Origin of the sequence: Duganella fentianensis, from assembly GCF_964031615.1 — a bacterium.
Lineage (GTDB): Bacteria > Pseudomonadota > Gammaproteobacteria > Burkholderiales > Burkholderiaceae_D > Rugamonas > Rugamonas fentianensis_A.
The window spans coordinates 1-115,343 of sequence record NZ_CAXIQN010000008.1 but is presented as its reverse complement, the minus strand read 5'-3'; the positions used below and the strand labels follow the sequence as shown (position 1 = coordinate 115,343).

91 protein-coding genes and 2 tRNA genes are annotated in these 115,343 nt (G+C 59.6%); 41 read left to right on the top strand and 52 right to left on the bottom strand.

Annotated elements, in window-relative coordinates; translation table 11 throughout:
• Nucleotides 1-5 precede the first annotated feature (5 nt).
• Complete coding sequence (locus ABNT42_RS05080; protein WP_348694878.1) at nt 6-878, top strand: DUF2807 domain-containing protein; 873 nt, start codon at nt 6-8, stop codon at nt 876-878.
• Here ABNT42_RS05080 and ABNT42_RS05075 read toward each other — a convergent pair.
• The 10 genes from ABNT42_RS05075 to ABNT42_RS05030 form a co-directional block, all read right to left on the bottom strand.
• A complete protein-coding gene (locus ABNT42_RS05075) occupies nt 862-1,839 on the bottom strand; it encodes an alpha/beta hydrolase (RefSeq protein WP_348694875.1) in 978 nt (325 codons plus the stop codon). The two genes, ABNT42_RS05080 and ABNT42_RS05075, sit on opposite strands and share 17 nt — an antisense overlap.
• 62 nt (nt 1,840-1,901) lie before the next feature.
• Nucleotides 1,902-4,184, bottom strand: coding sequence for an EAL domain-containing protein (locus ABNT42_RS05070; RefSeq protein ID WP_348694873.1), 2,283 nt, complete (start codon nt 4,182-4,184; stop codon nt 1,902-1,904).
• Between the two features lie 75 nt (nt 4,185-4,259).
• Complete coding sequence (locus ABNT42_RS05065; RefSeq protein ID WP_348694870.1) at nt 4,260-4,880, bottom strand: DUF2807 domain-containing protein; 621 nt, start codon at nt 4,878-4,880, stop codon at nt 4,260-4,262.
• Between the two features lie 128 nt (nt 4,881-5,008).
• Nucleotides 5,009-5,296, bottom strand: a complete 288-nt coding sequence (locus ABNT42_RS05060; protein WP_348694867.1) for a PsiF family protein — start codon at nt 5,294-5,296, stop codon at nt 5,009-5,011.
• 116 nt (nt 5,297-5,412) lie between these two features.
• Nucleotides 5,413-6,942, bottom strand: coding sequence for a tryptophan halogenase family protein (locus ABNT42_RS05055; protein ID WP_348694864.1), 1,530 nt, complete (start codon nt 6,940-6,942; stop codon nt 5,413-5,415).
• A gap of 11 nt (nt 6,943-6,953) precedes the next feature.
• Nucleotides 6,954-7,958 carry a cupin-like domain-containing protein gene (locus tag ABNT42_RS05050; RefSeq protein WP_348694861.1) on the bottom strand — a complete coding sequence of 335 codons (1,005 nt, stop codon included), beginning with the start codon at nt 7,956-7,958 and terminating at the stop codon, nt 6,954-6,956.
• Nucleotides 7,951-8,652, bottom strand: coding sequence for a SapC family protein (locus ABNT42_RS05045; RefSeq protein ID WP_348694858.1), 702 nt, complete (start codon nt 8,650-8,652; stop codon nt 7,951-7,953). The genes ABNT42_RS05050 and ABNT42_RS05045 overlap by 8 nt, the downstream gene beginning before the upstream one ends.
• Before the next feature lie 45 nt (nt 8,653-8,697).
• The gene (locus ABNT42_RS05040; RefSeq protein WP_348694855.1) at nt 8,698-10,221 is read right to left on the bottom strand and encodes a tryptophan halogenase family protein; all 1,524 of its coding nucleotides are present in this window, start codon (nt 10,219-10,221) and stop codon (nt 8,698-8,700) included.
• Between the two features lie 111 nt (nt 10,222-10,332).
• Nucleotides 10,333-13,281, bottom strand: coding sequence for a TonB-dependent receptor (locus ABNT42_RS05035; RefSeq protein ID WP_348694853.1), 2,949 nt, complete (start codon nt 13,279-13,281; stop codon nt 10,333-10,335).
• A 185-nt stretch (nt 13,282-13,466) separates the two neighbouring features.
• A complete protein-coding gene (locus ABNT42_RS05030; RefSeq protein ID WP_348694850.1) occupies nt 13,467-14,336 on the bottom strand; it encodes a glycoside hydrolase family 16 protein in 870 nt (289 codons plus the stop codon).
• A gap of 207 nt (nt 14,337-14,543) precedes the next feature.
• Between ABNT42_RS05030 and ABNT42_RS05025 the strand changes: the two genes are divergently transcribed.
• The 4 genes from ABNT42_RS05025 (at nt 14,544) to ABNT42_RS05010 (ending at nt 19,764) form a co-directional block, all read left to right on the top strand.
• Nucleotides 14,544-15,359 carry a polysaccharide deacetylase family protein gene (locus ABNT42_RS05025; protein WP_348694848.1) on the top strand — a complete coding sequence of 272 codons (816 nt, stop codon included), beginning with the start codon at nt 14,544-14,546 and terminating at the stop codon, nt 15,357-15,359.
• On the top strand, nt 15,346-16,350 hold the full coding sequence (locus tag ABNT42_RS05020; protein WP_348694845.1) for a LacI family DNA-binding transcriptional regulator: 1,005 nt from the start codon (nt 15,346-15,348) through the stop codon (nt 16,348-16,350). The genes ABNT42_RS05025 and ABNT42_RS05020 overlap by 14 nt, the downstream gene beginning before the upstream one ends.
• 245 nt (nt 16,351-16,595) lie before the next feature.
• Nucleotides 16,596-19,163: a TonB-dependent receptor gene (locus ABNT42_RS05015; RefSeq protein ID WP_348694843.1), complete on the top strand. Its 2,568-nt coding sequence runs from the start codon at nt 16,596-16,598 to the stop codon at nt 19,161-19,163.
• A 64-nt stretch (nt 19,164-19,227) separates the two neighbouring features.
• Entirely contained in the window at nt 19,228-19,764 is a 537-nt protein-coding gene (locus ABNT42_RS05010) for a DUF2058 domain-containing protein (RefSeq protein WP_348694840.1), read from the top strand.
• A gap of 5 nt (nt 19,765-19,769) precedes the next feature.
• Here ABNT42_RS05010 and ABNT42_RS05005 read toward each other — a convergent pair whose 3' ends face one another.
• Nucleotides 19,770-21,731: an EAL domain-containing protein gene (locus ABNT42_RS05005; protein WP_348694837.1), complete on the bottom strand. Its 1,962-nt coding sequence runs from the start codon at nt 21,729-21,731 to the stop codon at nt 19,770-19,772.
• Nucleotides 21,732-22,120: 389 nt separating this feature from the next.
• On the opposite strand from ABNT42_RS05005, the gene ABNT42_RS05000 reads away from it, so the two are divergent.
• The 5 genes from ABNT42_RS05000 to ABNT42_RS04980 all read left to right on the top strand — a co-directional run bounded on the left by ABNT42_RS05000 (nt 22,121) and on the right by ABNT42_RS04980 (nt 27,645).
• Nucleotides 22,121-23,740, top strand: coding sequence for a methyl-accepting chemotaxis protein (locus tag ABNT42_RS05000; protein WP_348694835.1), 1,620 nt, complete (start codon nt 22,121-22,123; stop codon nt 23,738-23,740).
• A gap of 75 nt (nt 23,741-23,815) precedes the next feature.
• Nucleotides 23,816-24,766: a glycosyltransferase family 2 protein gene (locus ABNT42_RS04995; RefSeq protein WP_348694832.1), complete on the top strand. Its 951-nt coding sequence runs from the start codon at nt 23,816-23,818 to the stop codon at nt 24,764-24,766.
• Nucleotides 24,759-25,160, top strand: coding sequence for a GtrA family protein (locus ABNT42_RS04990; RefSeq protein ID WP_348694829.1), 402 nt, complete (start codon nt 24,759-24,761; stop codon nt 25,158-25,160). Before ABNT42_RS04995 ends, ABNT42_RS04990 begins: the two co-directional genes overlap by 8 nt.
• 3 nt (nt 25,161-25,163) lie before the next feature.
• The gene (locus tag ABNT42_RS04985; RefSeq protein ID WP_348694826.1) at nt 25,164-27,047 is read left to right on the top strand and encodes a hypothetical protein; all 1,884 of its coding nucleotides are present in this window, start codon (nt 25,164-25,166) and stop codon (nt 27,045-27,047) included.
• Between the two features lie 124 nt (nt 27,048-27,171).
• Nucleotides 27,172-27,645, top strand: coding sequence for a heme-binding protein (locus tag ABNT42_RS04980; protein ID WP_348694824.1), 474 nt, complete (start codon nt 27,172-27,174; stop codon nt 27,643-27,645).
• A 33-nt stretch (nt 27,646-27,678) separates the two neighbouring features.
• On the opposite strand, the gene ABNT42_RS04975 is transcribed toward ABNT42_RS04980, so the two are convergent.
• From ABNT42_RS04975 to ABNT42_RS04960, 4 genes are all read right to left on the bottom strand, one after another.
• Nucleotides 27,679-27,945 carry a HigA family addiction module antitoxin gene (locus tag ABNT42_RS04975; protein WP_348695246.1) on the bottom strand — a complete coding sequence of 89 codons (267 nt, stop codon included), beginning with the start codon at nt 27,943-27,945 and terminating at the stop codon, nt 27,679-27,681.
• Nucleotides 27,946-27,968: 23 nt separating this feature from the next.
• Complete coding sequence (locus ABNT42_RS04970) at nt 27,969-28,247, bottom strand: type II toxin-antitoxin system RelE/ParE family toxin (protein ID WP_348695243.1); 279 nt, start codon at nt 28,245-28,247, stop codon at nt 27,969-27,971.
• A gap of 163 nt (nt 28,248-28,410) precedes the next feature.
• A complete protein-coding gene (locus tag ABNT42_RS04965; protein ID WP_348694821.1) occupies nt 28,411-28,797 on the bottom strand; it encodes a MerR family transcriptional regulator in 387 nt (128 codons plus the stop codon).
• A gap of 41 nt (nt 28,798-28,838) precedes the next feature.
• On the bottom strand, nt 28,839-29,474 hold the full coding sequence (locus tag ABNT42_RS04960; RefSeq protein ID WP_348694818.1) for a hypothetical protein: 636 nt from the start codon (nt 29,472-29,474) through the stop codon (nt 28,839-28,841).
• 181 nt (nt 29,475-29,655) lie between these two features.
• On the opposite strand from ABNT42_RS04960, the gene ABNT42_RS04955 reads away from it, so the two are divergent.
• Nucleotides 29,656-32,493: a pitrilysin family protein gene (locus tag ABNT42_RS04955; RefSeq protein WP_348694816.1), complete on the top strand. Its 2,838-nt coding sequence runs from the start codon at nt 29,656-29,658 to the stop codon at nt 32,491-32,493.
• Nucleotides 32,494-32,526: 33 nt separating this feature from the next.
• On the opposite strand, the gene menC is transcribed toward ABNT42_RS04955, so the two are convergent.
• The 3 genes from menC to ABNT42_RS04940 form a co-directional block, all read right to left on the bottom strand.
• Nucleotides 32,527-33,687, bottom strand: a complete 1,161-nt coding sequence (gene menC, locus ABNT42_RS04950; protein WP_348694813.1) for an o-succinylbenzoate synthase — start codon at nt 33,685-33,687, stop codon at nt 32,527-32,529.
• Nucleotides 33,688-33,699: 12 nt separating this feature from the next.
• Nucleotides 33,700-35,130: a hypothetical protein gene (locus tag ABNT42_RS04945; RefSeq protein WP_348694810.1), complete on the bottom strand. Its 1,431-nt coding sequence runs from the start codon at nt 35,128-35,130 to the stop codon at nt 33,700-33,702.
• A gap of 106 nt (nt 35,131-35,236) precedes the next feature.
• Nucleotides 35,237-37,990 carry a TonB-dependent receptor gene (locus ABNT42_RS04940; protein WP_348694807.1) on the bottom strand — a complete coding sequence of 918 codons (2,754 nt, stop codon included), beginning with the start codon at nt 37,988-37,990 and terminating at the stop codon, nt 35,237-35,239.
• A 308-nt stretch (nt 37,991-38,298) separates the two neighbouring features.
• Between ABNT42_RS04940 and ABNT42_RS04935 the strand changes: the two genes are divergently transcribed.
• From ABNT42_RS04935 to ABNT42_RS04915, 5 genes are read left to right on the top strand one after another with little or no spacing between them, the layout of a single operon-like run.
• Nucleotides 38,299-39,591, top strand: coding sequence for a cyanophycinase (locus ABNT42_RS04935; protein ID WP_348694805.1), 1,293 nt, complete (start codon nt 38,299-38,301; stop codon nt 39,589-39,591).
• Nucleotides 39,588-40,931, top strand: coding sequence for an amidohydrolase (locus tag ABNT42_RS04930; protein ID WP_348694802.1), 1,344 nt, complete (start codon nt 39,588-39,590; stop codon nt 40,929-40,931). The genes ABNT42_RS04935 and ABNT42_RS04930 overlap by 4 nt, the downstream gene beginning before the upstream one ends.
• 7 nt (nt 40,932-40,938) lie before the next feature.
• Nucleotides 40,939-42,069, top strand: a complete 1,131-nt coding sequence (locus ABNT42_RS04925; protein WP_348694799.1) for a succinylglutamate desuccinylase/aspartoacylase family protein — start codon at nt 40,939-40,941, stop codon at nt 42,067-42,069.
• Nucleotides 42,070-42,097: 28 nt separating this feature from the next.
• The gene (locus ABNT42_RS04920; RefSeq protein ID WP_348694797.1) at nt 42,098-43,108 is read left to right on the top strand and encodes a helix-turn-helix domain-containing protein; all 1,011 of its coding nucleotides are present in this window, start codon (nt 42,098-42,100) and stop codon (nt 43,106-43,108) included.
• Entirely contained in the window at nt 43,105-44,130 is a 1,026-nt protein-coding gene (locus ABNT42_RS04915) for an arginine N-succinyltransferase (protein WP_348694794.1), read from the top strand. The genes ABNT42_RS04920 and ABNT42_RS04915 overlap by 4 nt, the downstream gene beginning before the upstream one ends.
• A gap of 66 nt (nt 44,131-44,196) precedes the next feature.
• Here ABNT42_RS04915 and ABNT42_RS04910 read toward each other — a convergent pair whose 3' ends face one another.
• The 4 genes from ABNT42_RS04910 to ABNT42_RS04895 form a co-directional block, all read right to left on the bottom strand.
• The gene (locus ABNT42_RS04910; RefSeq protein ID WP_348694791.1) at nt 44,197-44,748 is read right to left on the bottom strand and encodes a hypothetical protein; all 552 of its coding nucleotides are present in this window, start codon (nt 44,746-44,748) and stop codon (nt 44,197-44,199) included.
• Nucleotides 44,745-45,347, bottom strand: coding sequence for a paar repeat-containing protein (locus ABNT42_RS04905; RefSeq protein ID WP_348694789.1), 603 nt, complete (start codon nt 45,345-45,347; stop codon nt 44,745-44,747). Before ABNT42_RS04905 ends, ABNT42_RS04910 begins: the two co-directional genes overlap by 4 nt.
• A gap of 7 nt (nt 45,348-45,354) precedes the next feature.
• Nucleotides 45,355-45,879, bottom strand: a complete 525-nt coding sequence (locus tag ABNT42_RS04900; RefSeq protein WP_348694786.1) for a PAAR domain-containing protein — start codon at nt 45,877-45,879, stop codon at nt 45,355-45,357.
• Between the two features lie 206 nt (nt 45,880-46,085).
• A tRNA-Phe gene (locus ABNT42_RS04895) sits at nt 46,086-46,161 on the bottom strand.
• Nucleotides 46,162-46,282: 121 nt separating this feature from the next.
• Between ABNT42_RS04895 and ABNT42_RS04890 the strand changes: the two genes are divergently transcribed.
• Nucleotides 46,283-47,683 carry a M20/M25/M40 family metallo-hydrolase gene (locus ABNT42_RS04890; RefSeq protein WP_348694784.1) on the top strand — a complete coding sequence of 467 codons (1,401 nt, stop codon included), beginning with the start codon at nt 46,283-46,285 and terminating at the stop codon, nt 47,681-47,683.
• Nucleotides 47,684-47,732: 49 nt separating this feature from the next.
• Here the strand turns inward: ABNT42_RS04890 and ABNT42_RS04885 are convergent, their stop codons facing one another.
• The 3 genes from ABNT42_RS04885 to ABNT42_RS04875 all read right to left on the bottom strand — a co-directional run bounded on the left by ABNT42_RS04885 (nt 47,733) and on the right by ABNT42_RS04875 (nt 52,179).
• On the bottom strand, nt 47,733-49,049 hold the full coding sequence (locus tag ABNT42_RS04885; RefSeq protein WP_348694781.1) for an alpha-amylase family glycosyl hydrolase: 1,317 nt from the start codon (nt 49,047-49,049) through the stop codon (nt 47,733-47,735).
• Nucleotides 49,050-49,057: 8 nt separating this feature from the next.
• Nucleotides 49,058-51,427, bottom strand: a complete 2,370-nt coding sequence (locus ABNT42_RS04880) for a S9 family peptidase (RefSeq protein WP_348694779.1) — start codon at nt 51,425-51,427, stop codon at nt 49,058-49,060.
• A 182-nt stretch (nt 51,428-51,609) separates the two neighbouring features.
• Nucleotides 51,610-52,179 (bottom strand): hypothetical protein, encoded by a 570-nt coding sequence (locus tag ABNT42_RS04875; RefSeq protein WP_348694776.1) that lies wholly within the window; start codon nt 52,177-52,179, stop codon nt 51,610-51,612.
• A 362-nt stretch (nt 52,180-52,541) separates the two neighbouring features.
• Between ABNT42_RS04875 and ABNT42_RS04870 the strand changes: the two genes are divergently transcribed.
• The 6 genes from ABNT42_RS04870 (at nt 52,542) to ABNT42_RS04845 (ending at nt 63,283) form a co-directional block, all read left to right on the top strand.
• A complete protein-coding gene (locus ABNT42_RS04870) occupies nt 52,542-53,366 on the top strand; it encodes a transporter substrate-binding domain-containing protein (RefSeq protein WP_348694773.1) in 825 nt (274 codons plus the stop codon).
• 308 nt (nt 53,367-53,674) lie between these two features.
• A complete protein-coding gene (locus tag ABNT42_RS04865; RefSeq protein WP_348694770.1) occupies nt 53,675-53,992 on the top strand; it encodes a CcdB family protein in 318 nt (105 codons plus the stop codon).
• A gap of 118 nt (nt 53,993-54,110) precedes the next feature.
• Nucleotides 54,111-56,168, top strand: coding sequence for a S9 family peptidase (locus ABNT42_RS04860; RefSeq protein ID WP_348694767.1), 2,058 nt, complete (start codon nt 54,111-54,113; stop codon nt 56,166-56,168).
• Nucleotides 56,169-56,257: 89 nt separating this feature from the next.
• Nucleotides 56,258-58,918, top strand: a complete 2,661-nt coding sequence (gene pepN, locus ABNT42_RS04855; protein ID WP_348694764.1) for an aminopeptidase N — start codon at nt 56,258-56,260, stop codon at nt 58,916-58,918.
• A 420-nt stretch (nt 58,919-59,338) separates the two neighbouring features.
• On the top strand, nt 59,339-60,109 hold the full coding sequence (locus ABNT42_RS04850) for an NF038120 family PEP-CTERM protein (protein WP_348694762.1): 771 nt from the start codon (nt 59,339-59,341) through the stop codon (nt 60,107-60,109).
• Between the two features lie 18 nt (nt 60,110-60,127).
• Nucleotides 60,128-63,283 (top strand): S8 family serine peptidase, encoded by a 3,156-nt coding sequence (locus tag ABNT42_RS04845; protein ID WP_348694759.1) that lies wholly within the window; start codon nt 60,128-60,130, stop codon nt 63,281-63,283.
• Between the two features lie 53 nt (nt 63,284-63,336).
• Here ABNT42_RS04845 and ABNT42_RS04840 read toward each other — a convergent pair whose 3' ends face one another.
• Together ABNT42_RS04840 and ABNT42_RS04835 are read right to left on the bottom strand one after the other, a co-directional pair.
• Complete coding sequence (locus ABNT42_RS04840; RefSeq protein WP_348694756.1) at nt 63,337-63,744, bottom strand: hypothetical protein; 408 nt, start codon at nt 63,742-63,744, stop codon at nt 63,337-63,339.
• A 94-nt stretch (nt 63,745-63,838) separates the two neighbouring features.
• Nucleotides 63,839-64,990 carry a TIGR04552 family protein gene (locus ABNT42_RS04835; RefSeq protein WP_348694753.1) on the bottom strand — a complete coding sequence of 384 codons (1,152 nt, stop codon included), beginning with the start codon at nt 64,988-64,990 and terminating at the stop codon, nt 63,839-63,841.
• Nucleotides 64,991-65,170: 180 nt separating this feature from the next.
• Between ABNT42_RS04835 and ABNT42_RS04830 the strand changes: the two genes are divergently transcribed.
• Nucleotides 65,171-66,817, top strand: a complete 1,647-nt coding sequence (locus ABNT42_RS04830) for a M28 family metallopeptidase (RefSeq protein ID WP_348694750.1) — start codon at nt 65,171-65,173, stop codon at nt 66,815-66,817.
• A 71-nt stretch (nt 66,818-66,888) separates the two neighbouring features.
• On the opposite strand, the gene ABNT42_RS04825 is transcribed toward ABNT42_RS04830, so the two are convergent.
• The 6 genes from ABNT42_RS04825 to ABNT42_RS04800 all read right to left on the bottom strand — a co-directional run bounded on the left by ABNT42_RS04825 (nt 66,889) and on the right by ABNT42_RS04800 (nt 76,734).
• Entirely contained in the window at nt 66,889-68,742 is a 1,854-nt protein-coding gene (locus ABNT42_RS04825) for a prolyl oligopeptidase family serine peptidase (protein ID WP_348694748.1), read from the bottom strand.
• A 147-nt stretch (nt 68,743-68,889) separates the two neighbouring features.
• On the bottom strand, nt 68,890-70,251 hold the full coding sequence (yegQ, locus tag ABNT42_RS04820) for a tRNA 5-hydroxyuridine modification protein YegQ (protein WP_348694745.1): 1,362 nt from the start codon (nt 70,249-70,251) through the stop codon (nt 68,890-68,892).
• A 207-nt stretch (nt 70,252-70,458) separates the two neighbouring features.
• Nucleotides 70,459-71,163, bottom strand: coding sequence for a glutathione S-transferase N-terminal domain-containing protein (locus ABNT42_RS04815; RefSeq protein ID WP_348694743.1), 705 nt, complete (start codon nt 71,161-71,163; stop codon nt 70,459-70,461).
• A 95-nt stretch (nt 71,164-71,258) separates the two neighbouring features.
• Nucleotides 71,259-73,937, bottom strand: coding sequence for a bifunctional acetate--CoA ligase family protein/GNAT family N-acetyltransferase (locus tag ABNT42_RS04810; protein ID WP_348694740.1), 2,679 nt, complete (start codon nt 73,935-73,937; stop codon nt 71,259-71,261).
• Nucleotides 73,938-74,007: 70 nt separating this feature from the next.
• Nucleotides 74,008-74,937: a histone deacetylase family protein gene (locus ABNT42_RS04805; protein WP_348694738.1), complete on the bottom strand. Its 930-nt coding sequence runs from the start codon at nt 74,935-74,937 to the stop codon at nt 74,008-74,010.
• 216 nt (nt 74,938-75,153) lie between these two features.
• On the bottom strand, nt 75,154-76,734 hold the full coding sequence (locus ABNT42_RS04800) for an isocitrate lyase (protein ID WP_348694735.1): 1,581 nt from the start codon (nt 76,732-76,734) through the stop codon (nt 75,154-75,156).
• 434 nt (nt 76,735-77,168) lie between these two features.
• Here ABNT42_RS04800 and ABNT42_RS04795 point away from each other — a divergent pair, with 434 nt between their 5' ends.
• Both ABNT42_RS04795 and ABNT42_RS04790 read left to right on the top strand, forming a co-directional pair.
• Nucleotides 77,169-77,642, top strand: coding sequence for a cache domain-containing protein (locus ABNT42_RS04795; protein ID WP_348694732.1), 474 nt, complete (start codon nt 77,169-77,171; stop codon nt 77,640-77,642).
• Between the two features lie 99 nt (nt 77,643-77,741).
• Nucleotides 77,742-78,623 carry a hypothetical protein gene (locus ABNT42_RS04790; protein ID WP_348694729.1) on the top strand — a complete coding sequence of 294 codons (882 nt, stop codon included), beginning with the start codon at nt 77,742-77,744 and terminating at the stop codon, nt 78,621-78,623.
• Between the two features lie 14 nt (nt 78,624-78,637).
• Here ABNT42_RS04790 and ABNT42_RS04785 read toward each other — a convergent pair whose 3' ends face one another.
• On the bottom strand, nt 78,638-79,171 hold the full coding sequence (locus ABNT42_RS04785) for a hypothetical protein (protein WP_348694727.1): 534 nt from the start codon (nt 79,169-79,171) through the stop codon (nt 78,638-78,640).
• 212 nt (nt 79,172-79,383) lie between these two features.
• Between ABNT42_RS04785 and ABNT42_RS04780 the strand changes: the two genes are divergently transcribed.
• Nucleotides 79,384-80,277, top strand: a complete 894-nt coding sequence (locus tag ABNT42_RS04780) for a PHB depolymerase family esterase (protein ID WP_348694724.1) — start codon at nt 79,384-79,386, stop codon at nt 80,275-80,277.
• Here the strand turns inward: ABNT42_RS04780 and ABNT42_RS04775 are convergent.
• The gene (locus tag ABNT42_RS04775) at nt 80,274-82,052 is read right to left on the bottom strand and encodes a DUF885 domain-containing protein (protein WP_348694723.1); all 1,779 of its coding nucleotides are present in this window, start codon (nt 82,050-82,052) and stop codon (nt 80,274-80,276) included. The two genes, ABNT42_RS04780 and ABNT42_RS04775, sit on opposite strands and share 4 nt — an antisense overlap.
• Before the next feature lie 212 nt (nt 82,053-82,264).
• Between ABNT42_RS04775 and ABNT42_RS04770 the strand changes: the two genes are divergently transcribed.
• Nucleotides 82,265-83,989: a hypothetical protein gene (locus ABNT42_RS04770; RefSeq protein WP_348694721.1), complete on the top strand. Its 1,725-nt coding sequence runs from the start codon at nt 82,265-82,267 to the stop codon at nt 83,987-83,989.
• 547 nt (nt 83,990-84,536) lie between these two features.
• Here ABNT42_RS04770 and ABNT42_RS04765 read toward each other — a convergent pair.
• The 5 genes from ABNT42_RS04765 to ABNT42_RS04745 form a co-directional block, all read right to left on the bottom strand.
• A complete protein-coding gene (locus tag ABNT42_RS04765; RefSeq protein ID WP_348694720.1) occupies nt 84,537-85,487 on the bottom strand; it encodes an FRG domain-containing protein in 951 nt (316 codons plus the stop codon).
• 175 nt (nt 85,488-85,662) lie between these two features.
• Nucleotides 85,663-86,817, bottom strand: coding sequence for a tyrosine-type recombinase/integrase (locus tag ABNT42_RS04760; protein WP_348694717.1), 1,155 nt, complete (start codon nt 86,815-86,817; stop codon nt 85,663-85,665).
• A 1-nt stretch (nt 86,818) separates the two neighbouring features.
• Nucleotides 86,819-87,082, bottom strand: a complete 264-nt coding sequence (locus ABNT42_RS04755; RefSeq protein WP_348694715.1) for a hypothetical protein — start codon at nt 87,080-87,082, stop codon at nt 86,819-86,821.
• Between the two features lie 633 nt (nt 87,083-87,715).
• The gene (locus tag ABNT42_RS04750; protein WP_348694713.1) at nt 87,716-88,015 is read right to left on the bottom strand and encodes a hypothetical protein; all 300 of its coding nucleotides are present in this window, start codon (nt 88,013-88,015) and stop codon (nt 87,716-87,718) included.
• Nucleotides 88,016-88,400: 385 nt separating this feature from the next.
• Nucleotides 88,401-90,071 carry a DUF3987 domain-containing protein gene (locus tag ABNT42_RS04745; RefSeq protein ID WP_348694712.1) on the bottom strand — a complete coding sequence of 557 codons (1,671 nt, stop codon included), beginning with the start codon at nt 90,069-90,071 and terminating at the stop codon, nt 88,401-88,403.
• 187 nt (nt 90,072-90,258) lie between these two features.
• Between ABNT42_RS04745 and ABNT42_RS04740 the strand changes: the two genes are divergently transcribed.
• Nucleotides 90,259-91,260: a hypothetical protein gene (locus ABNT42_RS04740; protein ID WP_348694709.1), complete on the top strand. Its 1,002-nt coding sequence runs from the start codon at nt 90,259-90,261 to the stop codon at nt 91,258-91,260.
• An 865-nt stretch (nt 91,261-92,125) separates the two neighbouring features.
• Here ABNT42_RS04740 and ABNT42_RS04735 read toward each other — a convergent pair.
• From ABNT42_RS04735 to ABNT42_RS04725, 3 genes are read right to left on the bottom strand one after another with little or no spacing between them, the layout of a single operon-like run.
• Nucleotides 92,126-92,863, bottom strand: a complete 738-nt coding sequence (locus ABNT42_RS04735; RefSeq protein WP_348694708.1) for a hypothetical protein — start codon at nt 92,861-92,863, stop codon at nt 92,126-92,128.
• 12 nt (nt 92,864-92,875) lie between these two features.
• Complete coding sequence (locus tag ABNT42_RS04730; RefSeq protein ID WP_348694705.1) at nt 92,876-94,042, bottom strand: radical SAM protein; 1,167 nt, start codon at nt 94,040-94,042, stop codon at nt 92,876-92,878.
• Nucleotides 94,043-94,075: 33 nt separating this feature from the next.
• Entirely contained in the window at nt 94,076-94,657 is a 582-nt protein-coding gene (locus ABNT42_RS04725) for a hypothetical protein (RefSeq protein WP_348694702.1), read from the bottom strand.
• Between the two features lie 493 nt (nt 94,658-95,150).
• On the opposite strand from ABNT42_RS04725, the gene ABNT42_RS04720 reads away from it, so the two are divergent.
• Together ABNT42_RS04720 and ABNT42_RS04715 are read left to right on the top strand one after the other, a co-directional pair.
• Nucleotides 95,151-95,864, top strand: a complete 714-nt coding sequence (locus ABNT42_RS04720) for a hypothetical protein (RefSeq protein ID WP_348694699.1) — start codon at nt 95,151-95,153, stop codon at nt 95,862-95,864.
• 12 nt (nt 95,865-95,876) lie between these two features.
• Nucleotides 95,877-96,632: a DUF2971 domain-containing protein gene (locus ABNT42_RS04715; RefSeq protein WP_348694696.1), complete on the top strand. Its 756-nt coding sequence runs from the start codon at nt 95,877-95,879 to the stop codon at nt 96,630-96,632.
• A 98-nt stretch (nt 96,633-96,730) separates the two neighbouring features.
• On the opposite strand, the gene ABNT42_RS04710 is transcribed toward ABNT42_RS04715, so the two are convergent.
• Nucleotides 96,731-96,806 (bottom strand) — tRNA-Phe (locus tag ABNT42_RS04710).
• 78 nt (nt 96,807-96,884) lie between these two features.
• Between ABNT42_RS04710 and ABNT42_RS04705 the strand changes: the two genes are divergently transcribed.
• The 7 genes from ABNT42_RS04705 (at nt 96,885) to ABNT42_RS04675 (ending at nt 105,321) form a co-directional block, all read left to right on the top strand.
• On the top strand, nt 96,885-98,105 hold the full coding sequence (locus ABNT42_RS04705; RefSeq protein ID WP_348694694.1) for an FAD-dependent monooxygenase: 1,221 nt from the start codon (nt 96,885-96,887) through the stop codon (nt 98,103-98,105).
• A 48-nt stretch (nt 98,106-98,153) separates the two neighbouring features.
• Nucleotides 98,154-98,879 carry a DsbC family protein gene (locus ABNT42_RS04700; RefSeq protein WP_348694692.1) on the top strand — a complete coding sequence of 242 codons (726 nt, stop codon included), beginning with the start codon at nt 98,154-98,156 and terminating at the stop codon, nt 98,877-98,879.
• Between the two features lie 109 nt (nt 98,880-98,988).
• On the top strand, nt 98,989-99,447 hold the full coding sequence (locus ABNT42_RS04695; RefSeq protein ID WP_155436148.1) for a (2Fe-2S)-binding protein: 459 nt from the start codon (nt 98,989-98,991) through the stop codon (nt 99,445-99,447).
• Nucleotides 99,448-99,458: 11 nt separating this feature from the next.
• Entirely contained in the window at nt 99,459-101,690 is a 2,232-nt protein-coding gene (locus tag ABNT42_RS04690; protein ID WP_348694688.1) for a xanthine dehydrogenase family protein molybdopterin-binding subunit, read from the top strand.
• Nucleotides 101,691-101,694: 4 nt separating this feature from the next.
• Nucleotides 101,695-102,261, top strand: a complete 567-nt coding sequence (locus tag ABNT42_RS04685) for a nucleotidyltransferase family protein (RefSeq protein WP_348695240.1) — start codon at nt 101,695-101,697, stop codon at nt 102,259-102,261.
• A gap of 12 nt (nt 102,262-102,273) precedes the next feature.
• Nucleotides 102,274-104,094: a PDZ domain-containing protein gene (locus tag ABNT42_RS04680; protein ID WP_348694685.1), complete on the top strand. Its 1,821-nt coding sequence runs from the start codon at nt 102,274-102,276 to the stop codon at nt 104,092-104,094.
• Nucleotides 104,095-104,100: 6 nt separating this feature from the next.
• A complete protein-coding gene (locus ABNT42_RS04675) occupies nt 104,101-105,321 on the top strand; it encodes a GGDEF domain-containing protein (RefSeq protein ID WP_348694683.1) in 1,221 nt (406 codons plus the stop codon).
• On the opposite strand, the gene trpC is transcribed toward ABNT42_RS04675, so the two are convergent.
• The 6 genes from trpC to rpe all read right to left on the bottom strand — a co-directional run bounded on the left by trpC (nt 105,318) and on the right by rpe (nt 110,918).
• Nucleotides 105,318-106,118: an indole-3-glycerol phosphate synthase TrpC gene (gene trpC, locus ABNT42_RS04670; protein ID WP_348694680.1), complete on the bottom strand. Its 801-nt coding sequence runs from the start codon at nt 106,116-106,118 to the stop codon at nt 105,318-105,320. The two genes, ABNT42_RS04675 and trpC, sit on opposite strands and share 4 nt — an antisense overlap.
• A gap of 41 nt (nt 106,119-106,159) precedes the next feature.
• The gene (gene trpD, locus ABNT42_RS04665; RefSeq protein WP_348694678.1) at nt 106,160-107,197 is read right to left on the bottom strand and encodes an anthranilate phosphoribosyltransferase; all 1,038 of its coding nucleotides are present in this window, start codon (nt 107,195-107,197) and stop codon (nt 106,160-106,162) included.
• 96 nt (nt 107,198-107,293) lie between these two features.
• Nucleotides 107,294-107,857 carry an aminodeoxychorismate/anthranilate synthase component II gene (locus tag ABNT42_RS04660; protein ID WP_155436143.1) on the bottom strand — a complete coding sequence of 188 codons (564 nt, stop codon included), beginning with the start codon at nt 107,855-107,857 and terminating at the stop codon, nt 107,294-107,296.
• A 1-nt stretch (nt 107,858) separates the two neighbouring features.
• A complete protein-coding gene (trpE, locus tag ABNT42_RS04655) occupies nt 107,859-109,355 on the bottom strand; it encodes an anthranilate synthase component I (protein ID WP_348694676.1) in 1,497 nt (498 codons plus the stop codon).
• Nucleotides 109,356-109,566: 211 nt separating this feature from the next.
• A complete protein-coding gene (locus ABNT42_RS04650) occupies nt 109,567-110,250 on the bottom strand; it encodes a phosphoglycolate phosphatase (protein ID WP_348694674.1) in 684 nt (227 codons plus the stop codon).
• Nucleotides 110,251-110,252: 2 nt separating this feature from the next.
• Nucleotides 110,253-110,918: a ribulose-phosphate 3-epimerase gene (gene rpe, locus ABNT42_RS04645; protein WP_161040987.1), complete on the bottom strand. Its 666-nt coding sequence runs from the start codon at nt 110,916-110,918 to the stop codon at nt 110,253-110,255.
• A gap of 181 nt (nt 110,919-111,099) precedes the next feature.
• On the opposite strand from rpe, the gene apaG reads away from it, so the two are divergent.
• On the top strand, nt 111,100-111,474 hold the full coding sequence (gene apaG / locus ABNT42_RS04640; protein WP_348694670.1) for a Co2+/Mg2+ efflux protein ApaG: 375 nt from the start codon (nt 111,100-111,102) through the stop codon (nt 111,472-111,474).
• 16 nt (nt 111,475-111,490) lie between these two features.
• Here the strand turns inward: apaG and ABNT42_RS04635 are convergent, their stop codons facing one another.
• On the bottom strand, nt 111,491-111,616 hold the full coding sequence (locus tag ABNT42_RS04635; RefSeq protein WP_348694668.1) for a hypothetical protein: 126 nt from the start codon (nt 111,614-111,616) through the stop codon (nt 111,491-111,493).
• 22 nt (nt 111,617-111,638) lie between these two features.
• On the opposite strand from ABNT42_RS04635, the gene ABNT42_RS04630 reads away from it, so the two are divergent.
• A complete protein-coding gene (locus ABNT42_RS04630) occupies nt 111,639-112,862 on the top strand; it encodes a murein transglycosylase A (protein WP_348694665.1) in 1,224 nt (407 codons plus the stop codon).
• 9 nt (nt 112,863-112,871) lie between these two features.
• On the opposite strand, the gene ABNT42_RS04625 is transcribed toward ABNT42_RS04630, so the two are convergent.
• Nucleotides 112,872-114,113, bottom strand: a complete 1,242-nt coding sequence (locus ABNT42_RS04625) for an MFS transporter (RefSeq protein WP_348694662.1) — start codon at nt 114,111-114,113, stop codon at nt 112,872-112,874.
• Nucleotides 114,114-114,262: 149 nt separating this feature from the next.
• Here ABNT42_RS04625 and ABNT42_RS04620 point away from each other — a divergent pair, with 149 nt between their 5' ends.
• On the top strand, nt 114,263-115,039 hold the full coding sequence (locus tag ABNT42_RS04620; protein ID WP_348694660.1) for an enoyl-CoA hydratase: 777 nt from the start codon (nt 114,263-114,265) through the stop codon (nt 115,037-115,039).
• The last annotated feature ends 304 nt before the right edge of the window (nt 115,040-115,343 follow it).

The following is a 115,343-nucleotide window of genomic DNA, read 5'->3' as shown; positions in this document are numbered from 1 at the left end:
TCATCATGCGTAAAGCTATTTCTCTGGCCGTACTGGCCGCCTGTGCTTCGCTGGCCGGCTGCGCCATCGTCGTGATCCCGGATGACGGTGGCAACGCCCGCGTCACCAGCGTGTTCGGCAGCTCCGGCGTACAGGGCAACGGCCAGACGGTAGTGGAGCAGCGTCCTGCGGTGGATGCCGACAGTATCGATATCAACGGCCCGCTGCAGGTGGAGATCAAAGTGGGCAATGCCACCGGCCTGCAGGTGGAAGGCGATAGCAATCTGCTGCCGATGGTGCGTACTGATGCCAGCGGCGGGCTGCTGCGCGTCTGGGTCGATGGCAAGGTCAATAGCAGCAATGCGCTGCGCGTGACCTACACCACGCCGGCGCTGCGCCAGATCCAGAGCAATGGCTCCGGACGCCTGATCGTGACGGGCCTGAACGGCGGTGCGCTGACCCTGAGCCAGAACGGCTCGCGTCAGGTGCAGCTGGCTGGCCATGTCAGCCGTCTGGAAGCCCGTCTGAACGGCTCCGGCAGCGTCACGGCGGCCGGTCTGCAAAGCGGCAGCACCACGGCCAGTCTGCACGGTTCGGGCAAGCTGGATCTGGGGCGGGTGGATGGCGAGCGGCTGGAACTCGATGTGCGCGGTTCCGGCGGCGTGCATGCCAGCGGCATGGTGCGCAATATGAATGTGCGCGTATATGGATCCGGCAGCGCCAGTCTGGCCGGTCTGCAGAGCCAGAACGCCGAGCTGGTGACCTATGGTTCGGGCAGTATCACGGCCGCCGTCAGCCAGTCGCTGGTGGCTACTTCCAACGGCTCCGGTTATGTCACCGTATATGGCAATCCGGTGCAGCGTAACGTCAGCGGCCGCAATATCACGCTGATGCAGTAAGCTTTATGTTCGCCTTTGCTGCCGTGCGCTGTGCCAGTTGCTGGCGGAACGCGCGGTAGTCGGCCGCGCACTGGCGCGGCGCTTCCAGCATGGGCAGGTGGCCGATGTCGGCCATCATGATGCATTGATGGTCAGCGTACAGCGCTGCCAGCGCGGCTGCACCGGCCGGATGCAGAATGCGGTCGCGCTCACCCCACACGATCAGGGCTGGCGTATCCAGCCCCGTGTACTGCTGCTCCAGCAGCGGCGAGGCTGCCACCTGCTGCATGATTTTTTCATGCAGCGCAAAGTCGGCGGCGGCACGCCGTGCCAGCGCCGTGCGCACCGCATATGGCAGGAAGAAACGGCGGTGACGCGAATACGCCAGCATTTCGCTGAAATCCCCTTCCGTGCGCACCAGCAGGGGCAGGGCGCCGCTATCGCGGTAGCCACGTAGCGCCTGCGAATCCTGCGCCGCTGCCGTGCCGGCAGCATCCAGCAGCCACAGGCTTGCCACCCGTTCGGGATAGCGCGCAGCAAACTGGGCGACGATGAAGCCGCCCATGGAATTCCCGCCCAGATGCACCTTGCCCTGTCCTGCATGACGATCGAGGAAGGCGCGCAGGTGCTCGACCTGATCGCAGATGCTGTACTTTCCCTGCGGGTCGCGTCCCGCTGCGCCGAAGCCGGGCAGGTCGGGCATGAGCACGCGGTAGTGCGGCGTCAGATAGGGGGCGATGCGGGTGAAATTATCCTTGTCGGCGCCGAAGCCGTGTACCAGCACCAGTACTTCGCCACTACCGCCTTGCAGGAAGGGCATGGCTTCGTCCTCCCCATGCAGGCGCAGGCCGCAGCGCGTCCGTTCCAGCGCCATGGCGATACGCGCTACAGGCAGCGGGGCGATACGTTCGGCGGCCAGCACGATCAGTAGCACTAGCAGGGCGATCACGGGCAGCAGGACGGCAAGCGGCAGATACAGCATGATTCAATCAACCTCGGGATGGAAGCCGCGCAGGCGCGGGCGGTGACGACGGCGTGGCAGCATTATGCCAGTTCGCCATTCTGCAGTTTCTGGATCAGGGCAGGCAGCGGCATCGGCTTGGCATACAGATAGCCCTGCATGCAGGCACATTTATTGGAGATCAGGAATTCGGCCTGTGCCAGCGTCTCTACGCCTTCTGCGACGACGCGCAGGCCGAGATGGCTGGCCATGGCCAGTATCGACTGCACTAGCGCGGCGCTGCTGCTATCGTCCGGAGTATCGATGATGAAGCTGCGGTCTATCTTCAGTTCGTACAGCGGCATTTTCTTCAGGTAGGCCAGACTCGAATAGCCGGTGCCGAAATCGTCGATGGAGAAGCGCAGGCCCATGGCCGCCAGCTGGTGCATGCGGGCGATGGTTTCTTCCATCTTGTCGATCAGCAGACCTTCTGTCACTTCCAGTACCAGCAGGTGGGCCGGTGCACCCGTCTCGGCCAGCGTACGCGCTACCAGATCGACGAAATTGGCTTGCCGGAACTGGGTCGGGCTGACGTTGACGGACAGCGGCAGCGTATGTCCGGCTTCCTGCAGACGCAGCACGGCGTAGCAGGCCTGTCGCAGTGCCCAGGTGCCCAGCGCCACGATCAGGCCGGATTCTTCTGCCACGGGGATGAAGATATGCGGCGGCACCATGTCGCCGTTTTCAACCGGCCAGCGCATCAGCAGCTCGCCGCCAATGGCGCGGCCATTGGTATCTACCTGCGCCTGCACATACATCTGCAAGGCACCGCTATTCAAGGCCGCACCCAGTTCATGTTCGATGTTGAGGCGGCGCTCCACGTCGGCCTGCATGGCTGCTTCGAAGAAGGCCACACCATTGCGGCCCGCGGCCTTGGCGCGGTACATGGCGGTATCGGCTTCGCGCAGCAGGTCGTGCGCCGTCTTGCCCGTACGGGGCAGCATGGTCACGCCTATGCTGGCGGTGGAGTTGTAGACCTGACCTTCGATTTCCAGTTCTTCGCTCAGGGCCAGCCGCACCTTTTCCGCCACTGTCAGCGCGGCATGGGTGGCCACCGTCAGATCGTGCGCCAGATGGCCCAGCAGCACGACGAATTCATCGCCGCCGATGCGGGCCACGGTATCGGCCTTGCGCATCAGCTGGCTCAGGCGCTCGGCGGCATTGCGCAGCACCGTGTCGCCGATGGTGTGGCCGCGCGCGTCGTTGATGGTCTTGAAGCGGTCCAGATCGATGAACATCACGGCGCTGTAAGTGCCGCCACGGCGCGACGAGGCCAGCAGCTTTTCCAGATTGTCCATCAGCATGCGGCGGTTCGGCAGTCCCGTCAGTACATCGTAGTAGGCCAGCTGGTGGATGTCGTCCTGCGATTTTTTGCGCTCGGTGATATCGCGCTCCACCGCTACCCAGTGGGTATTCACGCCCGCTTCGTCGGTGAACGGCACCAGATCCGTCTCCACCCAGTAGGCTTCGCCCGACTTCGTGTAGTTCAGCAGTTCTGCCCGCACCGGTTCGTTGTGCGCCATGGCTTCGCTGATCTTGGTCAGCACGGCTTCTTCCGTCTCCGGACCGCGCAGCAGACGCAGGCTGCGTCCTATCACTTCGTGGCGACGGTAGCCATTGCGCCGCTCGAAGGCTTCGTTGACGAAGATGATGTGCTGGGTAGCGTCGGTTGCATCGCCCGGTTTATCCACTTCGGCGATCAGAATCATGTCGTTCAGGCGCGAGACGGCCACCGCCGTCAGGCGCAGTTCGGCGTTCAGTACGGACAGTTCGTTCTGGCGTTGCTGCAGCTGCTCGAAGGACTTGGCCAGATGGCGCAGCAGCACGGCGCAGGACAGCGTCAGCACGGCTGTCATGAACATGAAGTTGATGGAAATGATGGCGGCCTTGAGGAAGGCGTGATTGGGGATGCCCTCGATCTGCAGCTTGGAATTGGCGTCGAAGCCCAGCACCATCACCACCGCGCCGGCCAGCGCCAGAGTGGCTAGTGCCGGACGCAGGCCCAGCAGCAGCGCCGCTAGCACGGGAATGGCCATCAGGTAGATCTGGCTGACGGGGCCGACCTTGAGCAACAGGGCGATACCGACGATGAAGGCGATCGCCAGAAAATTCAGTACGCGGACGGTGTAGGCCAGACTATGCCAGCGCCAGATGATGGCTAGCCAGACGATGGCGCCGACATCGGTGACCACAATAGACCACATGCCTTCGCTGACGGCCAGCAGCGCGCTGGGGATGGCGGTAATCGCTCCCAGCACTAGTACCACCAGCAGCAATCTGGAAAAAACCTGTGCGCGCCAGTGCGCAATATCGTTCGGTACAGCCACCTATGCAGCCTCCGGAAGTTGTCGCGGTTCCTATAGAAGATAGTACCCGCAAACTCCTAGGCTGTCAGTAAAGCATTAATCCTTGGCGGAAACACTACCGATGCCGCTGACCGATTTGTTGACGGTCTTGGGATGGCCGTAGTAGCCCAGATCGCCCATGCCTTTGGCAATCACGTTGAGGGTATCGCTGGCGTAGACGTTGACGGCGCCTATGCCTTCGAAATTCACATCGACACGTTTGGCTAGCAGGGCTTTGGTATCGAGTTCGCCCACGCCTTTGGCGTTGATGCGCAGATAGTCGATTTTGCCCTTGGCCACCAGGTGGCCGGCGCCTTGGAAACCGATGTCGAGCCGGTCGCCCTTGATGTTGTTGAGGATGGTTTCACCGGCGCCCTGTACCTTCAGGCGGCTCAGTGCTGGCAGGGAAACCTTGATCAGGGGACTATTTTTGCTGGCCTTGAATTCGCCATCGGGCGCGGTAATGCGCAATTCCTTTTCCACGACCTCGGTACGCAGGCCGGCGATGAATTTATCGTCGCCGCTGATCTGCAGCGACTGGCTGGCCCCCACTTCCACCGTCATGGAAAAGCCGCCATGGGTGCTGATGGCGATAAATGGTGGCAGGTTGCGGCTTTCCTGCGCCGCTACGGCATTCAGACTCAGCAGCGTAGCTGCTATAGCAATCACACGACGCATACACCCTCCTGACGAAATTACAAATTGTACAATGTTGCACATCATTCAGGTGTTGCGCCGTCACGACGGTCGGGTTACGCCGAAGGGCGTAACCCAAGGGCATAACCCAAGGGTGTGACCCATCCCGCTTATTTGTTGCTCAGGCATTCCTTCATGAAGGCTTTGCGCTCGTCGCCTTTTTTGCCGGTGGCATCGGCGTTACATTTCTTCATCTTGTCCTGCTGGGTCATTTTTGGGGCTTCGGCAGCAGGCTTGGCGCTCAGGCATTCTTTCATGAAAGCTTTGCGCTCGTCGCCTTTTTTGTCGCCTGCATCGGCGTTACAGGTTTTCATCTTGTTTTGCTGGGCGGTAGGCTCGGCCGCATACACGGCGCCGCTCAGGGACAGGATCAGGCTGGCAACGAACAATTTTTTCATCATCTCTTCCTCGGTGTCGGATCGTGGTGGACGGGTCGCAGCTGCAACCACAGCTTTACTATAACGGAGTTGCTGCGCTGCGAACAACCACCTTTTCATCCCCTTTCATGCACAGACTACGCGGCGGCCTGATCGGGCCGGCCGCAATAGCGTTCCACATACAGCTGATGGGGCGGCAACTGCTGCACCGTGCGGTCGACCGAGGCCTTAATGCTGCCGAGGAAGTGCGAGAGTTCTTCGTCGCCCATCAGATCGGCCGTCTGGTGGTGCGCGGCCGGCATGATGCCCTGCCCCAGCATGACCTGTATCCACGAGTTCTCGGCAAACAGTTCGTTGGGAATGCGGAACACCCGTCCCGTGGCGCGGAACAGTTCGATGCGGTGGCGCAGGCCGGCCGGAATGTCCATCTCGCGCGCATCGCGCCAGAACGGCGAGTCGTGACGCTGGTTGACGTGGTAGTGCAGGATGATGAAATCGCGGATATGTTCGATCTCGCTATTGCACTGGGCGTTGTACTCGGCCACGTCGTAAGGGCTGATACCGTCGGCGGGGAAGTTCTGCATCAGGCGGATCACGGCGCGCTGGATCAGGTGGATCGAGGTCGACTCGATCGGCTCGAGGAAGCCGCTGGACAGGCCGATGGCCACCACATTGCCCACCCACGTATTACGGCGCTGGCAGGGCATGAACGGGATCACGCGCGGCGTGGTCAGTACTTCGCCCTGCACATTGCCCAGTAGCTGGCGCATGGCTGCATCGTCGTCCAGATAGCGGCTTGAATACACCAGACCATTGCCGACGCGGTGCTGCAGCGGTATGCGCCACTGCCACCCGGCCTGATGGGCCATGGAGCGGGTTAGGGGGATGGCGGGGCCTACCGAGGCCGTCTGCACGGCAATGGCGCGGTCGCAGAACAGCCATTGCGACCAGTCCTGCATGGGTTCCTGTAGCGCTTCGCCGATCAGCAGGCCGCGGAAACCCGTGCAGTCGATAAACAGATCGCCTTCGATTTCCTGCCCCGATTCCAGCACGATGGAGCGGATATCGCCGTTATCGTCGTGGCGCGTGTAGCGCACGATTTTGCCTTCGATGCGCTGTACGCCGCGCGGCTCGGAGAGGCGGCGCAGATAGCGTGCATAGCGGCCAGCGTCGAGGTGGTAGGCGTAGTTCATGCCCTGATTGGGCAGGTGGGCAAAGCGGTTTTCCTTGGACGCCTTGAGTTCGAGGCAGTAGTCGCCGTAGTCGCCGGCCAGCCCGCGCTCCACACCTTTGTGCCAGAAGTGCTGGAAGCCGGCCGTCCAGTGGTCGGTGCCTGTCATGCCGAACGAGTGGATGTAGTCTTCTTTGACATTGCGCCAGCTTTCGAAGCCGATGCCCAGCTTGAAGGTGGCCTGCGTCTCGGCCATGAATTCCTGCTCGTTGATCTCCAGCAGATTGTGGAAATTGATCAGGGTAGGGATGGTGGCTTCGCCCACACCCACCGTGCCGATATCGTCCGACTCGACCAGTTTGATATCGAGTCGCTTGCCCAGTACTTTGGCCAGACCAGCGGCCGCCATCCAGCCCGAAGTACCGCCGCCGCAGATGACAACGCGGCGCACCGGACGGCGCGCAGCCTGAGGAGATTCAGAAGTAGATGCTTGCACGATGGGATTCCTTAACGGTTCATTTTTTTCAGGATCTGTGCACGCAGCATGCGTGCACCTTCGTCGTCGAGCGGTGCCAGCACATTGCGCGCATGCTCGGGTATGTGGGCGGCGGTCTGCTCGTCGGCCTCGAAGATGTAGTGGCGGAAGATCTCCTGCCATGCCCTGCGCTGCTCCAGCGGCAGGTCGCGCAGGGTGAGGAAGGCCATCATCAGCGCATTGGTGGGCGTATCCATGTAGTCGGGCGACTGGCGCCACCAGTAGTTGACCAGCACGTTGAAGGCGGCCAGCCCCTCCACGTGGTGCCACCACATGCTGGGGATGAAGATGGCGTCGCCCGCCTCCATTTCCGCTACCTGCGCATGTTCGAGCGCAGTGGCGAATCTGGGGTAGCGTTCGAAATCGGGCTGGTGGAAATCGACCAACGAAATGGCCTGTCCGGCCGGCGTGAAATCGAGCGGGCCGATATACAGGTTCTGCAGCTGATCGGGCGGGAACAGCGTGAAGCGGCGGCGGCCGGCCGCCACCACGGCGATATTGTCCGGCACATCGTAGTGGGCGGCGATGCGGGTGCGGTTGCCGATCCAGATGCTGACCAGCGGATCGCGCTGGCCCAGCGCCAGATCGTTGTGTTCGCGGAAGCCGGGCAAACAGGTGTCCACCGTGGTGGAACCCACATACACGGTGGGCGCCGGATCCAGATGGCGCTTGGCTTCGATTTCGTCCAGCACGTTATTCAGCTTGGCGTGCACGGGATAGAAGTTAAAGCCGCTGGCATCGGCGTTGTAGAAGAAGCGGCCGGCCGCTTCCGGTGGTCCCAGCATGGCGCCCACCGTGGCACCACGGTAGAAGCTGCGTAGATAGGCATCGGCTTCCTGTTCCGAACGGCGCGCCGCCTGCACCATCGGCCAGCTAGCTGCCAGCCCGCGCAGCAGCAGCGGTTCGGTCGAGGTCAGCAGGGCGTCATTCAGATCATTGACGCCCAGACCGTGGATTTCGCGGATGGCTTTAGCCATGGCGGTAGTTCATGCGGTCGATCAGGCTGCGCAGATTGGACAGCGACGCCAGCACCATGTAGATCGATTTCAGGTGACCGCCTGCATGCAGCGTGGCCAGTGCGGCGGCATCGAGTGCTGCCAGCTTGTCTTCGTTGATGGTGTAGAAGCCCACCAGCCGGTTCTGCGAGCCGTTATTAAGTTCGATATCGAGCACGAAGCTTTCCAGCAGTTCGTACTGCAGCAGGGCGGCGAGGAAGGCTGGGGTCTCCTGCAGGCCCTGATGGATGGCGGCCAGCAGGGAATTGGTCTGTTCAAGGAAAGGCGTGGAGCCGCCGTGCGGCTTGAACACGGCTTCGCCCACGCTGCGGCTGATGCGCGGACTATCCAGATCGATATTGATCATCAGCTCGTCGCCATTCACGCCGATCAGGAAAGGCTGGCGCTCCACCATCATGGGCAGATACATGGCCTGCCACTGATCGCCTTCGAGGAACAGGTTCTCGCCTTCTGTGAAGCCGAACAGGGCGACCGGCTCGAAACCCAGACCATCGGTAGTCTTGCGGAACACGATGGGGTAGCAGGCCTGCACGTCGCGGAATTCGGCCGGAAAGGTCACGGCCAGCATCTGGTTGTCGCCGTATTCGGCGCCGCGCTGCGTGATGATGTGCAGATCCTTGTGATCGATGTTGTTGAGTAGTGCGTGGTTGGCCATGGTGTCTGTCTCGTTGTGGTTGTTGTGCTGATGATGTGTTCAGGTTCAGATGTTCTGCAAGCCGTGCTGGCGGATGTGATCGAGCAGACTGCGTACGTCCGGCAAGGCGGGCAACATGCGCCGCGTCAGGCTGGCCGCTTCGCGGAAATAGCCGTCGGCCATGGCCGCTTCCTGTGCTGGCGCTGGCCGGAACTCGCTACGGAAGCCCATGCCATACAGGATGTACTGGTAGCTGGCAGTGGGGAACACTTCCTCGATGCGGGGGAAGTCGTTGCGGCTGGGCGCGCGGTGCTGCCACAGCGTGAGCAGATCCTGCAGGCGCTGCGGCACGGTGCTTTGCTGGTCGCGCCAGTAGGCCGTGTCGCGCCGCTGGCTCAGCACATAGTGCAGCTTGAGGAAATCGATCACGCGTTCCCAGCGATAGCTGAAAGTTTCGTTATAGCGTGCTGCCACGATATCCATGGCGGCGCGGCTGGCCGGCAGTTCGTCTGCCACCATGGTGGCGCCCATTTCCACCAGCGCCAGTGCCGACGCTTCCAGCGGTTCGATGAAGCCGGCCGACAGGCCGATGGCCACGCAGTTGCGTTGCCAGAAGCGGGCGCGGTAGCCCGGTTCGTATTTGATCTGGCGCACGGCACCGGCATTGGCCGGGCCGCCCGTGGCGCGGATGTAGGCGCGTAACTGCGCTTCTGCCTCGTCGTCGCTGATGTAAGCGCGCGCATACACGTGGCCCACGCCGCGCCGCGTAGGCAGGCCGATGTCCCAGATCCAGCCCGCGTTTTGCGCAGTGGACGTGGTCTGTGCGGCAATCGGTGCGTCGCTGCTGGCATATGGCACCTGTATCGCCAGCGCCGTATCGTTGAACAGCACATGCTGCTGCGAGATTAGCGGCACCTGATAGTGCTTACCCAGTAGCAGCGACTGCATGCCCGTGCAGTCGATGAACAGATCGCCTTCCAGCGTGCCGTTGCGCGCTGTCTGCAGGCTGGCGATATCGCCATCGGGCGCGCTGTTAATGGCCAGTACATGGTCGGCCAGATAGCGCACACCCAGTTTGCGCGTGCAGTGCTCGCGCAGGAACAGGCCGAATTTGCCCGCATCGAGGTGGTAGCCGTAGTTGGCCACGGCCGCATATTCGGGTGTGACGGCCTGCTTGGGAGCGCGCCCCTGTACGCACAGGTGCGGCTGGTAGCTGACCAGATCGGCAAACGGAATATCGGGATGCTGTTGCTGCCACGCGCGCGGCAGATCCACTTCGCCCCAGCCCTGCGGCATCACGAAGGGATGGAAATACACGTCATCGGCGCTGCCGTTGACCCAGCCATTGAAACGCGAGCCCTGTTTGAAGGAGGCGTCGCACTGGCGGAAAAATTCGGTTTCACTGACACCGATGCGGCGCAGCGTGTCGCGCATGCTGGGCCAGGTGCCTTCGCCCACGCCGATGGCAGGGACGTCCGGCGATTCGATTAGGGTGATCTCGACCGGCGTGCCTTGCTGCGCCGCCGCGATCAGACCGGCCGTGAGCCAGCCAGCGGAACCGCCGCCCACAATCACGATACGTCGGATCATGTTGTTCGCCTTGTGTGGATGTGATGGTCTGAAAGTCTAACCGAAAAGGGCCGCTGATACGTAGTGACTCAGCGGCCCTGTCCGGTCGGGAACTACAGGTTCAAAGCAGGCTTAGAACTTGTAGCGTACGCCGACCATGTAGCGTGCACCTTGTTGCGTCACGCCTTCCAGCTGTTGCTGGGTACGGCTGTGGGTGCGGGTGATGCTGTTGGTCAGGTTGATGCCTTCAAACTGGAGGCTGAGCTTCTCGTTGAAGGCGTAACCGACACTCAGGTCCACCTGGCCGTATGGCTCGACGTATTGCGGGTTAGGACCGGAACCGTCGAAGGTCGAGGACAGGAATTCGCCGCGCCAGTTGTAGGCCAGACGCACGTTGAATTTCTTGTCTTCGTAGATACCCACCACGTTGGCCGAATTCGACAGACCCACCAGTGCGAACTGTTCGCCTACCGAAGCATTGTTGTACTTCAGGCCCGAGTGTACATAGGTGTAGTTGGTCGAAACGCCGAAGCCGCTGTTGCCGAACATGTGCTGCAGATTCACTTCCAGACCGTTCAGGCTAGCAGCCTTCTGGTTGGAGAAGGAAGTGATCTGGAAGTTCGCCACCGGATCGCTAGGCTGGCCGGTGATGGTGCCGGTAGCGTTCTTGGTGATCGGATCATCCGCACCGCGTACTACGCCGGGCTGGCCGGCGAAGTTACGGAAGATGTAGTTACGGATACAGGTGGTATCGGCCGTGGCGCAACCGTTAGCCAGCGCAGCATTCCAGTACTTGCCGCCCACCGGAGTGTGCAGGTTGAACGGGGTGGCGTTGACCATCGACTGGCCTGCGTAGTTTTCCAGATTCTTGCGGAAGTAGCCCATCGAGAAGAAGTTCTGCTGACCGTAGTACCACTCGTAGGACAGGTCCAGATTCTTCGACTTGACCGGTTTCAGCGCAGGGTTACCCGCATTGCCGGTACCGCCGTTAGCACGGGCCAGCGAATTTAAGGTGGTGCCGCCCTGGATCTGATCCCAGCGCGGACGGCCGATGGTTTCGCCCATGCTGAAGCGTACCTTCTGATCCTTGGTCAGTTCGATGTCGGAATCGAAGCTAGGCAGCAGGTGGTGATACTTGCCGGTCAGGGTAGTGAAGGTCGGATCGCCGAAGGTGATCGGGAATTCGTTCTGCGATACCCAGGTAATCGCGGTGGCAGCCGGTACCAGTGCGGTCGAGACCACGTCGGTGGTTTCGTAGCGTACGCCCACTGCAGTACGGATCGGGAACTTGGTATCCCAGTCGGTGTTGAACTGCAGATAGCCACTGTTGGACTTCTCTTCGGTACGGGCGTCGTTGTCGAAGGTGGTCTTCGGCAGGTACAGCGCTGGCAGGCCGGAAGCGGTAGCAGCCAGTTGACGTACCTGAGCGAAGTTGAAGGTGTAGAACTGGTTGAACAGGTTAGGGCTGCCGCTACCATCGATCTTGTCGAAGTACTGGCGTACCGATTCCGGATGCCATACGCTGCTTGGATAGTCGGATGGCTTGGTAGCACCGCCCCAGGTGTCGCGCTGCTGGTTGGAGAAGGCAGAACGGTTGGAGACTTTGGTGGCGCCGGCGCCGAATTTCAGCTCCGAAGCTTCCAGCACTTTCCACTGGCCTTTGACCTGAGTCTGATCGACGATGCCCTTCATGTACTGGTTGGTGAAGACCGAACCGGTGACCTGCTGGCCGTACTTGGTGAAGTCGGCACCTTCGATGCTCAGCACAGGGAAGTCGTGGCTGAAGTCCACCGTGGTGTTGCCGCGGCTGAAGCTGGCCGAACCCAGCGTGTTGCTGGAGCCGAACGGGCTATCGGCGCCCGATTCTGCCGTCGAGTGGTGGGTATCGAGTTCCAGACGCAGGGTGTTGGTCGGTTTCCAAACCGCGTTGAAGCCCAGCGATTTGTTTTTGGTTTTGGTGGCAAAGTCAGCCGCACCCATGGCGATGTCGCTATTGGCCACGAACTCTTTGTACATCAGCGGGCTGGAGACGGGACCTTTGGTCCACGAGCTGGCCGAGTCGCCGAAGTTGAACCAGGCCGAGACGTCGTTACGCTTGGTCTGGATCTTGTTTTCCGAGTAGGTATAGTCGAGCGTGGTGACCAGCGTATCGACCGGCTTGTATTGCAGGGTCAGCTGGGCGTTGGTGCGCTGACGCTTGACGCCGTTGAAGTTGTAGTTCAGATTCTGCGGCACCGAGTACAGGTCGGTAGGACCGGGGCGGTTGGTGATGTTGGCCGCACCGGGCGTGCCCGGCTGGGCGATGGTGCCCCAGTTGTTTTCGTCGCCACGGAAAGGACCGCGCCAGCCGTTCGATACGGCGGCCGTGTTGTAGCCCAGATTACGTTCCTGATAGCTACCGGTCAGTGCCACACCGAACTTGCCGTCGGCCGTGGTGTTGGAATAGATGCCCGAGACTTCAGGGGTGGTGCTGCGCTTGGCTTTGATATCGCCCGGCAGATTGCCGTTGGTGCTGTCGTACACACCTTTGGCGCCGATGCTGGCGTGCAGGCCCGGACGCTCGAACGGACGTGCCGTCATCACGTTGACAGTAGCGCCGATACCGCCGGTAGGCGAATCGGCACGGCCGGTTTTGTACACTTGCAGCTGGGCGATGGCTTCCGATGCCAGATTGGCGAAGTCGTAGGCGCGGCCGTTCAGGTCACCCAGATTCGAGGTCGGCATCTGGCGGCCGTTCAGCAGCACCAGATTGAAGTCGGGGCCTACGCCGCGCACGGTGATTTTCGAACCTTCACCGATCGAACGGTCGATCGAGACGCCGGAGATACGCTGCAGCGATTCGGCCAGATTGGTGTCGGGGAATTTACCGATGTCTTCGGCCACGATGCCGTCGACGATACCGTCCGAGTTACGCTTCAGGTTCATCGACGATTGCAGACTCTGGCGCAAGCCAGTAACGACCACGCTCTGTGGCTCGTCGGCCGCTCTCACGGCATCCTGCGCGAAAGCCGGAACGGCGCCCGCGCAAGCGCTGGCCACCGCCAGCGTCATTAATTTCAGTCGTGCCTTTGGATAATGCATGTTATCTCCTGTGTTTTTATGAACAGCTCGCTTCCCACTTCCCCGAACGGCACTGGAAACCTTTCCATTCTCTGCCGTCGAATAGTATGATTGACGTACTTTTTTGTCAATCGCCGTGCCGCCAACTAGGCCTTACAGCCCGGACTAGCGGGGGTTTTGCTCCGGTTGTGTTGTAAAAAAATCGCTTAGGGCTGGTACACCCGCACGTACTCCACTTCCATCTGCTGCGGCAGGGCAGTGTCATCGACCTTGCCCCCCAAGTCGCCGCCGATGGCCAGATTCAGCAGCAGATATTGCGGGTTGCTGAACGGCCATTTCCGGTAATCCCCGTCATTGGGGTTAATCAGTTGTATGTAATTGCGGTTGTCCACGCCGATCACCACGCGCTCGGCATTCCACGTCAGCTGGTAGTTGTGAAAGGCGCTGCAGGTGTCGGCCACGGTGGTGCTGGTGGTGTTGGGCGTACCGGCTGGCCAGTTCTGTGCCGCCGTGTAGATGCTGCCCAGTATCTGGCCGGGTTTCTGGCCCACGTGTTCCATGATGTCGATCTCGCCATCGTCGGGCCAGCGGCCCTTGCTGCCCAGCATCCAGATGGCGGGCCAGGTGCCAACGCCGCACGGCAGCTTGGCGCGCACTTCGATGTAGCCGTAGGTCCAGCTGGCCAGACCGCGGGTAATCAGGCGCGCCGAGCTGTATTGCTGGCCGCCGTAGTCGGCCATGGTGCTCAGGGCTTCCTTGCGTGCTGCGATGATCAGCTTGCCGTTTTCGACCCGGCTGTTTTCCCGCCGGCCGGCGGCGTAATACTGCAGTTCGTGGTTGAACCAGCCGTTGCGGTTGAACTCGGTGTCGTAAGCCCATTTCGTTGCATCGGGCAGACCATCCTTGTCGAATTCGTCGGCCCAGACCAGTTTCCAGCCGTCCGGCTTGCCACCTGCTGGCAGGGCGGACGATGGCGGGGCAGGAGGGGCGGGCGGCGTGACGACGGGCACCGTGGCGGCTACGCCGGCAGCGTTACCGCCACCACCGCAGGCACATAGCGCTACCAGAGCTGTCATCGTCGCTAGCCGTTTCATGTCTCCGCTTTCTGATATTCTTTCGGTGATTTGGAAAGGTTTCCAATCGATGTGGCAAATATAGCACCGAAAGAATTTCAAAGTCAATTTGCAACGCCGCAAAGCTGGCCCGCTTAGGCGTTGACAGGCTAAATTAAGGCGTGCAACATGTGGGAACGTTTCCAAAATGAGACACTTGGCGATCCGGCGATGCGTAAATTTTTCTTTTTCCTGTTGTGCGGCCTGCTGACAGGCAGCGCCATGGCACAGCTGCCACCTGCGGCCACGGCATGGCTCCATGGCGCCCGCGTGGCCGTCAGTCTGGGTTATGACGATACGCTGGACTCCCAGCTCGATGTGGCGTTGCCGGCGCTGCAGCGGCACGGCCTGAAAGCCAGTTTCTATCTGCAGCTATCCAGTCCCGTGCTGCAGGGGCGGCTGGCGGAGTGGCGTCAGGCCGCGCGGCAGGGGCATGAACTGGGCAACCACAGCCTGTTTCACCAGTGTGCCGGCAGCCTGCCCGGCCATCAGTGGGTGAGTGCGGCGCGCGATCTGGATAGCACGATGGCGGCGCAGATGGCCGATCAGGTGCTGCTGGGGAATGCCATGCTGCACGCCATCGATGGCGAAAGCGAGCGCAGCTATACCGTGCCGTGCGGTGACCACATGGCACGTGACGGCGATTATCTGGCCCGCATTGCGCCCGCCTTTGTCGGCATGAAAGTGGGCGGCGGCAGCGGCGTGACGGCGCGCGCAGCACTGCAGCGGCGTGCCGTGGCCGTACATGCACCCGTCGGCCTGAACGGCAGCGAACTGATCGCGCTGGTGCGTGCTGCTGCCGCGCAGGGCGATATGGTCAACCTGACTTTCCATGGCGTGGGCGGCGACTACCTGAGCACGTCGGCGGCTGCGCACGAAGAACTGCTGGCCTATCTGGCCAGTCACCGCGACGAATACTGGACCGATACTTTCCGCAACATCATGCGCTACGTGCGCGCACAGGAGGATGCAGATGGCCACCATTAAGGATGTGGCAAAGCTGGCCGGCGTGGGACTGGGCACGGCCTCGCGCGTGGTCAGCGGCAAAGGCTCGGTGTCGCCGGCCACGCTGGCACGGGTGCGCGCCGCCATCGAAGAACTGGGCTTCCGGCCTTCCCATGCCGCGCGTACGCTGCTGTCCGGCTCCAGCCAGATGATAGGGGTGTATATCCCCGTGCTGAGCGGCACGTTCTATACGCCGATCTTGCAGATCATCGATAACGAATTGCGCGCAGCGGGGCTGCACATGGTGGTGGCCTTCGGTGCCGGTCTGGGCGATGCGCGCCAGCAGGCAGTGGAAGGCATCAGCTTTCTGGTCGAACGGGGGTGCGATGGCCTGATCCTGATGACCAATCTGCTGCAGGAGGAAGATGTGGCGGCACTGGAAACCATGCACAAGCGCATGGTGGTGCTCAACCATAGTTTCGCCAGCATCGCCAGCCAGTGCTTCACGGTCGACCATGCGCAGGGCGGGGCGCTGGCGGCCCGTACCCTGCTCGATCTCGGCCATCGCGAGATCGCCATCGTGGCCGGTCCCTCGCGCCTGCCCGATAGCGTGCAGCGGGTGCAGGCTTTCTGCGCCACGCTGGCCGAAGCGGGCATCGACACGGCCAGCCTGTGGCAGACCGAACGCGATTTTTCACCGGCCGGCGGCTGGTCGGCCGCGCGTGAACTGGTGGCGTCCGGCCACGTTTGCACGGCACTGTTCTGCGCCAATGATGAAATGGCGGTGGGCGCGTTATCGTATTTTCAGGAAGCGGGTATCCGCGTGCCACAGCAACTCTCGGTGCTCGGTTACGACGATACGCCTAGCGCGGAGTTTTCCGCGCCGCGCCTGAGTACGGTGCACATGCCATGGCGCGAAATGACGCAGAACGGACTCAATGCGCTGCTTAACAGTTGCTACGATTTGCAGCGTCCCGTGACACGCGACTACCCGGTCAGCATGACCTTGCGCGCCTCGCTGGCAGCACGCTGAAGTACCGTATAGACCGCTTACATACCAGTGCTTTTAGGACTTATTTCATCACTAAAAAACGTGTGAAATTTGTACGGGAAATACTTACTCTAGTTGTTTATTTGCCGCATGTTCAACAGATTCCGGACTGCGTATGCGAGAAACGATAGACGTGTGGAAACCATGTCTATACATTCAGCTCTAGCCACTCACAAAGTTGGCATTGCCGCAGGCGCATATAACCACAAATCCGGAAGAGTCTAGACATGAAAAAAAATTTCCCATTCGCAGCGTTGCTGTTGTCGGCCAGTCCCTATGTGTTAGCCCAAGCCACTGCTGTGGCACAAACTGCGGCAGTGCAACCGGCGGCTGATGCCACGCCGGACGATATCCAGAAGGTGGTGATTGTCTCGACCGGTAGCCGTGGCGCGCAGCGCACCATGGTCGATACGCCAGTACCGATCGACATCATCGGTGCCCGTGATCTGAGTAAGACCGGCCAGGCCACGCTGGATAAATCGCTGCAGTTCCGCGTGCCCTCGTTTAACACCGTGCAGACCCCGGTCAATGATGCCACCTCGCTGCTCGACCCTTACGAAATCCGTAACATGGGGCCTAGCCGTGTGCTGATTCTGATTAACGGCAAGCGCAAAAATTCCAGCTCGCTGATCTACACCCAGACTTCGCCCGGTCGTGGCGAAAGCGGTGCCGATATTTCGGCGATTCCACCGGATGCCATCAAGCGTATCGAAGTGCTGCGTGACGGTGCATCGGCCCAGTACGGTTCCGACGCGATTGCCGGCGTGGTCAACATCATTCTGAAGGATAGCGCCCAGGGCGGTTCCGTCACGGCCCGCACCGGCATCACCCACGAGAGCGATGGCAAGATGGGCGGTCTGAGCCTGAATCAGGGCTTGCCGCTCGGCGGCGATCGTGGCTTCCTCAACTACACGCTGGATGTTTCGAAAATCAATCTGTCAAATCGCCCCGGTGTGGTCAATGCCAAAGGTGAAGCGGGTGACTTCGGCGCCGATCTGAATACTCAGGTACTGCCTTTCCTGGCCACCCATCCGGACGCCGGCAACATCAACGGCTCGCCCGCCACACGCGCCATGAAGGCGGAAGTCAATACCAGCTATGACCTCAGCGACACCACCAAGCTGTATGGTAACGCCGCCTACGTCAATAAGCGCATCAACTCCTTCGCTAACTACCGTACCCCGTACTGGCGCCCGACCGACTACGGCCTGCTGCATGCGAGCGGCACACCCTATGTCGGCTATGTGCCAACCTTCATCGGTACGCTGGACGACTACAACGCCACTGGCGGCACCAAGTTCATGCTGGGCGACTGGAATGCCGATGTCAGCCTGACCTACGGCGGTAACAAGCAGAACTACGAAGTGATCAACTCGGTCAACCGCGGCATGCAGGAAGACTATCTGGCGAAGAAGATCAGCACGCCATCGCCAACCCGCTTCGATGCCGGTGGCGTACAGTTCAGCCACTGGGTACTGAATGGCGATGTATCGCAGCAGATGAGCAAGGATGTCAGTGTCTACGCCGGTACCGAGCTGCGTCATGAAAACTATGAAACCCTCGCCGGTGATGTCGGCTCGACCTATGGCAGCGGGGCCGATTCCTACGCCGGCAACTCGGTGCAGAATTCCTTCCCTTCGTCGCGCTCCAACTACGGCGCATATGCCGGTGCCACCTGGGATATCAGCCCTGCCTTCCTGGTCGATGCCACCGGTCGCTACGAAAAGTACACCGACTTCGGTAGCGCCTTCGTGTGGAAGACTTCGACCCGTTATAAAGTTAGCGATGAGCTGACCCTGCGTGCGTCGGCATCGACCGGCTTCCGCGCACCGTCGCTGGCGCAGATCTACACCCAGAAAGCCCAGTACTCGTTCGTGGCTGGTGGCGGTATTCAGGTGTCCGGTCTGGTCAACAACGTTTCGTCGGCAGCGGCGGCACTGCAAGTGCCTAAGCTGAAAGCGGAAAAATCGAACAACATCACGCTGGGTCTGGGCTTCAAGCCCGATAGCAACACCAGCATCACGCTGGACTACTACAACATCAAGGTCAAAGACCGCATCGTGCTGAGCACGGAGATCACGCCGACCGGTGTGGCCACCAATCCGCTCGACGTGCAACTGGGCAAAGCCGGCATCGTTTCCGCCAGCTTCTTCGTGAATGCCCTGACCAGCCGCACCGAAGGTATCGACTACGTGGCATCGCGTAAGAACATTCCTTTGGCTGACGGTAAGCTGACCCTGAACCTGTCCGGTAACTACTCGCTGAAAAACGAGCGTGAAGGCGCGGTCAACAACCCTGCACTGATCGCTTCGGCCGGCCAGTCGGTATTGAACGCTACCACGGAAGCGCTGATGTTCACTTCGCGTCCGAAGTTCAAGACCATTCTGGGCGCGGACTGGGACTACAAGGCGTTCAACTTCTCGCTGAACAACACCGTGTTCGGTCCTACCCACTTCCGCAATGCCGGTATGGATAACAATCTGGAAGTGGCGTTCAAGACCAAGACCGTGACCGACTTTGCGCTGAACTATGCGCTGACCCAGAACACCACGCTGTCGTTCAACGTCAACAATATGTTCAACGTCACGCCTAGCTGGCACTTCAATGCCCGCAATGCGCAAGGTCAGGCTCTGCTCGACAGCAAAGCCATCGATCCGGCCTATGGCCTGACGCCGGTAGAAGTGCAGCGCAATCTGGTGACCTTCAATGGCCGCTACTCGATGGTGACCTACGATGGCTCGCAGTTCAGCCAGCTGGGCCGTACCTTTGCCGCGTCGCTGAACTACCGCTTCTAAGCGTTCGCTATAATGAGAGCCGCCGGCTGGTAGCAGCCGGCGGTTTTTTTTATGGAGTGGTGCGATGGTTTCCCTACAAGATCAATTGCTGAAAGCCGGACTGGTCAACAAGACCAAGGTCAAACTGGCCAATCAGGACAAGAGCAAGCAGCAGAAAGAACAGCGCCGCAGCGGCGTGCAGAGCGTGGACGAAGGCAAGCTGGCAGCGCAGGAAGCCCAGCGGCAGCAGGCCGAACGGGCCCGTGCCCTGAATGCCGAGCGCGATGCAGCGGCCCGGCAGAAAGCCATCCATGCCCAGATCGTGCAGATGGTGCAGCAGAACCGCCAGCCGCTAGGCAAGGGCGATATCGCCTATAACTATACCTTCCAGAACAAGATCGAAAGGCTGTATGTATCGGCCGAGGTGCAGGGCCACCTGATCGCGGGCCGGCTGGTGATCGTGGTGCTCGATGGCGGGACCGAACTGGTGCCGCGCGTGATCGCCGACAAGATCGCCGAACGCGATGCGGGGCTGGTGGTGCGCGTCAAGCAGAGCAGCAAGGAAGTCGATGAGGACGATCCGTATGCGGCCTTCCAGATTCCCGACGATCTGATGTGGTAAAGCCCTTACGGCGCCGGTAGCGGCGCCGGCCGGCCCAGATGATAGCCCTGCAGTTCGTCCACCCCCATGCGGCACAGGATGCTGCTCTGCTGGGCTGTCTCGACGCCTTCGGCCACCACGCGCAGGCCGTATTTACGGGCAATCAGTAACGCCGCCTCGATCACCGTCTGCGACTTCTCATCCATATCGATGACGAAGCTCCGGTCGATCTTGAGCGCGTCGAATGGCAGCTGGCGCAGGCGCGATAGCGAGGAATAGCCGGTACCGAAATCGTCCAGATGGATTTCCACCCCCAGCCCATGCAGCGCGCTCAGGGTGGCGCTGGCGCGGTCCATATTGCGCTCGTCCAGTACGCTTTCCGTGACTTCGATGATCAGGCGCTGCGGCGCCAGTCCGCTGGCTAGCAGGGAAGCACGTACCAGTTCGCAGTAATCCGCTTCGACTAGCTGGCGGATCGAGGTGTTGATGGCGATGCGGGGCGGTTGCTGCTGGCCGGGCAGCACGGGCCAGCTAGCCGCCTGACGGCAAGCCTGTTCCAGTACCCAGCGGCCTATGGTCTGAATGGCGTTCGAGGTTTCTGCCAGTGGAATGAACTCATCCGGTCCGATGCTGCCATATTCGGCGTGCTGCCAGCGTAGCAGTGCTTCGTAGCTGGCGATGTGCCGGGTGTCGGCGCTGTAGATGGGCTGGTAGAGCAGGTGCAGGCTGCCATCCTGATGGGCCTGCGCCAGTGCCAGCGCCAGTTTCAGACGGCGCCGCTGCAGCGTGTAGGAGGCATCGGAATAGAAGGAGATCTGGCCGCGGCCGTTTTTCTTGGCCTCGCTGGTGGCAATGTCGGCACAGGTCAGGGCTTCCTGCATCTGCGGCAGCGTGGCCGTGATGCTTTCGAAAATGCCTATGCTCAGACCCAGATGCACCTGATGGGGGCCGATGCGGTAACTGGCCGAAAGTGCATCGTGCAGCTGGCGGTAGTGGGCTTTGCCGTCATCCTGCTGATCCACCGGGCGCAGCAGGCAGACCACGAATTCGTCGCCACCCCAGCGGCACACGGGATGGTCGCTGGCGCCGATGTAGTGGGCCAGCTTGGCCACTTCGTGGCTGAGGCGCTGGGAAAACGCCTGCAGCAACTGGTCGCCATGCTCGTGCCCCATGCCTTCGTTGATATCTTTGAAGTGATCCAGATCGATGAAAATCAGGGTCTGCTGGCGCTCGCCCGTGCCGCTGGCATAGCTGTGGGACAGGAAGCCACGCCGGTTCAGCAGGCTGGTGAGGGGATCGTGGTTGGCGAGGAATTCCAGTGCCTGGGTACGTTCCTGGATGCGCTGTTCGAGGTGGGCGTTGACGTCGGAAATATGGCGGTTCTTTTCCGATAGCTGGCGGATCAGGGCTTCCTTGTCATCCGTCAGGCTGAGCGTATTGGATAGCAGGCTGAAGTTGTTGGCATGGCTGTTGAACATGATGAAGGCGAAGATCACGCCCAGCACGGCCAGGATGGCCAGCTGGTCGTCGCCGCTGTACCACATGGCCAGACAGGTCGGCAGCAGCAGGGCGGCGATATACAGCTTGCCGACGATGCGCATGCTGGCCAGCGTACCGGTGGCGCCGCCCGCCAGTGCGGAAATGATGATCATTACGGAGAACTTTTCGTTGGCGCTGTAGTGGGGCAGGCCGATCACGGCATTGAGTGACCACATCAGCGCAGAGCTGACCAGACCCGTGGCCAGCAGAATCCGCTGCCAGCGCGGTACGCTGCGCTGGGGATGCTGCTGCAGGTCGCGCAGGCAGTAGCGCTCCAGTGCATAGCGCAGCACGCATAGCAGCAAGGCGGCGCCGACCCAGCTAGTCTGCCACGCGACCGAGCGGCGATCGATGATAAAGCCGAGGCCGATAATGGCCGCGGCATTGACCACGATGCCCTGAGTGTGATTGGTCAGATTTTCGCGCCAGAGTTTTAAGCTGTAAGGCAAATTCTGCTCCCTGTAGGCTAGCCATACCGGCATTCTGCGGCAGTCTGGCGACAGAAAAGCGGGGGCTTGATGCTGCGCCGTGGCCACCTTTGCGGCGGTGCGCAGCTTGCTGGAGCGACAGGGATGAGGTCGCCTGTGGAAATCTTAGCACACATTGTTTGTGACTGGATGTTGCAATTGCTGCTTGGAAACTACACACATTCTCACTATAATTATGATAGTTGAAAGCAGCTTCCGCCCCCACCCCCGCCGTGCTGCCGGCTGACCGTTAAATCAGGTGCCCGTACTCGCCGGTACCGCTGTCAGCTCCGCTTATTGTGTGCTCTGCCAACCCGGACCTTTGCTGTCCGGCTACTGGCGCTATCGCTATGTCTACATTGGGAGTTGTTATGTTGAGTCGGTTTACTATCCGCCAGCGCTTGATCGCCGTCATGGTGTTGCTGGGCTTGCTGATCGTGTTGCTGGGGGGGATGGGGGTAGCAGGGCTACATTCAGTCAATAGTGATCTGCGCGAGGTCAATACCAACGCATTGCCATCGGCGCTGAACATCGACAAGTCGCAAATGACAATGTTGCGTGCCCGCCTGTCGCTGGATCGTGTCGTCATGCACCCTGAAGCGGCTGATGCTGCCAAGATGCTGCTGCGGGCCGAGGATTATCTGAAGCAGTCCGATGCGGCGTGGGCCGAGTATCTGGCCCTGCCTGCCAACGCGGAAGAACAGGCACTCGCTGCCGAAATGACGCGGCGCCGTCAGGCCTTCCTGAACGAGGCAGTGCAGCCCTTGCTGAATGCATTGCGGGCCGGCGACAAGGACAAGGCCGATTATCTGGTGATGCAGGTGATGGCTGGAGCGTTTGTCAAACTGCAGGAGAGTGCCACCGCGCTGACGGATTTCCAGGAGCGTAGTAGTCAGCAGAATTTTCTCGCCAGCCAGAAGAACTTCAGCACCCAGCTATGGCTGACGGGCGGTATCGGCGTGCTGGTGCTGCTGATGATGGTGGCGGGTACGCTCTCGCTGCTGCATTCCATTCTGGGGCCGGTGCAAAGCCTGATGCAGCACTTCCGCCAGATTGCGGCCGGTGATCTGTCGGCCCGCATCGACGTCGCAGGGCAGGATGAAATGAGCCAGCTGCTGCACGGGCTGCAGGATATGCAGGAGAAGCTGGCCGGCACGGTGCGCGAAGTGCGCGATGGTGCCGGCGCCATTTCGGTGGCATCGAGCGAAATCGCGGCCGGCAATCTGGATCTGTCGCGTCGCACGGAAAATCAGGCGGCCAATATCGAAGAAACTGCGTCGTCGCTGGAGGAGCTGACGGCCACTGTCAAACACAATGCGGAAAACGCTTTGCAGTCCAGCCAGCTGGCGCATGAAGCCGCTGCCGTGGCCGAGCGGGGCGGCCTGCTGGTGGGGCAGGTAGTCAGCACCATGGACGAGATCCGCTCGTCCTCGACCCGTATCGCCGATATCATCGGTGTGATCGATGGCATCGCCTTCCAGACCAATATTCTGGCCCTGAACGCGGCCGTCGAAGCGGCCCGCGCGGGCGAGCAGGGGCGCGGCTTTGCTGTGGTGGCGACGGAAGTACGTAGTCTGGCCCACCGTAGCGCCGACGCCGCCAAGGATATCAAAGCGCTGATCAGTGCATCGGTGCAGCGAGTGGATGCCGGTAGCGCGCTGGTGGGTGAAGCCGGTAGCACCATGGTGGAAATCGTGCGCAGCATCCAGCAGGTGGCCGTGAATATGCAAGAAATCAGTAGCGCCGGACGCGAACAGGAAGCCGGCATAGACCAGATCAACCATGCGGTGGGTGACCTCGATGCACTGACCCAGCAGAATGCCGCGCTGGTAGAGCAGGCTGCTGCCGCTTCGCAGTCGCTGCACGAACAGGCCGACCGCCTGTCCGCTGCCGTGGCGGCCTTCCGTCTGGATGCTGCCAGCGAACGGCTGGCGCCGCGTAGCCAGCCTAAGTCGCCAGCCCGCTCGGGCCGCATGCTGATAGCGGCCTGACGGCCGGCGCGGCGGTGGTTGAGCCGTCGCACTTAATCGAAATATAATGGGGGCCGATTCCATCCCGACTCCCCTATGACTTCCTTGCCTGTGCGCCGCATCGCGGTGCTGATCCCCTGCTATAACGAAGCGGCCACTATTGCGGCCACGGTGCAGGCTTTCCGTGCCAGTCTGCCGCAGGCACAGGTATATGTGTTCGATAACAATTCACGCGATGATACGGCGGCCATTGCCCGTGCTGCCGGTGCGCTGGTGCGCCACGTCTCCGAGCAGGGCAAGGGCAGTGTGGTGCGGCGCATGTTTGCCGACGTCGAGGCCGATGCCTATGTGATGGTCGATGGCGATCATACCTATGATGCGCAGGTGGCGCCGCAACTGGTGCAGCGCCTGCTCGATGAAGGGCTGGATATGCTGGTGGGCAGCCGCGTCAGCGAGGAGCAGGCGGCCTACCGCTTTGGCCACCGCTTCGGCAATGCGCTGCTGACAGGCGTGGTGACGGCCCTGTTCGGGCGCAGCTTTACCGATATCCTGTCCGGCTACCGGGTGTTCTCGCGCCGCTATGTGAAGTCGTTTGCGGCCCATTCCACCGGCTTTGAGATCGAAACGGAGCTGACCGTGCACGCGCTGGAACTGCGCATGCCGGTGGCCGAAGTCGCCACCCGTTATGGCGCCCGGCCGGAAGGCTCGGTCAGCAAGCTCAATACCTACCGCGACGGCTGGCGCATCCTCGGCACCATTGCCCGTCTGTTCAAATCGGAGAAGCCGCTGGCCTTCTATACGCTGGCAGCCAGCGCCTGTGCCTTGCTGTCGCTGGGACTGGCGTGGCCGCTGGTGCTGACTTATCTGCACACAGGGCTGGTACCGCGCCTGCCTACTGCCGTGCTGTGCTCGGCCATCATGCTGTTCGGCGTGATGCTGCTGGTGTGCGGCATCGTGCTCGATGCCGTGACCAAGGCGCGCATCGAGCAGAAGCGCTTTGCCTATCTGGCGGTGGCGCTGGCACCGCCGGCCCCGTCCCATGCGTAGCAGTCTGCAGCAACTGCTGCGCTTTGCCTTCAATGGCGTGCTGGGTTGCGCGGTCGATGTGGCGGTGCTGTATCTGGCCATGCTGGCCGGTAGCGGTTTCTATGCAGGGCGCGTGCTGTCCTTTCTGTCTGCCGTGTGGCTGACGTGGCGCCTGAACCGGCGCTATACCTTCGCTGCCAGTGGTAGTAGTGCATGGCAGGAGTGGTGGCGCTATCTGAGCGTAATGCTGGGCGGTGGTGCCGTCAACTACGCCGTCTCCAGTCTGATCGTGCATAGCCTGCCACCGCACTTCTGGCTGCCGGCGCTGGCCGTAGCGGTAGGCTCGCTGGCCGGCATGTCGGTGAATTTCATCGCCGCGCGCTATTTCGTCTTCACCCAGAATAAACAGGAGTAGTCTGTGCTGACACTGTTCCCGCGGCTGGAAGCGTGGTTCCTGCGCCGCAGCGCTAGCCTTAACCATCCGCGCGCACCTTTCTATGCGGCGCTGATCGTGCCGCTGCTGCTGGCCCTGCAAGCGCTGCTGCTGGGGCAGGATGATGGCTGGGATATGCGCAACTACCATCTGTACAACCCGTATGCGTTGCTGAATGGCCGGCTGGACATCGATTTTTCGCCAGCCGGTTTCCAGAGCTATTTCAATCCGCTGCTCGATCTGCCGTATTACCTGCTGACGCGCTATGCACCGGCACCGCTGGCCGGTTTCGTGTTCGGCTGGCTGCATGGATTGAACTTCATTCCCCTCTCGATGATCGCGCGCCAGTTGCTGCCGCAGCGGCAGCGCGTGGCCTTGCTGCTGGCGCTGGCCGGCTGTCTGGGCGCGGGCTTCCTGTCCGAGCTGGGCAACAGCATGGGCGATAATCTGACGGCGCTGCTGGTGCTGTCGGCACTGGCGCTGCTGCTGCGCCACGGCGTCACGGCCGGTGTGGGCATGCTGTTGCTGGCGGGTCTGCTGATGGGCGCAGCAGCGGGACTGAAGCTCACCAATATCAACTATGCGGTGGCACTGTGTCTGGCCTTGCTGGTCTGGCCGCAGGCGTTCTGGCGCCGCATCGGGCAGGCGTGGTGGTTCGGCCTCGGTGTGCTGGCTGGGCTGGCTGCTACGGCGGGCTACTGGTGGGCCACCATGTGGCGGCTGTATGGCAATCCCGTGTTCCCCCAGTTTAACGACATCTTCCGCAGCCCGCTGGCGGCACCGCTGGGCGTGCTCGATACGGATCATTTACCGCGTACGCTGGGCGAAGCACTGTTGTGGCCTTTTGTCTTCACGCGCGATATGGCACGTATCGCCGAAGTGCCGCTGCGCCAGCTGATCTGGCCGCTGCTGATGGTGCTGCTGGTGGCGTATGCCGTGTGCCTGCTGTCGCGCTACGCTCGCCATCGCAGCAACAGCAGTAGCGTCGCTAGTGTTAGCGCGGTGGCGGCGCACCATGCGGCATCCGAACTGGCAGGCCAGCCGCTGGCACCTGCCGCGCGGGTGCTGCTGGTATTTATGCTGCTGGCGTATGTCATCTGGCTCAAGCTGTTCAGCATCTACCGCTATCTGGTGCCGCTCGAACTACTGGCGCCGCTGCTGGTCTGGTTGCTGTGCCACGTCCTGATGGCGGCAGCACGTGCGCAGCGCGTGGCTGGCTGGGCGCTGGCGATCTGCGCACTCTACACGCTGCCGTTCGTCACGTGGGGGCATAGCGGCTGGACAGCCGAGGCCTTCCGCGCCGAAGCGCCGCAACTGGCCCAGCCGCAGGCCAGCGTGGTGTATATGGTGCGCACGCCGATGGCATGGCTGACCCGTTTCTTCCAGCCGGAAGTAGCTTTCATGGCGATCGGCAGCGGCTTTCCTGAATCGCCCGCCTATCTGCAGCGCCTGCAGGCGCAGGCAGCTGCCCGCACAGGCCAGCACTACGTGATGCTGCCGGCCGCCGTGAATATCCGCCAAAGTGGCGCCGAGCGCAAGCTGGCGCTGGCTCGTGCACTGGGCCTGACGGCCAGTGCGGCTGACTGCGCGCGGCTGGATGGCTGGCTGCGTAAAGTACGTTTTCAGGTCGAGGTGCAGGCGCTAACGGCGCTGGATGCCGCCGCGACGGGGCAGGCCTGCACGCTGGTGCTGCAAGCCCAGTACCGCACTGATCTGGCAGCGGAAGATGCGGCATTGCAGTCTGAGGTGCAGGGGCATCTGGCGCACTACGGACTGGCCTTGCAGCCGGCCGGCTGCCGTACCTATCCGGCCTATGTGGGAACGGAAGCCCACCCCTATCGCCTGTGTCCGGTGCAGCGCCTGCCTTGATCGTGGGTGGATCGCAGCGCCTATTTTTCTCGCATGGCATCTGAAAGCACGCTATAGTCTGGCTGGCAAAAGATGCCAATTTGGCAGTTCTTCTTTCTACCCCATCCTGTTCTGGAGGTGTGAGATGTTCTCGCTTCGCCCTTGCCTAGCCCTGATTTCTGCGTTGCTGTTCAGCTTGCCCGTTGCCGCCCAGCAGCCCAGTTATGGCGCGCCGATAGCGCTGGAGCAGGCCAAGAAAGCGGCCGCCGGTGCCATCGCGGAGGCGCGCAAACTCAAGCTCAACGTGGCGGTGGCGGTGGTCGATACCCATGGCACGCCCGTGTATCTGGAAGTGCTGGATGACACCATGACGGCCAGCCCCAACTTCGCCTTTCAGAAAGCCCGCACGGCAGCGATGATGCGCCGCCCTAGCAAGGCGCTGGAAGACGGCATTGCCGGCGGCCGCAATGCGCTACTCAGTCTGCCCGATCTGCTGATGATAGAAGGTGGTGAGCCGATACTGCTGAACGGCAAGCTGGTGGGGGCCATCGGCGTTTCCGGCGGCGCCAGCGCACAGGACGGACAGATCGCCCGCGCCGGTATCGAAGCTAGCCGCTAAGGCTTGCAAGTATTCAGAGTGGTAGCGTATTGCTTAGCCCGCCTTGTGCTGATTGTGTGGATGCGTCGCTGGATCGGTCGCAGGTCGATTGTATTGCTGTTGCAGGCCGCTCCAGAATTGTACGTGGGTGCCTAACCCTGCAGCGAGGCGGGCAGCGATTTCTGGCGAGACATCTGACTGGCCATCAATTAGACGCTGTAAGGTCTGTTGCTCTAGGCCTAGCTTAAGAGCTGCCTCGATGAGCGACATATTTCCCAGATACTCCCTAAGCACCTGACCGGGATGGGGCGGATTGTGCATGCGCTTCATAAGTCTGGTTTCTATCAGTGATAATCGAGGTAGTCCACGAGCTCAACATCCGTGCCTTGGAAACGGAAGACTAGCCGCCAGTGACCGCTGACGGTCAACGCCCAGTGACCAGCATATTTTCCCTTTAGCGGATGCAACTTCCATGCAGGTGCAGAAAGGTCTTCTGGTCCTCGAGCCTGATCGAGCGCTGCAAGTTGCAAGCGCAGCTTGGAAGCATGTGACGGCTGTATGCCTGCCCGACTACCCTGAAAGAAAAAGCGTCTCAGACCTTGGTGGCGAAAACTTCTGATCATGGTCAGTATAGGGTATCGCCTTATTGTGTGCCGACTGAATTTAGGCGTATGTGTGGGCTTGCATTGCAGCAGATTCTCCCTGACGTAGTAGCTCAGGTTTTGCGTTGAGGCAAATCTGAGCTTGTGTTGATGCAAGCGACTCTATTACTTGAACTGCGTCCAATTAAGCGGGTTCCTCCGGCCCGCCTTGACGGCGTTGTTCGACCAGTTCGTCCAATCGTAGGCGAGCGCGGTCGCGCACTTCTGCCAGTTCAGCGATGCGCTGGTCGAGTTCTGCGAGCTTGCCTTCATAGAGCCGGATCACATCGCCGCAGATCAGCTTGCGGGCGCGCAGGCCGGCATCGAGCATCGATGCGACGGGACGGATTTCTTCCAGATTGAAGCCATTGCGCAGCAGTACGCGAATGCGGGCCACGTGTTCGACTGCGCTGTCGTCGAACTGGCGGTAGCCATTGGCGCCGCGGCGCGATACCAGCAGGCCGTTATGTTCGTAATGGCGTATCAGGCGCACGCTGCATTGGCTACGTTCGGCCAGTTCTCCTATCAGCATAGGCGGGGTTCCTTGGGTATCAGTTAGTGGCTATGGTCCCGCTATTTTAACGATTCCAGCGGACGGGCTTCTATGACGGGATGCTCGGCGGTCGCACTATCCCACGTTGCCGACAGCACGCACCAGCGCTGGCCGTCATGTAGTAGCTGGAAACTGTTGATGCCGCGTGCTGCCACCGGACCATGCGCGGTACGACGGGTCTCGTAGGCACTCCACACATGGGCGATATGGCCGAAACGCTGCACTTGCTGGGCAATTTCCTGTTCATAGAAACCCTGTGCGGCAAACAGACGCTGATTGAGCGCGATAAATTGCGTCAGTGTCTGTGGTGCTGCCGAGAAGTTCTGCGGCTGGTGCTGGGTCGGCGTGATCAGGGCGCCGGGCGCATGCAGACGTTCCAGCCGGGCCCAGTCGTGCGGCTGATGAGCCGGGCCGGAAACGATGTCGTACAGGGTGCGGACCAGCGTTTCCGGCTGCGCGGCAGCGGGATCTGCCGGAGCGCTGCCGCAGGCTGGCTGGGTGGCACGGCTAGTGTCGGCGTGCGCCAGATCCGATAACAGGGTAAGCCAGCTGGCCAGCAGCAGCGCAGGCCAGTTGGCCTTGCTGGCGCTGGTCTGCTTGCGATGGCTTGCTAATGCGAGGTCAGACTGCGGTGGGTTGAGACGAGCTTGATGCATGGAGAACTCCCGATGATTATCAGGCCGGAATGACCTGACTGCGCGAGCAGCGTAAAGCCTCACACTAGTGTCACAGTCAAGCGCTCTTGTTGCGCTCCCGCAGCATGAAAGAATTTTCATTAGGGTACGATTTGCAGTTATATAATCATTAACCTTAACTTTCTTATAGGGGCTATCAAGAGTGAAGCTAATTACTGCCATCATGCTCAGCGCCGGCATACTGTCGCCCGCGTTTGCCGCCACCACGGCTGCACCGGTCGCTGCCGCTGCTACTGCCGTTGCTGCGACCAAAGCCGCACCCGTGAAAGTCACTTCTGTTGAAGGCATCACCGAATACCGTCTGGCCAATGGCCTGCGCGTGCTGCTGTTCCCTGACGCCAGCAAGCCTACCCTGACCACCAACATCGTCTACATGGTGGGTTCGCGCCACGAGAACTATGGCGAGACGGGCATGGCCCACTTGCTGGAGCACCTGCTGTTCAAGCCGACCGCCAACTTCGGCATCAAGAAAGGTACTAAAACGCCGGTAGAAGTGCTGAACCAGATCGGTGGGCGTTTCAACGGCACCACGTGGTATGACCGCACCAACTACTTCGCCACTTTCCCTGCCAATGACGACAATCTGAAGCAGATGCTGGCACTGGAAGCCGATCGCATGGTGAATTCGCCTATCAGTCAGGACGACCTGTGGAATAACAAGTCCCAGAAGGGCGAGATGACGGTGGTGCGCAATGAGTTCGAGCAGGGCGAGAGCGATCCGCTCGACGTCACGCTGGAGCGCACCATGGCGGTAGCGTTCGATTGGCACAATTACGGCAAGTCCACCATCGGTGCGCGCTCCGATATCGAAGGCGTGAGCGTCGATCGCCTGCGCGCTTTTTACCAGCGCTACTACCAGCCTGACAATGCGATTCTGATGGTGGCGGGCCGCTTCGATGAAGGCAAGGTACTGTCCCAGATTAACCAATTATTCGGCAAGATCGCCAAGCCTAGCCGCGTACTGACACCTACCTACACCAGCGAGCCGACGCAGGATGGCGAACGTTCCGTCAACATTCGCCGCAGCGGCGGTACCCAGTTGCTGGCAACCGGCTACCACGTAGCACCGGCCAGCCACGTTGATGCGGCCGCGCTGCAGGTGCTGGGCAAGATACTGACCGATGCTCCTAGCGGTCGTCTGCACAAGGCGCTGGTCGATAGCAAGCTGGCCTCGAATGTGCTCCAGATGGATCTCAACCAGATGGAACCTGGCTACCACCTGTTTGGCGCCGTTGTGCCGAAAGAAGTGTCGCTGGCAGCGGTGGAAGAAACCATGCTGAAGACGCTGGAAGACATCAAGGCAAATCCGATTACGGACGCCGAGGTGGCGCGCGCTAAAGTGGCTATCGCCAAGGAAATCGACCAGATCGTCAATGACACGGCACGCTTCACTATCGCCCTGACGACGGCGCAGGCAGCCGGTGACTGGCGTCTGTTCCACCAGCGTCGCGATCAGGTGGAAGCCATCGACGCTGCTGCCGTGCAGGCCGCCGCCGTCAAGTATCTGAAGTCCTCCAACCGCACGCTGGCGCGTTTTATTCCGACCGATAGCGCTGACCGCACGGAAGTGCCGAAGATGCCGGATATCGCGGCACTGGTCAAGGACTACAAGGGCCGCGCCGTGATCGCGCAAGGCGAAGTGTTCGACCCTAGTCCGGACAATATCGAGCAGCGTGTGCAGCGTTCCGCGCTGGCCAATGGCATGAAGCTGGCGCTGCTGTCCAAGAGCACCAAGGGTAATACTGTCAGCGCCACCGTGCATCTGCGCATGGGTACTGCCGATAGCCTGCAAGGTAAAGCTGCCATCGGTGAAATGACGGCAGCGCTGCTGATAGACGGCACCGCCCGTCTGTCGCGGCAGGAAGTCAAGGATAGCTTCGATAAGCTCAAAGCCAATGTGAATATCTCCGGCGGCGCGGAAGGCATCACGGCCAGCGTCACCACGACGCGCGAGAATCTGGCGGCAGCGCTGGATCTGCTGGGGGAATCGCTGATGCATCCGGCTCTCAGCGAGAAGGATTTTTCCGAACGCCAGCGCGAAGCCATTTCCGAGACTGAGCAGCAACTGACGGAACCGCAGCCGCTGGCCAGCGTGGCGATGCGCCGTCTGACCAACCCCTTCCCGGAGGGCCATGTGCGCTATGTGAGAACGCTGCCGGAACAACTGGCGGATCAAAAAGCCGTGACGCTGGAGCAGGTCAAGGCATTCCACAAGGCGTACTACGGTGCTGGTTCCGGCAGTATGTCGGTGGTGGGCGACTTCGATGTGGCCGCAGTGAAGGCACAGGTTGCCAAGTTGTTCGGTGGCTGGAAAGCCGAGCAGGCCTATGTGCGCGTTCCGGCGCAAATGAAGCCGGTGGCTGGCCAGCAGCTGACACTGGAGACGCCGGACAAAGCCAACTCGGTGCTGCTGGCGATCCAGCCGGTGCCGCTGAAGGATGATGCAGCCGTTTATCCCGCTCTGCTGATGGGTAACTACATGCTCGGTGGCGGGGCTTTGCGCAGCCGTCTGGCCGACCGTATCCGCCAGAAGGAAGGCCTGTCCTACGGTATCGGTTCGCAGTTGTCCGTGCCTTCGCGCGATCCTGCCGGTTTGTGGCTGGCCTTTGCGATCAGCGCGCCGCAGAACACCGCCAAGGTGGAAGCGGCGCTGCGCGAAGAAATCGACAAGGTACTCAAGGAAGGCTTTACCGAGGCTGAACTGGTCGACGCCAAGAAGGCATGGCTGCAATCGCAGCAGGTCAGCCGCACCAGCGATAACGGGCTGGCGAACCGCCTGTCGAACTATCTGAGCTTTGACCGTACCATGGCCTTCGAGAAGAATCTGGAAGCCAAGGTAAGCGGGCTGACGCTGGCACAGGTCAATGAAGCGCTGCGTGCCCATCTGAAACCGGAAGCCATTTCGGTGGTCAAGGCGGGCGACTTCGCCAAAGCTGCTGCCGCCGCACCGGCTGCTGCAGCACCGGCCAGCAAGCCCTAAGCGGTAGCCGCACCCGCTACCGCAGCGCGCCGCCTAGCGGATGCGCTCGCGGTGCAGGGTGTAGCGCGTCACCCGTTCTTCCAGCACGTTGACGCCTATGCCCGGCCCCGTCGGCATGGCGATATAGCCATCGTCGGCCAGCACCACTGGCTGGTCGACGATGTCTTCCTTGAAGTAGCTGGCTGTTTCCGCTGTGTCACCCGCCAGCGTAAAGCCCGTGGCAGCCTGCAGCTGGATATTGAAGGCGCGGCCTATGCCCGTTTCATCCATCCCGCCCGACCACACGCCCACACCGGCCTGTTCGCACAGCGCAGCGATGCGCAGCGATTCGATCATGCCGCCTACCCGTCCCTGTTTGATGTTGATGATGCGCGCTGCATCGAGCGCCAGCGCCGAGCGGGCATCGTCGAGGTCATGGATGGATTCGTCCAGACAGAGCGGCGTGCGCAGTTCCTGCTGCAGGGCGGCGTGCTGCACGATGTCGCTATAGGACAGCGGCTGTTCTATCATGGTCAGGTTGAAGGCATCGAGCTGGCGCAGGATGGGCGCGTGTTCCAGTCCGTAGTCGCCATTGGCATCGGCCATCAGGGCGATATCGGGATAGGCGGCGCGCACGGCAGCTACCCACTCCACATCCTTGCCCTGCATGATCTTCAGTTTGACTCGGTGATAAGGCCGGCGTAGCGCATCGCTGACCGCTTCCAGCAGCGCCGCGATGGACGGCTGTATGCCCAGCGCCACGCCGGACTGGATCAGGCGCGGGCTCAGTCCCAGCAACCGGTGCAGCGGCACACCCTGTTGACGGGCGATCAGGTCGAGCAGGGCGTTTTCCAGCATGGCTTTGGCCATGCCGTGGCCGCGCACCGGGCTCCAGCTAGCCAGCAATTCAGCCAGCGTCTGGCCCGGCGTCAGCAGGGGCAGCAGGAAATCTTTGAAGATATGCCGCACCGTCCGGGTGGTTTCGCTGGCGTAGAACGGGTCGGGATCGGCCACGCATTCGCCCCAGCCCACCACGCCGCCCGATTCCAGCCGCAGCAGTAGCGCTTCTTTGGCTGCCCACGTATGCACGCTGGTGGAGAAGGGCCGCAGATAGGGGATGCGCACCGTGATCAGGTCGATCCGGTCGATCGCCGGCACGCGTGCCTGTGCGGCAGGAGAAACGGGAACAGGGCAGTGCAGATAATGTGGATTCATAGTCGTCCGGATTCAGTTATAACCATAGAGTACGGCAAAAGCCACCATCCCCATAGACATCAGCAGGATCAGTAGCTGGAAGCGCCAGATGATGCCGAACCAGCGCGTCCAAGGCACGCCGGCCACACCCAGCGTGGCCATCAGGATGGCGCCGGTGGGCACGCTCATATTGGCCATGGCGTTGCCTAGCTGGTAGGCCAGCACGGCGGTCTGGCGCGAGACGCCCACTAGATCGGACAAGCCAGCCATCAGTGGCATATTGATGGCCGCCTGAGCGCTGCCGGAGTGGATTACGAAGGTGAACGCCGTCTGTACCGCCAGCATGCCCTGCGCAGCCAGTATCGGCGGCCACGTCTCCAGCATGGTGCCCATGCTGTGCAGGAAGGTGTTAAGTACGGACGGTGCGTGCGGATTGGAGCCGCCCAGCAGATACTCGATGCCTTTGGCCATGGAGATCACCAGCACGGCGGGCATCAGTTGCTGGGCACCGTTGATGAAGGCTTCGGCTGCGCCGTCGGCTGTCAGGCGTTTGGCGACGATGGCGATCAGCGCCGTGTAGCAGCACAGGGTGACGAACTGGGTGGCGATTTCCGGTATGAAGTAGCCCGCTGCCACCACCCCCCAGACGATCCAGATGATGGTGGCAACGATGCCGGCCAGGATCAGGCGGTCGGCCATGGTCATGCTGGCGCTGGCCGTGGCGGCTGGCTGGCCTGCGTTAGCGTCGGCGTCATCTGGCAGTGGCTGCTGTTTGCGGTGACGTTCTGCGTACCACAGTGTAAAGGTGATGCCGGTGCTGACGAAGATGAGGAACATGACGATGCGCAGCGGTGCCCCCGACAGCAGCGGCACATTGGCAATGCCCTGCGCCAGCGCCACGCCGAAAGGATTCATCCACGAAGTGCCGAAGCCGATCTGGCTGGCCACATAGGTCATCATCACGCCCACTTCGGGCGGGTAGCCCATGCGCCGGATCAGCGGCAGCAGCAGGGCCAGAAAGGCGATGGTTTCTTCGCCCATGCCGAACACGGCGCCGCCGGCGGCGAAGGCCGCGAACAGGCTGCCTAGCAGCAGGCGCGGGTGGTCGCCCGTGATGGCGATCAGGCGCAGCAGGCCGCGGTCGACCGCACCGCTGGCATTGATCACGCCGAACGCGCCGCCCACCAGCAGAATGAAGGCGATCACGCCGATGGCCGAACCGGTGCGACTGCCCGAAGTCATGCCTTCGAATGGCGCATTGAACAGGCCGACCTCTTTGCCGCTGGCGAACCACGCGATATGGATGTTGTGCTCGGCCACGCGATACGAATCGAGCGAGATGGCCACGCCTTTTTCGAAATAGCCGGCCGGCACCCATGGCACCAGCAGCGCGACGAACAGGGCGATGAACAGCAGAATGATCAGGGTGTTGGGAACTTTGAAGCGGCTAGCGGGGCTGCTCATGGCAAGGGTCTCGGTGGAAGTCTAGCTAGAAATCTAGGCAGAATAAGGTGGCGCCCTGCCTGCCATGCATACAGCTGCATGACAGGACAGGGCGCCGGAGGGGGACTTAGAACTTGTACTGCAGGTTAGCGAAGAACGAGCGGCCGCGTGGATCGCCGTAGGTCGGGTCCCAGGTCACCTCGAAGTAGCGCGACTGGTTGGTGAACGGCGGCGCCGTATCGAACATGTTGATCACGCCGGCGCGCAGCTTGAGGTTTTTGCTGAACGCATAGCTGCCCGTCAGATCCCACAGCGAGTAGGCTTTCACGTCACGGTCATTCCAGCCCGGATCGGCCAGACCGGGAATGTTCTGATCGCGATAGCTGGAGAAGAAGGTGTTACCCAGCGTCATACTGATCGGACCCTGAGTCCAGTCAATATTCAGCTTGTGACGCCAGCGCTGCACGGCCTTATCGTCGCGGAACACGCCCAGACCATCGGTCATCGGCGAGTTAGGATCGGACTGGAATTTGTACTCGGTGATCAGCGTACCATTCAGGCTGGCGCTGAAGCGGCCCATGGAGGTGGCGTCGCCATGCCAGTTCAGGCCGATGTCCAGACCGGAGGTGTTGAGCTTACCGCGGTTCTCTTTCTTGAACTGCAGGTAGGACACGGCACCGTCGCTATCCCGTACTACGATCTTCGGATCGTTGTAGTAGACCGGATTGTCGAATACGGTCTGTTCGCCGATTTCCGAAATGATGTCGGTCTTGCGGATGATCCAGTAATCCAGACTGGCGTTCCAGTTCTTGTTCGGTTCCAGTACCAGACCGGCCGAGAACTGCTTGGATTTTTCCGGTTTCAGGTTCGGATTGCCGTAGCGGTCCAGATCGAACTGGGCGATTTCGCCGGAAATCGGATCTTTCACGAAGCTGGCGGTGGTACCCGAACGCACTGGCAGGAACAGTTCCGCGATCGATGGAGCACGGAAGCCCGTACCATACGAAGCGCGGCCCAGTACTTCCTTGCTCGGACGGTAGCTGACGGCCACTTTAGGATTGGTGGTCTTGAGTTCCGGTGCGGTCAGTTTGGTGATCGGGTCATATACGGCTTTGTAGCGGTCGTGACGGACGGCGAACTGGCCTTCCCACTCTTTGCTGAACGGCGCATTGATCTCGGTGTAGAAACCGGCGATATCGCGCGAGTTGGAGGAATCGGCCAGCAGCTCGTCCGAGCTGGAGCGGTCGCCCTGCACGTCGTTGGTGCGCAGCGCTTCGGTCGAGGTGAAGGAAGTTTTTTCACGCCGCAGTTCGCCGCCGATCGCGATCATGGCATCGCCGCCGCCCAGTGCCATCAGCGAGTGGGTCAGCTTGCCGTCCACGCTGTCGCTAGTGCCTTTGGAGATACGGGCAGCGCCATTGATCTTGATCGAATCCATGAACTTGCGGCCCGAGTCGTCGGTGGCTGGCACGAACGGGTTGTACTTGCCGCTGGCGATACCGGCCAGCAGTTTGCTGCGCGATACCCAGCCGTCGATATCTAGATCGGTGGCCTTGTTCTCGCTGTGGTTGTAAGCCGTGTCGTATTCCCAGCCTGCCACTTTGCCGGTGGCACCGATGACGAAGCGGGAAGCTTTGCTGGTCACCTCTGAGGTGCGGCGGCCCGCATCGGTCAGACGGAAGCGGAAGTTGACTGGGGTGGTGATGCCGGTCTGGGCCTGCAGCGCGGCCGGCAGATAGATGCCGTAGGTGGCACCGGTGATGCTGCCCGAAGTGGCTGGCGAAGCGGCATACTGGGTTTTGGCTTCGCTGACCAGCGCTTCGGCAAACAGTTGATGGTCTTCGGCCAGCTGGAAGGTGGCGCGGCCGATGAAGCTCTGCTTCTTCGACTCCGGATAGACTTCCGAATCGCCCATGTAGTTGAACGAGCAGCCTTCGGTGCCGCCCGGTCCGAGTGGACGCACCACGTTAGGGCTGCCGTCGACGCAGGAGGATTTGCCGAAGTTGACGCGACGGCCAGGCGAAGGCAGCCACGTGCCGCCCGGGCCGGAGCCTTTCAGGTAGCTGGATTTGTTCAGCAGGGCCAGCTGGGCTGCCGTCAGATCGACGTTGGCCGGGAAGGTGGTGCTGGACAGCTGTGGCGACAGACGGTCCGGCAGGCTGTACTCCTGCATGAATTTACGCTGCGAGCTGGCCAGACGGTCGGTCTGCTGCAGATCGAGTGCGCCGAAGATGTTGAAGCGGTCGGTGCTCAGATTGCCGTAGCCGCCAGACAGCGAGGCCGACTGCTTGCCGCCGCCGCCTTCGCCCGTGCGCAGTGCATAGGCGCTGATGTCGCCGCCCTGATAGTCTTTGCGGGTGATGAAGTTGATCACGCCGCCCATGGCGTCGGTACCGTAGATCGCCGATGCACCATCTTTGAGCACTTCCACGCGCTGGATGGCACCGGCCGGAATGTTATTCAGGTCGACACCGGAGTTGTCGCCGGGGCTGGCAAAGTTGGCCATGCGGCGGCCGTTCAGCAATACCAGTGTGCTGGAGACACCCAGACCGCGCAGGTTGGCGCCGTTGAAGCCACGCTGGCCACCCATCACGTCGGAGACGCTGGCGCCGTCGGTCAGGCCACCTACGTTGGAGGAGATCTTCTGCAGCAGTTCGGCCGCAGTGGTGACGCCGGACTTGTCGATGTCTTCGCGCTTGATGATTTCTACCGGCAGCGCGGCTTCGCCTTCGATGCGCTTGATGCTGGAGCCGGTGATTTCCACGCGTTGCATGGTTTGCGCCTGCGCGTTCAGGCTCATGATGCCCAGCGCGATCAGTACGGCATGGGTACAGCGGGAGCGGCGGAATGCAGACGCCTCGTGCTTGCTAGGTGTTTTCATGCGATCAGTCCTCTGAAGTGGGTTTTTATACGCAAGCGAGATGCCTGCGCCGCCCTGGTTGGTGTGCTTATGGAACGGTTTCAGTGTATGCAGAGCCGATCGGCTTGCGCGCATCGGACCTTGCACGAGTCGCTCTGTGTAAAAGCCGTGTCGCATTGTTGCAATGTGGTCAGCAATCATCTGTTGCGGACTTCCGACAGTGCGACATGCAATTGCCAATGTGCGCAATTGGCGGCTTGATGCGGTCTATCGCTACAGGATCGGTGGCAACATAGGCGCCAATTCCATTGTTGTGAAAGGCTGTCGCTGTGAAATCTGTGTCGCTACTGCTGCTATGTGCAGCCCAACTGACGGCGCAATTGCTGGCCGGTTCTGCGCAGGCTGCCGAGACGCCCGAGGCGCTGGCTTTCCAGCCCGTGGTAGGCACCGTAATCCCCATGGGCGGCGCCGTGCGTGACGATAATGAAGCCGTGCGCCAGCGGCTGGTACAACTGGCCGGTGGGACAGCGGCGCGTTTCGTGGTGATTCCTACCTCTTCCTCGCTGCCTGAACGTTCAGGGAATAATGCCGTGGAGCAATTGCGTCGTCGTGGTGCGCAGGCGGAGCTGCTGAAGATTTCGCCCATGTGGAAAGGCGAGACGCTGGAATCGGCCCGTCGTGCTGCAGCCGATCCGGCCAATATCGAGAAGATCCGCAATGCCACGGCGGTGTTCTTCACGGGGGGGGCGCAGGAACGCACGGCCGATGTGCTCAATCCGGGCGGCGTGGCTTCGCCCGTGCTGCAGGCCGTGCGCGAGCTGCAGGCGCGCGGCGGCGTGATCGCCGGTAGCAGTGCCGGTGCGGCCATCATGAGTAGCGTGATGTTCCGCGATGCGCTCAATCCTGTGCAGGTGATGAAGGGGGTGATGCGCGATGGTAAAGAGATCGAACGGGGGCTGGGCTTTGTCGGTGACCAGCTGTTCATCGACCAGCACTTCCTCAAACGCGGGCGGGTAGGGCGCATGCTGGCGCTGATGCTGGCCAAGGGTTACAAGGTCGGGCTGGGGGTGGATGAAGATACGGCTGCCATCATCCACGGTAGCGAAATCGAGATCGTCGGTTCTAGCGGCGCGCTGCTGGTGGATCTGCGTCAGGCCAAGCGCGAACCGGGGCCGGTGCATGTGAAGAATGTGCGGATTTCCTATCTGGATAATGGCGACCGTTACGATCTGGCCAAGCTGCAGGGCAAAGTGCTGGCGGCCAAGCAGGCGCACGGCGAGATCAAGTTCCGCCAGCCGGGCTTCGTATCGGAACTGGAAAATATCCGTCCGGCCTATACCGATATGCTGGGCGAAAATACCATACTGCGCGCACTGACCCAGCTGGTGGATGGCCCGCGTGACCATATCCGCGGCATCGCCTTCGATCTGGAACAGCTGCCCGATGCGCCCGTGGCTGATCCTGCGCCGGAGCTGGGCTTCGAGTTTATCCTGCGGCGCGATGAACACACCCATGGCTGGGATAGTGCAGGGCTGGACAATAACGAGTACTCTATCTTCGATGCGCGGCTCGATGTGCGGCCGATCCGCATCAAAGTACCCTTCTATCAGGCGTGGAAATGAAATCAGTCTTCAGTCTAGCGGCGCTGCTGCTGTGCGCTCAGGCGCTGGCGCAGGCACCCGCACCCGCGCTGCCTGCAACTGCCGCCCAGTCGCTGACGCTGCATGCAGCACTTGATGCCGGTGCGGCCAAGGTGCTGCCGCAAGTGGTGAGCTGGCGGCGCGATCTGCATGCCCACCCAGAACTGGCTTTTCATGAGCGCCGCACGGCGGATCTGGTGGCCGGCGAGTTGCAGCGCATGGGCTATAAGGTCACGCGCGGGCTGGCTGAAACGGGCGTGATCGGTCTGCTGGAAACAGGACGGCCCGGTCCCGTCGTGGCGCTGCGCGCCGATATGGACGGCCTGCCGGTGACGGAAGAAACCGGCCTGCCATTCGCCTCGCGCGACAAGGCGCAGACCGGTGGCAAGGAAGTGGGCCTGATGCACGCTTGTGGCCACGATATGCATGTCGCCATGCTACTGGGCGCTGCCCGTGTACTGGCCGATATGCGCGGTCAGCTGTCGGGTTCTATCAAACTGGTGTTCCAGCCGGCCGAGGAAGGCGTGGCGAACGAGCCGAATGGGGCCGAGCGGCTGGTCAGGGCGGGTGTGCTGGATAACCCCAAGGTGTCGGCCATGTTCGGTCTGCATGTGGGGATTACGCCGCAGCCTACCGGCACCATCTCGACCCGTGCGCGCGGCCTGATGGCCAGCAGCGATACCTTTGAAATCACCGTGCAGGGCCGCCAGACCCATGGCGCCCTGCCGTGGAATGGCGTCGATCCGGTGGTGGTGGCCGCGCAGATTGTGCTGGGCCTGCAGACCATCGTCAGCCGCCAGACCAATCTCACGGTGGCACCGGCCGTGATCACGGTGGGAACGCTGCACGGCGGCCAGCGCGCCAACATCGTACCGGGTGAAGTGAAAATGAGCGGCACCATCCGCAGCTTCGATCCGGCAGTGCGCGAGCAACTGCTGGTGCAGATCAAGCGCACGGCCGAGCATCTGGCTACATCGGCCGGTGCTACGGCGCAGGTGAGCTTCGATGCCGGCTATCCCGTGACATGGAATGATCCGGCACTGACGGCGCAGATGCTGCCTAGCTTGCAGCGCGTGGCCGGTGCCAAGCTGCTCAGCGATGTCGCGCCCAGCACCACCTCGGAAGATTTTTCGTATTATGGCCAGCAGGTTCCGGCCATGCTGTTCTTCCTCGGCGTGAATCCGGCTGGCAGCGATCCTGCACTGTGGGCTGCCAACCATTCGCCCCGTTTCAATCCTGACGAAGCGGCTTTGCTGACGGGCGTGCGTGCGCTCGCCAGTCTGGCTGCCGACTATCTGACTGTACAACCGACTGCACACTGAGAATCCCATGGAACAGATCACTATTGCGCTGCCATCCCCTGCTGCCGGCACTACCCGCAGCCTGAGCTATCTGCGTTTTGGCCAGCAGGGACAAGGCCCCAAGGCTTATATACAGGCGTCGCTGCATGCTGACGAATTGCCCGGCATGCTGGTAGCGCACCACCTGCGCACGGCGCTGACCCAGTTGGAGCAGCAAGGACAACTGCTGGGCGAGGTGGTGCTGGTGCCGGCCGCCAATCCCGTCGGGCTGGCGCAGACGCTGCTGGGTACCAGTCAGGGGCGCTTCGATCTGCGCACGGGACAGAACTTCAACCGCATGTTCCACAATCTGTCGCAGGATGTGTGGCAGCGCGTGCAGGGACAACTGGGACAGGATGCCCAGACCAACCAGCAGCTGATCCGCGCTGCCATCCGTGCCAGTCTGGCGGATAGCCAGCGCGATCTGGCGGCAGCCGACGAACTTGCTGCCCAGCGCTTGGCACTGATGCGGCTGGCCGCCGATGCCGACGTGGTGCTGGATCTGCATTGCGATTGCGAGTCGCTGCTGCACATGTACGCCGGCACACCTTTGTGGGATCGGGTAGCGCCGCTGGCCGGCCTGCTGGGTGCCCACGTGGCCTTGCTGGAAACCGAGTCGGGCGATGATCCGTTCGACGAAGCCTGCTCGCGCATCTGGTGGGATATCGCCGCGCTGGCGGGCGAACAGTTCCCGATACCGCTAGCCTGTGTGGCCGTCACCATCGAACTGCGCGGCTTCATCGACGTGGACCATGCCACGGCAGCCAAAGATGCCGCTGCTATCCTTGACTACTTGCGCCTACAGGGCATGCTGGCGGGCGAGCTGTCGCAGCCCGTACCACCAGCCTGCGAACCGACGCCGCTGGCCGGCTGCATGCCGGTGGCCGCGCCGGCAGCGGGGCTGGTGGTGTATCTGCGCGAACTGGGTAGCACCGTGCGTGCCGGTGAACCGATTATCGATCTGATCGATCCTGTCAGCGGCAGCGTGCAGCAGTTGCTGGCGCCCGTGGACGGCTATTACTTTGCCCGCGAAAACCGCCGTTACGTCGGACCGGGCACGCGTCTGAGCAAAGTAGCAGGCAAGGTGGCGCTGCGTAGCGGGCCGCTGCTGTCGGCTTAACAGGGCAGGGCGTATTAGGATAAACAGTATGGGAACACCCTGTTCGATTGCACTGATACTGCTACCCGGCTGCTCGCTGTTCACGCTGGGCGCAGTGCGCTCCGTGTTCGCGCTGGCCAACGAGGTGGAGGGCGAAGCGCTGTACCGCCTGCGCCAGTTCAGCGTGGAAGGCGACACGGTCAGCACCCAATGTGGTCTGACGCTGGCAGCCGAACCACTCGAACAACTCCATGGCGAAGCGGGCGGGCTGCTATTGCTGCTGGCGGACGAACGTCCCGATGAACGTCTGAGTACGGCGGCCAGCCAGCGGCTGGCGCAACTGCTGCAGCGCTGCGGGCAGGAGATCGCGTGGACCGTGGGTGCCAGCGGCACCGGTGCGCAACTGCTGGCTCAGCACGGCCTGCTGGATGGCTATCGCGCTGCCGTCGACTGGCAGATACAGGCCGAAGCGGCCAGACATCATCCGGATACGCAGTTCTCGACGGGGCTGTTCGAGATCGACCGTAACCGCATCAGTGCTGGCGCCGGTGCTGCCGTGACGGATATGCTGCTGCACTGGCTGGGCAAGCGCCATGGCAGCATGTTTGCGGCCGAAGTGGCGGTGGCGCTTGGACTGGAACGCATGCGCGGTGGCGACGAGCGTCAGCCCGTGCCAGCATCGTCGCAACCGGCAGTAGGGTCGGCGCGGCTCAAGGATGCGCTGGAACTGATGGCCGCCAATCTGGCCGAACCGCTACCGGCAGAAGATATCGCCCAGCTGGTGGGCGTATCGCGCCGCCAGCTGGAACGGCTGTTCCGACAGCATCTCGATACGCTGCCATCGCGCTACTACCTCGAACTGCGGCTCAAACATGCGCGCCGCCAGCTGAAGCAGACCACGCTGTCCATCCTGCAGGTGGGGCTGGTGTGCGGCTTTACTTCGGGATCGCATTTTTCTACCACCTACCGCAATTATTTTGGTTACACTCCGCGGGAAGAACGGGCGCGTCATACTATGCCGCTGGTCGAGACTGATAATGCGGGAGAGGACATCGAATGAACCACATGGATTACCTGCTGCGTCCGGCCACTCTGGATGATTTGGATGTCATCGAAGAATTTTCCCGTGCGGCGACCTTCAGTATCCGCACGCTCAAGCCTGACCGTGCGCGGCTGGCAGCGCGGGTGGAACGTTCGCTTAAGGCTTTTGCCGGCAGCGAACCGCTGAACGGCGACGAGATCTATCACTTCGTGCTGGAAGATCTGCGTGCGGGGCGGGTGGTCGGCACTAGCGGCATCGTCGCCAGCGCTGCGTCGAATGGCCGCTTCTATTGCTATCGCAACGAGTTCCTCGTGCATGGCAGCGAGGAACTCGGCATCACCAACCGCGAGCACACGCTGCGGCTGTGCGAAGATCTGTCGGGTCACACGCTGCTGAGTTCCTTCTACATCGAACCGGAATACAGCGATACGCTGGCGCCGCAACTGCTGTCGCGTGGGCGTTTGCTGTTCATCCGTAACTATCCACATCTGTTCGCCGAGCGCATCGGCGCGGAGAATCCCGGTCTGTGCGACGACGAGGGAAACAGCCCGGTGTGGGACGCACTCGGTCACCGCTTCTTCAAGATGCCTTTCCCCGAAGCAGAGCAGCGTACGGGCGGCCGTTCCAAGAGCTATATCGCCGAACTAATGCCGCGTAATCCTGTGTACGTCTCGCTGCTGACCAAGGATGCCCAGTGGGCCATGGGCCAGCTGCATCCCGATGGCGAGCTGCCGTTCGGCATACTGGTGGCCGAGGGCTTCGATGTGGATTCCTACGTCGACATCTTCGATGGCGGACCGATTGCAGAGGCGCGCGTCGCCATGTTGCGCAGCGTGGTGTCGGCGCAGGACGTGGCGCTGCACAGTGCCGCCGGTGCGACGGGTGAAGCCTGTATGGTGGCGAATCTGGAACGTGCCGGCTTCCGCGCCACACTGGCGCGCGGCGAGCTTCTCGACGAGAGTCTACAACTGGCGGATAGCGCTATCGCGCGCCTAGGCCTGCGGGATGGTGCCGCTGCCTGTGCAGTGCGGATGGACTAAGTGTTTGCTGTTATAGCTGTATTCGCCAATGGTGAATAGGATGAGACATTGTTGCCTGCGCCGGTGTCATTTCATCTTTGATTCGGCCTGATCGGGTAACTTCTCGGCATTGAGAATCGTCATTATTTCGTGATCTCGTCGATACTTTTTCTTCAGTTTAAGAAAGTAGGCATTGATGCCTCGACATTGCCCGTAGTTCTCGCAGTCGTTTTTCCATTGGGCGAGATAGCGTACATCCGCTGGCGGTTTCTGGCCCTGTTCATCTGCGCCGCGATCACGACAGTCATTCGACCACATTTCGATTTTCATCGATCGGATTTCCTCGCCCTGGGTGTGGATTCGTATGCACTGGTCACCTTTGATGTATTGCAAAACACAAAGAGACTTGTCAACACTGCAGTAATCGATCTCCGGATAACCATTCTGGACCAGTATGCGATCCAAGCCCATATACTCGCCGGATGCTAAATGGGCGTTGGGATCCGCGTGCCAGCCCGCAGCGATGAGCCGAACCCTAGCCTTAACGAACGATTCTCTGACTTGTAACACCGTGGAATTGGCAAGAGCGATGGAGGGGAAGCCGACTAGCATCGCGATTACGATTGGAATAGTCTTCATTTGGTCGTTCCGCCAGCATTTTTGTACGTCGCTGCGAAGCGCGTGAACTCCACGTAGGGCTGGTTATGGCGACCGGCTTTTCCTGGTCCTTCCGGGAGCGCTGCCCAAAGTTTTGATGCCTGAGAAACGCCGGCCGCAATGTCGCCGTCCTTTATTTTGTCAGTGATGCCGAGGCCGCTAAGCATCGAAACCGCAATGAGGTCTTGAGTTTCCGGCGTGAAGTCCTTTAGACCCATACGACGTTCTCCATGATCCTGCCATGTGGTCTTGTTGATTTGGTACATACCAGAAGCTGTTGTGACGCCATCTCTTTCTGGGCCTGGATGTGTTGAATAGTCTGTGAAACGCCAAGGATCATTTTTCTTTCCCTTGACTGCGCCATATTTGAAATCATAGCCGCCGCCTTCCGCGTCGGCGATTGCTTTGAGAAAAGCTTGAATATTTGTGTTCTTTAGGTGTGCCCTGTTTTCCGCCAAGCGCTGTTCCTTTTGCCGCTTGATACGTACCTGTTTTGCGTCGTCATCTTCACGAGGAGTAGTCTGTCGGGTCGCGCGAAGATGGAGGATACGGCCAGAGGGGGAGGTAATTGCTGTAGTCATTTGATCTTCACGCGTAAATGTCAACAGACTCGGTCGCGACAGTGGCAGCTAACAGGTGGGTCTGTCCTCTTTGGTCCGTTACGCCGTACTCAAGGTTTCCGTTCTCCCGCCTAATCGCATACTCAGTGTTCGGTATGGGCTGATCGGTTTCTTCATCGAATAGGACAAATTTGTCGTCAAATGTCGAATATGGGCCGGGCTTTGCCAATGTGGCTGGAAATACTGCGGCCTCATCTTCGCTGAAGTCGCTGAGATTCTGGTATCTGAGTGTTTGATTCGACACGAGCCGTGGGGGCGATGGACATCCGCAGAGGCAAAGGTCGTTTTCCAGAGCTACCGTCTTTCCATTCCATAGCTCCGGAATGCGAGGCCCAACACACTTTATCTTTCCTTGGGACTTGCAGGCGGGACAGATAATTAGGTCGCCTTCGAGAGCTATCGGGGCGCGGTTAATGCTGCCATTGCTCGATGCGAAAACCACCTTCCCGCCTGCGGTAGTGGTTGCTCCTAGCGTAATGGTGTATCGCTTCATTAGTGGTTTTATCCACGGGGAAAATGGAGCTTCGAAAATAGGGGATTCCGTAAGACCGTGATTTGTGCAAACGCAGTTGATACGCGGATAGCGGCGAAATCGTTGCGAGTCGGGCGCTAGGGCTGGCCGAAAAGGGGAGTGGGAATGAGAGCTTTGGGCGTTGAAAACAAAAACGCCACCCGAAGGTGGCGTTTTTGTTTAATTCTTGGTGGCCCGGGGCGGAATCGAACCACCGACACAAGGATTTTCAATCCTCTGCTCTACCAACTGAGCTACCAGGCCAAGGAGCAAGATTATAGCAGACCTCCCCCGGGGTTTGGCAAGCCCCCTATGCCTATTTTATTGACAGCAATATTTACGGGGTTTAAATTTGATCTTTTCGCTATTTCTTGATGGGGTTGCAATGAAAAAGACACTCTGCGCGCTGGTCGCGTGCGTAGCGGCAGGCTGGGCTCACGGGGCGGCGCTGTCGCCGGTACAGGCGCAGATGCGCGAGATCTATCAGGAACTGGTGGAGACCAATACCACCAACTCTAGTGGTTCGTGCACCGTGGCGGCGCAGAAAATGGCCAAACGGCTCAAGCAGGGCGGTTTCAAAGATAGCGAAATGCAGATCATCGTGCCACCCGGCGGCCCGACCAAGGGCAATCTGGTCGCACGCCTGAAAGGCGACGGTAGCCGCAAGCCCTTGCTGCTGCTGGCCCACATCGACGTGGTGGAAGCCAACCGCGCGGACTGGGTACGTGACCCGTTCAAGCTGATCGAGGAAGACGGCGTGTTCTATGCCCGTGGCGCGTCCGACGACAAGGCCATGGCGGCGTCCTTCGTGGCGAATATGCTGCGCTACAAGAAAGAAAAGCTGGCGCCCAAGCGCGACATCATCATGGCGCTGACCTGCGACGAAGAGATGGTGCCGACCGAATTCGATGGCGCGGAATATCTGTTCAAGCATCACCGCAAGCTGATTGATGCGGAAATCGCGCTCAACGAAGGCGGCAGCGGCCTGCTCGACAAGAACGAGAAGCCGGTGCGTCACGGCATACAGGCCGGTGAAAAAATTTACCAGTCGTTCCAGTTCGAGGTGACCAATCCCGGTGGCCACAGTTCGGTGCCACGGCGCGATAATGCCATCTACCGCCTGTCGGAGGGCCTGAGCCGTCTGGGTAAGTTCGATTTCCCGTTCCGCCTTTCCGAAGTAACGCGCGCCTTCTATGAGCGCATGTCCACCATCGAGCAGGGGCAAGTGGCGGCTGATATGAAGGCGATCCTGCAGGACCCGCCTGACATGGCTGCACTCGAACGTCTGTATGCGGTGAGCCCCGCGCATAACGCCACGGTGCGCACTACCTGTGTGGCCACCAAGGTGGACGCCGGCCATGCCGATAACGCCCAGCCGCAACGCGCCCGTGCCAATGTGAATTGCCGCATCCTGCCGCAGGAAACCGTGGCCGAAGTGGAAGCCACGCTGAAGCGCGTGGTGGCCGACGAGCAGATCCGCATTACCCGCATCGGCGATGGTCAGGGAGCACCGATCCCGCCGCTGACGCCGGAACTGATGAAAGCGATCGAGGAAACCAGTAACCAGATGTGGCCCGGCGTGCCGGTGATTCCTACCATGTCCACTGGCGGCACGGATGGCCGCTTCCTGAATGCGGGCGGAATCTGGACCTATGGCGTGAGCGGCATGTTTGCCGGCCCTGAAGGCAGTGGCGCACACGGTCTGAATGAACATATCCGTGTGAAATCGCTGTACGACGGGCAGGAGTTCCTGTACCGCCTCGGCAAGCGACTGGCGACGGAATAAAAAAACGGCTCGGGATGAAAACCGAGCCGTTTTTTATGGTACCTGCCTTTTATTCGGAGACCAGAATACGCCAGCGCCATGGTTTGAGCTGGGCCGGACCTTCATCACCGGCCAGCTTGTACTTCTGCGGCGTGCCGGTCAGGTTGACGATTACGCGCACGCTGTTTTTGCCCTGTTCGCGTTTGAAGGCAAACAGCTGTTCGTTGCCCACGTCGAGCATTTGCAGTGCGCCGCCAGCGGCACCGCTCCACAGCGCCGGATTGGCTTTGCGCAGCTGGTTCAGGCCAGCATAGAAGCCTTCCAGTTCATAGGTCTTCCATTCGATCGGATCTTTCTCGAAGAATTCCAGTCGCTTTTCAAGGCGCGATTCCTGACCGTTGTAGATCATCGGGATGCCGGGCAGGGTGTAGCTCAGCACGGCCATGGCGCCATAGGCGGGGCCATACAGATCCTTGTCGGTACCCTGCCACGAGTTGACGTCGTGGTTGGCGGTGAACTCCAGACGGTAGGCGTCGCGGCCATAGGTCTTGGGCGGCTTGGCAAGGATGTTGCGCAGATCGGCAGCATTGGCTTCGCCTTTGCCGATCTTGATCATCATGTTACTGAGCGGCCAGTCGTAGGTGGCATCGAAAGCATGTTCGTGCAGGTCAGGCTGATCCCACTCTGCCAGCAGGAACATCGGCTTGATTTTGTTCAGCTCCGTGCGCACCTGATTCCAGAACGGGGTAGGAATCAGACCAGCCGCATCGCAGCGATAGCCGTCGATGTCAGTCGCGCGTACCCAGTAGGCCATGGCATCGGTCATGCCCTTCCAAAGTGCCTTGTTGCTGAAATCGAGGCCGATCACGTCGGTCCATTCTTCGATTTCGCCCGCTTCGTTCTTGAAGGTGACGGAGTAGATTTCACCTTTGTCGTTCTTCTTGAACCAGTCCGGATGTTCGGTCGCCCACTTGTTATCCCATGCCGTGTGGTTGGCCACCCAGTCCAGCATCACGCGCATGCCCAGCGCGTGCGCCTGTTTGACCAGCTTGCGCAGATCGTCCAGCGTGCCGTAGTCGGGGTTCACGCTCAGGTAATCCTTCACGGCGTAGTGGCTACCCAGACTGCCTTTGCGGTTCTTTTCGCCCAGTGGGTGTATCGGCATCAGCCAGACGGTGTCCACGCCCATGGCTTTCAGGCGCGGCAGCTGGGCCGTCACGGCATTCAGCGTACCTTCCTTGCTGAACTGGCGCACGTTGACCTGATAGATGTTGGCGCTGCGGGTCCAGGCCGGATGCTTGACGGTGCTGGTTTCGGCATGACTGATGGCCGGCACGGGGCCAAGTAGCAGGGCCGCCAGCGGCAGCAGGGTAGCAAGCTTTTTCATGGGTCTCCTTAGTTTTTCAGCGTGCGTTCGAACAGCTGGTAGATGCGGCGGTATTCATCGTACCAGCTTTCGGGGTGAACGAAGCCGTGCCGTTCCAGCGGATACGACGCCAGCTCCCAGTTATCTTTTTTCAGTTCGATGAAGCGTTGCGCCATGCGCACCGAGTCCTGATAGAACACGTTATCGTCGATCATGCCGTGGGCGATCAGCAGATGGCCCTGCAGTTTGTCGGCGTACTCGATAGGCGAGGAAACCTTGTAGGCCTGCGGATCGAGTTCCGGCGTGTTCAGGATATTGGCCGTGTATTCGTGGTTGTAGGTGGTCCAGTCGGTCACGGGACGTAGCGCTGCGCCAGCCTTGAACTGTTCCGGTGCGCGCAGCAGCGCCATGAAGGTCATGAAGCCGCCATAGCTGCCGCCGTAGATGCCGACTTTGCCGGCGTCACCCTGATGGTTGGCTACCAGCCAGTTCAGACCGTCAATGTAGTCTTCCAGTTCCGGATGACCCATCTGGCGGTAGATGGCGGTGCGCCAGTTGCGACCATAGCCGAGCGAAGCGCGGTAGTCCATGTCCAGCACGATGTAGCCTTTTTCCACCAGCAGGTTATGGAACATCTGCTCGCGGAAGTAGACGGGATAACGCTGGCTGGTGTTCTGCAGATAGCCGGCGCCGTGCACGAACATCACGATAGGATATTTTTTACCGGCTTCCAGCGTGGCAGGGCGATACAGCTTGGCCCAGACGGGATCGGCGCCATGGGTGGACGGCACGGCCACGATCTGCGGCATGACCCACTCGCGCGCCTTGTAGTCCGGCGTGCGCACGTCGTTCAGGGTGGTGACGCTGCCGCCATTGCTGGATACGGTAGCGAGGCGGGTCGGAATGTAGGCGCTGGAATGACGCAGCAGCAGCTTGCGGCCATCGGGCGACAGGGTGAAACCTTCGACGCCGCCCAGCGCGGTCAGTTCACGCAGGGCGCCATCGCGCACGCCGCTGGCGCAGACTTCGTAAGTACCGGGCAGTTTAGGGTTGCACAGGAAGTAGGCAGTGCTGCCGTCTGCATTCCATTCGATATTGCTGGCTTCCCATTTGCCGCTGGTGAGTGCGCGGGTTTTGCCATCGGCGCTGCGCAGGTAGATGTGGGCGTAGCCGCTTTCTTCCGACTGGTACCACAGGGTGCTGTGGTCGGGCAGCCAGCCGAAATCGTTGTAGCGGTTGTTAACCCAGGCCTTATCGCTCAGGCGGTGCAGCGGTTCCAGTTTGGCGTTGGCCAGATCGACGCTGGCAATCCAGCGGTCCTTGTTGTCGATGGCTTGCGCCATCACGGCCACGCGGGCACCGTTGGCACTCCACTGGATGGCATGTTCGCCTGCTTCGAAGCGCACTTTGCGGTTGCCTTTGAGGGCGTCCAGATGCTGGGCGCTGCGCAGTTCGGCCAGCGGATCGATGGCGATGCCGGGCAGGTCGGCCAGCGACAGCTCGGTAACTTTGCGCGTGGCCAGTTCGACCAGTTTCAGTTGTTGTTCCAGCGGGCCCGCTTCGCTGACGCGCTTGCGCTCGTCGTCGGTTTCCTCGTAGCCCGATTCGGTCACGTATTTCGGCATCTTGCCGACGCGGCGCTTGTCGCCATCTTTGGCGCTGGTGACCACCAGCAGGTAGCGCCCGTCCGGCGACAGCGCGCTAGCGTCGACCACCACTTTCTCGCCCAGATACAAGGGCAGCGGGGCACGCGTGGCATCGGCGTTGCGTTCGGCATTGCGCTGTTCGCGCAGCGCATCGCGTTCGTCTTTCAGACGGCTCAGGGTGGAGCTCAGGCGCAGCTGCAGGTCGCGGCGGAAATCCGCCTCCGGTGCAGCATCGGGATCTTTGGCGGTGCGCAGCAGTGCCAGCGGCGCAATCAGGCGCTCGCTGCGGCTCCAGCTGAACCAGTCCTGACCCACGCGGAATTGCACATGGTTGCCATCAGCTGAATACTGCGCCGCAGCAGCGGGCGCGTTGCCGCGCACGATCTGCGTGAGAGCGCCCGTCTTCAGGTCGCGCTCGAACAGGTCGCCATTGCGCTGCACGATGGCACGCGTGTGCTCGCGGTTGTAGACAGGATTAGCGCTATCCAGACTGGCCAGCTGGGGCGCGGCGATGGCTTTGGCATTGCCGTTGGCATCCAGCGTCAGCGTATCGCGCACGGGCGAGCCGCTGCGTTTCTGCTTGAAGTAGATCTGGCGGCTGTCCCAGCCCCACCATGCAGCTTCGACGGGGTTGCCGATCCAGTCCGGATTGGCCATGGCCTGTTCCAGCGTGATCGGGGTAGGGGCGGCGCCCGCGGTCGGGGCGAAGGTGGCGCTAATTGTGGCGGCCAGGAAAGTTAGAACAAAACGCATCGTTAGCTTTGCTGTGAGGTTGGTCCAAGGGACGTGCCGGATCACGGCACGGTCTGGATTCTAGCCCAAGCGCGTTAGCGAAGCTATATTGTCTTTACGACTACGAAAAGCCGGGACATCCGCCGTTAGCTACGGCAGATAGATACGGTATAAATCGTTTATATTGATATTGTCCGATTTTTTCAGGCCGGCGAGTAGAAGCCCGTATAGGCGGCCACGGGTGGCTGTGCTTCCGGCGTATCGTGCTGGCCGGCGGCATGGCCTTCCTGCGCCAGAAACTGGCTGCCGATTTCAAACCATTCTTCGCTAGAGATGACTTTCTGCGCCAGCGGGAGTAATTCCTGTTCTTCCTTGTCTAGTCGCGTCAGCAGATTCTGGCAGTACAGATCGATAGTGCGGCACAGGAACTTGCCGTGGATAGCGCTACGCCGCATGGCACGGCGTAGGCATTTGTTGACGGCATTGAGCATGGCGCGGCCAATGCGGCTCAGGGTTTCCAGATCCTTCACCAGTGCTGCGCTGCTGGCATCGGCAGCTTTAACAGCCGGTAGCAAACAGGCTTCCACCTTGCGCTGGTGGCGCGTCTCGGCGAAGGTGATGAGTTCCTGCAACTGGTTCTGCATGTGCACAGGATCGATTTCCTGTGGGCGGCGGGCAATGTTCTGCACATAGTGCAGCAGGCGCGCAATGAAGTGGCGCTCTTTCTTCTGTTCGATCGATAGTGTCAGTAAGACATAGGTAGCAGTAAGCATGGCAATCCCGTATTTCGTCAGACTTCGGCAGCGCGGTAGGTGTCGCGCCCGAGGTGTAGCCCGTTACCTTAGCGGTGGTCCGGACTGGTACAACGTCGATTTACAATTGCTCACAAGTAGTCGTGAAGCAATATTTACCTAGCAATACGCTAGCGTTACGTTAATAACCGGCGGGGGGATGCGTACTGCGCTGTTCTTGCCGGCGAGAAGCAGGCGCAGAAGTTTGCTCCGAGTCGATAATTATGCACCCGTGAGCCGCAGCCGTGGCGGATTTGCCAGCATTGATACAATTTATTTTTGCCGGTCATGCTTGCAGGAAATCACGATAAAATAGCTCCCTGCAAGTTAATTCCGGAGCCTGTTTGTCCTGCCTGACCCATCCTGTTCGCTATCTGCGGGGCGGGCTACCAGCCGTGCTGCTGGTGGCCGGGATGGCGCACGCCGCTTGCAGCCGGCCCATCGTGGCGCCGGTAGCGCCCACCGGCTATAGCGTGATCGTCAAGGACAATCAGGTGAGCGGTGCTTTCCCCGATGCGTTGCGCGAACTAGGCAAGCAGTATGGCTGCGAGTTCGTGTTTCCTGTCATGCCGCGCGCGCGCAGCACGTATATGTTCCTCAACTCGGGTGAATCAGATCTGTTGCTGCCCGCCTCGCGCAGCGAGGAGCGTGACCGGCAGGCCGAATTTATTCCCATGATGAAGCTGCGCATGGCGCTGATCAGCAATAAGCAAGGCCCGGTGCGCAGCACCAGCGTGGCCGACCTGCTGGCCCATCCGGAGTGGCGCGGCGCCGTGGTGCGCAGCTATGTGTTTGGTAACGAATACAACAGTCTGATTGATAAACTTGATGCACAGCACAGAATCTCCTACGTGGCAGCGCCGCTGATGGTGGCGCGCATGATGAAAGTAGGGCGGGTGGACTTTACGGTGGTGGCGCCAACCATCTTCTTTAGTTCGCTTTCCGAAGATGCCAGTCTGGCTAGTTTTGCCCGCGAGGTACAGGTCACGCCGCTGGACGGCTTGCCACCCGCTGACAGTGGTATCTATCTGTCGCAGAAATCGCTGACGGCAGCCGACCGTGACACCTTGCGCCAGCTGTTGCGGCAGGCCGCCCGCGGCATGCTGTGGAAGTGGTTCCAGCATTACTACCCGCCCGAAATCGCCGCCTATGCCGTGCGCCCGCACTGACAATGGCGCACTATAATGTGCTTCTTGGCTCAGTCACCTTTGGCGTTATTGCTCATCATGAAGTCCCGCTCCGCTCCACCTCAGCTCAGCGAAATGAAGGTGACTAGAATCTGTTTGTCGCCTGAGGTGTATCGTGCAGCTAGAAATCTGGGACTGAACATCTCGCAGCTTTGCGAGCAGCGTCTACGGGAAGAAATACATGCACGTGCAGAGTCAGACTGGAATGGACGGCATGCGGAGTTTCTGAAGGCATATAACCAGCAGCTGGAGCAGGATGGTCTGGCACTGGAGGAATGGCGAGCCTTTTGATGAGCAGGTTCGATATTTATGCCAATTCTGGACGTAATCGCCGGGATATCCCTTTCCTTGTCGATGTGCAAAATAATCTGATAAGCGGACTGGCGACCCGCATCGTCGTGCCCTTGCGGCCACTAGTGGTCTACTTTGCGGCAAGCCCGCCTTCTGATTTGTTTCCGCTGATTGCCGTGCATGGTGAGCAACACGTTTTCGATTGTCCCCAGCTGGCAGCCATCCCGCTCAAGCAGCTAAAAATCCTGGTTGCCACGGCGCAGGCCTATCAGTTTGCCATTCAGTCTGCGCTGGATCGCTTGTTCGGTGCCTACTAGTCTAAGTATCGCTAAGTAACAAATCCGGCCGCGCTTTGATTGCTGCACCGCACTCTTGGTATCATGCGCTACAGCCGGCCACGAGCCGGCCTTTTCTTACAATGTCGGAGATCACCGAATGAAACTACCTTTGTTGCTACTGGGCACCGTTTTGGCGGCCTCCAGTGCTACCGCCGCGCCGCGCGGCTTCACTGTGGAAGATCTGGTGCGCATGGAGCGCGTAGGCAGCCCGGTGCTGTCGCCAGATGCCAGCCGCGTGCTGTACACCGTGCGCGCCACCAATATGGACAAGAATCGCGGTAACACCCAGTTGTGGCTGCTTGACTTGCGCGCGCCCAAGGCAGCACCGGTGCGCCTGACGCAGGCTGAAGCCAGCAGCACGGATCCGGAATGGTCGCCGTCGGGCGATGCAGTCTACTTCCTGTCGGCCCGTTCCGGCTCGCAGCAGGTGTGGCGTTTGCCGCTGGCCGGTGGTGAAGCCGTGCGGGTGACCGATCTGCCACTGGATGTGGAGAATTTCCGCCTGTCGCCGCAGGGTGACCGTCTGGCCTTGAGCCTGGCCGTGTTCCGCGATTGCGCCGATCTGGCTTGCACCAAGTCGCGCCTTGATGCGCAGGGTAAGAACAAGGCGAGCGGCAAAGTGTATGACCGCCTGTTCGCCCGTCACTGGGATACCTGGGCCGATGGCCGCAACAATGTGCTGTATTCGGCGCCTCTCGATGCTAGCGGCAAGGTCACGGCGCAGCCGGTCAGTCTGTCCGGCACGCTCGATGGCGATGTGCCTTCCAAGCCTTTCGGTGACCATGACGACTACCACTTCAGCCCGGATGGCAAGACAGTGGTGTTCTCGGCCCGTATCGCGGGCAAGACGGAAGCCTGGTCGACCAATTTCGATATCTACACGGTGCCGGTTACCGGTGGCGCACCGGTCAATCTGACGGCTGACAATCAGGCATGGGACAGCAAGGCGATTTATTCGCCGGACGGCCGCACGCTGGCCTATCTGGCCATGGACAAGCCGACTTTCGAAGCGGACCGCTTCCATCTGGTGCTGATCGATGTAGCCACGGGCAAGAAGCGCACGGTGGCCGATAGCTGGGACCGTTCTATCGCCGACTACCGCTGGACGCCGGACAGCAAGACCGTGCTGGCCACGGCCGACGATATTGGCCAGCACCGTCTGTTCGCCATCGATGCCGCTAGCGGCAAAGTCACTGCGCTGACGGGCAATGGTTATGTGAGCGGCTTCGACGTGGCGCGCGACACCATCGTGATGGCGCAGGCCAGCCTGACTTCCGGCGCACAGCTCTACAAGTTCAAACTGGGTGGCACGGCCGACAAGGGCCAGCAACTGACCCAGCTGAATGCGCAGGCGCTGGCCGATGTGAAGTTTGGCGAGTACGAGCAGTTCTCCTTCAAGGGCGCCAATGGCGATACCGTGTATGGTCACGTGATGAAGCCATGGAATGCCCAGCCGGGTGTGAAGTATCCGGTAGCCTTCCTCGTGCATGGCGGCCCGCAGGGCAGCTTCGGTAACTCGTGGAGCTACCGCTGGAATCCGCAGGTGTATGCCGGCGCCGGCTATGCCACGGTGTTCATCGACTTCCACGGTTCCACCGGCTATGGCCAGAAGTTCACGGACTCCATCAGTGGTGACTGGGGCGGCAAGCCGCTGGAAGATCTGCAGAAAGGTCTGGCCGCGGCAGTAGAAAAATTCCCGTGGCTGGATCGCGAGCGTAGCTGCGCACTGGGTGCTTCCTACGGCGGCTACATGATGAACTGGATCGCCGGTAACTGGTCCGACGGCTTCAAGTGCATCGTCAACCACGACGGCGTGTTCGATACCCGAGGCATGGCTTACTCGACGGAAGAAATCTGGTTCACCGAGTGGGAAAACGGCGGCCCTTACTACGATGTGCCGGAACTGCACGAGAAATTCAATCCGGTACACAAGGTGAAAAACTGGAAGACGCCGATGCTGGTCGTGCAGGGCGATCTGGATTTCCGCATTCCGACCGCACAGGCGCTGGGTACCTTCACCGCGCTGCAGCGCCGTGGTATTCCCAGCAAGCTGCTGATGTTCCCCGACGAGAATCACTGGGTACTCAAGCCAGCTAACTCGGTGCTGTGGCATCACACGGTGATCGACTGGCTCGATACGTATTTGAAAAAATAAACGTTAAAAGTACGCCTAATAAATAAGCCTACTCGATGATCCCTACCCAACGCCCGCCCTTGCGGGCGTTGTACCTTGCGAGGAAAAACATGAAAAAGACTTTGATTGCTGCCAGTGTCGCGCTGATGCTGGGCCAGTTGCCCGGTGCCGCCGTGGCGGCCGATGCGTCCGCCCCTGCAGCTGTTGCCGCCCGCGCGGAAAATGCCTATCTGTCGCAGCAGGATGCCGCTGCCCGTTCGGCCCGCGTGGCCAATGTCGATTACACGCTGGACTTCACGCTGACGGGCGCCGAGCGCTTCAGCGGTAGCACCACGCTGCAGTTCGATCTGAACGATGCCAGCGCGCCGCTGACCATCGATCTGGACAAAGCCACCGTGCATAGCGTCAGCGTCAACGGCAAAGTGGTGCCGACCCAGTACAACCAGTGGTTCGTCACCATCGCTGCTGCCGATCTGGTGGCGGGCCGTAACACTGTCACCATCAGCTACGAGCGTCTGCACAGCACCAATGGCGAAGGGCTGCACCGCATGGTCGATCCGGTCGACCAGCGCGTCTACACCTACACCCACTTCGAGCCGGCGGCGGCACACCAGATGTTCCCGTCGTTCGACCAGCCTGACCTGAAAGGCACTTACGCGATTACCGTCACCGTGCCGGCCGACTGGGTGGTATCGTCCACCAAGCGCGAAAGCGGTATCGAAGATCTGGGCGCCACGCGGCGCTGGACCTTCCCCCGCACCAAGCGCCTGAGCAGCTATAACTTCTCCATGCACGCCGGCCCTTACAAAGTGTGGGAAGACGGCAGCGCCAAATATCCGATGCGGTTGTTCGCCCGTCAGTCGGTCGCCAAGCAGGTAGCGCCGCAGGACTGGTTCAAGTACACCCGTCAGGGTCTGGCTTTCTTCGACGAGTATTTCGGTCTGCCTTACCAGTTCGAGAAATATGACCAGCTGCTAGTGCCGGACTTCCTCTACGGCGCGATGGAAAACGCCGGTGCCGTGACCTTCGCCGAAGGCGGCTTCCTGCACCAGAGCGAAATGACGGCTGCCCAGCGCCAGAGTCTGGCCGGCGTGATCATGCACGAGATGGCGCACCAGTGGTTTGGCGATCTGGTCACCATGAAGTGGTGGAACGGCTTGTGGCTGAACGAGAGCTTCGCGTCCTTCATGGGCACACTGGCCACGGCGGAAGCGACCGAGTTCACCAACGCATGGCAGGGCTTCTACTCGGGCGGCAAGCAGGCAGCTTACGTGCAGGATCAGCGCGTGACTACCCACGCCATCGAAACCCCGGTGCCATCCACCGCCAATGCTTTCGATAACATCGATGCGATCACCTATTCCAAAGGCGCTTCCACGCTCAAGCAGCTGCGCCACCTGCTGGGCGAGGAAACCTTCCGTCAGGGCGTGCACAACTATCTGGTCAAATACTCCTACCAGAACGCCAAGCTGGATGACTTTATCGGCAGTCTGGGCGATGCCGCCAAGCGTGACCTGAGTGGCTGGACCAAGCAGTGGCTGTACGAGCCGGGCGTGAATACCATCGCGGCCGATTTCAGCTGCGCCGGTGGCAAGATCAAACAGTTCACCTTGCGTCAGACTGCGCCGAGCGCCGCCATGCCGACGCTGCGCGAACAGCGCGTGCAGATCGCTCTGTTCAAGCTGGCCCCGCAAGGGCTGGGGCTGAACAAGAACGTGGCCGTGACCTATCAGGGCGCTGCGACGCCCGTGCCGGAACTGCAGGGCGCTGCCTGTCCGGATCTGGTCTACCCCAACTATCAGGACTGGGGCTATGCGCAGGTGCAGCTGGACGCTCGCTCGTTCGCTACCGCACAGGCCAGTCTGAGCAAGGTGGCCGACCCGATGCTGCGTTCGATGCTGTGGCAGAGCCTGTGGGATAGCGTACGTGCCGCCCAGTTGCCGCTGGATGCCTTCCTCAAGACGGTGCTGGCGAATGCTCCAGCGGAGAAGGATTACACCCTGCTGGGCGATGTGACGGGCAAGCTGCGCATGGCCAAAGCCTATCTGGACGAGATGGGGCCGGAAGTGGCCAGCTACCGCAACAAGGTGCTGCCTGAGCTGGAGCAGATGGCTTACAAGGCCAGTGTGGCAGCGCAGGGCGATAACAACTTCCAGCGGCGCTGGTTCGGTACCTACCTCGGTCTGGCCAGCACGCCGGCCGCATTGGAGCAGCTGGCCGATATCCTCAGCGGTAAGCGGGTCGTGCCCGGCCTGAATGTGGGACAGGATCTGCGCTGGGATATCGTGATCCGCCTGAACCGCTATGCCTACCCCGGTGCGGCAGCCTTGCTGGCCGCCGAGCAGGCGCGCGATCCGTCCGATGCGGGGCAGCTGGCAGCTGTGGCGGCCATGGCAGGGCAGCCGGATGCCGCGGTGAAAGCTGAATGGCTGGGCAAGATCCATGATCTGCAAACCAAGCTGCCATTCTCCAAGGTACGCAAGGCGATGGAAAATCTATACCCGTCCGAGCAGCGTGTGCTGGCCGAGCAGACGGCAGCCCAGCGTCTGACCCAGCTGGCGCAGGTGGACCAGAGTGCCGGTCCGGTGTTCATGCGCAGCTATGCCAACGCGCTGCTGCCGACGGCTTGCACGCCAGCGAGCGTGGCGCGTTTGCAGAACGTGCTCGATCAAACGAAAACACTATCGGCCGGCACCTTGCGTTCCTTGCTCGTGGCACATCAGGAAGACCAGCGTTGCGTTGCCATGAAGAAAAAGCTCGCCAAATTTTAATCGCCCGCGTTTTTGCGCAAAAAAAGCCAGCCGCAGTGCTGGCTTTTTTTTCGTCTGTCACTTCGCTGCAATAGCTGCTTGCTGGATAGTACTTAGTCGCTACAAAGCGACGTAGCGGAAAAATGTCTCAAATGAGACATTTTCATGAATTTGTTCAAATATCTATTTTTGTGTAATTGCAACGGAAATTCAGCCAGTTTTCCCCTCTAGAGGAACCGATCTAAGCAGTGAAAATCATAGTGGTGCCAGAATTTAATTCTGAATTTGTGGAAATTACAGTCTCTTATTCTGTATTGTTTCATTATTGAAATGTTCTCGCTTTGATATATTGGTCAACAGTTTTGACAAAGTAGCCACAGGCTTAGGACGGTATCGCTACCGTACAGGCCGTGGAGCCAACCTATCCCTCGAGGCAGAGAAATGAACTATTCCACCCCCATGCAGCATGCTTCGGCCGTCCGTGGCCTGAAGAAAATCAGCGCCGCCGCGCTGGGCGCGCTGGCGCTGATGAGCGCCGCACCAGCGATGGCTGATGTGATCGACTTCGAGTCGCAATTACCCGATATTTTCTTGGGCGGCATGACCTTTGAAGAGCGTGGTTTTACCCTGCTGGTGCAGGACACGCTGGCAGCTGGCGGTGGTTCCGGCTTTGCCGGTGCGCTGGTCAATGGTCTGGACCCTTACAGCTGCGGCGTAGCCGTTTGCCCCTCCGGCAATTCCAGCATTTATTTCATGAGCGTCAATGACGGCAGCGTGCAGATGTCGCTGTCCATGGCCAATGGCCAGGGCTTCCGCCTGAGCGCGCTCGACTACGGCTTCATGGTGCCGGTCGGTGGCCTGCCAGCCGGCATCCTGCCGGGCAAGCTGACCATTCTGGGCGAGAAAGTTGGCGGCGGCACGGTGAGCACGGAAGTGGAATTTGCCGCCCTGAACGGTAGCGGCAGCTCGCCTTTCCTGCACGCTACGCTGGCTAGCCAGTTTGCTGCGAACACCTTCAGCAGCGTGCAGTTCAGCTCCTGCCTGTATGACGGCCTGGGTGGCTGCAGTGCTTACGGCAACCAGTCGCAATTCGCCATCGACAACATCGAAGTTGCCGCCGTACCTGAGCCGCAAACCTACGCCATGATGGGCCTGGGTCTGGCTGCTATCGGTCTGCTGTCGCGCCGCCGTCGCGCATCCCATAACGTTTAAGTCGAGGAAGACGAAACTATGAAATTACGTCCGATTACTTCCGCTGTCATGCTGGTGCTGGCGGGTCTGAGCACCAGCGTCATGGCCGATGACACGCGTCGCTCCTACATTGTGCAGCTGACCGATAAGCCGGTGGCGACCTATACCGGTCAGGTAGCCGGTCTGCCTGCCACCATGCCCGCCGCTGGCCAGCGGCTGGATGTCGATGCGGCTGCCGTGCAGTCCTACATCAACTACCTCGACAGCAAGCAGGAAGCGGTGATCAACACCATCAGCGCGGCTGAAATCACCCACAAGTACGATGTGGTGTTCAACGGCTTTGCTGCCCTGCTGACCGATGACGAAGTGCGCGCGCTGAAGGCCAATCCCGCCGTCGCCGCAATTACGGCAGACTCGATCATGCAACTTGACACCAGCTACACGGCCAGCTTCCTCGGTCTGGATAAAGCCGGTGGCCTGTGGCAGCAACTGGGCGGTCAGGGCGCCTCTGGCGAGAACATCGTGATCGGTATCGTGGACGGCGGTATCTGGCCTGAGCACAACAGCTTCGCCGATCGCGTGGATGAGAACGGCAATCCTAGCCATCAGGGCTCGACCCGCGTCTACGATGCGCCGCCAGCCAGCTGGAAAGGCCAGTGCGTGACGGGCGAAGGCTTTGGCGCCAACAATTGCAACAACAAGCTGATCGGCGCACGCCATTTCAAACCTGCTACCCAGGCGTTGCACTGGACCGAATTTAACTCGGTACGGGATTCCGTCGGCGGTGCCGAAGGTTCGGGCGGTCACGGCGATCACACGGCCAGCACGGCCGGCGGTAATGCCGGTGTGACGGTCACCAGCAGCGGCGTGAATCTGGGCAAGATCACCGGTATGGCGCCACGTGCCCGTATCGCTGCCTACAAAGTCTGCTGGACCGATGCGACCACTGCCAAGAACGGTTGCCCGACTGCCAGCAGCGTGGCCGCGATCAATCAGGCCGTCAAAGACGGCGTGAACGTGATTAACTTCTCGATCGGCCCTAGCGCCGGTGGTGGCACCTTTAACGAAGCGACCGAACAGGCCTTCCTCGGTGCAGCAGCAGCCGGTGTGTTTGTCGCTGCCTCGGCCGGTAACTCGGGCCCGACCGCGGCGGCACCTGCGCCCGTCGCCCACATCAGCCCTTGGCTGACCACGGTGGGTAACTCGACCCATGACCGTCTCTACCTTGGTGATGCCGTGCTGGGTAACGGCACTGCGCTGTCGGGGGCTTCGGGCAATGCGAATACGCCGTCGGCGCCACTGATTCTGTCCAAAGATGCCGGTCTGCCCGGCGTTGACCCGGTTGCGCTGGCCCAGTGCTTCGGTGCTGCCGATAGCGTTGCTGCACTACTTGATCCGGCCAAAGTAGCGGGCAAGATTCTGGTCTGCGACCGTGGTAACAACGTGCTGGTTAATAAGTCGGCCAATGCCAAGACGGCGGGTGCCGTGGGCGTGGTGATCGGTAATGTACCGACCGGCAATGCCACCATCCTGAGCCAGCCGCACACCATCTCCACCGTGCACATTACGGCGGCCAATGCCGCCACGCTGAAAGCCTATGTGGCGGCTGCTCCGGACAGTGCCACGGCCAGTCTGGGTAATCTGCGCGCCACTCGTGATACCAGCGTCAAAGCGCCTATCATGAACGGTTCGTCCTCGCGCGGTCCTAACGTTGCCAACGCTAACATCCTGAAGCCGGACGTCACGGCGCCGGGCACCGATATTCTGGCAGCCGTCACGGCTGACCTGAGCAAGAGCCAGCGCGATGCCGTGGCTTTGGGCGATGCCGCACCGAAGGCTGAATGGGCGTTCTACACGGGTACCTCGATGGCCTCGCCACACGTGGCCGGTATCGCTGCACTGCTCAAGCAGCTGCACCCTGACTGGTCGCCAGCGGCCATCAAGTCGGCCCTGATGACCACGGCTTTCGATACCTATACCGATGGTCTGACCAGCGGTATGAAGTGGGATGCAACGGCGAAAAACACCGGCAACCTGCCATGGGGCCAGGGTGCAGGCCACGTCAGCCCGAACACGGCGGCCGATCCGGGTCTGGTGTATGACATCGCACCGATCGACTACGTGCGTTTCCTGTGCGGCCAGAATCTGGTGTACACGGCAGCCCAGTGCGCCAATGCCGGTGGTGCGATCGCAGCGCAGAATCTGAATCTGCCTTCGCTGACCGCAGGCAACATCCTCGGCTCGATGACCCTGACCCGTACCGTAACCAATGTGGGCAGCACCCGTGCCACCTACACGGCGAGCGCCAATGTGGCGGGCTACAGCGTGGAAGTGAAACCATCGACGCTGGTGCTGGCACCGGGCGAGAAGGCTAGCTTCACCGTCAAGTTCACCCGTAGCACCGCGCCTATCGATACCTGGGCATACGGCAAGCTGGTGTGGAGCGATGGCGTGCATAGCGTACGCAGCCCGCTGACGGTGCGTGGTAGTGCACTGGCGGCACCGGCCTCGGTGTATAGCGAGGCCACCTCGGGCAGCAAGATCCTGACCGTCGGCACCGGCTTTGCGGGCCGTATGAGCAGTGTGCAAGGCGGCCTGATCGCTGCTACGCCTGAAACCCGCTCGATCGGTAAAGCGCCTAGCACCACTTCGGCCAGCCTGACTGCAGCCTGTGCTGCCAGCGGTAACAGCGGCGTCAACGTGCACAAAGTGACGATTCCAGCAGGTACCATGCTGGCCCGCTTTGCACTGTTCGATACGGAAACGGTAGGCCGTGGCGCTTCCGACCTCGACCTGCTGGTGGTACGCGACGGCGTGGCCATTGCCAGCAGCGGTGGCGACACCTCCAACGAAGCTGTACAGCTGGTGGCGCCTGCCGCTGGCGACTACAACGTCTGCGTGATTGGTTATGCCCCAGCGGGTGGCAGCGAGACTTACACCATGTCGAACTGGGTGGTAACGCCGGATTCGAAAGGTGGCAATCTCAAGGTCATGCTGCCTAGTGTGGCGACGATCGGCGGTACCGCATCGGTGGGTATGAGCTGGTCGGGTCTGGCAGCTGGCAAACGTCACATGGGCGTGGTCAACTACCTGCTCGACAACGTGAAACAGGGCACCACGGTAATCAGTGTGGATACCACCAATCCGCTGCCTATGTTCAACAACTCGCGCGCCAAGCCAGTACTGGCTGACTAAGCACGACGAGTGGTATGAAGCCCGCGCACTGCAAGGTGCGCGGGCTTTTTTTATTAGCGCGCGGTGGCGGGCGTGCTGCCCGGCAGCGTCGCCGGTGGCCGCAATACGCAGCGGCCCGCCTGGCACTGGGCGCCCGGATCCGGCACCAGCATGCAGTTAGACATCAGTTGCTGGCGCTGGTCGTCGGCGCTGCGCGCAGCGGCATAGGCGGCCGCCAGTTGTTGCAGGCGCTGATCGTGGCGCTGGTAGTCCGACCATGGCAGATAGCGCTCGGGGCCGCCACAGGCTTTGCTGCCTACGCCTATGCTATGGCACTGGCTGTCCTGCTGGCAGCCGGTGCGCCGGGCTTCTGCCTGCAATTGCTGCCACAGTTCGGCTGTGCTGGCGGGCGCAGTGACGGGCTGGCTATGGCAGGCGCTGCTCAGTGCCAGCAGCGTCATTAGCGTCATCCGCTTAGTCATGCGCCATCTTGCCGGCTGGCGGCGCGGAAAATAGGGAGTATTCATCGGCCTATGATGCGACCATCGGCCACGCTTGGCAAGCGTGCTGCGTGTTTCAGCTGGCAGGGCTGTGCTGGTCCAGCACGCGCAGCAGTTCGCGCCCGAACACGCGGGTACGGGCGGTATCGACTTGTCGCTTTTTGTAGGCATCGTGACTGGCCGGCCCCGTCAGGCTGCGCTGGTAGCTATCCGCATCCATCAGCTGGATTTCGTATTCGAAGAAAAAGCCCACGTCGTAGTCCTGCTCGGGCGCTGCATCGGGCTGCTGCACGTGGATCATCTTGCGCACCGTGACCTGTACGCTGTTGTAGCCGCTGCCCGAGTGCGGATTGTCGCAGCGGGTCAGGGGCTGGGCTTGTTCGGCCAGTTCCGCATCCATCTGGCGCAGCAGCTCCACCGGATAGTCATCGCTGGCGGCGATACGGCTGCGGTATTTGTTGAAGATCTGTTTGGCCGCTTCCAGATCGAGCAGGGTATTGCGGGTGCGTCCCGCATCGACATTGGTGACCGATAGCAGATGGGCGCGCTGCAGTGCGCGCAGCGCCAGCAGACATTCGAAACGGGTGGCGAACACCAGTCGCACGCCCAGATGATCGAAGATGTCGGCGGCCAGATAGGCAGCCTTTTGCAGCAGCTTGAGCAGGATGCTGTTGCGGCCCTTGTTGTTCTTGCGGTCGTAGTGCAGCAGCGGCAGACAGATCTCGCCATCGGTGAGGAAGTAGCGCTCGCCGTCACTGCGGATTACTTCATCGAGCGAACCGAAGACCTGGCTGCGGATAGCGTGGAAATGGCGTAGCTTGAGGTTGTTATCGATGTAGAAAATGCCGTGCATGACTTTCAGCACGGCGCAGGCCCACATGCGCCGCAGATCCACCTGCTGGCCACGCAGCGAGGCATACACCAGCAGCTGTAGCGGATCGTCCGGTGCACGCACTTCGGCCGGTATCAGCGCCGCCTGTTCGGGCGTGAGAAACGTCTGGCAGATGAATTCCACTGCTTCCGCATGGGCCTGACGGATCAGACGGGGTGCGGCCGGCTGGTCCAGATCGAAGCCGTATTCGCGCACGAACTGGCGCGCATCGTGGAGATTGCGCAACGCTAGCGCGCCCAGATCGATCGCCGAGACTCCGTTGGCAATGGCGTTCAGATAGCTCCAGTTGAGCGAGAACTTGCCCTTGCTTTTGAGAGTGGCATTCAGGGTTTGCATAGCAGCGATGGGGGACAGCGATGATCCAGTATCGCAGTCCCTTCAGGCAGCGTCAATGCTGCAGCGCCGCAGCGCAAGCGCTAGTAGGCGGTTGCCGCGCTATTGATTTCGTGTCAGTATTGCCGCGCAGTTAAACGCTGCATAAAACTAAAAAATACGGAGATCGACTTGAAAAACACCATGCTCATCTGCTCCCTGCTTGCCGCTGCCACGGCCCAAGCAGCAACGGGGCCGGAGTTCGATGCCAAGCACTTGTCGCAGGACGTGAAAGTGCTGGCATCGGATGAATTTGAAGGACGCGGGCCGAACACGGCCGGCGAAAACAAGACTGTGGCTTTTCTGATCGAACAGTTCAAGGCGGCCGGTCTGCAGCCTGCTGGCGATCTGCTCAAAGGTCAGAAGAATGTGCGCAGCTGGACTCAGGATGTACCGCTGGGCCGTTTCGAAATCAAAGGCCCCGTCAAACTGCAGCTGCATGATGCCAAAGGCAATCAGGAGCTCAAGCAGGGCGAAGACATGGCGGTGCGTGCCGCCATGAATGGCAGCAAGAAGGTGGACTTCCGCAATGCGCCGCTGGTGTTCGTCGGCTATGGCGTCAATGCGCCCGAGCGTAAATGGGATGACTTCAAAGGCTTTGATCTGCGCGGCAAGCTGGCCGTGGTGCTGATCAACGATCCCGACTTTGAAACGGGCGCTGGCGAGTTCGGTGGCAAGGCCATGACTTACTATGGCCGCTGGACCTATAAATATGAAGAGATGGCACGCCGCGGTGCGCTGGGCACCATCATCGTGCACGAGACGGCACCGGCGTCGTATGGCTGGCCAACGGTGAAGAACTCCAACACCAACGTGATGTACGACATCGTGCGCAAACAGCCAGCGCTGGCCCACGCCTCGATGGAAGCTTGGATGCAGCGCGATCTGGCGGTGGATCTGTTCAAGCGCGGCGGGCAGGATTTTGAAGCGCTGAAAAAGCTGGCACAGACGCGTAACTTCAAACCTGTGCAACTGCAGGGCGTAACGCTGACGGCCAGCTATGCGGTGGATGCCCAGACCATCGTGTCGAAGAACGTGGCGGGCCGTGTGGTGGGCAGCGCCCATCCGGAACAGACCGTGATGTATAGCGCGCACTGGGATCATCTGGGTGTCGGCCTGCCAGATGCGAAGGGCGACAAGATCTATAACGGTGCCGTGGACAATGCTACCGGCATTGCCGCACTGCTGGAACTGGCGCGCGCCTATGGCAAAGCACCGGCACCGCAGCGTAGTGTGCTGTTCCTTGCCGTGACGGCGGAAGAGAAGGGCTTGCTGGGTTCTGAGTACTATGCGGCCTATCCGCTGTATCCACTGGCGGAAACCGTGGGCGCCATCAATATGGATGCACTGAGCCCATACGGCCCGGCACGTAACTTCACCATCTCCGGTAGCGCCAAACTGGATCTGCTCGATCAGCTGATCGCCAAGGCCAAGCAGTACGACATGGTGTATGCGCCTGATCCGAAGCCGGAAGCGGGTCACTTCTTCCGCTCCGACCACTTCCCGCTGGCCAAGCGGGGCGTGCCGGCAATATCCTTCGGCTCCGGTGATGACTGGATCGACGGTGGTGTAGCCGCCGGCCACAAAATGGAAGAAGACTATGTGGTGAACAATTACCACCAGCCTTCGGATGAATGGAAAGCCGAGTGGCCGTTCACTGGCATGGCACGCGATCTGGGCCTGCTGTATGGTCTGGGGCGTGATCTGGCCGAATCGAAGGACTGGCCGAACTGGGCGCAGGATGCCGAGTTCCGCATCATCCGCGATGCCAGCGCCAATAAGCGCCGCTAGAGCCTGCTAGCCGCAGCTCGCAAGACCGCCAGTGTTGGCGGTCTTTTTTTTTGCTGCCGGCATAGCGCGCTTTAAGGGCGCGGGCCGATATGGGTGGCGAGGAAGCTTTCGATCTGGCGCCACAGGTCTATCCGTGGCTGCTGGGTTTTCCAGTGCTCGACCTGAGGGGGGTATTCCAGCCATTGCACGGGGGCCTGCTGCGCCTGTAGCGTGGCGTACAGCTGGCGGCCCTGCTGATAGTCGAGGCGTTCGCTATCCTTGTCGTAGGCCAGCAAGACGGGCTTGCGCAGTTCGCCGAGACGGGCGTTGAGCGCATCGTCTTTGGGTTTGAGTTCGGCCGACCAGCTGATGGCGCACTGGTAGGTTTGCGCCTGCGTCAGCAGGCTGCGCAGCGCCGCCGCGCCGCCACCGTGGCCGCCGGCGATGCACACGCGCGCTGGATCGCTGTAACCCTGCTTGGCCGCCCATTGCACGGCATCGGCTAGATCGGTGAGCGCATCGGTACCTGAGCCGGCGGGCGTCAGGTTCAGATGGCGCAGGCCGAAGCCGTTGCTGCCACGGGGGCTTACCTGCAGCACGGCATAGCCACGCGAAGCGAGAAACTGCACTTCGGGGTTCCATTCCCACAAGCCGTTGCGCTGCGCCATGCTGGCGCCATTCAGCACTACCGTGGGGAAGGGCGCTTTGCCCGTATGCTTGGGCAAGGTGAGCAGTACCGGAATCTGCTGGCCGTCGCGCGCAGCAAAGCGTTCCAAGCTCATATTCGACATCTGCTGTGGTGCGAGCTGCGGCATGGCGCTGCCGAGCAGGCTCACGGCCTTGCTGTCGCGGTGGTAGAGCAGGAAGGCATGGCTCTGGATGTCGGAGTGGGTGCTGATCAGCACATAGGGCGTGCTGCTGAAACGGCCGCGCGAGATCTGGTTGACCAGACCGGGAAACTGCTGGTCCACCTGTTCTTGCAAGGCCTTCATGGCGGGATCGAACCAGACGGTGGTGGCAGCATCCGTATTGAAGCGGAAGCCCAGCATATTGCGCGGCCCGACGATGAAGCTGCCATCGGTGTCAAAGCCCGGTGCGGTAATCAGGGGCTGCGGCAGCAGTGTCTGGCGGGCGATGTCGTAGCGATAGATGCCGGCCTCGTCACGGCCATTGCGGGCCCGCACGTAGAGCTGGTCTTCGGCAAACAGCAGCGGCTTGAACCCGTCAGTCAGTGGCGTGCCCATGCGGGTAATCTCGCGCCAGCTATCGCCGTCGCGCAGGAAGCTCTGATGCAGATCCTGGCGCCAGGCCGTAGCGATGCGCGGCTTGCCATCTGCATCAATCAGGAGCTGGAAGGTGTTGTTGGGGACGCGGAAATTATGCACGCGCCCCGTGCGGGTGTCCATGCGCGCCATTTCCGCACTGTCGGGCAGGGTGGAGATGACATACAGCTCTTCGTCGGGCGTGGCGGGAAAACCGTTGTAGCTGAGACCAGACTGGCTATCCGTCCGGACCTGATCGCCATCGGCAAAGCCGCGCGGGTGGCCGACGGTTTCGCGCAGCAGGATGCGGTTCTTGCCGTCGCGATCCATCGCATACACACCGGTCTTGCCGATAGTGCCGTTGTGATCGACGTTGTTAGTGGTGAAAACCAGCCTTTCGTCGCTGATCCAGAAAATCAGATCGACATCGGCATTGTTGAAGTTGGCCACCGCACGCGCCTGTTTGCTTTCCGTGTCTACCACCGTCAGCATAAAGCGTCCCTGTGGCGACAGCCGGCGCAAAGCAATCTGGCGCCCGCTGGGGGAGATGGCTGCGCCACTGGTGTTGGGGCGCTGAAAAAACTGCTCGACCGGTATCTTGCTGGCGGTGTCGGAAGGTGCTTGCGCCTGACTAGGGCCGGCAACGAGGACGCAACTGAAGAGACTAGCAACAAGCAAGCGCATAATAATTTTTAGATAACTAATTAAAATGCAACTTTACCGGCAAATGCGCACTGCGGCAATCTACCGCGGGAAAAGAAAAACCCGCGGCGCCGCACGCAAGGCTGAGTTGCAGTGCAGGCGGCGCGGGCGGTGTGGCCTTGCTAGGCTTTACAGGTAGCGCGACAGCAGGGCGCGGTCGTAGCCGGCACCGAGTTCGATGCGTACGATGTGGCCGCTACCGGCTGCCACGCTGATCTCGTTGCCGTCGTCCGACAGCATGCGGTTCAGGGTGATGTCGTGGTTGCCGCTAGGGTGCATGACTTCGATCTTGTCGCCCACACTGAAGCGGTTTTTCACGTCCACCCGCGCCCAGCCGTCTTCGACGCTGAGCACATCGCCCACGTACTGGCTGCGGTCGGCTTCGGAAGCGCCGCGCATATAGTTCTGGTGCGCCTGCGTGTGGTGGCGCTGGTAGAAGCCATCCGTATAGCCGCGGTTGGCCAGACCTTGCAGCTGGCCCAGCAGGCTGATATCGAACGGACGGCCAGCGACCGCATCGTCAATCGCGCGGCGGTACACCTGCGCCGTGCGGGCCGCATAGAACAGCGACTTGGTGCGGCCTTCCACTTTGAGCGAATTGACACCGATCTTGACCAGGCGCTCGATGTGCTCGACAGCGCGCAAGTCCTTGGAGTTCATGATGTAGGTGCCGTGCTCGTCTTCGATGATGGGCATCAGCTGACCGGGACGCTGGGCTTCCTCGATCAGGTAAGGACGGTCGGCCAGCGGGTGGCGCGCTTCCTGATGCAGGGTCGAGAACGGACGGGCGTCCGCTTCTTCGATGGCGCGCTGGAAGTTCAGCGGTATCACTTCCATCTTGCCCAGATCACCCGTAGCGTCTTCGGCCGCGTTTTTTACCTGATAGTCCCAGCGGCAGGAATTGGTGCAAGTGCCCTGATTCGGATCGCGGTGGTTGAAGTAGCCGGACAGCAGGCAGCGGCCCGAATAGGCGATGCACAGCGCGCCGTGGACGAACACTTCCAGCTCCATCTCCGGACATTGCTGGCGGATTTCCTCGATCTCATCGAGCGACAGCTCACGCGACAGAATCACGCGGGTCAGACCCATGCGGTGCCAGAATTTAACGTCGGCCCAGTTGACGGCATTGGCCTGCACCGACAGGTGCACAGGCACTTCCGGCCACTTGTCGCGCACCATCATGATCAGGCCGGGATCGGCCATGATCAGCGCATCCGGCTTCATGTTGATCACCGGCTCCATATCGCGCAGATAGGTTTTCAGCTTGGCGTTGTGGGCGAAGATGTTGCTGGCGACAAAGAATTGCTTGCCGCGCGCGTGGGCACCATCGATGCCTTCCTGCAGGGCGTCCAGTGTCGAAAAGTCATTATTGCGCACGCGCAAGCTGTAGCGAGGCTGACCGGCGTACACGGCATCGGCGCCGTAATCGAAGGCAGCGTGCATTTTGGCCAGCGAACCGGCGGGCAGGAGGAGTTCAGGAGAGCTAAGCATGATAAAAAGAAGCGCGCAAAGTGGCGAATCTTAGTGCCTAGCGTCAAGCTAGTCCTTGATCTGGATCAAAAAACCTCACCTTGGGGTCAGGTCGGGCAAAGTGCAGGTGTCAGGTCGGGCATCGGTGCAGCCTCAGCCAGTAGCTTACCGTTGAGGCCCCTTTGCCCGACCTGACACTGACACTTTGCCCGACCTGACCCCGCGGGTTTAGCTGCGGGCAGGGATGTTGAGACCTTTGGCGACGGCGGGACGGGCGACGAAGGCGGCGAGGACGCGCTGCACTTCGGGGAAGCGCTCGATCTGCACCAGTTCGCCCGCGCCGTAATGGCTGATCAGGTTGCGGATCCACGGGAAGATGGCGATGTCGGCAATCGTGTATTGCTCGCCCATGATCCACTGGCGGCCCTGCAGGCGGTGCTCCAGCACGCCCAGCAGGCGGGCTGCTTCGGCGACGTAACGGTCACGCGGACGTTTGTCTTCGTAGTCTTTGCCGGCAAATTTGTGGAAGAAACCGACCTGACCGAACATGGGGCCTACGCCGCCCATCTGGAACATCAGCCACTGCAGGGTTTCGTAGCGCTGAGCCAGATCCTCCGGCAGCAGTTTGCCGGCCTTGGCAGCCAGATAGAGCAGGATGGCGCCCGATTCCCACAGGCCGAGCGGCTGGCCGTCCGGACCATTCGGGTCAATGATGGCAGGAATCTTGTTGTTGGGGTTGAGCGAGATGAATTCTGGCGATAGCTGGTCATTGCTATCGAAGCTCACCAGATGGGCTTCGTATGGCAGGCCCAGTTCTTCCAGTGCGATGGACACTTTGACGCCATTCGGCGTGGGCAGCGAGTACAGCTGGATGCGCTCGGGGAATTGTGCAGGCCATTTTTTGGCGATGGGGAAGTCAGCAAGAGTTGTCATGTCGGGTCCGTAGAAAACTGTTGAGCGGGGATTATCCACGGATTTGACGAAGGCTGCTGACGGTGCCCGCAAGGGCGGGCACCGCAGGGGCGCGCTTACAGCGCTTTACTGCACAGGCGGAAGTCCGGATCTTCCGGATACGGCTGGATCTGGAAGCCAAGACTCGCCATCAGCTTCAGCATACCGGTGTTCTTGACCAGCACCAGACCGTCGATTTCCGTCAGCCCTTTGTCGCGCGCCACGTCCATGATGGCCAGCATCAGGCGCGTGCCTAGACCCTGGCCGCTGTAGCGGTCATCCACCAGCAGCGAGAATTCGCAGGTGCTGTGGTCGGGGTTGGCGATGTAGCGCGATACACCGATGATGTGCGAAGTCTCGGTGAATTCGCCATCTTCGCCCGGCGTGCGGGTGGTCTGCACGGCCACCAGCGCCATTTCGCGGTCGTAGTCGATCAGCGTGTACTTGGCCAGCATCGGCACGGACAGTTCGCGCAGCGAGGACGCGAAGCGGTAGTAGCGCGACTTTTCCGACAGTCCCCGTACCAGATCCTGCAGCATGGAGGCATCGTCCGGCTGCACAGGGCGCAGGGTGTACTGGCCACCGCCGCGCATCGGCCATTCCTGCGTGTAGTTGGACGGGTAAGGCAGGATGGCCAGATGGTCGTAGTCGCTGGCCGAAGGCGGCGCGGCATCAACCACGATGCGGGCATCCACCGCCAGCGCACCGTTTTCATCGACGATCAGCGGGTTGATGTCCATCTCGCGCAGCTGTGGCAGTTCGCACACCATTTCCGACACCCGTAGCAGCATCTGTTCGATAGCTTCGCGCTGGGCCGGTGGCGCACCGCGCCATTCGCCCAGTGTTTCGGCGGTGCGTACGCGGTCGATCAGGCGCTGGGCGAGGAACAGATTGAGTGGCGGCAGTTCTACTGCGCGGTCGTTGATCAGTTCTATCATGGTGCCGCCTGCGCCGAAGCTGATGGCGGGGCCGAACAGGTGGTCCGTCACCACGCCGATATACAGTTCGCGGCCATGGCGCTTGCCGGCCATCTTCTGGATGGTGACGCTGTTGATGCGGGCATCCGGCTGCAGCCGGCGTACGGTGGCCATCATGTCACTGAAGGCGTCGCGCACGGCGGCGGCATTCTGGACATTCAGCACCACACCCTGCACATCGGACTTGTGCGGGATATCGGGCGAATCGATTTTCAGCGCTACCGGATAACCAAGCTGGCTGGAAATCAGCATGGCTTCGCTGGCCGTGCGCGCGAGGATGGTCTGGGTGATCGGGATATGGAAGGCCGCTAGCAGGGCTTTCGATTCCATCTCCGTCAGCACTTTGCGGCGTTCGGCCAGCACGCCTTCGATCAGCAGGCGGGCGCCATCCAGATCGGGCTTGGCCAGTTGCGACAGCGGTGGCGGGGTCTGGTGCAGCAGCTGCTGGTTCTGGTAGAACGAGGCGATATTGCTGAAGCCATCCACCGCCGCTTCCGGCGTGCGGAAGGTGGCCACACCGGCCGTGTTGATGATCTGGCGTGCTTCGGATACCTGTTCGTCGCCCATCCAGCAGGTCAAGAGGGGCTTGCCCAGCCCTGCATTCATGGCGCTGACGGCGCGTGCCACGCCGGCCGGATCGCCGCCCAGTTTGGGCGAATAGATCACCAGCACGCCATCGACTGCGCTATCGCGTGCGCAAGCCTGTATCGCAGCGCAGAAGGCATCGGCGTCGGCATCTTCCGACAGGTCGAGCAGATTCGACAGAGTGGCATTGGCCGGCAGGATGGGCATCAGCGTGCGCGCCGCTTCGTCCGACAGGCGGGCCAGTTTCAGATCCAGTTCGTCGATCCAGTCGGCTGCCAGCACGCCAGGGCCGCCGCCATTGGTGACGATGGCCAGACGCGGGCCCACCGGACGGTAGCGCGAGGCCAGACATTTGGCCGCCGCAAACAGCTGCACGAAGGACTTTACGCGTACAGCACCGGTGCGGCGCAGGGCGGAATCGAAAATGTCGTCGGAGGCGACGATGGAGCCCGAGTGAGTCAGGGCGGCGGCCGAGGCGGCCGAGGCATTGCCCGCTTTGAGTACCACCACCGGCTTGGTATTGGCCGCGCCGCGCAGGGCCGACAGGAAGCGCCGTGCATTGGTCACGCCTTCCATGTAGATGACGATACTCTGGGTGGCCGGATCGGTGGCAAGGAAGTCCAGCGTCTGCGCCAGATCGACTGCCGTATTGGCGCCCAGCGAGACGACGGTGGAGAAGCCCACGGCATTCTTGTTACCCCAGTCCAGAATCGCCGAGGTCAGCGCACCCGATTGGGAAATCAGCGCCAGACTGCCCGGCTGGGCCAGCTGGCCGGCCACGCTGGCATTGATGTTCAGGCGCGGACGCTGGTAGCCCAGACAGTTCGGTCCCAGCAGGTGGATGCCGTGTTTGCGGGCGATATTGTGCAGTTCGCGCGCCAGCGTGCTATCGACGCCGGCCGACAGGATCAGCGCGGCACGGCACTGGATGCGTCCCGCCACTTCCAGTGCAAAGCACAGTTCTTCCGTGGGCAGGGCGATCACGGCCAGATCGGCGCGCGAATGGGCCAGATCGGCCAGCGTGCCCGTCATGCCCACATCCAGATACGTCACGGGACCCTTGAAGCCGCCCTGTTCCAGCTGGGCGCTAATTGAGCGGCCATAACTGGTCTGGGTGTCCGGCTGGTCCGGCTTGCCGGCAAAAACAACGATGGACTGGGGCGAGAACAGGGGGGTGAGGTAGTGGGTTTCCATGAGCGTGATCGGCAGTGTGGGAGATCGGCTAGCGCCGGGTAAGCGCTGCCGACAATAGCATTGATCGGGTTCAGTCGTCCATTCCGAGCAAAACTTTCACGTGGGCGGCGGCGCTGCGCGCCAGCGAGGACATCACATATCCACCTTCCAGACAGGACACGATACGGCCCTGACAGTGGCGCTGCGCTACGGCAACGATCTGTTTGGTGATCCACGCGTAGTCCGCTTCCACCAGACCGAGGTTGCCCATGTCGTCATCGCGGTGGCCATCGAAGCCGGCCGAAATGAAAATCAGCTGGGGCCGGAATTGATCCAGCGCGGGTATCCATTTCTCCAGTACGGCCTGACGCAGCGCATCGCTGCCCGAGCGGGCCGGCAGTGCCACGTTGACCATATTCGGCCCGCGCGGCACGTTGCCGCAGAACGGATACAGCTTGTCTTCGAAGATGGAGCACATCAGCACACGCTCGTCGTCGTGCAGGATGTCTTCGCTGCCGTTACCGTGGTGGACGTCGAAATCCACCAGCGCCACCCGTTCCAGCCCATGCACATTGAGCGCATGACGGATGCCGACGGCAACGTTGTTAAAAAAGCAGAAACCGCCCGCCGCGCTGTACTCGGCATGGTGGCCGGGCGGGCGCACATTGCAGAAAGCTGTACCGGCGCCCTTGGTCAGCACCATGTCGGTGGCCATCACGGCGGCACCGGCTGCGCGCAGGGCGGCCTGATAGCTGTATTGATTCATGCTGGTGTCAGGGTCGACCTGCACCGAGCCTTCCTTGGGCGACTGGGCCGCCAGCTCGTGGATGTACAGGCTGGCGTGTGCTTGCGCCAGCTGTTTTTCGGTCGCCAGCGGGGCGTCCATTGGTTGCATGAAATCGAGCAGGCCCTTGATCAGCAGCATGTCGTTGACCGCGCCGATGCGTTCGGGGCATTCGGGGTGTTGATCGCCCATCGAGTGTTTCAGGCAATCGGGGTGGGAAATATAAACTGGCAGCATCGTCAAACGTGGGTAAGCGTTACAGGCACGCGCTACATGACGCACGTGGTCGGTGGGTGAAACCTAACGAAGTCAATTCAGTGTAATGAGCAAGATCAAGTATTTCGTTGATCTATATCAAAGATACATGAGCGATATAACGTCGCTGTGTACAGGCGAAAAAAAACCGGGCTCTGCAAGAAACAGAGCCCGGTTTTCTAGTCCAGCATGATGACCTTAGAACTGGTTCATCGTGTTGTCTTTACCTGCTGCTTTCAGGGCTGCTTCGCCGCTGAAGTAGTCTTTGTGGTCGTCGCCGATGTCGGAACCGGACATGTTCTGGTGTTTTACGCAAGCGATACCCTGACGGATTTCCTTACGTTGTACGCCAGCCACATAACCGAGCATACCCTGGTCGCCGAAGTATTCTTTGGCCAGATTGTCGGTCGACAGCGCAGCCGTGTGGTAGGTCGGCAGCGTGATCAGGTGGTGGAAGATGCCGGCTTCGCGGGCTGCATCCGCCTGGAAGGTGCGGATTTTCTCGTCAGCTTCTTTGGCCAGTTCGGTGTTGTCGTATTCCACGCTCATCAGCTGGCTGCGCTCGTAGGACGAGACGTCTTTGCCTTCCGCTTTCATGCGGTCGTAAGCTTGCTGACGGAAGTTCAGGGTCCAGTTGAACGATGGGCTGTTGTTGTACACCAGCTTGGCGTTAGGGATCACTTTACGGATTTCGCTGACCATGCCGCCGATCTGGGCGATATGTGGTTTTTCCGTTTCGATCCACAGCAGGTCGGCACCGTTCTGCAGCGAGGTGATGCAGTCCAGTACGCAGCGCGCTTCGCCGGTGCCGGAACGGAACTGGAACAGGTTCGATGGCAGACGCTTAGGACGCAGCAGTTTGCCTTCGCGTTTGATGATCACGTCGCCGTTGCCCAGAGCGTCAGCCGACACTTCTTCGCAATCGAGGAAGGAGTTGTACTGGTCGCCCAGGTCGCCTGGCTGCTTGGTCACAGCGATCTGTTTGGTCAGGCCGGCACCCAGCGAGTCGGTACGGGCGACGATGATGCCGTCGTCCACGCCCAGTTCCAGGAAGGCGTAACGGATCGCGCGGATCTTGGCCAGGAAGTCTTCGTGTGGCACGGTGACTTTACCGTCCTGGTGACCGCATTGCTTCTCGTCCGACACCTGGTTTTCGATCTGGATGCAGCAGGCACCTGCTTCGATGAACTGCTTGGCCAGCAGGTAGGTTGCTTCAGCGTTACCGAAACCGGCGTCGATGTCGGCGATGATAGGTACAACGTGGGTCACGTGGTTGTCGATTTTTTCCTGAATCGCCGCTTTGGCAGCGCCTTCGGCAGCGTCCAGTTGACGGAACAGGCCGCCCAGTTCACGTGCGTCAGCCTGACGCAGGAAGGTGTACAGCTCTTTGATCAGGGCCGATACGGCGGTTTTTTCGTGCATCGACTGGTCTGGCAGCGGACCGAATTCCGAGCGCAGCGCGGCAACCATCCAGCCCGACAGGTAGAGGTAGCGGCGTTCGGTGCTGTTGAAGTGCTTCTTGATCGAAATCATCTTCTGCTGACCGATGAAACCGTGCCAGCAACCCAGCGACTGGGTGTACTTGGCTGGATCGGCATCGTAGGCAGCCATGTCGGCGCGCATGATTTTGGCCGTGTACTTGGCGATGTCCAGACCGGTTTTGAAACGGTTCTGAGCGCGCATACGGGCAGCCGATTCAGGATTGATGGCGTTCCATGCACTACCTTCTTTTTGCTTCAGTGCAGCAACGGCTTGGATGTCGTCTTGGTATTGGGACATGATGATTTCCTTGGCAGTTAAACAGAATAATAAAGATTCAAAAACGGGTGCCGGGAGTGTAGGTAGTGCGGTTCACTGGGGCCGGCGGTAAGTAAATAATGCGTTGAAAACTTTCTATAAAAAGCGAAGTTCGATGGAATAATCATAGTCCTTTTTTCGCTGAGTGGCATGTCTTATATAAGACATATAACTTAATTTTATCTGTTCAATTTCAATGACTTATCATTTAATTTTTATGATGTGGAATGACTTTTTATCGGATGGGATGAATTCTGTGGTTTTTTTGCGACCTCAATTCTGCAATGTGAGAGTGCCGTTTCGCATCGTGGGAAATGGTGTCTGAATGGCGCGACGTTGTCTTGCCTTATGTCATTGATTAGTTCTGACGGTCGGCGTAAGGTCGTTAGTGCGGGGAGACTTTAAAGGAGATAGTGATGAATAAGAGCGTGCTGGCAGGGGTTCTGATGTTGCAGTGCGGTTGGCTGGCCAATGTGCAGGCCGCTGAAGCGCATGGCACTACGGCCGAAGCGGAAGCCATGGTGCAGCAGGCGGTGGCGCTGGTGAAATCGGCGGGGCCGGACAAGGCCTACAAGAGCTTTACCGAGCATCCGAATGGTGCGTTCAAGGACAAGGACATGTATGTGTTCGTATATGACTACGAAGGCAACTGTCTGGCGCAGGGTGCCAATCCCAAAATGGTGGGCAAGAACCTGTACATCATGAAGGATGTGGACGGCAAACCGTTCATCAAGGACATGATCGATATGGTCAAGAGCAAAGGCAAAGGCTGGTATGGACCCTACAAGTTCAATAATGCAGCGACCAATAGCTATGACCTGAAAAAATCCTATTGCGCGCAGGGTGCTGCCAACACCATGGTGTGTGTCGGCATCTACGAAGGTAACTAAGGCATAGTTCTGGCTATACCGGAAGTAAATAACTCTATAATCACCCTCGGGCATGGACGCTAACCCGCAGCGTCCGGTGCCATGGCTGAGGGGGATGACTTGCAGCAAGACCGGTGGTGGCTGACGTGGGCTTGGGTGGTGCTGGCGCTGGCGGGCCTGCAGGGGCAGGCGTGCGCGGCCGATGTGTACATCATCGACATGAACTCCAGCAAATCCCACTTTAACAATAGTCACGTGATGCGCCTGCTGAATGCGGCGCTGGAAGCGTCGCGCAGCCGTTACGGTGACTACGAGCTGAAAGTGTCAGCTCTGCACATGGAGCGCGAACGCTTGCTGCAGGAAATGCTCAAGGGCAGCAATGTGAATCTGAGCGGGCAGGTCACATCGGCCGAGTGGGAAACCAAGCTGATACCGATCCGCATTCCACTCGATAAAGGGTTGTCCTGTTATCGGATTTCTCTGATCGACGGCCGCAAGCAAAATCTGTTCAGCGCGGTGCGTACGCTGGACGATCTCAAACAGTACAGCTTAGGGGCGGGGCGCCAGTGGAGTTCCACTGGCATCTACCGCCAGGCCGGCCTGCCGCTGGTGGAAACCAATAGCACGCTGGGGCTGCATCACATGCTGGCAGCAGGGCGCTTCCAGCATTTCCCCCGTGCCATCGACGAAGCCATCTACGAGCAGGCCGCCTATGTGCAGGAATTTCCCACGCTGACGGTCGAGCGCAGCTTTGCTCTATATATTCCAGCGCCGCGCTATTTCTTTATCGGCGGGCAGCAGCAGCGGCTGGCGCAGCGGCTCGAATACGGCCTGCAGCGGCTCGTTGCCGACGGTCGCTATGACCAGTTATTCCACCAGTTCTATGACGGACTGATAGAACAGTCCGGTCTGCGCAAGCGGCGCATCTTCAGGCTGGACAATCCCGAACTTTCGCCACTGACGCCGCTAGACAATAAGGCCTACTGGTATGTGCCGGAGTAGGGTGCGCGACTGGGCTAGAACTGCGCTGACTCAGCCTTTTTCTTGGCAGCTCGCTCGGCGGCGTTATCGGTTTTGTATTTCTGTGAAAGGTCATTGCGTATATAACGGAGCTGCATAGTGAAGCTCAGGTGGGGCGCGTCTAGTTCGATGATCGCGTCGGCCGGCTCGAAGCGCGCGAACTGATCGCCTACATAAGGCAGTCGAGTAGCCCTGACTTTGTACTTCGACTGCAAGTATTGATAGACAGAGGCAAAGCGCTCCTTGTCCATCTCCATAATGACCCCGGCCAGCTTGCCCGTACTATCGAAGATATACAAGACTTCCGTGAGTCCCTCGATCTGGTATGCAGAGCCATCGCTTGCCAGCATCTTTCCGCCACTATATTTATTGATGCCGCGCTCGCTGAGGTCGGTGCTACGGGACAGACTGTTGGACAGCTCCTCGCTGGTGGTGACGCCAATCTCGACCCCGAGCACCTGGGTTCCAGCCTTCGCCGGCTGTAACCATAGCATGCAGGGCAAAATCAGCAGGGGCAATGGCAGACGCATGATGAATTCTCAAAAGATAGAGCTGCTGGCATAAGGCTGTGAATATGGTAGATTTTACAAGGGTGGTATCAACTACTTTTGTGTTTGCGCAAAGACTGGGCTGGTGTTTTATGACGTGGATAATGAAATCTGATGGAAAGCGTAAGCCTGCATTGCTGCAGCGTCGAATGCTGGTTTTGCCGTTAATGCTGTTGACTCAGTTGCCGTTGCCTGTGCTAGCACAAGTAGAGCAGCCAGCCAAAGGGCTGAGGGCCGAAGCTGCAATTCTCGGTTCGGCGGGTGAGACTAGCCTGCAGGAGCTGCGGGTGCAGGGGCGCAAAGTGCTAGTTCATCTGCCTGCCGGTGATGGTTCGGCGCGTCCTTTACCGCTGGTGTTAGCCCTGCATGGCGGCGGCGGCCATGCCGGACTGATGGCCGATGATAGTCGCTACGGTTGGCAGCGTGAAGCTGATCAGGGTGGTTTTATCGTGGCGTTCCCGAATGGCGCCAGCCGCTTGCCCGGAGGGCGGCTGGCAACCTGGAATGCGGGGGGATGCTGCGGCTATGCGCGCGATCAGACAGTGGATGATGTGGCTTTTCTGCGTGCCGTGGTGGCGGAACTGGCAGGGCGCTACCGCATCGATAGCGCGCGGGTTTTTGCCACTGGCATGAGCAATGGCGGCATGATGGCGCACCGACTGGCCTGCGATGCGGCCGATCTGTTTCGCGCCGTTGCTTCGGTGGCCGGTACGGATGCCAGCGCGCACTGTCAGCCGTCCCGTCCCGTCTCTGTGCTGCACATCCATGCGCGAGACGATGACCATGTGCTGTACGCGGGCGGTGCCGGGCCCAACGCGTTCCGTGACCGGCGCAGCGTGATGGAGTTCGTCTCCGTGCCGCAGACGGTGGCGCGCTGGGTGCTGCGCGACCAGTGCCACAGTGCGGCGCAGCCGGTGCTGCAGGTGGTGGGTGCCAGCTGTGTGGCGTATGGCGACTGTGCCGCCGGTGTCCGTGTGCAGTTATGCAGCACCGACACGGGCGGCCATAGCTGGCCCGGCCCTGCCGCGCCGATCGATGCCACCCGCGAGATCTGGCGCTTCTTTAGCGCAAGCGCCAGCCAGCCCTAGTTCAGCTGGGCGGCGATCCAGCGATTCACCGCACCCTCGAGTACGTCCAGCGGCACCGAGCCGTGCGATAGCACTTCGTTGTGGAAGGCGCGCAGGTCGAACTTCTTGCCCAGTTTGGTCTCGGCACGGCTACGCAGTTCGCGCAGTTTCAGTTCGCCGATCTTGTAGCTGAGCGCCTGACCCGGTACGGCGATGTAGCGCTCCACTTCCTGCACGGCCGTCACTTCATCCTGCGGCACGTTGTCCTTGAAGTAGGCGATGGCCTGCTCGCGCGTCCAGCCTTTGGAGTGGATGCCGGTATCCACCACCAGCCGCACGCCGCGCCAGATTTCCGCCGTCAGGCGACCCACCCATTGCCACGGATCGTCATACATGCCGATCTCCTGCCCCAGCATTTCGCTGTACAGGCCCCAGCCTTCGGAGAAGGCCGTGCTGGCGCCGAAGCGGCGGAAGTCCGGCAGACCGGCCGTTTCCTGCGCCAGACTGCGCTCGAAATGGTGGCCGGGGATGGCTTCGTGCAGGAAGAAGGCATTGGTGGTGAAGCGGGTGCGCGTCTCCGGTTTGTAGGCGTTGAAGTAGAACACGCCGGGACGTTTGCCATCGACCGAGCCGCGCTGGTAGGAAGCCGGTGCAGCACTGACTTCGCGATAGCCTTCGACCGGGCGGATTTCGAATGGCGCTTTGGGCAGGTGGGCAAACAGCAGGTTCTGTTTGGCCTCGACTTTCGGGCGGATCGCTTCATAGGCAGCCTGAATTTCCTCGCGGGTTTTGAAGCGCAGTTCCGGTGCCGTGTTCAGATGCTGGAAGAATTCCTTGAGTGTGCCCTTGAAGCCAACCTTTTCCTTGGCGATTTCGAACTGGGCACGGATGCGCGCCACTTCGCTCAGACCGATGTCGTGGATCTGGGCGGGCGTCAGTTCGGTGGTGGTGGAGCGGCGCGCGAGGAATGCATACCATTCCTGCCCGCCGGGCAGGGCACCGATGCCGGCCGTGTCGCGTCCCGCCGGCAGATAGGTGTCGCGCATGAAGCTGAGCAGCTTGCGGTTGGCCGGTGCCAGCTGTTCGCGTACCAGCTTGCCGTAGGCGGTCGTCAGGCGTTCCTTGTCGGCGGCACTGAACGAGGACGGGAATTTCTTCACCGGCCCCATATAGGTGCTGGTGTCCAGATTGTCGCTGCCGACGTTTTCTAATTGCGGCAGCACGCGCTGGATCAGTGCTTTAGGCATGACCACGCCCTGTGCGATGCCTTTGCGCATATCGACCATCAGATGCTCGACGGCGGGAGCGTAGCCGGATGCACGCTGCAGCCAGTTGTCATAGTCCTGCACCGTCTGGAAGGGCTGGGCCGAACTGCCCGAACCCAGTTGCGCCATGCTCAGGTGCAGGCCGGAGAACTGGTCGACAGGCATCAGGTCAGTCGGGAAGCGCAGGCCATCGAGCACCTGCTGCAGGCGATAGCGCAGCAGATCGTAGCTGATGCGGTCTTCGGCCGGCAGGGTGGCGGGATCGTAGGCCGCGCTCAGCGCCAGATATTTTTCCGCCAGTGCGCGGCTCTGGGCGTGGGCTTCGGCCGCTGTCAGCGGGCCGAACAGATGGTTGTAGCGCTGGTCGCCGTTGTAGGTGGCGGCAATCGGGTTCTCGCGCAGATAGTCTTCCCAGTACTGGGCATAGAGCTGGTTCATCTTTTCCGGCGTGGCCGGAGTTTTGACCTGAGCGATGGCAGGGATGGCGGCGCACAGCAGAGTGCACAGCAGCAGCGGGAGATTAGGGCGCATGGTGTCCTCGAGAAATTTTAGCCGTGCAAGAATAGCACGGTCGATGCCATATCTCAGGCGTCGGGGCGCATCCCAGAGGGAGATATCTGCAGGAAATTTAAATTTGCTATAGGCGCAACATTTCTTTTACTCTTAATGGTTACCGCATATCCTTCTTTTCGCTAGTTTGCGTTCTACCAATTTTGCAGTCTTCTCATGTTTGGTGATGCCCAATGGGTCAATTTCTTGCAGCAGTGTTCGGAACCGTTCGACGCAATCTGATCGCATTCTTACTTATTGTGCTTGTTCTCGTCGCGGGGAAGATGATAGGGAGCGAATGGGACCACGCCCAGAGAGTTGCGAGCGAACTTCCGGAGCTGCAGATTGCGGCAGCAAGTGTCGGTGCGCATCAGATGGCCCTAGCGGAAGAAATGACAGGGCGGGTAAAGCGCATGTCCAAGGCCGGCGTTCAGCAACTTGATGGGGAAATCCGCATTCTGGAGGCAGACATCGAGCGTTTGCACCGTAAGCAGGAGGGTATATCGGTAGGCACTGGTATATTTAAGCGCCCCAGTGGGGTAGTGGAAGAACTGCAGCGGAAGGCTGCACTTGGCGTTGAAATCGAGATACGCAGTCAGACTAGAGCATATCTGGTGGCTTTGCGTACCCATCTTGTTTTGTTAGGCGACCGGCAGGTAGAACTTGAAAAACTCGAACGGCTCCGCCTCGAACATGTACGAATTTATACGGCCATCCAGAGCGCAGAGCAGCAACTGAGTAAAATTGAAGTGGATGCAGGCGTGTTGGGAAAAATCCCATTTACGCGCAAGCATCAGCAAGTGGGGCAACTGACGGCCGAACTGAAAGAACTTAAAGTGGCCAATCACCGTGCTCACCAGGACTATCGGGCACAAAAACAGTTGCTAGCCCGCTTACCACTGCCCGCTGCGCTGAATGAGTTCCGCATTAATGAGCAGCGCCTCGCGCAAGCTAGCGCGCCGCTTCAAAAACGGCTGATGGAGGCTGAGCAATGGGCGGAGAAGAACCTGCTGTGGCACTCGTATCAGACCGTGCGCCCAGTGTTGCCACTGGCCCTATTCGTACTGGTCAGTTGGTGGCTGGTTCCGGTCGCTATACGCGCGCTCTTTTATTATGTGCTGGCTCCGTTTGCCGCGAGCAGACCTGCCATTGTCATCCGCCGTAGTACGAGTACCGGAGCGGCCGCCTATGCTAAGCAGCGCTCCGGGCACGATAGTTCACTAATTTCGGCGGTATCGCGGACGATCTCCTTGGCGCCAGAATGTGAAATGCTCATCCGGCCGGACTACTGTCAAAGCCAGCCTGTGGGCGTGCAGGCCAGCACCAAATTGCTATTCGACTGGGGGCGCTGGCTGACAAGTATTGCCGCGCATCTGTGGCTGCTAAAGCGTCTGCGTACCGCACAATCTGCGGATATCGTGGTGTCGTCGACCAGTGACGCACTTGATGAAGTCGCACTGCTGGAAATTGGCTCTGGCGAGGCTTTTGTGCTGCAGCCACGCGGGCTGATCGGGATGATGTACCCGATCGGACATCGTCCGAAAATCCGTAGCCATTGGCGACTGGGAACTCTGCATGCATGGCTGACGCTGCAGTTGCGTTACCTTGCCTTTGAAGGCCCGGTAACACTGGTCGTCAAAGGCTGCCGTGGCGTGCGCCTAGAGAAGGCGGCTAGTGACCGTACCATTAGTCAGGATGCAACTCTGGGATTTAGCGCTAATGCCCAGTATTCCACCGTGCGCGCAGAGCCTTTTGTGCCCTATCTGAGGGGCCGGCAGTCACTGCTGCAAGATAAATTTGGCGGACAGGATGCCTATTACCTGTATGAGGAAGTGCCGCGCAATGTGCGACCGGATGGGCAGAAGCATAATCCGCTGGAGGTGCTACTTGACGCCTGCTTAAAGGCTTTCGGGATTTAGCCGGAGGATTGCAGAAACAAAAACGCCACCCGAAGGTGGCGTTTTTGCTGAATTCTTGGTGGCCCGGGGCGGAATCGAACCACCGACACAAGGATTTTCAAAACGAGGCTCTACTGAATGCGTCAGCGTGGCCCTTGCTGCGTCCGCTAAGAAACTAGCCCAACTCCGATCCGGGATTACGTCAAGGAAGTCCTTGACGTATGGAGTTTCTGACTACCGCCTAATAGGTCCGCGACGCGGTGGCTTGGCACTTCATGGACAGTGCTAATCGGCGCGTATTTTTCAAGTTAAGGAACCGGGCATAGACAGGCGAAGTTAGCCAAGGCAATTCCGACGCGTCGCGGATATCGTTCAGGGAACCGAGTGGAACTGGGGCATCTATCATTACCTAGCAGGAGGAAAGACAGGTGTCAGACAGTGCGCCTTTCAAGCTGCAGCTACTACCAGCATAAATTGCCCCTTCTATACCGTCGAAACTGTGATGTTTCGACGGTTGCGAGCCATCGCGCTGTAGCTCACAGTTGGAAAAAAATAGTGGTAGCACTTGCTACACACTTTTTAACCATGGGGTACCAAAACTGGCGAAGCCAGTGTAATCGGGATAGATAGTCCTGTGCAAATAGCCAAACATTTTCTCAAGACGACTTCGAATCTCTGCCTTGGCTCCTGCGGCGATACGGAATGTGTAAAGAGCTCCGTCTGTTACTCCACCATGTACAGGATCGAAGACATGCGGACGGAGTGCAAGGCAGCATGCCTCTCGTCCTTCTTTAATCTTCCAATGACCGTCGGCGGCAATTCTACTTTTAGGAAATTGGAATTTTCCACCTGTTGGAAGTTGTGTGGCTGGAGCTCCACCAAAGAGAAAACCTCCATTCTGCGCAGAAATACGCGCATCAAGATTCGAAGGCTTCCAAGCAAATACTGATGTTGTCCACTCTTTAGATGGAACTGCGTCGGGTCGCTCGGACTTCCAAGGGCGACTGAGATCGTCTTCCCATGCACGTCTATCGGGGTGCTCGTTTATCAGCCGGTTGGTGATATCAATAGCAAATAGCCTCGCGTCGCAGCCACCGTGAATTTCCTGAGCATTTGCCCATCTCGGTTCAACTGCAAACCAAGCCGCAATCCACGCATTGAAAGTGATGTCGATTAACCTAGTTGGTGCGCCATAGTGTTGAAGCATCGCCAACTGTCGAAGTATTGATAAACGCCCAGAGCCGGATGGGGCATGTAATCCCCATCGATGTAGCTCTGCCAGAATTTTTGCTTCTTCCATTTGTTGATTGGCTTCGTCAACTACTTGTGTACGAGTAAGCGCAACCCTCCGATATAGTGAGCTGTGTAAGGCCCAACCAGCGTCGATTTGGCCTCGCCAAGCAAATTGAATATCGCGGCGTACGGCCTTTTCCATAACGAGTTCGATATTCTCAACCAAATCGCTAAATGAGTTAATTTGAACCTCGAATGGTTGCCAAAAATTGTTAATGTCGATCATGGATAAACAACCCTATTCAGCATAATTGCCACGGCCTGTTTCTGGCCGGCTAATATTTTTTATCGTAAAAGCCAACTATACTTGACCTTGACGGTTGGATTCTCCCCATTTCTCACCGCGAAAAAAAATGGCCACGACATTCGCATGTCGTGGCCATTTTCGGTTTGCTCTCCGCCTACGCTTTATTTACCAGATTCGATACCAGCTGCGACGTATTTCGCAGCGTGCTAGACGCCAAGTGAGCATAGCGCTGGGTGGTGACGCTCGATGCATGGCCTAGTAGCAGCTGTACCTGATACAAAGACGCCCCCTCGTTGACCAGCATGCTAGCGAACGCATGTCGGCAGTCATGAAGTCGGCACCGCTCCACCTTGGCTGCGGCGAGGATGCGATGCCATGCCTTGGTCGGGTTATTGAGCGGCTTCATCGGGTCTTTGCCGGGGAAGATCCACGGCGAGTCGTCCAGACGCGGCGCGCTCTTAAATACATCAATGGCTGCGTCGTTCAGGACAACGTGACGGGAGCGACCGTTTTTGGTCTTGGGCAGGAAAAGCGAGCCCTTTTCCAAGTCGAGGTGCTCATGACGGCTTTGCAAGATTTCTTCCCGGCGCAGGCCGGTTAAAATCAAGGCGCAAATCGCACGGGCCGCCACCGGATTCATGTCGAGCGGGGCTGCCGCCAGAATGCGACGAATATCGTCCGGCGACATGAAGTGATCTTTGCGGTTGGCTTCCTTGAGTTTCTTCAGATTGGCGCAGGGCGACTGTGCGATACGCTTCCACGACACGGCAAGATTGAAGAATACACTCAGCAACGCGTGGACGCGGTTGACGGTCGCTGGGGACAGCGTCGCCTTCAGACTGCCCAGCAGCAACTGGATATCGCGCGGAGAGACATCAGACAGGCGCAGATTCCCTATGACAGGCAGAACGTGATCGCGGAATTTTGCGATATCATTTTTGTAGGTGATTTTAGTCAGTTTGGCCTGCGCAATATACTCATCGGCGAACTCTCGCACCAGCGGCATGTCCTTCTGCTGCTGGCGTGCTTCTTGTGGGTTGCCGCCGAGGTCGAGCGTGGCGCGGTGCTGGAGCGCCGCAGCACGCGCTTGCTCGATGCTGATAGGGCCGAACTCGCCGATGCGAACAGCGAGTTTCTCGCCACGGTAGGTATAGCGGAACCAGAAGAACTTGCGGCCCGTGGTGCCGACCTGCAGCTTCAGCCCTGCGGTCTGCGGGTCCGTGATTTCATAGTTGCTCGATTTTGCGCCCTGAGCGTGCGCAGGCAGCTTTTCCAGCGCTGCTTTGGTCCACTTGATAGATGCTGCCATGTTAGATGCCTTTCTTGACGGTGTTGATTGGGTTCGTAGTGATCGTGTGTTGCGCGTCGAGCGCCAGATCGCTGGGATGCATGCCAATGCGGATCGTGAGGAATTCACCCTTATGGAAAATGCAGATCGCTTTGCGACCTGCTGCATCAGTTGGCAATTCCGAATCGGCAAACTCGCCATCTGGCATGTACATGGCCAGTACCTCAGTAATTGGCGAAAGCCAGTCCACGGGATCGGATTCGTTCTTGTTCTCTATTTGATTCATTTTTCTTCTCCTGTTGATACCAACAAATGCGTTGATAGACAGGACTGTACTGACTACAACTGAGTGTCGCAGTCGGAGGGAATCCTTATGGAATAAGGGTTTCTTGATGGTCTTGATAGAGAGAAATTTGCATCAGGGAAGTCGTTCACAGAATCTCCTTCTGCATTTCGAATTTGTCTAATAAACTGGAAGAAAAAATTCCAAGCAATAGTCTTGCGGGTTGACGTAGCTGTGAACTTAGTCTTCCAAGTCCTTGGAACTGAGCTGGATATCGGAGGCGGGGAATCCGCATGGCGTTAGCGTTGGCCTCGATCCATGCGGATTCTGGTGTTTTGTGACGTGGCGGTTGTTCCTGCTTTCCGGTCTATTCCCGGCCTTTGAGGTTGCCCTCGTGGGGCATATTGAGAGTGGACGCGTTCGCTACTCGGGAATTGGTGCTGGACAGCCATTGATGGCGGGAGGGTCCGAGGCGACATGGCGACCGGGCGACACCGTTATCGCGGTGCGCCCCAGTTCTGCGGTTGATGCCGAACCCAAGCGGGTAATGACGTGGCGACACGGCTACATGGCGACACGGAGTAATCAATGCACGCCGTCCGAAAAGTGCTGAGCACATTTTCGGCGGCAGATGGCTTAATATTCCGAGGGCAGTAGGACGGTGGTGGCGGAGCGGTCAGCCTCCGTAATAACCCAGATTTTCGTACCGTCGGTGAGGCGGTAGCTGGATAGGATGCGGGTACCGGAACTGACGGCGTTATCGTTGGCTTCGGCATCATCGGGGCCGACATCGCCCCAGTCGCCGATACTATGGCGTGCGATCAGGCGCATCGGGATCATACTGTTTGCTTCGAGTACTTTGAGCGCGCCGGGAGTGGCGACGAGCTGGCCGAGAGAAAACAGCATTGCGGGTTGGTGGTAGCTAGGATTATTCATGGATTGCTTTCACATTAGGCAGACATGACCGGTGCTTACGCACGTCATGTTGCCGGGGTTGTTGAGAGGGGAATTACTGAGGGATGGCGCAGGGCCGGGGCTGGTTCATAGAAATTGCGAAAAATCGGGGGCGACAAATTCGGGGCGCTACGTCGCCGTGTCGCCGTGTCGCCATGTCGCCAAGGTCGCCGAGACTATTCCGGCGAGCGGTCGGAGAGTGACGTGCAGAAGGCCGATGCTGTATTGGGCTACATGGCGACGTGGCGACAATTGGAAGATGGTCTGACGTTGATCGACCGTGCTGATTACTTGGTGGGATTGGAATGCGGATGGTCGGTGTCCGGCTATCGCTGCCGGACACCACCATCCACTATCACGCGGCGGCCTACAGGGCGGTGACGGCGTAGTTGTCGCAGGAGCGCTTTTGATCGCCGTAGATGACCACTTCGGTGTATTGGCTTACCTCGCCACGGGCCTCCAGCAGTGTCAGCAGCTCCTTGGTACGCTTACTTGGGCGAGCGCAGCGTGGGCCATCCTTGTACATCATGCGAACTGGGATGGCGGCGAGATCGAGTTCTTCGCTCTTGTTCTGCATCCACTCCAGCAGGGTCTTGGCGTCGGCTTCATCCTTGTTGGCCGGGGTCACATTGAAGACGTGCATGGCCGTATTCAAGTAGTAGTCTCCAAGGTCTATTGCGCGCAGCATGATGTCCTCACTAATGTCCTGGACATTCTTATCTTCTAGGATGGCGAGCAGCGCCGCAATACGCATGACTTGTTCTGCGAAGCGGGTAACGTAACCTGCGTGCGTCGCCAGATCACCACCGGGACCAGCTTCCATCTCCAGCTTATTGTAGAACTCGACCCATGCCGCTTTCGCACCGGGACTCATGCGTACAGTACGGGTATCCATGCCGCCCGTTTCTGGATTGATTTTCCAAGCGTGTGTCGCCAGCGCCGTGATTTTGGCGCAGAATTCTTGATACAGTGGTTCAGTATCGAGTTCGACATCGACGTGCTTACGGGTTCCAAGCAGCGATGGCGGCTGGCTGTACAGGAAGCGATTCCCCATGCCCTGCTGCATGACCATTCCTGAGCTAAGGAAGTCCATCGCCACGATAGGCTGGCAGAACAGCAGCACGCTCAGTCGACGGCCCTGAGCGTAGTGATGTTCTTCTACGCGGGTGCGGGTGAGCGGTTCGCCGGAGAACAGCGAGGCCACGTTACCCAAGAAGCGGCTTAGGTTATCGCGGGACATGGCATGACCGCCCAGCAGCGAAGCGCCTTCCAGCGCGAGCAGGAACTGGGCAGGGCAGCGCTCGATCAGGCCTACTACCATGCCATCGACAGTAACGTCTTGGATGATCATGCTGCTGCGCGCATCGTCAGCGCGGCTGATGGCCGCGTAGACGGGCTTGATGATCATGTCGATAGTAGAAGACTTACGTTCGCCCGATGCTGCGATCACAAACATATTGATCGTCACCGGGCAGCCCGAATCGGTCTGACGGGACGATACGTTGATGAGGGACTGCGCGAGAGCCGAGACCACACCGAGCAGCGCCGAGCCGACCATTTCCAGATCAACCTGCACGGCTTTGGCGATCAGCATGATGATGGCGGTAAGACTGCCAAAAGCGTGGACAGGGTAGGACTTTTTCTTGTTCAGGACAACGCTGGTAGCCAAGGCAGGGGGCTGGGCAACCTCCACTGATTCGGCATCAGCGTGCTGCGTCAGGGGTTGATTGTCGTCCTCGTCATCCGTATCGAGCGGTTCGCTATCGTCTTCTTCGCCGTCAATCGGCTCATCCTCTTGCTGTTCCTGTTGCTTGATCTTCGCCAGCACCAAAGCTCGACGCGCTTTATTCGCGCTATGCTCAGCCACCAGCTCCTTCATGGTTTTTTTCTTTTTCTCTTTATTAACTACGGGCATATGCTTCACGCCGGTATTCTCGCTGACGCTGGAATCGTTCGCTGCATCTTGGTCAGGAGCACTATCCTGCGCCACGGAATCGCTAGAGGCCTGCGCCGCTTGGCGCATTTTGATCTTCTCCATCAACTCCCTTATACTAGGTTTCTCCTGCATTTTTTCTCTCCTGTTAAGCCAAAAAACGTTTTGGTAAACCGGACTTTAGCGTTTATCTCGCTTCCCATCTTACGGAGAATTCCCTTGTATTAAAGGGCGTATTGGGTGGCTTGGGATTTCAGTGGGTCGCGTCAGGTAAGTCGTTCAGAGAACGTTTTTGGTGATTACGAATTTGTCTAATTCAGAAGTAAAAAAGGCTCCTAGCTTGGCTATTGTGTTCGCAAGAGAGCTTGCCGAGTTGATGGGCGGGAACCCATCGCGCCTATATCAATGGGGGACGGATTTGGGACTGCCCATGCCACGTGCACGGCAGACCTTCTATTCGCATCTGGCAAGTGATGGATGGGAGATGGAGAGTGAGCGCGCATCCTCCGAGTCATGTCGGATGGGAAGTCGCCCTTTGAATTGCCAGCTACGTGTGCGTGTGGTGTCGCTGGTAACGCAGTTCAGACGAGATATACGGGCCGGGCAACAGCGGCAGTTGATCGTATTGCTGGGATATGAGGTGGGGTCACGCCTAATTCATTTCCGGGTCTATCGCGGTCCGGCCTACGACGCTGGCGATGGGTACGGGGTTCACGAATGCGAGAGAATTCCTGTCGCCACGGTCGCAGCCTTCGTGAACGAATGTGGCCGCATGGTCGGACTGCCGTTGGAGCGTGTTTTGCTGACCCAGCAGCTGATGGACTTTAAGCCTGTGAAGGGCAAGAAATATTTCCTATCGCTGACAGAGGGGAAGATGGTGGTGAGGAAGTCAGTTGAGGAAGCTGGTGATAACGAAGTGCTATGCAGCTTCGGCAGTCCGAAACCATGCCAGACGCTAGACGGCGAGCATCCGTTCAGCGCTTGGTGTGGTGCGACGAATGCTACTCAGTTGACCGCTGGCCTATCTGACTTGGTCAAGCGGCACAATAAGGCGGTGGCTTTGCCGCGCTTAGAGGATGCCCGGAAGGCGTTGGATAAACTTTTGGAAAAGTCCCATGTGGCTGCTGTTAAGGCACCAAGTGGGTCGTCCAAGTGGGAGCTGCCGCAGTCCGCTTTCCAAGCGCGTATCATGAAGCATGATTACGCCTTGGAGCGGATGACATTGCACGAGGTACGCTTCATACCCCGGCAGTATGAGCGATTTGAGGAATTTCCCGGTGACTGCGCGCCGTAACTGGACGGGCGGGATGCCATGGCGACATGGCGACCCGGCGACCTGACGGTGGTCGAGGCCTATCAGTGTCGGGGACAGGTTTGTCGCCATGACGCCATGTCGCCGCCAGTCCCCGACGTTGTTTCCCCCTTCTTCCTGATATTGCCGGTTGATGCGACATAGAGTATCGACGTTATTAGTTGGGATTGTAGGCCGCCAGATTCCCTGTGGGAGATACTAGCGGTCGACATGCGGAACTCGTTAAGGGGTGAAGTCCGTGCCGTAACATTTTGGACACGGTGGCAGATTGTCAGAGTTGTTATTTAAGAACACTTTTTGACCGCACTTGATGCAAATGTAAACGCCGATTCCTGGCTTTTCTCCGGTACTAGACATTGATGCTCCTTTAATAAAAAGTAGTCCTGTAAGACAGCCCTCCCCTAGACAGACAGTTTCCAAGGGATTTTTTTTCTTGCAAATTTACGTTAAGGTCAATTGCGCCTAATAGAGTATCACTAAAGATTTCTTAGAACTACGCAGATTGTCACAGTGTTTCTTGTTATATTGGCCTTGCTACTGTGTGGCTGAATGGGGCAACTCTGAAATGGAGTGGGTTGGAGCGAGGTGGCAAATCCAGCTGATTCCCCATTATTTTGGGCTGGAAATTTTGAACTTAGTTGGGGCGGCGAAGTCGGGGACAGGTTTGTCGCCATGACGCCATGTCGCCGCCAGTCCCCGACGTTGTTTCTTCCTCCTTCCCGATATTGCCGGGTGATACCGCATATCGTTTCCTGAGAACTTGAGCGTTGCTTTTAGGAAGTCCTTCCGGCGAACGTGCTGACTGGACGAGGTAGGAATGTGTCTTGCGCTACGGCGGTTGTCACATTTAATACGTGTACCCGTAGTCGGCTAGTTCGCTTCTTATTGCTGAAATGATAATCATGTCAGCGTCAGGCGATACCTGTACGTCAGATACGCGTAGGTAGAGCGTTTCCGTTTGCTGGACGGGATCAGCAAGGTACTCTTGTGCTGTCCGGAAGCCATCCAGTTCAATGCCCAGCATATTGGTATTGATAGGAATAGTGAGCGCAATATACTGATTGGAGGCCATGTTCGCTATGGTCTCAGCCAGTCCAGTGATGACTACGACGATGCCGTCACTGAGCAGGATATCGCAGGCGTCGCTGATGCCGTTCCCGGCAGTAGCGCCGCCCTCTTCGTCGCTGTCGGTCAGGTTGACGCAGTAGGCGTTGAGGACGTTCTGGTAGTAGACCGCTCCGCGATGATGGGCCGTTGGCGTAAGCGGCGACCAATGGGCGATTTTCTCGGCATAACCGAGTGGCAGGTTCGGAGCGCCCGAGAAGATCGGGCCACGCAGATTGGCGGGAATGCTGACGTGCCGACCGAATAGCGCAGGGTCTGCTGGCGTGATGTGGATAGCGACATCAGCATCAACGGGTAGTTCTGCAAGGTGGAGGGCGTTGGTGTTGAGATAGTATCCCGGCGATGTATTCAGATCGGTGGCGGGATCGTCACCCAGACTGACGCGATCATAGTAGTCCAGATTAGAGATGGCGTTAACGGTCGCCATGGCTTCGGCGCTGACGTAGATGGTGGCCTGCATGGTGCTTATCCTTTATTCATTGATGGTATAGCCTTTGCGTAGCAGCTTGAGTTTGTGCCGCTGCTCCACGAGAGGGCGATTGAGGCTGAATAGGCTGAGATCCCTATCGTCATTGATCCGGCTAGCCTGCTTAGTCTGGATGGCGTTTCGTACTACCTGCTCGCCGACGGTGCTGTCGAAGTGGAATCGGCCTGCGCTGTAGCTGACGCGATCTGCGTCGTACTGCGCGCCAGCGATAAACTTCATTGCGTCGGCTGGGGTGTGCATCAGGATCAGCTGGATGGTTTTCCCCGCTCTTTCTGATTTACCGAGGAAGTAGCGCGGGTAGCTGCTAGCCGATTGCGATACATCCTTGAAGGTGTAGGCGAATTGATCTTCTAGAATCCGCAATACGTCAGGGCTCAGGGCGATCAGGTCGATGTCAGTAAATTCGGGATGTACCCGAGGCGAGAGCAGGTGCTTCGTGAATCCGCCGAACAGGTACAGGTGTGGTTCGTTCATGAGGTAATGTGCTAGCCGCTCAGTATCCTGCACGATGTCATGACCAACACAGTCCACGGTGGAGAGGTATCGGCTAGACAGGCAGAGCGCCTTGGATACGAACACGATACCGCTGTGGCCGAACACCAGCTTGCCGAGGTCGAGCGGATAGATGCTGTTGAGGTTTTCGCGTAGTACCAGCCGCTGACCCAGCTGGCAATATAGTGCGAAATACTGGGGCTTTAGCGCGAGGATGTCGGGACTGGGTAGTGGCGGCAGGACCAACGAGTATTCGATGTCTATCCCATGCCATTCGTGCTGGTAGCGCCCGAGCGCTTCCAGCACGTCGGCGTCCAGCGAGATCGAGACGTAATCGACGATGCCTTTGAGATTGGCGATGTGCTGGATTTCGCGGGTGATGATCCTGACCTTGTAGCCATGTTTCTTGATGGTTTGAATCATCGCTAGTAACTGGGGACTGTATTCCTCGAATCTGTATAGTGGATCGGCTCCGCCGCTAATCGTGATAAACGATTTATCACATTTATTGATGAAGGTGGTTATCTCTTCTTCTGATTGTCCGCCGTGGGGAAGTAGTGGCGAATCGCGCCAGTTACAGTATGAGCAGGCCTTGGCGCACCCGAAGCCCTTCTTTTTCCAGTTCACGATGATCGTGAAGTTCTGGCGTGGTTGTTTCATTGGAGTTCCTTCGGGAGCTAGTGGGAGTGAGCGCTATGCCGATTTTTTGCGCGGCAGAGTCAGCGTTTTTGCGGTGTCTGGTGCCGGTCCGGCGTCGGGTACTGTTTTGCTATTGCCTTTTTCTGGTAGGGTAATTGGAGTTCCCTGTTCGGTCAGCAGCTTGGATTTCCAAGCGTCGAGGTCGCCGACGATCACGTGCTGAGTTTCTGCTTCGGGTGCTGCGCCAAGCAGACCTTCGCTGCGTAAGATGGCGGTCATGAACCCGGCGTTATTGCTGCTCTTGCCGACAAACGCATCTTTGAATGTCTTTGATGGGAAGGGCTTGCTAGGCGTCGCTGTGAGGCACTTTTCGATTTGGTCTACTGGAACCCGCTCCCGGCTGAAGTAGCCGCCGCTTTCGTTGGCGGTGATAGCGATGTAGAGCTGCTGGCGATCAGCATCTGCGAGAACCTGATAGTGGATGCTGCCTTCGGCACGCGCACCGAGCTTCGCTGCCATGCCTTCTTTTATGAGCCAGTACGATTGTTCATTGATTCCCTCCTGTAGTGCTGCTTCGGAGGCGGGCTGGACTTCACTGGTTGTGGCGGAAGTGTCCTTGGTCGGGGGCTTGGTCATGTGTTTCTCCATTGATCTATGTAGCTGATTTGGATAGAAAAAATCCCCATGACGCAAAGTCATGGGGATTGATTTTCTGGCTTGATCGATTGCTTGTAATTAGCGGCGGTACTTCAGAGAGAAGTCCACGTCTAAGCTGCGGGGCATTAGTGCTTGCTTGAGGACATTCGTGTTTGTTGTGCTGCTACGCGCGGTGAGTGCGCTGGCCGGAGCATTTTTAGCCGGTAACGGCAGAGTTGGTTTTGCTGTGGTGTTTGTCATGTATGGATTGCTCTTTCTATCTAGGAATGAAAAAAGCCCAAGACCTTGTTCGGGCTTGGGCTTTGGCTGGTATCAACCTTCAAAATAATATATGCGAGAAGTAGGTGTCGATGTCGGTTTTCGCAAGATGATATTCCGTCAACTTCATTGAATCATTGTCGAGGATTAGCATTTGCACTACATTTGCACTACTATAGTTATCTTGTCAACCTTGATCACAGGAACTCAGTCCATGTTTGTTCGCTTTCAGCAGAAAAGTAATGTATTCGCATCCCTGATGCTCGTAGCTACTTTGAGCGGCTGCGCTGCAGTTGCGCCTCCTGCGCGACAGGCTCATGCGACTATTGCCGTGCGCCATTCGCCAGAGCTTAATCGGGTGGGAACGGTCGAGATCGGTGAGTCGATAATCTCAAAAGAATATATTTCCCGCATTCGGGGAATCTCGGTAGCAAGTGCTGTGACCGAATCGGTCAACCCGCCAGGTACGACGAGGATCATGGCTGGAGAGTTTGAGCTACATTCGAGTAGTCCGGAGGGGGAGTATTTTCAAGGAAATGCCGATTATTCGATGTTGGGCCAATCGGTTCCGGTAGGTGAGCGCGCAGGCGTTTTCGTACCTCATGATAAGAATCGCCCGGCGGTCATTTATCACTTTGCCAATGGCTATAAGTACGGGGTCACGCCGATCACGTATGCTCCGAAGGAAATCATCCATTTCACTCCAGAGAGTTTCCGCCGTGAACTCGTTTACAGTGGTATTTCTCAGAACACCGTAACATTTGTCTATCGCGAATTTAAGGATGCCCTTGCGAGGCCTGCGTTCTCTCAAGAACTAAAATATGACCTGACACAAGGGCGCATTGTTGGCTACAAAGGGGCGCGTTTTGAAATTTTGGAGGCTGGAAATACCAGTGTGACATACAAAGTGCTAAGTCTTCTCGAATAATCGAGTGGAGATATGGATATTAACTACACGGTTTTCATCCCACAAGAAAATTTCACCGCTAATGCGGTAATGTACAAGTATCGTGAAGTGAATCATTACTCTTTGTGTTCGCTGATTCTGAATCAAGTTTATTTCTCCAAACCAGTTAATTTTAACGATCCGTTCGAGTTGGTAATAGGGTTGGATGACACTGATTTTAGTCAGACAGTATTGATGCGCGAGTTGCGTGAGGCCGGGATTTTGTGCTTATGCCGATCGCCAAAAAATCTCGCGATGTGGTCTTATTACGGTAGCGGCTTGAGAGGATTCACAGTCGGCTATGACCTAAAGCGTTTATTGGAGACGATGGAGCCTGTTAGTCCCAATAATGATGAATGCACACCGCGTTGGCGCTTTGTTTATGATGTGCATTATTTGGGAGCGCGTGCGGCACCAGTCAACGTGCCAGTGTTGATAGACGGTGATTTAGATTCGAAAAGTAAAGAGTGGAGGAGGATGTTTGCGACTAAGTCGATAGCGTTTGAGCATGAGGATGAGTGTCGTATAGTTGTACCTCCAAGCGCGGATACTGTCCTTCCTTACGCTTGGTCCGGTCACGGGCTATATCAGCACCATGCTGATGCCTTGCGGGAAATAGTATTTGGCGAGCTGTTACCTGAGCATGACGAGTTGGCAATTCGAAGCATTCTGGCTGGCCGTAATGTTTCATTTAGGCGAGCTAAGAGGAATCCACTTAAATTTGAGATTAAAATAATTGATGAATGCTGATGGTGCTGCGGACCTGAAATAGACCGGAGCCAAGGACTGCGAAGTCCAGAAGCGACAACGCCAACCTGCATGGGTTGGCGTTTCGTGAGGTATGTTCTTGGTGGCCCGGGGCGGAATCGAACCACCGACACAAGGATTTTCAATCCTCTGCTCTACCAACTGAGCTACCAGGCCAAGAGGCAGCATTATAGCAGACTTGCAGAGAAGCGCAAGTCTCCCTTTTCTGGCGATGCTAACCGCTATAATGATTGCATGAATATTCCAGCTTCCACCGCTGCGCTGCGCGTGATCGAGAGTGATATCTGTATCGTTGGCAATGGCGCAATTGCCAAGACGACTGCGCTGGGCCTCGCCCAGGCCGGTTTCAGCGTGACTCTGCTGGGTCCGCCTTCGCCGCCACCGGCGCCGGCGGGTTCCGATCCGGGCTGGGATGCCCGCGTTTACGCGCTCAATCACACCGCCTATCGTCTGCTAACTTCGCTTAAAGTGTGGGGAGCGCTCGATGCCAGCCGGGTCGCACCGGTGGATGCCATGATCGTACAGGGCGATGGCGCACAGGCGGGTGGCCTCGGGTTCGACGCCTACGGTGCGCGTACCGATACGCTGGCATGGATCATGGAAGACCGCAATATTGCGCAGGCACTCGATGCCGCGCTGCGCTTTGCGCAGAATGTGCAGCAGGTGGAAGGCTGTGCCACCGCCCTGTTGCAGACGCAGGATAGTGCCACAGTGCAACTTCAGAGCGGCAGTTGCATCAAGTCGCAGCTAGTGGTGGGCGCCGACGGTGCCCAGTCGTGGGTGCGTGGTCAGTGCGATATCGGCTTTGACTACCGCAGCTACAACCAGCGCGCCGTGGTTTCCAACTTTGCCTGCGAGCTGCCGCACCATGGCGCTGCCTACCAGTGGTTCACGGGTGTGGACGGCATCGTGGCGCTGTTGCCGCTGCCCGGCAATCAGGTGTCGCTGGTTTGGTCGGCGCCCGATGCGCTGGCCGATACCCTGCGTAGCGAGTCGGCCGCGCAGATTGCCGCGCGGTTGGCCGTGTATGCGCAGGAAAAGCTCGGTGCGCTGACACCGCTGCAGCCGGAGCTGGTACGTGACTTCCCCCTGCGCCTGATCCGCCCCCATTCCATGGTGGCGCAGCGGGTGGCGCTGGTGGGCGATGCCGCCCACGTGGTGCACCCGATGGCCGGCCACGGCATGAATCTGGGCTTTGCCGATGTGGCGCAGTTGGTCAAAACCCTGAGCGAGCGCGAGCCGCAGCGCAGCCTCGGCGACGAGCGCGTACTGGCCCGCTATGCCCGCGCGCGCAAGGAAGATGTGTTGCTGATGCAGCTGACCACGGACGGTCTGGCGCGGCTATTCGGGGCAAATATCGAGCCGCTGCGCGTGGCGCGCAATTTCGGATTAAACTTGCTGGATAAATTGCCCGCGGTGAAGCGTCTGCTGATTTCCCACGCGCTGGGAAAATAGTCGTTTAGCGGTCTCGCTGCGGGTCTGTCTGTTGTTACCGGAGAAGTTATGAGTATGAGTAAGCTGGGTTTGCTGTTGATGTCGGCGCTGATGGCCGGTTGTGTGAGCGCTGAAACGCCGTCGACCGAAGCCATCCGCAAACTGGTGGAGCCCCGTCTGGGCACCAATGTGAAGGTCGATTCGGTTAAGGAAACCCCTTACGCCGGCCTGTACGAAGTACGGGTCGGCACCGACATTCTGTACACCGACAAGACGGCGACCTATCTGTTCTCCGGTCACGTGTTCAATCTGGTCACCAGCACCGATCTGACCAAGGAACGGCTGGATGAAATCAACCGTATCAAATTCTCCGATCTGCCGCTGGACAAGGCCATCAAGACCGTCAAGGGTGATGGTAAACGCGTGATCGCCGTGTTCGAAGATCCGAACTGCGGCTACTGCAAGCGCTTCCGTCAGACCACGCTGAAGGATACCGACAACGTTACGATCTACACCTTCATGTACAACATTCTGGCCGAGGATTCCTTCGTCAAGTCGAAGAACATCTGGTGCTCGCTGGACCGTAGCCAGGCATGGGATGACTGGATGATCCGTAACAAGCCTGCCGCCCCTGCATCGGCCAACTGCGTTGCGCCTAACGACGAAGTGCTGGAACTGGGCCGCAAGCTGGGCGTGAACGGTACGCCAGCGATCTTCTTCGCTGACGGTAGCCGTGTGCCGGGCGCGATCGATAGCAAAATGCTGGAAGAGAAGCTGGCCAAGATTAAGCAGTAAAGCGTCATATCCCGGGCCGCAGTTCTGTGGCCCGGACTACGTTGTCCTCGTTGTTCAACCCAAGTTTAGTTCTAGTGACGTGCAACCGCAGCACCGACAGGAGACTCGTATGATTACCTTGAACATCAATGGCAAAGACATGCAGGTGGACGCAGATCCATCGACGCCGATTTTGTGGGCGCTGCGTGATAATCTGAATCTGACCGGCACCAAGTTCGGTTGCGGCGCGGCGCTGTGCGGCGCCTGCACCGTGCATCTGGGTGGACAGCCTATCCGCTCCTGCGTAACGCCGATTTCGGCCGCCGTGGGCCAGAAGATCACCACCATCGAAGCGATGGAAAATGATAAGGTGGGCAAGGCCGTGCAGGCTGCATGGGTCAAGCTCGATGTGCCGCAGTGCGGCTACTGCCAGAGTGGCCAGATCATGAGCGCCACGGCGCTTCTGCGCACCAATAAAGCGCCGTCCGATGCCGACATCGACAACGCTATGAGTGGCAACATCTGCCGCTGTGGCACCTATCAGCGTATTCGTGCGGCCATCAAGGATGCCGCTAAATCCATCGCCTAAAGGAGATCGTCATGCGTATCGAATGGATGCAGCAGGAAACGCAGGTGGACACTCCGAAAAATGTCGAGGCAGCGGGCGGGGTTTCGCGCCGCGGCTTCATGAAGGCGGGTGCCGTGGCGGGCGGTGGTCTGGTGCTGGGCTTCTTCCTGCCCACCGGCGGCCGCTTCGCGCAGGCGCAGCAGGCGCAGGCCAAGGTGTATCAGCCTAACGCTTTCCTGCATATCAGTACCGATAACCGCGTTACCGTGCAGGTGAACCGGCTGGAATTCGGTCAGGGTGTGCAGACTTCGCTGCCCATGCTGATCGCCGAAGAACTCGATGCCGACTGGTCGAAAGTGAACGGCGCACTGGCACCGGCCGGCAACCAGTACAAAGACCCTGCGTTCGGTATCCAGATTACCGGTGGTTCGGGCAGTATCGCCCACTCGTATATCCAGTACCGCGAAATCGGCGCGCGTGCGCGCGCCATGCTGATTGCCGCGGCAGCCGAGCAGTGGAAGGTGCCGGCCGAGCAGGTACGCACTTCGCGCAGCATGCTGCTGGGGCCAGCGGGACAGAAGGCCAGCTATGGCAGCATGGCCGATGCCGCCATGCGCCAGCCAGTACCGGCCAGCGTCAAGCTGAAAGATCCCAAGGATTTCCAGTTCATCGGCAAGCCTATGAAGCGGCTCGATGCGGCTGTCAAATCTAACGGCAAGCAGCAGTTCGGCATGGACTTCAAGGCGCCCAATAGCAAGGTGGCGGTGGTGGCTCGTCCGCCCGTGTTCGGCGCCAAGGTGGCCAAATTCGATGCCAGCAAGGCCAAGGCGATCAAGGGTGTGATTGAAGTGCTGCCGGTTAGCACCGACCGTGGCGGTAACGGTGTAGTCGTCATCGCCGATGGCTACTGGCCGGCCAAGATGGGGCGCGACGCGCTGGTGATCGAATGGGATACCAGCGCTGTCGAAAAAGTCAGCAGCAGCGCGCAGATGGCCAGCTACAAGGCGCTGGCGCAGCAGGCCGGCAAACCGGCACGCAAGGCCGATACCTCCAAGCTGGCCGGCGCAGCGAAAAAAATCTCGGCCGTCTACGAGTTCCCTTATCTGGCGCATACGCCGATGGAACCGCTCAACTGCGTGGTCGATCTGCGTGCCGATGGCTGCACGGTGTGGGCCGGTTCGCAGTTCCAGACCATCGATCAGGGCGCGATTGCGGCGACCGCCGGTCTGAAGCCGGAGCAGGTGGTGCTGAATACCATGATGGCCGGTGGCGGCTTCGGCCGCCGTGCCGTGCCTAGCTCGGATTATCTGGTGGAAGCCGTCAACGTGGCCAAAGTCTGGCGTGCGGCCGGCAAGACGGAACCAGTGAAAGTGATCTGGAGCCGCGAGGACGATATCAAGGGCGGCTACTACCGTCCATCCCATGTGCATCGCGCCGATCTGGGGCTGGATGACAAGGGCAACATCGTCGCGTGGGACCATGTGATCGTTGGCCAGTCGATTATCAGCGGTACGCCGTTCGAGGCTATGATGGTCAAGGACGGCATCGATGCCACCATGGTGGAAGGCATGGGTGAACCATATGAGGTACCGCTCAACCTGAGCGCGCATACCGTCAAGGCCAATGTGCCGGTGCTGTGGTGGCGCTCGGTGGGCTCGACCCACACGGCGTTTGTGATGGAAACCCTGATCGATGAAGCGGCACACGCTGCCGGCATGGATCCGGTGGCCTATCGTAAGAAGCTGATCGGCGAGAAAGGCAAGCGCCATCTGGCTGCGCTCGATCTGGCCGTGGCCAAATCCGGTTATGGCAAGAAGGCTTTGCCGAAGGGGCAGGCATGGGGCGTGGCCGTGCATGAATCGTTCAACACGGCGATTGCCTATGTGGTGGTGGCGTCGGTGAAGAACGGTGTGCCCAAGCTGCACAAGGTGACTGCGGGCGTGCACTGCAATCAGGCGGTGAATCCGCTCACCATCGAAGCGCAGATTCAGGGCGCCGCGCTGATGGGGCTGGGCATGACCTTGCCCGGTGCCGCCATTACGCTGAAAGATGGCGTGGTGGAGCAGCAGAACTTCAGCGACTACACGCTGGCACGCATGACGGATATGCCGGTAATCGATGTGCACATCGTGCCCTCGAACGACCCGCCTACCGGCATGGGTGAACCGGGCCTGCCGCCGCTGGCGCCGGCCTTTGCCAATGCGCTGTTCAAACTAACCGGTAAGCGTCTGCGCAAACTGCCGTTTGATCTCGCCAGTGCCTGATTCCATGGCACTGGTCGGCGTTTTGCTGGCCGCCGGACGGGGGCAGCGGTTTGACCCGTCCGGAGTTCAGAACAAGCTGTTGCAGCCCCTGCCCACTGGCGAACCCGTGGTGGCAGCCAGTGCGCGCAATCTGCTGGCGGCTGCACCCCGTGTGCTGGCCGTAGTGCGCCGTGGCGATACGGCAGTAGCGGAGCTGCTCGCGCAGCTTGGTTGCGAGGTGCTGGTCTGTGATAATGCTGAGGATGGCATGGCCGCGAGTCTGACGCTGGCGCTGCGTGCCGCCAGCAAGGCGCACGGCTGGCTGATTGCACTGGGCGATATGCCGTATGTGCAGCCGCAGACCATGCGCGAACTGCTGGCCACTGTAGCCCGTGGCGCCCGCATCGCGGCGCCCGTGTATCAGGGCCAGCGCGGCAATCCGGTGGCATTCAGCGACTATCATTTACCATTGCTGCTGGCGCTACAGGGCGATCAGGGCGCGCGCGCCATTTTAAAGAATCACGCAGTCAGTGAACTGGTGGTGGATGATGAGGGCGTGATCCGCGACATCGACACCCGCGCAGATTTGTAATCAAGGAATCACATGAAAAAACCTAACAAGAATAAAGCAGCGATCGCCTACAGCATCATCGGCCACGATCTGGCCGCGCACCTGTTCCGCGTCACGCTGACGGTGGCCCAGCCAGACGAAGGCGGGCAGATTTTTGCGCTGCCGGCATGGATACCGGGCAGCTATATGATCCGCGAATTTTCGCGCAATATCGTGCGCATCCATGCCGAGTCCAACGGCCAGCCGGTGGCGCTGACCAAGCTCGATAAGCATAGCTGGCAGGCCGCGCCGCTGAAAGACCGTGGCGCCAGCCTGACGGTGCATTACGAAGTCTATGCATGGGATCTGTCGGTACGCGCGGCCCATCTGGACCAGAACCATGCGTTCTATAACGGCACTAGCGTATTCCTGCGCGTGCTGGGGCAGGAAAACCTGCCGCATGTGGTGGATATCCAGCGTCCGGCCGATCCGGCTGCGCGCAACTGGCGCGTGGCTACCTCGCTGCCGGAACTCAAGGCCAAACGCTATGGCTATGGCACCTACGTGGCAGGCGACTATGATGAACTGATCGACCATCCGGTCGAGCAGGGCGATTTTGCGCTGGCCACCTTCAAGGCGCACGGTATCCCGCACGATATCGTGATTACCGGCAAAGTGCCGAATCTGGACATGGCGCGCCTGAGCGCCGATCTGAAGAAAATCTGCGAAACCCAGATTGCATTCTTCGAGCCGAAGACCCGTAAAGCACCGATGAACCGCTATGTGTTCATGACCATGGCGGTGGGCGATGGCTATGGCGGACTGGAACACCGCGCTTCGACGGCGCTGATCTGCGCCCGTGCTGATCTGCCTAGCACCAAAGCGGCCAGCAAGGACATTAGCGACGGCTATCTGCAGTATCTGGGCCTGTGCAGCCATGAGTACTTCCACACGTGGAACGTCAAACGCATCAAGCCGGCCGTATTCGCACCGTACAATCTGCAGGTGGAGAACTACTCGCCGCTGCTGTGGTTATTCGAAGGCTTCACCAGCTACTACGATGATCTGATGCTGGTGCGCGCCGGCCTGATTAACGAGCAGACCTATTTCAAACTGGTAGCCAAGACGGTGGGCAGTGTGCTGCGCGGTAGCGGCCGCACCAAGCAGAGCGTGGCCGATTCCAGTTTCGACGCATGGGGCAAGTACTACCGTCAGGACGAGAATGCACCGAACGCCATCGTCAGCTACTACACCAAGGGTTCGCTGGTGGCGCTGGCGCTGGATCTCAGCATCCGCGCCAAGACGGGCGGCAAAAAGTCGCTCGACGACGTGATGCGCACTTTGTGGCAGCGCTATGGCGCCAGCTTCTATCATGGCGCAGGCCGTGGCGTAACGCCGGCCGAAGCGGAAGCTCTATTCGATGAAATCAGCGGCGGCCGTTTCAAACCGTTCTTCGACAAATACGTGCGCGGAACGGAAGACCTGCCGCTCGCCAAGTTACTGGCACCGTTCGGCGTCAAGTACGCGGACGAGCGCAAGTCAGCCAAGCCTAGTCTGGACGTGAATCCGGGCAAAGATGGCAACGACTGCAAACTCAATAGCGTGCATGAAGGCGGCGCGGCGCACCGTGCCGGTCTGTCGGCTGGCGACGTGCTGGTGGCGATCGATGGTCTGCGCGTCACGGCGAATAATCTGGAAGCGCTGCTGTCGCGTTACGGCGTCGGCTCGCAGATCAGCGTGCACGCGTTCCGCCGTGATGAACTGATGACCTTCAGCCTTACCCTGCAGGGGGACCGTGTGCCCGGCATCAGTCTGAGCTTGGATGCTGCCGGCAAAAAGGCCGGTACACCGCAACGTCCAAGTCAGGACGGATAAGCCGCTATGCTGCTCGATCCGGCTACTCTGATCTTCATGTCGGTGCTGATGGCGATCGCCATGAGCATCGTGCTGTTTTCGTCGTATTACAGCTATCCACCCGAGATCAAAGGCCTCAACTACTGGGCTAGCAGTCTGCTCATGCTGGTGGCCGGGGCCGGTCTGTTTGCTTCCAACCGGTTGGGCGTGCCCGATCTGGTGGTGCTGCTGACGGCTAATTCGGCGTTTGTCTGCGGTGTCGGCCTGACGCTGATCGGTACACAGAAATTCTATGGCCTCAAGCCTTCATGGTGGCTGTTCTCGCTACTGTGGGTGCTCTGTCTGGCCGGCGTGACTTACTGGCATGTGTGGGATCCCAGCTTCAGTGCGCGGGTAGCGGTGTTCTCCTATCTGGTGTCGGTGTATTACTTCTACCTCACCATCATCGTGTGGCGCCACGGCGAGCCGCACTTCTCCACCCGCTTCCTGTATGTGCTGCTGGGTCTACAGTCGGTAGTGGTGTTCACACGCGGCACACTGGCCATGCTGTTTGGTTCCGAACTGGCGAATATCATGGTGAGCGGCCCGTTCCAGAGCCTGTATCTGGCGCTGGGGCAGTTCATGATTCTGCTGCTGGCGGTCAGTTTCAACACCGTGTCGACTCGCCGCCTGCAAGGGCTGCTGGAGCGCCGTTCCACGCTGGACCCGTTGACGCAGGTGCTGAACCGGCGCGGCTTTGCCGATGTCTATGCCAAGGAACTGGGGCTGATGCGGCGCCAGTTCACGGTGATGACGGTACTGAGCATCGATCTGGATTACTTCAAGAAGATCAACGATACGCATGGCCACATCATCGGTGACCGCGTGCTGGTGGAAGTGGCTGGGCTGATCGGCAAGGCCTTGCGCGTGTCCGATCACATCGCCCGCTTCGGCGGCGAGGAATTCGTCGTACTGCTGCCGGAAACGGGACTCGATCGTGCGCTGCAGATAGCCGAACGCATACTCAAGGCGGTGCGCGCTTCCGGTGCGCATGGGCTGCCTGCGTACACGGTCAGCATAGGCGTGGCCTGTCAGAGCAGTCCGGAGGAAAATCTGGATGGCTTGTTGCTGCGGGCGGATCAGGCGCTGTATCGCGCCAAGGATGGTGGCCGCGATCGCATCGAGATCGCGGCGCCGGTGGTGACCTCGGCGCCAGCGGCGCCGGTAATGCCAGTCCTTGCACCAGAGGTGCAGGTAGCTAAAGCCTAGTCGAACAGGCGCGCTAGTTCGGCGCCCGGATCGGCTGCGCGCATAAACGCTTCGCCAACGAGGAAGCTGTGCACGTTGGCCGCGCGCATGCGCTCCACATCAGCCGGCACCAGTATGCCCGATTCGGTGATGACGATTTTCTCGGCAGGGATGCGGTCCAGCAGACCCAGCGTGGTATCCAGCGTCACATCGAAGGTGCGCAGGTTGCGGTTGTTGATGCCTACCAGTGCCGTCTTCAGGCGCAGCGCTGCATCGAGTTCCGCTGCATCGTGAGTTTCTACCAGCACGCCCATACCCAGTTCATGCGCGCAGGCCTCCATCTCGGCCATCAGGCCGTGATCGAGCGCCGAAACGATCAGCAGAATGGCGTCGGCACCCATGGCGCGCGCTTCATAGATCTGGTACAGATCGATCATGAAATCCTTGCGCAGTACCGGCAACTGGCAGGCCGCGCGGGCCTGCTGCAGATAGGCTACCGAACCCTGAAAGAACTGCTCGTCCGTCAGCACCGACAGGCAGGCCGCGCCATGCTGGGCATAGCTGGCGGCGATGTCGGCGGGACGGAAATCGGCGCGGATCACGCCTTTCGACGGCGAGGCTTTCTTGATTTCGCTGATGACGGCAGGTTTGCCGGCGGCGATTTTGCTACGCAGGCTGGCTTCGAAGCCGCGCAGACCGGCGCGCAGTTCGTTATTACCTTCTACCTCGGCGCGCAGGCTGGCATAGCTGAGCTGCTGTTTGGCAGCGGCCACTTCCTGTGCTTTGACGGCGAGGATTTTATTGAGTATGTCGGACATGTTGGATACCAGAGTAAGTTGGTGTGGTGCGGGCGTAGCGCCTAGTTGTACTGTCCCAGCGTTTGCGTGACCTGCACGAACTGTTCAATTTTCTTGATCGCGGCGCCGGAAGTGATGGCTTCGCGCGCACGCACCAGACCATCTTCGATCGAACTGGCTACCCCGGCGGCATACAGCGCAGTGGCAGAATTGAGCGCGACGATATCGAAGGCCGCACCCGGTTCACCGCGCAGCGCTTCCATCATCTTGGCTTTGGATTCGGTCGCGTCCGCCACTTTCAGATTGCGGCTGGCGATCATCTGCAGGCCGAAGTCTTCCGGATGAATTTCGTATTCGCGGATTTCGCCGTTGACCAGTTCACCCACCAGCGTGCTGGCACCCAGCGACACTTCATCCATATTGTCGCGGCCATACACCACCAGAGCATGCTGGGCGCCAAGGCGCTGCAGTACGCGCACCTGAATACCGACGAGGTCGGCGTGGAATACGCCCATCAGGATATTCGGCGCACCGGCCGGGTTGGTCAGCGGGCCCAGAATATTGAAGATGGTGCGCACGCCCAGTTCGCGCCGCACCGGTGCCGCGTGCTTCATGGCGGCGTGGTGATTCGGTGCGAACATGAAGCCTATGCCCGTCTGGGCGATGGACTGGGCGATCTGTTCCGGTTTCAGATTGATGTTGGCGCCCAGCGATTCGATCACGTCGGCACTGCCGGACGAGGACGAAACGCTGCGGCCGCCGTGTTTGGCCACGCGTGCGCCGGCAGCTGCGGCGACGAACATGGAAGCGGTCGAGATGTTGAACGTGTGGGCACCGTCGCCGCCTGTGCCGACGATGTCGAGCAGGCCGCGGGTGTCGGCCATCGGCACTTTGGTGGAGAACTCGCGCATGACCTGCGCGGCGGCGGTGATCTCGCCTATGGTTTCCTTTTTCACGCGCAAGCCCATGGTCAGGGCAGCGATCATGGTGGGCGACATTTCACCGGACATGATCTGGCGGAACAGATGCAGCATCTCGTCGTGGAAAATCTCGCGGTGTTCAATGCAGCGCAGCAGTGCTTCTTGATGGGTGATAGGCATGGCAATCCTCGCAATAATTTGGCACAGATAGTCAGTTAAACGCGCCCTTGCAGGCGCAGGCAGGAGCGCGCACGCAGCGCGCTGCCAGCCTTGGGCTTAACGAACCAGGAAGTTTTTCAGCAGTGCGTGACCGTGTTCCGACAGGATGGACTCGGGGTGGAACTGCACGCCCTCGATGTCGTATTCCTTGTGGCGCACGCCCATGATTTCGCCGTCGTCGGTCCATGCCGTCACTTCGAGGCAGGCCGGCAGCGAGCTGCGTTCGATGGCCAGCGAGTGATAGCGGATCACTGTGAAAGGCGAGGGCAGATTCTTGAAGACGCCCACGCCGGTATGCGCGATGAGAGAGGTTTTGCCATGCATGACCTGCTTGGCGCGGATAACTTTTCCGCCAAAGGCTTCGCCTATGGCCTGATGGCCGAGGCACACGCCCAGTATCGGTTTCTTGCCAGCGAAGTGCTTGAGCACTGCGATGGAGATGCCTGCCTGCGCCGGATCTTTAGGACCCGGCGAGATGCAGATGTGGTCGGGATTGAGGGCTTCGATTTCCTCAATGGTGATTTCGTCGTTGCGGTAGACCCGCACGTCTTCGCCCAGTTCGCCGAAATACTGCACGATGTTGTAGGTGAAGGAGTCGTAGTTGTCGATCATCAGCAGCATCTTAGAACTCCCCATCCAGACCATCTTGCACTTGTTCGGCAGCGCGCAGTACGGCGCGCGCCTTGTTTTCAGTTTCCTGCCATTCCATTTCCGGTATCGAATCGGCGACGATGCCGGCGGCGGCCTGCACATACAGCATGCCGTCCTTGATCACGCCGGTACGGATGGCAATCGCCACGTCCATTTCGCCGCCGAAGGACAGGTAGCCGCAAGCGCCGCCGTAGATGCCGCGCTTGGAGATTTCCAGTTCGTCGATGACTTCCATGGCGCGTACTTTCGGCGCGCCCGTCAGCGTGCCGGCCGGGAAGGTGGCGCGCAGCACGTCCAGATTGGACAGGCCGGATTTCAGCTTGCCTTCCACGTTGGAGACGATGTGCTGTACGTGCGAATACTTTTCGATCACCAGACGGTCGGTGACTTTCACCGTGCCGATGTCGGAGATGCGGCCCAGATCATTGCGCGCCAGATCGATCAGCATCACATGTTCGGCGATTTCTTTCGGATCGGCCAGCAGTTCGGTGGCCAGTTCGGCATCGCGTTCCGGCGTCGAACCGCGCGGACGCGTGCCGGCAATCGGGCGCAGCGTCACGCGCTTCTCGCCGTCCGGCAGGGTCTCGTTACGCACCAGAATTTCCGGCGATGCCCCGACAATCTGCATGTCGCCGAAATTGTAGAAGTACATATACGGCGACGGGTTCAGCGAGCGCAGCGCGCGGTACAGCGTGAGCGGCGAATCCACATACGGCTTGCGGATGCGCTGTCCGATCTGCACCTGCATCAGGTCACCGGCCATCACGTATTCGTGGGCGCGGGCCACAGCTTTCAGATAGTCTTCCTTGGCGAACTCGCGGATCGCTTCGGTGCGCACGGAAGCGCTGGTAACCGGTGCATCGACGCCACGGCGCAGCATGATGCGCAGGTCTTTCAGGCGCTGGCGGGCTTTGGAATAGGCTTCCGGCTGGGACGGATCGGCATACACGATCAGATACAGTTTGCCGGACAGGTTGTCGATCACGGCCAGTTCTTCCGTCACCATCAGCTGGATGTCGGGCAGGCCCAGATCATCTTTCGGCTGGGTGTTGGCCAGCGTCTTTTCGATATGGCGCACCGTGTCGTAGCCGAAGTAGCCAGCCAGACCGCCGCAGAAGCGCGGCATGCCGGGACGCAGGGCCACTTTGAAGCGTTTCTGGTAGCTCTCGATGAAGTCGAGCGGATTGCCTTCGTGCGTCTCGATCACCGTACCGTTCTTGACGATCTCGGTGCGGTGGCCGAAGGTGCGCAGCACCGTAGTGGCGGGCAGACCGATGAAGGAGTAGCGGCCGAAACGTTCGCCGCCCACGACCGACTCCAGCAGGAAGGTATTCTTGCCGGCGTTCTGGGTCTGGGCCAGTTTCAGGTATAGCGTGAGCGGGGTTTCGAGATCGGCAAAAGCTTCGGCGATCAGAGGGATGCGGTTGTAGCCGTCGGTGGCCAACGATTTGAATTCGAGTTCGGTCATGTCTGTTCTCCATGCCGCCTGTAGAGCGATGGATGTGGTACAGGCGGTGGTGGTTCAAAAAACCTGTCGCGCAGCAGCGCAACAGCAATCAGTTCGGCTTAGTTTTGCCAGGATTGCCAGCGTCGCCAAAGCCAGGCCTCAATCGCGCCGGTTTGGTTGACTTGGTGTTTTTTGAACAGAGACATTACGGTCAGCGTTGGTTCAGCTAAGGTTAATTTTGCGAACGAATCAAAGTTGCCGCGGATAGCAGCGTGTCTACTATACCATCGGAATCGATGGTGTGTATAGCCTCTCCGTGATTGTAGCCGTAAGGGACGGTCAGCACGGGGCAACCCGCTGCCCGTGCGGCTTGCGCGTCATTCGACGAGTCGCCGATGGCCACTACCTGCGCGGCCGGCAGGCCGAAATCGGCGCAGACCGTCTGCAACGGCAGGGGATCGGGTTTTTTACGCGCCAGCGAATCGCCGCCATACACCACCTCAAAATAGCTGTTCAGGCCTTTGGCGGCCAGCAGCGGGGTAGTGAAACTGATCGGTTTATTGGTCACGCAGGCCAGTCGCAGGCCTTGTTGTTTTAGCGCACTCAGGCCTTCCAGCACTTCGGGATACAGGCTGCTGAATTGACCATTGATGCGTAAGTAGTGGCGCTGGTAGGCGTCCATCGCCTGGGCAAACTTGGCCTCGACCTGATCGGCTGCCAGATCCAGCGCCAGTACGGCGCGGATCAGGTTTTCCGAGCCTTTGCCCACCATCAGGGTGATCTGTTCCTGACTGATCGGGGCGAGGCCCAGCTCTTCACGCATGCTGTTGATCGCGACGTGGAAGTCGGGAATCGTGTCCAGCATGGTGCCGTCGAGGTCGATGATTGCGGCGCGTACGCCTGCCAGCACACTCATGCTTACACCTTGGCCAGATTGGCGCGCATGGCGTCGATCACGGCCTTGTAGTCCGGCTGGCCGAAGATGGCCGAGCCGGCCACGAAGGTGTCGGCACCCGCTGCCGCAGCGGCGGCGATGTTGTCGATCTTGATGCCGCCATCGACTTCCAGCATGATGTCGCGGCCCGACTCGTCGATCTTGCGGCGTGCCAGCGCGATCTTTTTCAGCGCTTCGGGGATGAAGGACTGACCGCCGAAGCCCGGATTGACGGACATAATCAGGATCATGTCGATCTTGTCCATCACGTGATCCAGATAGTGCAGCGGCGTACCCGGATTGAATACCAGACCGGCTTTGCAGCCATGGTCGCGGATCAGTTGCAGGCTGCGGTCGATGTGTTCGGACGCTTCCGGATGGAAGGTGATGATGTTGGCACCGGCTTTGGCAAAGTCGGGGATGATGCGGTCTACCGGTTTCACCATCAGGTGCACGTCGATCGGCACGTCCACATGCGGACGGATCGCCTGACACACCATAGGGCCGATGGTCAGGTTAGGTACGTAATGGTTATCCATGACGTCGAAGTGGATAATGTCGGCGCCAGCGCTGACGACGTTACGCACTTCCTCGCCCAGACGGGCGAAGTCGGCGGACAGAATGCTGGGAGCGATGCGGAAATTGGACATGGGATGGGCCTGCATTAAAAAAAGATGCGCTATTTTACGCTGCACGGCGCTTGTGCGCCTGTTTTCAGGCGCGCCGTCCTTGCATACGGGGGCGATTTGGGGTGCAATGGCAGTCTGGCGATATACAATCGCCAACCTTGCTGAGAGTGCCAGTGCACTCGCCCCGATTTAAGGAATCTGAATGGCCACTTATGCAATGACGGTGACGGTCCGTACCCAGTATCTGCCCGAGCAGTCTGATCCGGAGCGTACCAATTTCGTGTTCACCTACTCGATCACGATCAAGAATACGGGTAAGGTGGCAGCCCAGCTGATTTCGCGCCACTGGGTGATCACGGATGCCAACAACCATACGGAAGAAGTGCGCGGCCTCGGTGTGGTCGGCCATCAGCCGCTGCTGCAGCCGGGCGAGCAGTTCGAGTACACCAGCGGTACCGGCCTGCGTACGCCGCAGGGCTCCATGTATGGCGAGTACTTCTGCGTGGCCGAAGACGGTCACCGCTTCGAAGTGCCGATCCCTGAATTTGTCCTGTCGCTGCCGCGCACCCTGCATTAATACTGATCAGGGCTGATCAGTTTTGATCATTGCGCTGGTTCTGCGCTGGCGGTTCATCGTCGCGCGGCTTGGGCTTGGGTGCATACATGGTCCACCAGACGATGAACACCAGCAGGAAAAACGCCACGCATGCTTCTATCATCAATATCCACATAACAGTCCTTATGTTCTCCACACGTCGTAGTCTACCTGTTCCGCTCACTCTCGTCGCGCTGGCTTTGGCCGCCTGTACTTCGACCCCGCTGCCGCCCGATACCAGCCGCGCCCCGGTCACGCCTGTGCCTGCCCCTGTACCGGAGCCTGCGCCAGCGCCGGTTCCAGCGCCTGCGCCAGCCAAGCCGGCCGTCATGCAGCTGGTGCCAGCGTCGTTCAGCGCGCTGCCGGGCTGGGAAAAGGATGATCTGCGCGCCGCTTGGCCGGCTTTTATGTCGTCCTGTGCCGTGCTGGCGAAGCAGCCCAACTGGAAGGAGTCGTGCAGTATCGCCCGCAGCGTGAATAGCAACGATGACAAGGCGATCCGCACGTTCTTTGAAGCGTTCATGCAGCCCAATCAGGTCATCGCGCCGGATGGTTCTAATGAGGGGCTGGTCACCGGCTACTACGAACCGCTGCTGCGCGGTGCCCGCAAAAAGGGCGGCCCGTATCAGACTCCGTTGTATAAAGTGCCGGAAGATATGATCACGGTCGATCTGGCCAGCGTGTATCCGGAACTGAAAGGGATGCGCCTGCGCGGCAAGCTGGTGGGCAAGAAGCTGGTGCCGTATGCCACCCGCGCCGATATCGAAAAAGCCGACTTCGCCGGCAAGGAACTGCTGTGGGTGGATGATCCGGTCGAATCGTTCTTCCTGCAGGTGCAGGGTTCGGGGCGGGTGCAGCTGACTGATAGCAAGGAAACCGTGCGCGTGGCCTATGCCGATCAGAACGGTCATCCGTACAAATCCATCGGCAAATATCTGGTAGAGAAGGGCGAGCTGACGCTGGAGCAGGCTTCGGCGCAGGGCATCAAGGCGTGGATCGCTGGTCATCCTACCCGCATGCAGGAACTGTTCAATGTGAACCCCAGCTATGTGTTCTTCAAAGAGGAGCGCCTGCCGGACCCGAAAATCGGCCCGAAAGGGGCGCTCGGTGTGCCGCTGACGCCATCGCGTTCGGTTGCCATCGACGCGTCGCAACTGCCGCTGGGCGCGCCCGTATTCCTCTCGACCACCATGCCGAACAGCGATATTCCGCTGCAGCGGCTGGTAATGGCGCAGGATACGGGCGGTGCTATCCGTGGTGCTATCCGCGTCGACTACTTCTTCGGCTTCGGCACCGAGGCAGCGGAAAACGCTGGCCGCATGAAGCAGCGCGGCAATGTCTGGGTGCTGTTACCCAAGCAGGTGCAATAAGTCGACCGTTCAGGGTGTCACCGTCGCCAGCGCCTCTGGTGGTTTTCTCAGGTTGGGGTTGAGTGCCATGGCGACGGTAAGCAGGATGCCGCCCGCCGCCATGCAGGCCATGCCGGTGCGTATGCCATAGTGTTCGCCCAGATAGCCACCTATCAGTGCACCGGCCGGTGCGCTGGCCACGGTAAGGAAACGCATGGTGGAGACCATGCGCCCCAGATAGGCATCCGGTGTAACTTTTTGCCTCAATGTCATATAGGGCATAAAGAACAGCATCACACCGCAGTCGAGCATCATGGTAACCAGTGCGCTGGCAACAGCGCTGGCGATAGGGCTGCCGAATAAGTTGGCTGGGATCATGGGCATGGCCGTGAATGCGCAGGCAGTCAGACCTATGCCTATCAAGACCGTGGTGCCGAGGCCGTAACGTGCGTTCAATGGGCGCAGTAGCAATGAGCTGAGCATCACGCCCACGCCGCCTATCATCTGGGCCATGCCGAGCAGGCCGGGCGTCATACCTAGCTCGCGCGTGCCAAACAATACGCCCAGCGCGGTAAAACCATAGAACAGCATGTGCCATGCTCCCGCGCTCCATGCCAGCATGCGCAGCAGCGGGTTGCGCCAGATGAATAGCAGGCCATCATGTATATCGTGCAGCATGTGCTGCTGCGAAGGTTCCGGTTTGGGATCGTTGGCATCCAGCCGGCGCAATATGAGAATAGAGAAAATAAAGCCCAGTGCGTTGAAGATCACGGCAAAAGGTGCCGTCAGCCATTGAACCAGTACACCGGCAATGCCGGGCGCGACGATGCGGGCGATGGAATCGACTGCAGCAAATTTGGACTGGGCTTCGATCAGCTTTTCGCGGCCTATCAGATTGGTGAGAAAAATCTGTTCCGCTCCGCCTCCTATCAGTGAGCAGCAGCCATTGAGTAGAGCGACCACATACATCCACTCTATGCTTAGTCGTCCCAGCCAGTAGGCCAGCGGAATACTGCCGAGCGCAGCCGCCTGTACCATTTTGCTGGCTAGCAGTACCGGTAATTTGCGTTGTCGGTCAAGGAATACGCCGGCCGGTAAGGCCAGCAACGCGAAAGGTATGGCAGCGGCGGCGCCCAGTATGCCCATCTGGGACGGTGTAGCATGCAGCAGGATGGCCGAACAGAGGGGCAGGGCGAGTGCACTGATATAACTACCAAAGTCGTTGAGGATGGCGCTGATCCAGTAGCGGACGAAATTGCCATTGCGTAGCAAGGCGTCACGCTCCAGATAATCTTGAACTTTGCGATTTAGCGAGGGAAGAATGGTAGCGTCCGGTAGTCTAGGCCTATCAAACTATGATACCAGTGCAACGGTTAGGCGCTACAATCGCAGAGTAAATTCCCACCATCTAGGAGACAGCTATGCAGTATGAAGACCTGATCGTTGAGGTGCACGAAAAAGTAGCACTGATCCGTTTGAATCGTCCCAAGGCGCTGAATGCCTTGAATGACCGCATGATGAACGAGTTGGGCGATGCTCTGCAGAAGTTCGATGCCGACCCTGCTATCGGCTGTATCGTGCTGACGGGTAGCGAGAAGGCCTTTGCTGCAGGTGCCGACATTGCTGCCATGGCGGACTATACCTATGTAGATACCTATCGTGACAACTACATTACCCGCAACTGGGAGCACATCCTGCGTATCCGTAAGCCGGTGGTAGGCGCTGTGGCCGGTTATGCACTAGGTGGTGGTTGCGAACTGGCCATGATGTGCGATTTCCTGATTGCGGCCGATTCGGCCAAATTCGGTCAGCCGGAAATCAAGGTTGGTGTGACTCCCGGTGCGGGCGGCACCCAGCGCCTGCCACGCGCCATCGGTAAAGCCAAGGCCATGGATCTGCTGCTAACGGCACGTACCATCGACGCCGCTGAAGCCGAGCGCATCGGTCTGGTATCGCGCGTAGTACCCGCGGACAAACTGATCGAAGAAGTGCTGACGGCTGCTAAGCAGATCGCCGCGATGCCAACCTCGGTAGCCATGATGATCAAGGATGCAGTGAACCGCGCCTTCGAAACCACTTTGACGGAAGGCGTGAATTACGAGCGCCGCCTGTTCCAGGCTGCTTTCGGTACGCCTGCTCAAAAAGAAGGCATGCATGCTTTCCTCGAAAAACGTGCGCCGAATTTCGACGGCATGTAATTAGCGGGATGCCGATAGCCTCTCACTATGTAATTCAAGTAATTGCATAGTGAGGGTTGACGAGTTCCGGAAATCCCTGCATAATCTCGCTTCTCTGCTGCTGACAAACAAAACGATTTGTCGAAACGCAGCAAGTAGTGCCAAAGAGTTCTTTAAAAATTCACAGTCGATAAGTGTGGACGTTTGATGAAAGTGCACGCGAAGCTAGTCTTCGTGATACTTAAAAAATATCAAATGTTCACAAGAAATAAATGAAATAGGACGCTTCGTAAAAGAAGCGAACTGTCAGTATTTTGAGTGAGCG

What these genes read in the sequence shown, in the direction of transcription:
- ABNT42_RS04765 (WP_348694720.1), bottom strand. Translation starts at nt 85,487, where the DNA reads ATGATCGACATTAACAATTTTTGGCAACCATTCGAGGTTCAAATTAAC.
- trpD (WP_348694678.1), bottom strand. Translation starts at nt 107,197, where the DNA reads ATGCCTATCACCCATCAAGAAGCACTGCTGCGCTGCATTGAACACCGC.
- ABNT42_RS04875 (WP_348694776.1), bottom strand. Translation starts at nt 52,179, where the DNA reads ATGCTTACTGCTACCTATGTCTTACTGACACTATCGATCGAACAGAAG.
- ABNT42_RS05050 (WP_348694861.1), bottom strand. Translation starts at nt 7,958, where the DNA reads ATGGCTAAAGCCATCCGCGAAATCCACGGTCTGGGCGTCAATGATCTG.
- ABNT42_RS04860 (WP_348694767.1), top strand. Translation starts at nt 54,111, where the DNA reads ATGAAACTACCTTTGTTGCTACTGGGCACCGTTTTGGCGGCCTCCAGT.
- apaG (WP_348694670.1), top strand. Translation starts at nt 111,100, where the DNA reads ATGGCCACTTATGCAATGACGGTGACGGTCCGTACCCAGTATCTGCCC.
- ABNT42_RS04975 (WP_348695246.1), bottom strand. Translation starts at nt 27,945, where the DNA reads ATGCACAATCCGCCCCATCCCGGTCAGGTGCTTAGGGAGTATCTGGGA.
- rpe (WP_161040987.1), bottom strand. Translation starts at nt 110,918, where the DNA reads ATGTCCAATTTCCGCATCGCTCCCAGCATTCTGTCCGCCGACTTCGCC.
- ABNT42_RS04890 (WP_348694784.1), top strand. Translation starts at nt 46,283, where the DNA reads ATGAAAAAGACACTCTGCGCGCTGGTCGCGTGCGTAGCGGCAGGCTGG.
- ABNT42_RS05010 (WP_348694840.1), top strand. Translation starts at nt 19,228, where the DNA reads ATGGTTTCCCTACAAGATCAATTGCTGAAAGCCGGACTGGTCAACAAG.
- ABNT42_RS04800 (WP_348694735.1), bottom strand. Translation starts at nt 76,734, where the DNA reads ATGTCCCAATACCAAGACGACATCCAAGCCGTTGCTGCACTGAAGCAA.
- ABNT42_RS05000 (WP_348694835.1), top strand. Translation starts at nt 22,121, where the DNA reads ATGTTGAGTCGGTTTACTATCCGCCAGCGCTTGATCGCCGTCATGGTG.
- ABNT42_RS04690 (WP_348694688.1), top strand. Translation starts at nt 99,459, where the DNA reads ATGCGTATCGAATGGATGCAGCAGGAAACGCAGGTGGACACTCCGAAA.
- trpC (WP_348694680.1), bottom strand. Translation starts at nt 106,118, where the DNA reads ATGTCCGACATACTCAATAAAATCCTCGCCGTCAAAGCACAGGAAGTG.
- ABNT42_RS04920 (WP_348694797.1), top strand. Translation starts at nt 42,098, where the DNA reads ATGGGAACACCCTGTTCGATTGCACTGATACTGCTACCCGGCTGCTCG.
- ABNT42_RS05020 (WP_348694845.1), top strand. Translation starts at nt 15,346, where the DNA reads ATGGCCACCATTAAGGATGTGGCAAAGCTGGCCGGCGTGGGACTGGGC.
- ABNT42_RS04880 (WP_348694779.1), bottom strand. Translation starts at nt 51,427, where the DNA reads ATGCGTTTTGTTCTAACTTTCCTGGCCGCCACAATTAGCGCCACCTTC.
- ABNT42_RS04685 (WP_348695240.1), top strand. Translation starts at nt 101,695, where the DNA reads ATGGCACTGGTCGGCGTTTTGCTGGCCGCCGGACGGGGGCAGCGGTTT.
- ABNT42_RS05075 (WP_348694875.1), bottom strand. Translation starts at nt 1,839, where the DNA reads ATGCTGTATCTGCCGCTTGCCGTCCTGCTGCCCGTGATCGCCCTGCTA.
- ABNT42_RS04960 (WP_348694818.1), bottom strand. Translation starts at nt 29,474, where the DNA reads ATGCATCAAGCTCGTCTCAACCCACCGCAGTCTGACCTCGCATTAGCA.
- ABNT42_RS04745 (WP_348694712.1), bottom strand. Translation starts at nt 90,071, where the DNA reads ATGGAGAAGATCAAAATGCGCCAAGCGGCGCAGGCCTCTAGCGATTCC.
- ABNT42_RS04680 (WP_348694685.1), top strand. Translation starts at nt 102,274, where the DNA reads ATGAAAAAACCTAACAAGAATAAAGCAGCGATCGCCTACAGCATCATC.
- ABNT42_RS05060 (WP_348694867.1), bottom strand. Translation starts at nt 5,296, where the DNA reads ATGAAAAAATTGTTCGTTGCCAGCCTGATCCTGTCCCTGAGCGGCGCC.
- ABNT42_RS04675 (WP_348694683.1), top strand. Translation starts at nt 104,101, where the DNA reads ATGCTGCTCGATCCGGCTACTCTGATCTTCATGTCGGTGCTGATGGCG.
- ABNT42_RS04925 (WP_348694799.1), top strand. Translation starts at nt 40,939, where the DNA reads ATGGAACAGATCACTATTGCGCTGCCATCCCCTGCTGCCGGCACTACC.
- ABNT42_RS04750 (WP_348694713.1), bottom strand. Translation starts at nt 88,015, where the DNA reads ATGAATAATCCTAGCTACCACCAACCCGCAATGCTGTTTTCTCTCGGC.
- ABNT42_RS04620 (WP_348694660.1), top strand. Translation starts at nt 114,263, where the DNA reads ATGCAGTATGAAGACCTGATCGTTGAGGTGCACGAAAAAGTAGCACTG.
- ABNT42_RS04635 (WP_348694668.1), bottom strand. Translation starts at nt 111,616, where the DNA reads ATGATAGAAGCATGCGTGGCGTTTTTCCTGCTGGTGTTCATCGTCTGG.
- menC (WP_348694813.1), bottom strand. Translation starts at nt 33,687, where the DNA reads ATGAATCCACATTATCTGCACTGCCCTGTTCCCGTTTCTCCTGCCGCA.
- ABNT42_RS04825 (WP_348694748.1), bottom strand. Translation starts at nt 68,742, where the DNA reads ATGCGCTTGCTTGTTGCTAGTCTCTTCAGTTGCGTCCTCGTTGCCGGC.
- ABNT42_RS04885 (WP_348694781.1), bottom strand. Translation starts at nt 49,049, where the DNA reads ATGAAAAAGCTTGCTACCCTGCTGCCGCTGGCGGCCCTGCTACTTGGC.
- ABNT42_RS04945 (WP_348694810.1), bottom strand. Translation starts at nt 35,130, where the DNA reads ATGAGCAGCCCCGCTAGCCGCTTCAAAGTTCCCAACACCCTGATCATT.
- ABNT42_RS05045 (WP_348694858.1), bottom strand. Translation starts at nt 8,652, where the DNA reads ATGGCCAACCACGCACTACTCAACAACATCGATCACAAGGATCTGCAC.
- ABNT42_RS04910 (WP_348694791.1), bottom strand. Translation starts at nt 44,748, where the DNA reads ATGAAGACTATTCCAATCGTAATCGCGATGCTAGTCGGCTTCCCCTCC.
- ABNT42_RS04830 (WP_348694750.1), top strand. Translation starts at nt 65,171, where the DNA reads ATGCTCATCTGCTCCCTGCTTGCCGCTGCCACGGCCCAAGCAGCAACG.
- trpE (WP_348694676.1), bottom strand. Translation starts at nt 109,355, where the DNA reads ATGACCGAACTCGAATTCAAATCGTTGGCCACCGACGGCTACAACCGC.
- ABNT42_RS05025 (WP_348694848.1), top strand. Translation starts at nt 14,544, where the DNA reads ATGCGTAAATTTTTCTTTTTCCTGTTGTGCGGCCTGCTGACAGGCAGC.
- ABNT42_RS04900 (WP_348694786.1), bottom strand. Translation starts at nt 45,879, where the DNA reads ATGAAGCGATACACCATTACGCTAGGAGCAACCACTACCGCAGGCGGG.
- ABNT42_RS04720 (WP_348694699.1), top strand. Translation starts at nt 95,151, where the DNA reads ATGTTTGTTCGCTTTCAGCAGAAAAGTAATGTATTCGCATCCCTGATG.
- ABNT42_RS04755 (WP_348694715.1), bottom strand. Translation starts at nt 87,082, where the DNA reads ATGAATCAAATAGAGAACAAGAACGAATCCGATCCCGTGGACTGGCTT.
- ABNT42_RS04915 (WP_348694794.1), top strand. Translation starts at nt 43,105, where the DNA reads ATGAACCACATGGATTACCTGCTGCGTCCGGCCACTCTGGATGATTTG.
- ABNT42_RS04810 (WP_348694740.1), bottom strand. Translation starts at nt 73,937, where the DNA reads ATGGAAACCCACTACCTCACCCCCCTGTTCTCGCCCCAGTCCATCGTT.
- ABNT42_RS04865 (WP_348694770.1), top strand. Translation starts at nt 53,675, where the DNA reads ATGAGCAGGTTCGATATTTATGCCAATTCTGGACGTAATCGCCGGGAT.
- ABNT42_RS04735 (WP_348694708.1), bottom strand. Translation starts at nt 92,863, where the DNA reads ATGCAGGCCACCATCTACGTCAGCGCCGAAGCCATGGCGACCGTTAAC.
- ABNT42_RS05035 (WP_348694853.1), bottom strand. Translation starts at nt 13,281, where the DNA reads ATGCATTATCCAAAGGCACGACTGAAATTAATGACGCTGGCGGTGGCC.
- ABNT42_RS04965 (WP_348694821.1), bottom strand. Translation starts at nt 28,797, where the DNA reads ATGCTGATAGGAGAACTGGCCGAACGTAGCCAATGCAGCGTGCGCCTG.
- ABNT42_RS05040 (WP_348694855.1), bottom strand. Translation starts at nt 10,221, where the DNA reads ATGATCCGACGTATCGTGATTGTGGGCGGCGGTTCCGCTGGCTGGCTC.
- ABNT42_RS04815 (WP_348694743.1), bottom strand. Translation starts at nt 71,163, where the DNA reads ATGACAACTCTTGCTGACTTCCCCATCGCCAAAAAATGGCCTGCACAA.
- ABNT42_RS04835 (WP_348694753.1), bottom strand. Translation starts at nt 64,990, where the DNA reads ATGCAAACCCTGAATGCCACTCTCAAAAGCAAGGGCAAGTTCTCGCTC.
- yegQ (WP_348694745.1), bottom strand. Translation starts at nt 70,251, where the DNA reads ATGCTTAGCTCTCCTGAACTCCTCCTGCCCGCCGGTTCGCTGGCCAAA.
- ABNT42_RS04660 (WP_155436143.1), bottom strand. Translation starts at nt 107,857, where the DNA reads ATGCTGCTGATGATCGACAACTACGACTCCTTCACCTACAACATCGTG.
- ABNT42_RS04715 (WP_348694696.1), top strand. Translation starts at nt 95,877, where the DNA reads ATGGATATTAACTACACGGTTTTCATCCCACAAGAAAATTTCACCGCT.
- ABNT42_RS04725 (WP_348694702.1), bottom strand. Translation starts at nt 94,657, where the DNA reads ATGACCAAGCCCCCGACCAAGGACACTTCCGCCACAACCAGTGAAGTC.
- ABNT42_RS05015 (WP_348694843.1), top strand. Translation starts at nt 16,596, where the DNA reads ATGAAAAAAAATTTCCCATTCGCAGCGTTGCTGTTGTCGGCCAGTCCC.
- ABNT42_RS04705 (WP_348694694.1), top strand. Translation starts at nt 96,885, where the DNA reads ATGAATATTCCAGCTTCCACCGCTGCGCTGCGCGTGATCGAGAGTGAT.
- ABNT42_RS04770 (WP_348694721.1), top strand. Translation starts at nt 82,265, where the DNA reads ATGGGTCAATTTCTTGCAGCAGTGTTCGGAACCGTTCGACGCAATCTG.
- ABNT42_RS04785 (WP_348694727.1), bottom strand. Translation starts at nt 79,171, where the DNA reads ATGCGTCTGCCATTGCCCCTGCTGATTTTGCCCTGCATGCTATGGTTA.
- ABNT42_RS04840 (WP_348694756.1), bottom strand. Translation starts at nt 63,744, where the DNA reads ATGACTAAGCGGATGACGCTAATGACGCTGCTGGCACTGAGCAGCGCC.
- ABNT42_RS04805 (WP_348694738.1), bottom strand. Translation starts at nt 74,937, where the DNA reads ATGCTGCCAGTTTATATTTCCCACCCCGATTGCCTGAAACACTCGATG.
- ABNT42_RS04850 (WP_348694762.1), top strand. Translation starts at nt 59,339, where the DNA reads ATGAACTATTCCACCCCCATGCAGCATGCTTCGGCCGTCCGTGGCCTG.
- ABNT42_RS04995 (WP_348694832.1), top strand. Translation starts at nt 23,816, where the DNA reads ATGACTTCCTTGCCTGTGCGCCGCATCGCGGTGCTGATCCCCTGCTAT.
- ABNT42_RS04775 (WP_348694723.1), bottom strand. Translation starts at nt 82,052, where the DNA reads ATGCGCCCTAATCTCCCGCTGCTGCTGTGCACTCTGCTGTGCGCCGCC.
- ABNT42_RS04650 (WP_348694674.1), bottom strand. Translation starts at nt 110,250, where the DNA reads ATGAGTGTGCTGGCAGGCGTACGCGCCGCAATCATCGACCTCGACGGC.
- ABNT42_RS04630 (WP_348694665.1), top strand. Translation starts at nt 111,639, where the DNA reads ATGTTCTCCACACGTCGTAGTCTACCTGTTCCGCTCACTCTCGTCGCG.
- ABNT42_RS04760 (WP_348694717.1), bottom strand. Translation starts at nt 86,817, where the DNA reads ATGGCAGCATCTATCAAGTGGACCAAAGCAGCGCTGGAAAAGCTGCCT.
- ABNT42_RS04990 (WP_348694829.1), top strand. Translation starts at nt 24,759, where the DNA reads ATGCGTAGCAGTCTGCAGCAACTGCTGCGCTTTGCCTTCAATGGCGTG.
- ABNT42_RS04730 (WP_348694705.1), bottom strand. Translation starts at nt 94,042, where the DNA reads ATGAAACAACCACGCCAGAACTTCACGATCATCGTGAACTGGAAAAAG.
- pepN (WP_348694764.1), top strand. Translation starts at nt 56,258, where the DNA reads ATGAAAAAGACTTTGATTGCTGCCAGTGTCGCGCTGATGCTGGGCCAG.
- ABNT42_RS04930 (WP_348694802.1), top strand. Translation starts at nt 39,588, where the DNA reads ATGAAATCAGTCTTCAGTCTAGCGGCGCTGCTGCTGTGCGCTCAGGCG.
- ABNT42_RS05030 (WP_348694850.1), bottom strand. Translation starts at nt 14,336, where the DNA reads ATGACAGCTCTGGTAGCGCTATGTGCCTGCGGTGGTGGCGGTAACGCT.
- ABNT42_RS04695 (WP_155436148.1), top strand. Translation starts at nt 98,989, where the DNA reads ATGATTACCTTGAACATCAATGGCAAAGACATGCAGGTGGACGCAGAT.
- ABNT42_RS05065 (WP_348694870.1), bottom strand. Translation starts at nt 4,880, where the DNA reads ATGCGTCGTGTGATTGCTATAGCAGCTACGCTGCTGAGTCTGAATGCC.
- ABNT42_RS04980 (WP_348694824.1), top strand. Translation starts at nt 27,172, where the DNA reads ATGTTCTCGCTTCGCCCTTGCCTAGCCCTGATTTCTGCGTTGCTGTTC.
- ABNT42_RS04970 (WP_348695243.1), bottom strand. Translation starts at nt 28,247, where the DNA reads ATGATCAGAAGTTTTCGCCACCAAGGTCTGAGACGCTTTTTCTTTCAG.
- ABNT42_RS04940 (WP_348694807.1), bottom strand. Translation starts at nt 37,990, where the DNA reads ATGAAAACACCTAGCAAGCACGAGGCGTCTGCATTCCGCCGCTCCCGC.
- ABNT42_RS04845 (WP_348694759.1), top strand. Translation starts at nt 60,128, where the DNA reads ATGAAATTACGTCCGATTACTTCCGCTGTCATGCTGGTGCTGGCGGGT.
- ABNT42_RS05080 (WP_348694878.1), top strand. Translation starts at nt 6, where the DNA reads ATGCGTAAAGCTATTTCTCTGGCCGTACTGGCCGCCTGTGCTTCGCTG.
- ABNT42_RS04905 (WP_348694789.1), bottom strand. Translation starts at nt 45,347, where the DNA reads ATGACTACAGCAATTACCTCCCCCTCTGGCCGTATCCTCCATCTTCGC.
- ABNT42_RS04700 (WP_348694692.1), top strand. Translation starts at nt 98,154, where the DNA reads ATGAGTATGAGTAAGCTGGGTTTGCTGTTGATGTCGGCGCTGATGGCC.
- ABNT42_RS04795 (WP_348694732.1), top strand. Translation starts at nt 77,169, where the DNA reads ATGAATAAGAGCGTGCTGGCAGGGGTTCTGATGTTGCAGTGCGGTTGG.